The organism is Pseudomonas sp. D1HM (assembly GCF_019266105.1).
In the GTDB taxonomy this organism is placed as follows: domain Bacteria; phylum Pseudomonadota; class Gammaproteobacteria; order Pseudomonadales; family Pseudomonadaceae; genus Aquipseudomonas; species Aquipseudomonas taetrolens.
This window is the reverse complement of record NZ_LRMN01000006.1, coordinates 1-115,343: the sequence shown is the minus strand read 5'-3', so window position 1 is coordinate 115,343 and position 115,343 is coordinate 1. Positions and strand designations below refer to the sequence as shown.

The window sequence follows — 115,343 nt, the reverse complement described above, 5'->3', positions numbered from 1 at the left end:
CCAGCGCCCGGGACGGTGTGGCCATCGTCGATGAAGCGGTGCTGCGGGTCACCGCGATTGAAGACAGCGAAATAGTGCTGGTGGATATCGCCTGAAGCAAGCCACTAAAAAGGCCGGTCACCTCAAGGGTGACCGGCCTTTTCATGTCAACGGCAAAACAGGCTCAACTGGCAGCAAGAGCTTCCCGGCGGGCCTGACGACGTTGTATCAGATAACCCAGCACTGCCAGCGGCGCCGTGGCCAGCATCACCTCCACGGTGATTTGCAAGGGCTGGCTGATATAACTCGACACCAGCAGGCTACCGAGAAAGCACAACCCCAACTGCAAGGTGTTTTGCAGCGCCGCAGCCTTGCCGGAATTCTCCGCGAACGGCATCAGTGCATTCGCTACCACAATCGGATAGCTCGCCCCGTTAACCAGCGCCATCAGGCAAAACGGAATCAACAAGGTGGCCAGCGTCGGCTCGGTTTGTGTGGCGACCCCGTACAACCCCGCCATGCTTGCGCAGTAAGCCAGCAGCAGCCAGGGCAAGAGCTTGCGGCCCTTGATGTACTGCAAGGCACTGCGGCAACCATAACCGCCCAGCATGAAGGCCAGGGTCGGAAACGCGTAGCTCAGACCGATATCGCTCGGGCTGTAGCCCATATCACCGAGAATGAAGGGCGAAGCGGTCAGCCAGGCGAAAAAGCTCGCCGAACAGGCGGCAAAGATCATCACATTGCCGCTGAAACTGGCAGTGCGCAGCAATTGCCAGTAAGTCACCCCGCTCTTCACCCGCAAAGGCGTCACACGGGCTTTTTCTTTAAGCAACAGCGTGGGCACGATCAGCATGACCGCCAGCCCCAGCAGCACCGCGAAAATGCCCTGCCAACCAAAATGGCTCAGCACCACGGCACCGAGTAGCGGCGCCAGTGCAGGTGACAGGCCCATCAACGGCATGATGCCGGCGAACACCCGGTTTGCCTTGTCCGCCGGATAACGGTCAATCACCAGTGCCTGCCATGTGACGGCCGCGGCGCAAATGCCAATCGCCTGAATAAACCGCAAGCTCAGGAGCAGCGCGGTGCTCTCGACCCACAGCATCCCCAGGCAACCCAGCGCAAACAGCGACAGGCCTGCCAGCAAGACCGGCTTGCGCCCCAGACGGTCCGACAACGGGCCCCACAACAACTGTCCAAATGCAAAACCCGCCAGAAAGATGCTCAGGCTTGCCCCCACGGCACCGGCCGAGAGCTGCAATTCACTGCGTAAGGTGCCGAAAGCGGGCAAATACATATCCATCGCCAGGTAGCCCAGCATGCTGAGCCCGGCGAGATAACAGGTAAATCCAAAAGAGTTCTTCATGGTCATCCAAAACTTGCCATCAAACAATTTGTTGACTGGCGTGCATTATCCAGCTGACCATTTGCTTGTGAAGCGATAATAATTGCCGACTGGCATCAAATATTTTGAAGGCAAGTGCATGTGGTCAGAATACTCCCTGGATGTGATTGATGCCGTCGCCCGGCACGGCAGCTTCAGTGGCGCCGCGCAAGAGCTGCACCGCGTGCCTTCAGCCGTCAGCTATACCGTGCGCCAACTCGAACAGTGGCTCGCCGTACCGCTGTTTGTACGCCGTCATCGAGACGTCGAACTGACCCCGGCCGGCAAAATGTTTGTCAAGGAAGCCCGGGATGTCATGAAAAAAATGCTCGGCACACGGCGTTTGTGCCAGCAAGTGGCCAATGGCTGGAGCGGCCAGTTGCGGGTCGCGGTGGACTCCATCATCAAGCAGCCACGCTGCCAGCAGATGGTGATCGATTTCTATCGGCACTTCCCGGACGTGGAACTGATCGTTCACTACGAGGTGTACAACGGCGTTTGGGATGCACTGGTCGACGGCCGCACCGATATCGCTATCGGCGCTACCCGCGCGGTGCCGGTAGCGGGCAGCTTTGCCTTTCGCGACATGGGCTTCCTGCACTGGCTGTGCGTCGCCAGCCCGCAGCATCCGCTGGCATCGATTGAAGGGTTGCTGAGCGATGAACAACTGCGCCCCTACCCGTCCTTGTGCATGGACGACACCTCCCGCAGCCTGCCCAAGCGCGACACCTGGACCCTGGATAATCAACGGCGAATGATGGTGCCCGACTGGTCAACCGGGCTGGGATGCCTGAGTGACGGGCTGTGCGTGGGCATGGTGCCCGCACACTTGGCCCAGCCCTTGATTGCACAAGGGCAACTGGTGGCGCTGCACTTGCAACGGCCCTTCCCGGCCAGCCCTTCGTGTATCGCCTGGGCCCAGAACCATCATTCGCCGGCCATGAGCTGGCTGCTGGAGTATCTGGGGGATACGCCGACACTGAGCCAGGAATGGCTCAATGAAGGTGACGTCGAGGATTAATGCTCGAACAGGATCGGGTACAGCGACACCACCAGCAGCAACGCCATCGACAGGTTGAACGCCAGCAACCACTTGGGCTTGGTCAGTACGTTGCGCAATGCGCTGCCACACCCGGCCCAGACACAGACGCTGGGCAGGTTGATCAGGGCAAACACCAACGCAATGATGAACACGTTGGCGATGTAACCCTGGGACGGCGTGTAGGTGGTGATGGCGCCAACGGCCATGACCCAGGCCTTGGGGTTGACCCATTGAAAGGCCGCTGCACCCCAGAATCCCAGGGGCACGCCAGTGGCGGTATCAGACTGCGAAACAGGTCCCGAGGTGGCGACTTTCCAGGCCAGGTACAACAAATAGGCCGCCCCCAGATAGCGCAAAACTGTATAGGCCATGGGTACCGCCTTGAATACCCCGCCCAGTCCCAAGCCGACCGCCAGTACCAGAAACATGAAACCGACGCTGATCCCCAGCGCATGGGGAATGGTGCGGCGAAATCCGAAGTTGACGCCCGAGGCCAGCAGCATCGTATTGTTCGGCCCCGGGGTGATGGAGGAGACAAACGCAAACAGCGCAAATGCGGAAAGTAATTCGAGGGAGAATGGCATGGGGAGTGTGACCTGTAGGAGCGATCGATCCACCCTATCGGATTGCCACGCCGGCATTGCACTACAGCTGGGCGTTATTTTTACCGCACACATTGGAAGGGTTGCGTTTTCACGACATGCTTTTCACGTCACTTTCACATCAATGGGCCTAGATTGAACCCACTCCTTTAGTGAATCCCATTTGGCCCGCTCCCCAGCGGGCCTTTTTTTGGGCGGTGCTCAGCAGCCGTCAGTCTTCCAGTGGCTTGGCCGGTTTGACGGGCCTGGCTGCCTTGCCCGACGCCGCTGCCTTGCCTGGCGCGGAGGCCTTGTCTGGCGTTTCAACCGTCGCGGCCGCCTGGGCTTCTTTCTCAGCCATCGGCATCTCATCAATGGTTTTAAACAACGCGTTGAGATCCACCTCGCCCACTGTCTCGTTTTTCTTCTCGCCATCCTTGCCGATCAGAATCACTTTGGCCTTGTTATCGATGATCATCCCCGGCTTGAGCCCGCGAATCAGCGACATGGTCGACTGCGGCTCGAGGTCTTTGCCATCACGCTTGCCGGTGATGCCGACAATCGTATAAAGCACCATATTGCGTGCTTCGAACCCCTGTCGATTGGCCGGGTCTTCCAGGGCTTTTTTCAAGCTGGACAATGTCTGGTCGCTGTCTGCACGGGCGAAAACCACTAACGGGCGAAACTTGCCGCGATCCTGTTCAAGAGGGCTCGGAACTTCAACAGCCTGCACCGTGCCACAGACCAGCACACTGGCGAGGATCAACAAACGGATAAACATCCAGACCTCCTTTTTTATCATCGGGCCAGGTCACTGGGCGTACAACCTATGCCTTGAAATCCTGTGCTCTGGCCTGCCATTTAGAGCGTAGGCCAAGGGTTTCATCATGCAACCGGGTACCCGGACTTTGCCTTTCACGTTTATGTTTTGCAACCGCGCCCCGGTTGAAATGTCGCTGGCCGGCATGGCCAGACCGTCAAGGGTGTTTGAGCGCTGCCCGTGTTTTCACCCTGAAGTGGCGAACCAGTGCCAGCACCAGCATTAGCCCGACAATCCCTAGCGCGATCGGTAGACGATACGGTTTGAGGTCGCCCAGGATGCCCTCCAGAAACTCTCCGGACCAATAGCCCGCGCTGGCAAACAATGTGGCCCAAGTGACGGCGCCCAAACAATTGATGCCGGCAAATTTCAGGGGGGAAACCCCGGACGCACCAATCACCATCGGGCCAAGCAGGCGCATGCCATATAAAAAGCGCACCGAGAAAATCGACACCGTCGGGTGCTGATTGATCAGTTGAGTAACGCGGTCAATGGTGGCCTGTTGTTTATGCAGTTTCGGTAAAAGCCGTGCGCCAAAGTAACGGCCAGTCCAGAACAGCAACTGATCCCCCAGCATGCCTGCCAGGCTCGCGTAGCCGATGACTGGCAGAAGTTTGAGTACATGCTGATGAGCCGCCATGCCCCCCAGAATCAGGATGGTTTCACCTTCCAGTAAACAGCCGATAAAAATGGCCAGGTAGCCATAGGTTGCCAACAAGTGGGTGAAGTCGATGTGTTCAAACATGCGTGCTCTGTCGCTCCCTGTGAGGTGACATTATCCGGTGCCGGATTTGCGTTCAGTGCCGGTGGCGGTGATGAATATCCGGAAAATGCGGGTGGCTATGCGCAATGGGCAGGTGCTGGTGTGTGTGACTGTGAGGTTCGCCTGGGGCTACACCCTCTGCATGTTCATGCCGGTGGTGTTCATCGTGCGTGTGGCGATGGGTGTGCTCCTGCGCTACATGCCGGTGACTGTGTTCATGCTGCTCGGTCAGGTGCAGCCATACCCCGAGCAACATGAATGCCGCGGCCAGCCAGAACAGCAGCGAGACTGATTCTCCCAGTACCATGATGGAAATGGCAGCCCCCAAAAAGGGCGCTGTCGAGAAGTACGCGCCGGTTCGCGCCGCGCCCAGCCCGCGCAGTGCCAGCACGAACAGCACCAAGCTCACGCCGTAGCCGAGAAAACCGATCAGCAGCGTCGGGCTCAAGACTTCGAGCCTTACAGAACCGGCTCCCATCCCCCAGGCTATGGTGCAATTCACCAGCCCGGCGAACAGCCCTTTGGCACCTGCAATATACAGAGCATCCGCAGCCGACACCTTGCGGGTCAGGTTGTTGTCCACTGCCCAGCACAAGCAGGCAAACGCCACCGCCAGCGGTCCAAGCCAGGACTGCGACCCATTCGACGCCTGCCCCGACGGCCATGACAACACAACGCCCCCAACGATGATCGCCAGCATCCCGAGCACAATCCTGCGGTCAGCATTTTCTTTGAACACCACCCAGGCCAGCAGCGCTGTCAGCACAGGTTCGAGGTTCAGCATCAGCGAGGCCGTCGCGCCACTGGTCAAGCTCAGACCGGCCATCAGGGCGACGGGGCCCAGCACCCCGCCGAAGACAATCGCACCCATCAGCCAAGGCCATTCGCTGGCCTGCAATCCGGAAGCTTTCCAGCCACGATCCCGGACACAGCGCACCATCAGCAACCCCACGCCACTGCCCAAATACAGCAATCCGGCCAGCATCACGGGAGGGATTTCAGCCCCCAGCAACTTGGCCAGCGGTGTACTTGCACCAAACAGCGCAGCGGCCGCCAATGCGTAAATAACGCTCGTATTCATCTCACCCACTTCTGTATCAGACGTGCAAGCAGCCTAGCCCAGCCTGCGGAACACGCGCACTGATGCGGGTCGATCAGTTCTCGGGGTTGTTATCCGCAAATGACCTGTTCAGCAGTGCCTCTACAGCGCGGTCGGGATGCCCCAGTAATTGCTTATAGAAGGTTTTTCCATCTGCCGATCGCGTTGCCAGAAGCCCCCAGGACTGCTTGCCGTCGGCGCTGAACACGACACTTAGCTGATGATCTGCGCAGTCGTGGGGTTTACACATGTGTCCCAGCATGTAGCGCTTTCCATCCGCCGTTACACGCTCGATGGGCGTCGACGTCCCTTGAGCGTTGCTGACCCACTCAGGGAAACTGAGCATCTCTTTGTAGGCTGTTTTGTAGGGCTCCTGCCTGGCTATTTCATATAGGTAAGATTCAGCTGACGCGCTGGTTGCAACCAACAGCAGAAAAGCCCCTGATGTTGAAAACCCCATTGTCCTCATGTCCCCTGCTCCTTGAAAAAAATACGCGTAATGCCTGGCCAGTGCCCTGCTTAAAGCGTGTCACTCGCCCAGCCTTTGCCTTGACCCGTGACTCGCTCTCAAGAGCGAAACCATAGACCATCATCCTGAGAAGCGATAAATAACGCTCCGCAACCGCGCCGGGGACCTGCCGTAAATGAGCAAGCCGCGTAACGATATCCCGGACATAAAAAAGCCTCGGCAATTGCCGAGGCCAGGAGCGTTTTGTCACCCGTTACTGGGTATTGCTGGGCCGGTCAGCCCGTATCACTCTCGTGGGAAGGGATGCAGCGTAGGCAAAAGCCTCATCTCGGGAACCAAAGGAACCGAGACGGTCAGCATGGGTGCAGACCCTCCAGGGCCCGTTATTCACTTTCAGCACGTCATAGCCATTGATGTGCATTTTAGTCAGGGCTGGAACACTCATAGTCATCTCCTTTCGTAGAGATAATCCAGGGATGTCCGGTTCACCTTACACCTGCTTTTCGACGTTGTGCGAACCGAGTGTCGCATCGCAGGTGGTTGATCCGCAGACAGCTCGCGGTTACACGCTGCTGCCCCGCCGCCACTCAGCCGCTTGGCGTATCGATGTCTGCATCGTGGTGGGGCTTAGGCTCAGGGCGGGATTTGAAATCCGGACTGTAGGCGTTCTCTTTGGCTTCAGGATCAGGCCTGGGTTTGTGAGGTGCGACGCCAGGCCCGGCCGGATCGAGCCGGGGATCTGCGAGACCCGGCGAGTCAGGATCGAACCCGGACTCATGCTTCCCCGTGCCGTGCTCGGTTGATCGTGGCCCTTGCGGGGTCTTGGAACTCATACTCACCTCCACATTTTGGTTTGAAACCTCTCTCCCGAAATATGGAGCCCTTTTCACCTGAATCGTGCAGGGCAATCGACGAGTGGGACATCATCGCCTCCTGAACCACTGAACGATGCTGGGGTAAAGGGTTAGCGGAGCGATGCTGGCGCTCCGCTCCGAAGGTTAATGCCCCTTTTGTGAGTTCACGACATCCTGCAGTGCTTTATTGGTCAGGCTGATGCACTTCTGGGTATCACCTGCAGCCTGAGCTTTTTGTGCCTCGATTCTCGCATCGCGGATCTGGTCGAGCAGCGGCTGCCCCAGCGTGCTGGCAGTTGCTTTGTAATCAGACAGCTTTTTCAGGTTAACGGTACACAAGTCATCGGCAGCAAATAATGGAGTGGCGACCAGGCTCGCCAGAAGGAACAACACTGACCGTTTCATAAAATGCTCGCTTTTCTAAGGCAGGGAAATTTCACTATAGCCCCGGATAGCTTGACGCACACACCAGCAGCGCCGGATGAAGGCTGGGGACTCTATTATCCCGTCAGGCCGCTTGCTCCAGTGCGTTGAAGAGCTCCACGAACTGCAACGTCAACCTGTGTCGCGGCTCCAGATGGATAAGCGGAGAAAACGCCTGATGAGACTCCCGCATCTTCACGGAGCGGTTCAAGTACACCGGCAGCACCGGTAACGCCTGAGCAATCAACTCCTCGACGAGCTGCCTGTGCAAACGAGTCCGGCTCAAGAACTGATTGACCACAATGCCTTCGATGACCAACGACTCGTTGTGATCCTGCTGCAGCTCGGCGACCTGGGCAATGACGTTATAAATCGCCTGACGGGAAAAGCTGTCGCAATCAAAAGGAACCAACACCCGTTCGGCGGCAATCAGCGCACTCAAGGAATAGAAATTTATCGCCGGCGGTGTATCGATATAGATGCGCTCGTAATCTTGCGAGAGTTCAACCAGCAAGCGACGGAGTTTATTGATTTTAAATTTGGACTCAAGCCTGGACTGCAAGCCTGAAAGCTCCGCACTGGCGGTAATCAGGTGCAAATTGTCATAGGCCGTTTCTACGATATTCACCCGGTTTTGCTTGCTGGCCGGGCCGCTCGACAAGGTGAGCTTAAAAAAATCGGCGATCCCCATCGGCGTGTCATTGCCCGATAGCCCCGTCAGATAAGAGGTCGAGCTGGCTTGGGCATCGAGGTCCACTAAAAGTGTCCGGTAGCCCTCGGCGGCGCTGATGGCGGCAAGGTTGCAGGCGATGCTGGATTTACCGACACCGCCCTTCTGATTAAACACTGCTCGACGCACGGAAATACCTGCCGGGAAAACAGGTATCTTGCGATGCTCAGGTTAAGCTTTTGTGACAGCCCCTCGCATCATCTACGCGCCAGTTCGTGCTGGATGCAATCATCGTAATAAACCCTCTTCACCCGCTCGGGTTTCATACGCGACTCACTGTCATAAGTTTGTTCGGTAATCCCCAAGGCCATCCTGCGCATCCACTGTTTGGGAAATCGTTGGGCTTGCAGTTGTTTGCGTACCGCGTAGCGCGACACACCGGACAACTTGCTGGACTGCGCCTTCCCGGCGATTCCTGATCCCCAACTGCACATATAACGCTCACCTTCACTCAAGTGCCGTGCCTGAGCCGAAAGCGTAAAACCCGTCAGTAGTATCGATGCCAGTGAGCAGACGACAATTCTCATACACCCCGTTACCTAAGTTTCTGATAAGCCGGCGACTGTGCCAGCCAAATGAAACCCCGGGGGCCAGCAAAATGCCTGCCAGGCTCATGTTTCAGGTATTCGCTCAGGAATCCTGCGGGCGCTGAGCGATTGACGGCGTCATTCAGCGGCAGCTCTGCGCGCTGATGTAATTTGCCTGAATCATGATGCCAACTTCAGGTTCGGCACCTGAAAACACGACGCGAATCGACTCCAGGTCCTCGTCGAGCGTGTACTGGTCAGCAGACCAAATAACACCCCAGGGCGTAGATTCATCCTTTACAGGCAGTCCGTACTTCTCCGTCAGCGTATGCAAAATTGAGCCTGGTGCAGTCCTCATATTATTCACGGCTGCCGAAACAGCGCACAGGCCAGTCGTGCTACCGATCACGTAGTAGTAACTGTCTGCGTACCCTGAAGTGTCGGGAGCCTGGCTTGATAAGTAGGTGGTCCTGCCATCCTTGGTCGATAAATGCTCAAGCACAGCAAATTGCCGCAAGCCCTGCGCCGTCATTCCTTTGGCCGTACCAAAAGGCCCTGTGCCTTGCCTTGCTTCATCGCACCCAGAAAGCGCCACAGAAGAAAGCGCTAACATAATGATTTTGTTCAATTTTCAACACCAATCTCGTCCAATAGTGGCAATTTACCACTATCCGTAAACAGAGACCAAACGCCGTGTACCCATGTGTCCACCTGATATTCAAGCCAGCTCCTCTGCACCGTATGCCAAGGCAAGGAAACAGGGGGCTGGCAAATCTGGTCAACGCTGTTTCACATTGGCATCAGGCTATAACCCTTGTGCTCCAGGGTGGTGATGGTGGTCAGCGCCGAAAGTGCGGTCGTGACAGACTTATCAACTTCGCTGTAGGCAAACTGGCGTTCTGCAACAGCCTGACCACAAACAGCGATATCCACACCGGCACGCCGTAAAGCCGCGATCAGTGGCAGGTTCGGGTTGGCGCTGCCATACCTCGAGCGATAGGCGTCATCATTCAGCGCGAGAGTAGTGGCTTCACCTGAGGCAACGGCGACAAATTTCAACTGGGACAGCGGTACACCCGATGCCACATAAAGATTGACGGTCCGGGCGACGTGATCCAGAGACGGATTGACGTCTGCCGGGGTTTTGGAGCCCTTGGTGAGCGCAAACACGATTTTATAGGTGGCGGCCTTGTCGGGTTGATAGGCCGCATCGGGTAGCGAATGAATCTTGCCATAGCCTTGTATGGTGGGCGTTGTCCAGAATCCGGGAGCGGTTTCGGCCAGTAACTGGCTGCTTGTCAGCGTCAGGAGTGCGAAGGAGAGCATTTTTACTGCACGATGCATGGACATATTCCTCTGGCAAATTGAGTGACTTAGGTTAAGCGAAATCCAGGGGTGCAGCCTTGGCGTTGCCCGGCAAACTGATAAACCTGCCAGGTTTGATCGCGGACGCTGCATCCTCTAGAGTCACGCGGATAATGGGCCGGCATGCCATGCGTGCTTCCCCGTCCGGTACTGCAAAAGGTTCAACAATGCCCGAGAAGCCGCCTGCAAAGGCCACCACCGCGACAGCTGCAGATATAGAGCGATCCATTCAGGCCCTGAACAAGATGGCTGAACGGTTATGGGGAGAAGGAAGAGAAGCTGAAGCGAAAGCCCTGCTCGATGCTCTGGATGCCCTGAACCGCGCGCTGGACAGGATCCGCATCGGCGAAAATCGCCGGGTTGTCACGCTTCACTGACGACGGCCTGGAATCGGTGAAGTCCTGAGCCGGACACCCCTGTACGGCTGCCCCCTCCCCTCAAGTCCTGTCGCAGGATGCCTCGGATTCAGTGCTGGGCCTGAGTACATGCTGACGATAAGCATAGGGCGTCTGCCCGCGCCAGCGCCGGAATGCCCGGGTAAATGCACTTTGCTCGGAGTAGCCCAGCAACTGGGCGATGTCAGCCAGTTGCAGGCGCGGATCGGCCAGATAATATTCGGCCTGACGCTGACGAATGCTCTCGCGCAGCTCTCTGAAATTGATGCCGCCGGCAGCCAGTCGACGATGCAACGTGCGCGCCGACACGTGTAACTCACGGGCGACTCGCTCCAGTTCCGGTTGTCCTTCACGCACCAACCGGGCGATGCTGCGCCGAACCGCCTGCTCGAAATCGTCGCTGGACGGTAATTGCGCCAGCAAGTCATCGGCTTGTCTTTCCAGGATACTCAACAGCACTTGATCCGGCTGTCGCAACGGCAAAGCCAGCAGTGCCTGGTCAAAACGGATCGATGTTTGCGGCTGATCGAACAGGACGGGGCAGCCAAACCAGTCCCGATAGGGCTGAATGTCTGCCGGGGCCGGGTTCAGGAAACGGATTTCTCTGGCAACGATAGGTCGGCCCGTCATGTTGCGCGTCAGTTGCAACAACGCGGTGATGGCGCACTCGTCCACCAGTGATCCGGGGCGCCCCTGATCCGCGCCCCATTCCAGCAGCAGATCGTTGCCCTCCAGAGTGCTGCGCATTGGATTGACGTCATACAGCAGGCGTTGATACTGCAAGGCACGGGCCAGCCCCGCGCCGAGATTCGGGCAGGCCAGCAACACATAACCCATGACGCCAAAATGGGCCGGCGTGATGGTCTGGCCCAGATGCAACCCCAGCAAAGGGTCCTGCAAGTACTCGGCAGCGCGCTGCAGCAGGGCACGCCAGGCCGACACGGGGTAACGCATCGCGTCGCGATCCGTTGTTTGCGGCGCGGCAACGCCGAGCAAGGCCGCAGCGGCCACCCCCTGATGTTCAAGGTATTCATACAGCAGACGCACATAGGTGCTGGGGACAACGCCCCGGGGCGACTGTTGCGCAATAGTTGGGTGCATGGCGAGAAGTGTTAAATGATTGTCTGAGACGGTCAAGTCTTTCAATTTTGCCGCGGGCAACATCCAGCGTATCGGCCAAGTGCCTGGAGCGGTGCGTCATGAATGATCTGATTCTCTGGATGGAAGCCACGTTTGGCGCACATATCGAGTGGAAACAAGTGGTGCTGATCGGCATGACACCGCTGTTTCTGGTGGGATTTGCCATTGAATGGCAGATCATGCGCAAACGCGGGGCGCGCCAGCAGTTCTACTGGAAAAACATCCTCACCAACCTCACTCTGGGCAGCAGCTACCAGCTGTTCGAACTGGCAGCCCATGTGATATTCGTGGGCGCCGCCGTATTCTGGTTCTGGGACCAGCGCTTTTTTACGATTCCCGTCAACGGCTGGACCCTGCTGCCCATTTTTCTCGGCGTCGAGTTCTGCTACTACTGGTTCCATCGCTGCAGCCATCGTGTGCGCTGGTTCTGGACCGCGCATGTCGTGCACCACAGCGGCGAGCACATGAACATGACGACCGCCATGCGCCAGTCAATGCTCTACTCCATCACCGGCTGGTGGCTGTTTTTCATGCCGCTGGTATTGCTGGGCGTACATCCGGCAGTGGTGTTTATCCTGTATGCCTGCAACCTGGTGTATCAGTTCTTCATCCATACCGAGAGTGTTGGCAAGCTGCATCCGGTGCTGGAGTACCTGTTCGATACCCCAAGTAACCACCGCGCCCACCATGGCCGCAACGACTGCTATATCGACAGGAACTATGGCGGCGTGCTGATCATCTTCGACCGTCTGTTTGGCACCTACGTGGAAGAACGGGAAACCGTGGATTACGGCATCAAGCGTCAGGTCCACAGCCACAATCCGCTGACCCTCAACTTCCACGAATTCATTGCGATGTGGTGCGACGTGGCGCAGCCGGGAAGCGTGATGCAACGCTTGAAACACCTGTGGGCACCGCCGGAATATGAGCGCGAGGCCCGGCCTGAACGTGAACCGGCGTGACGCGACGGTTGCGGCAGGTGTTACCGGGGCATGACATGAGCCGCCACAGGGCACATGTCATCGGGTTAATCGCCAGGACTGGCTTGAGCTACGGGTCCGAACTGACATTGATCCTGCCTGGCGTTGATCAGCGCTTCAAACGCGCAAAGCCCCGCATAAACTTTCTGCAGCCCCTCAATTTGCGTCATCACTTGCTGTTTTTTATGCGTGATGGCTTCGCCCGCTACATCCCAAGGCAACGCTTGATCCCGGTGGTCACCGAGGATCGCCTGCATCTCCTTGAGTTTGAAACCCAACTGCTGTGCGCACTTGATGAATGCCAGCAACTCAACGGTTTGCTGGCTGTAGACGCGGTACCTGCCTTCGCGCTGAGGCGGCGGTAGCAGGCCAATGTCTTCATAGTGACGGATACCTTTGATCGTCGTCCCTGACAGCCGGGCAGCTTTGCCGATATACATAAACGTCCTTTTAACGGGCATAAAGGCGCGTATTTGCGCGCTTGCATCTTTACATGCGCCGCCGCCCGCCGGGAACCTCGGACACTTAGATCGCGCAGAGACCGGCGAGGTGGCGGGTTTGCTTGAGCCAGGCATCCCGCTGGCTGAGCCCGGACCCCAGAAGGGGCCCAAATGTCAGGGTCCGGATCGGCTTGATACCGCAGAACGCCAGGGTGGTCTTGCGCATCTGGTGCAGACCAGGCATGCAATAGACCCATTTGTAGTACCACGGCGGAGTGTCCATCGTGACCAGCAGGTGAGCGGTTCGTCCTTTAAGAAGTTTGTCTGGAAACGCTTTGCCTTCGCGATATTTGAAGGCAAAACCGGGCAGCAAGACCCGGTCGAAGAAGCCCTTCATCAACGCCGGGATTCCCCCCCACCAGATCGGATAGACGAATACCAGGTGCTCAGCCCAGAGGATATCGGCTTGAGCCTGAAGCAGACCGGGCTCCAGGGGCTGGATCTTGGCATAACCGTCATGCAGCACCGGGTCGAAGCCAATCGCCCCCAACCGTAACTGCCGCACTTCGGCCCCGGAAACTTTTGCCGCCTCGACATAAGCGTCTGTCAATGCACCACAAAAACTGTCGTCTGATGGGTGGCCCAAAATCACGAGTACTCGTTTGCCCATTATCACTGCATCCTCAAAGTCGGACGTTAAGGATGAGGTGTCCCCGTAACGGGAGAGTCAAGGAAATGTACGACTGCATTCGAGCCCCTCTCGGTCCATGCCACATCGGCAACCTGCGGCCTGTAGACAGACATCGACCGGCATGACGACGCAAAGCCCCGGATCTTTGACTATTCTTGACGGCACCCCAAAAAAAGAGGGATCGATGATGAAAACCTCTAATCAGGCACTCCCTGAAATCGTTTCTGCCGATCAATGGCAGGCCGCGCTCGATCAACAGTTGATCAAGGAAAAAGCCCTGACCCGCGCCCACGATGCGCTCAACGCCGAGCGCCGCCGTCTGCCAATGGTCAAGATCGACAAGGCCTATACCCTCGCCGGCAAAACGGGCCCGGTAAGCCTGCTCGATCTGTTCGAGGGCCGTCGGCAACTGATCATCTACCACTTCATGTTCGCCCCGGACTGGTCCCAGGGCTGCACGGGCTGCTCCTGGGTTGTGGATGCCATGTCTCACCCGGCCCATCTGCATGCACGCAATACGTCGCTGGTCCTGGTCTCCAGGGCGCCACTGGAAAAACTTGAGGGCTATAAAAAACGCATGGGCTGGGACCTGCCCTGGTATTCGTCCTTCGACAGCAACTTCAATGACGACTTTGGCGTGACCACCGAACAGGGCGAAAAGCATGCCGTCAGCATACTGCTGCGCGACGGTGGCGAGCTCTACCGCACCTACTTCACAGGCGCCCGCGGCGTCGAACACCTGGGAAGCCACTGGACTTACCTGGACCTCACGCCCTGGGGCCGTCAGGAGACCTGGGAGGATTCTCCCAGAGGATGGCCGCAAACCGAGCCTTACACCTGGCTGCGCCGGCATGACGAATATGACGACTGAGAGCGGCCGCAGCTGTCATCTCCGGGACAAGTGGTCATTGTGGCGCCCCTCAAGCACGGGTGCCGTGCCCTGCAACGATTCCATCCCCCCATGAATACTTGCGCATAACAAAGGACGACAGGATGGAGTTATCAATGGACGTAACAGCGGGTCATCCAGAGTACTTTGCGCATGTGCGCACGATTATCGGCATGGTCTTGGGCCTGAGTCTTGCCAGATTGGTCAATGGCCTGACACGCTTCGTACAACACCCCGGAACCATTAAGATTTACCCTGTCCACCTGGGCTGGGTCATCTTCCTTTTCATCACGATCGCGCACTTTTGGTGGTACGAATTCCATTTATCCAGGATCTCCGTCTGGACCTTCCCGCTCTATGGATTCCTGCTCTTCTACGCGATGGTATTCGCCGCACTCACCGCCCTGCTGTTTCCCGACCACATGTATGAATACAAGGGATTCGAGGACTACTTCGAGCAGCGCAAACGCTGGTTCTTCGGACTCCTCGCCCTCGCGTTCCTGCTCGATATTGGCGATACCCTCATCAAGGGTGACGACTACCTGCAATCACTCGGAACCGAATACCTGATCCGCCAGGTCGCGTTCGTTGTTCTTTCCATCGTCGCAGTGCTGATCACATCAAAGAAACTCCAGATGGTCCTGGTGCTCGCCGCCATTAGCTATCAAATCAGCTGGATCTTGAGACTGTACGTCATTCTTTGATGGGCTCACGCCTTACCTACCGAACATCTTTGAGATGTGAACATGACAGAGACTCTAATTTTGGTTGATGCATTCGATCATGAAATTGGTCAGGGCGAAAAACTTCAAGTCCACCGGGAAGGCTTACTTCATCGAGCGTTTTCCATATTTATCTTCGATATAAAAGGCCGACTGCTATTACAGCAGCGAGCCGCTGATAAATATCACTCAAGCAACCTATGGACCAATACCTGCTGCGGCCATCCAAGAGCGGGTGAAAAGACTGATGTCGCCGCACGGCGCCGCCTTAAAGAAGAAATGGGATTCAGTTGCGACTTGAAAAAAGTCGACACCTTTGTCTACCGGTCTCCGGTATCCGATGATCTGGTAGAGCATGAGTTCGATCACCTGTATGTCGGTGGCTACAACGGAATGTTGTCGCCCGACCCTGCTGAAGCTGCCAATTGGCAGTGGATTGAACTGGAAAATCTGTATGCCTGGATGGAACGTGAGCCTCAAAAATTCACTTCATGGTTCAAAAAAATCATCCATGATCCTGACCGTAAATTCGGTCGTGAATGGTTGCAGATACACGCTGAGCAATACACATTAAGCAGCCTGAGACGCTATCAAACGGCGCTGCTGATGCGTGTTTCAAGCACCTACGCGCTGGCCATTCCCCTGCTGCCATCCGAGCTGATGCACGTGGTGACCCATGCGTATTTACTCCTGCGCATTGCCGATACGATAGAAGATGAACCCGCGCTCACGCCTCAACAAATACGACTTTATGAAGAATCATTTATCGCCGCCGTAAAAGGACTAAGCGATGCCCGACACTTCAGCGATACCGTCGGTGCATTACTGACGGCGCAAACTGTGGCGGCCGAACATGAACTGCTACTGCACTTGCCATTGCTACTGGAGGTGCATGGCCAATTGAAATCTGCTCACCGTGAGTCCTTACTTGAGTGTTTGGAAATCATATCGCGGGGAATGGCTGAATTTCGCCAGAGCGTCAGTGTTGACGGCCTGGAGACCCGCCAGGAACTTGATCGTTATTGTTACTGCGTTTCCGGTTCTGTAGGCGAGATGATGACCAGGTTTTTTATCGACCTGGACCCGACGCTTTTAGCGCAACGCGATAAATTACTTCGCTTATCGGTCTCTTTAGGCGCGGGTCTGCAACTGGTCAATATTATCAAAGACCAATGGGAGGACCGTGAGCGCGGCGTGTGCTGGCTGCCCAAAGACCTTTTTGCTGAACATGGCATCTCGTTATCCGCGTTACAGCGGGGACAACCAGATCCCAATTATGCGCGTGCGCTCGCGGAACTGATGGGGACCACCCACGCGCACCTGCAGTTGGCGCTGCACTATGTGTTATGCATCCCGGCCAGACACATAGGTATTCGCCACTTTTTGTCATTCACCATCGGCCTGGCGTTACTGGTGTTACGTAAAGTGCAGTTGAACCCGTTTTTTTGTTCGAGCGAACAGGTCAATCCATCTCATGCCGAGGTGGCTTTGCTTATGCGTAAGGTCCTACGGCCCAAACTGTCCGACCAAGGTTTATGTACGCTGTTCAAAATGGCCTCACGCGGTCTTCCCTTCACATCACTGGACCCCGAGTGGAAAGAGGAAGCCTACCGTGTGCGGCCGTGGCCGCGCAGCTCCATTTCCTTTCTTCCAAGTGACCGCAAAAAATGACGGCACCCTCAACCAGGGCTGGAGCACCCTGCGCTCCCCCTTCACCTACTTTCGTGATTAACGAAGTCGTCCTTATCGCGTTTAGTTCTGACCTGCCCTCCAATCCCGACTAGGTTCCAAGCAGTGGAACTCACCCGGACCAAGGAAGGTAAAAATTGAGCAGGCGAATAATTATTGTCGGTGGAGGTGTTGGCGGCACGATGCTCGCTAACCAGCTGGTGAAGAAACTCTATCCGGAGATCCAGCGTGGTGAGGTACGCATTACTCTCCTGTCGAATTCGCCTGATCACTTTTATAAACCGGCGTTCATGTACGTGGCTTTCAATCAGTTCTTTGAAGAGGAACTGAAGCGTCCGGAGCGTTCATTGTTGCGCCCGGAAATCGACTTTCAGGTGGACGAAGTCATTCGCTTCGACTTCCCCGGACAACATGTGCAGACCCGCAGCGGCAAACGTCATGGCTATGATTTTCTTGTCATAGCCACCGGTTGCGTCCCGGCTCCCGAGCGGATAGAAGGCCTGAAAGAGGCCGGTGATCACTTCTATCAATATCAGGCGGCCCGGCAATTGGCCCAGCGATTGAGCACTATAAAAAAGGGCCGGATTTTCATCACCGTGTCCTTTCCCAAAACACCCAACGTGCCGCATCAATGCGGTATCGCTCCGGTGGAGACAACCTTGATGCTGGACGATTTTCTGCGGCGTCGTGGTGTGCGGGAGCAGGTTGAAATCATTTATACCTACCCCACTACTGCCCAGCTTTTGCGTAATTGCCTGTTCTTGCAGCGGCCTACCGGGGAGATTCTTCCCGGTATCTTTGAGCAGAAAAACATTCGTTTTCAGCGCGGCTTCACCTTGAACAAGGTCGATCCGGATCGGCGCATTGCCTACTCCGAAGAGGGTGACGAGCAACCCTTCGATATTCTGATGGCAACACCTCCCATTCGTGCAGTGGATGTGGTTCTGGAGAGTGGTGCTTCACAGGCCGAGAATCATGAAGGATGGTTGCCAACCAATCATGAAACGCTGCAGGTCTATGGGCTCGACGGCGTTTATGTGATGGGTGACACGGTCGATCTTCCTGTCAGCAAGGCAGGAGGCGCCTGCCACAATCAGGCCCCTGTCATCGCCAATAACATCACGGCCGAAATCCGCTTGGGGGCACCTGGCGCGGTGTATGACGGTCGCGTCCAAGCGGTGGCGCAAATGGGGCTCAATGCGGGGATGCCGCTGTGGTACGACTACACCCACGATGTGTTGCCTACCCCGCCGAGCAAGCTGGGGGGGCTGTTGCGCAATGGATTCAATCGCGGACTGTATTGGGCCATGGCTCGAGGCATGCTGTGACACTGCTTAAGGAGGAGTGAACGCCGTATGGATACCCCAGAAGAGTCGTCAACAATCAGCCCGGACGCCAATGTTCCCTCACCTGGCCACAATGCGGGGCTCGAAGCGTTGCTTGGCAAGCTGCAACCGCTGCTGGACGGCGGTCGCATGGACAATATCATCGATGTCCTGGCGTTGATTTCCGACCTCGTAGACCTGCTGGATCCTGCCATGGTGGAAAAGCTGGCCGGGTTGTTTGAGGAGGCCGCGGCGGCTTCCTGGAGCCTCGGCAATGCGTTGCGCATGGCCGCGACCGAAACCAGAGCACAGGAGGTTCCCCCCAGCCTCTATGGACTGCTGTCAATGCTCCGCGAAACGGATACCCGACGTGGTGCAGCTCTGATACTCAAAACCCTGAACGTGCTCGGAAGGCAACTGTGAGCTGAACAGTTTGACCTGCCACACCCAGCCTCAGTGCGAGGCTGGACACTGTCTGCGGTGCCGGAGGGCACATTGTCGGTGCGAGTCTGTTGGCCCTTTGTGTTGGCATCGGGCTACAGTAGAGGCTCACTAAGCCCAAAGGAGCCTGCCGTGACCTCTATCACCTCCTCTGCCTACCGCTGTACGCCAAGTCCCCTTCACGCGATTTTTCTGGCTGGAGCCATCCCTCTGTTCCTCGGCGCCTTGCTGAGTGACATCGCCTATTTCAGGACCTTCCAGATTCAATGGAGCAACTTTGCTTCCTGGCTGATCGTCGGCGGGTTGGTGTTCTCCGGGTTTGCTCTGCTGTTCGCGCTGGCCAATCTGTTCCAGGCCAAGCGCAAGGCTGGCAGGCCTGTGGTGTATTTACTGTTGTTGTTAGCGAGCTGGGTACTGGGCCTGATCAATGCCTTTGAGCATGCCAAAGATGCTTTCGCAATCATGCCCACAGGCCTGGTCCTGTCAGTTATCGTCACCTTGCTGGCTATCGTTGCAGCCTGGACAGGCCTGACCAATCTGCGTTCGGAGGATGTGAAGTGAACTATTCCAGCGTATTGACCCCCCTTGGCCTGGCCTTGCTGTTGAGTGCATGTGACAGCGAAAGAAACGGCGATCTGTCTCTCGGTCCCGACCCTAAGCTGCCGGAACAGCATCGCGGTCTCGTGCCCACGATGAAGATTGCCGAGCCGGCTGAGTGGGGTGACCGCAAACCGACTGTGCCGCAGGGCTACAGCATCACGGCGATTGCCAGCGGTCTGGGGATTCCGCGTCAGACCCTGGTGCTACCCAATGGCGATATTCTCGTGGCTGAAGGTCGTGGCGGCAGCGCCGCCAAGCTCAAGCCCAAGGATGTGATCGCTGGTTACATCAAGGCTCAGGGCAACACCAAGGTCAAAGGTGGCAACCGCCTGACCTTGCTGCGAGATGCCGACGGTGATGGCAGCTACGAGTTGCAGACGGTATTTGCCGAAAACCTCAACGCGCCTTATGGCCTGGCCTACGCGGATGGCAATCTGTACGTGGCCAACCAGGATGCCATTGTGCGCTTCGCATATGAAGACGGCCAAACCAAAGCCAGCGCTGCACCGGTCAAAGTCCTCGACTTGCCTTCGCAGATAAACCACCACTGGACCAAGGCACTGGCCATCAGTCCCGATGGTCGTCAGCTGTATGTTGCCATCGGCTCCAACAGCAACATCACCGAGCGCGGCATGGACGCTGAGGTTGATCGGGCCCAGGTGTGGCAGGTTGATGCCCGGACTGGCGCCCACAAGCCGTACGCAACCGGCCTGCGTAACCCGACAGCGTTGACGATTCAGCCTGATTCCGGGCAGTTGTGGGCGGTGGTCAACGAGCGCGACGAGCTGGGTCCAGACCTGGTGCCAGACTACCTGACCTCGGTTCGCGAAGGCGGGTTCTACGGCTGGCCCTATAGCTATTGGGGACAAAACGTCGATTCACGCGCGCAGCCACAGAACCCGGACAAAGTAGCCGCGGCAATCAAGCCCGATTACAGCCTGGGTGCGCACGTGGCGGCGCTTGGCGTCGACTTCTCCGTCCCGGCCATGGGGGCGACATTTGCCGAAGGCGTGTTCGTGGGTGAACACGGGAGCTGGAACCGCCCCGACCCGGTGGGCTACAAGGTGATTTTCGTGCCATTCAGCAACGGCCAGCCAGCCGGTGAGGCCGTCGATTTCGCGACCGGCTTCCGGGGTGAAGACGGCAAAACCCGCGGGCGGCCGGTCGGTGTAACCGTCGACCCACGCGGTGCCCTTCTCATTGCGGACGACCTCGCAAACACCGTGTGGCGGGTAACGCGCAACCAATGAAGCAGGAGGCGCGGGCGCTGCTAGTCGCGGCGCCACGTACGCCAGCCACCAGCGGTTGGAGATAAGAACACAAGCCCTGGAGCCGCGAGCCTCCGGGGCTTTGTGACGTCTGCAGGAAACAACGACTGCCGCTGTTTGTCGCTGCGTAGTGTGTGGCCACCTTCAGGATTCGATTAGCCATTTGGCGGGAAGCGACAACATTGGAATTAAGACAACTGCGTTATTTCGTAAAAATCATTGAACACGGCAGCCTGGGGCGGGCGGCACTTGAACTGGACGTAGGCGTATCAGCCCTCAGTCAGCAGATTTCCAAACTCGAAAGCGAGTTGTGCACTCGCCTCCTGAATCGCAGTACCACGGGCGTGACACCTACCAGCGCCGGATTTGCATTTTTACACCATGCTCAACTGACCCTGCGCCAAGCTGAAAACGCCATCATGGCCGCCCATCGCGGGCGAATGAGTGGATATGTCAGTGTCGGTCTGCCTCCTACCACCGCGACGGTGCTCGCTCTGCCGTTGATCAACGCAATGCGTGCCCGTTATCCGGACATTCAACTGCACTTGGTAGAAATGCTCTCCGGGCACCTGGCTGCCCAGCTCAATGCCAGACAGATTGACCTGGCAATTCTGTTTCAGCTCGAAGGCGGTAAACGCTGGAGCGTGACCCCTCTGCTGGATGAAAAACTGTTTGTTATTGCCTCGCCAAACCTCTCACAAGCGCCTCGTGGCGACAATGTGCTGTTAACCGAGCTGGGCGGCTTGCCGCTGGTGATGCCCAGTGCTCAGCATGGTTTACGCTCGGCATTGATGAGTGCGTTCGAGCGGGTCGGGTTGACGCCCAATGTCATCATGGAAGTGGATGGTCTCGCCGTGCTGATGAACGCCGTGCGGGCCGGTCATGCTGCAACGATACAACCGGGGGCAGCAGCTGCATTGAAGGACGAGTCAGGACTTTCACTGGTCAAAATTGCCGACCCCCATGTGGGCCGGCGTAATCTGCTGGCGACACTGGCTGATGACGAGCTGTCTCCGGCGGCGCTGGCAACCCGATTGGTCATCGTCGATGTCGCACGCCAACTGGTTCTCGACAAGCAGTGGCCAGGCGCAACATGGATTGAAGAGCCAGACGTGTAGTCATAGCGTGCGCTCAATCACGAAGACACGCGCTTCGCGCACTCAAAGCGTTTAGAAAAACTAAACACCTCGTGTCAAAAGCAGCCTTTCGACGCTCCGCCTCCCTCTCTATCGTTCCCCCACTCGCAAGGAGCACCCGGTTCCAGCCTCCTTGCAGATCGAGGAGCGATGATGATCGATGTATTAATTATAGGGGGCGGCAACGCAGCCTTATGTGCCGCTCTGATGGCGAGAGAGGCTGGCGCCAGCGTGATGCTGCTGGAAGCCTCTCCAAAAATCTGGCGCGGTGGCAACTCTCAACACACCCGTAACCTGCGGTGCATGCACGACCAGCCGCAAGACGTATTGATCGACGCCTATCCGGAAGAAGAATACTGGCAAGATTTGTTGAAGGTCACCGGTGGTTTCACGGATGAGAAGCTTGCGCGCATTGCCATTCGGGCATCGTCCTCTTGCCGCGACTGGATGCGTTCACATGGGGTGCATTTTCAACCATCGCTGTCCGGTGCCCTGCATGTAGCGCGTACCAATGCTTTTTTCATGGGTGGCGGCAAGGCACTGGTCAATGCGTACTACCGCAGCGCCGAACGGTTAGGTGTGAAAATCCGCTACAACGCCCAGGTCACTGACATTGAACTGGACGACGGGAAATTCGTCGCGGCCCGCATTGGCGAGCATGAGGTGGACGGTCAGCGCATCGCCGCAGAACGCATCGAAGCCCGGGCCTGCGTGTTGGCAGCGGGTGGTTTCGAGTCCAATCGCGAATGGTTACGCGAAGCCTGGGGCCAAAACGAGCGCGGTGAATGGCCGTCCGATAATTTCCTGATCCGCGGCACCCGATTCAACACCGGTATTTTGCTGCGGCGCATGCTTGATCTCGGGGCTGACGTGATCGGCGACCCGACCCAGGCACACATGGTGGCGATCGATGCCCGCGCGCCACTCTATGACGGTGGCATCTGTACGCGAATCGACTGTGTATCGCTGGGTGTAGTGGTCAATCGTGACGGCGAACGGTTCTACGACGAAGGTGAGGATTTTTGGCCGAAACGTTATGCCATCTGGGGGCGTCTGGTCGCCGGACAACCAGGTCAGCAGGCCTACTCGATCATCGATCAACAAGCCATCGGTCGCTTCATGCCGCCCGTTTTTCCCGGGACCACCGCCAATACCCTGCAAGCACTCGCACAGCAATTGAAGTTGCCAGAAAAACAATTCGTCGAAACTGTTGAGAACTACAACAGCGCTTGCCGCGTCGGCACGTTCGATCACACAGCACTGGACGACTGCCACACCCAAGGACTGACCCCGGCCAAAACCCATTGGGCACGGCCGCTGGTGAAACCGCCTTTCTACGCCTACCCGCTTAAACCGGGTGTCACGTTCACCTATCTCGGCCTCGCCACCGATGAAACCGCCGCCGTGCACTTCAATGGCAAGGCGAGCCCCAACCTGTTCGTAGCCGGAGAAATGATGGCCGGTAATGTGCTGGGTCAGGGCTATACCGCAGGTATCGGCATGGCCATTGGTACAGCGTTCGGCCGCATAGCCGGTGTACAAGCTGCCGCTGCAGTGGGCTTTGGCGCTTTATCTGTGAATACGGAGTCTGCACATGCAACTGTTTGATCCCAAGGCCTCGGGCGACTTGATCCCGGTGCTGAATCTTGACGAAAGTGAAGTCGAGCGGCAGATGACCATCTGCAATGCCTGTCGTTATTGCGAAGGTTTCTGCGCGGTATTTCCGGCGATGACCCGGCGCCTGGAATTCACTCAGGCGGACATCCATTACCTGGCGAACCTTTGCCACAACTGCGGTGCATGTCTGCACGCCTGCCAGTACGCCGCCCCCCATGAGTTCAGGGTCAATGTACCCAAGGCAATGGCCAAGGTTCGCCTTGATACCTACGCCGAATATGCATGGCCACGGGTGATGGGCAAGTTATATCAACGCAACGGATTGACTCTGGCGCTGGCTTCTGGAGCTGGCCTGGCATTGTTTCTTTGCCTGACCCTGATGCTTATGGGAAACCTGTTCACCGTCATTCCGGGTGGAGACTTCTACAAAATTTTCCCGCATAACACCCTGGCGCTGATGTTCGGTGCCGTGTTCGGTTTTGCGGTGATAGCCCTGACCATGGGCGTGCGGCGCTTCTGGCGCAATGTTTCACCCGTTGCAGCCTCTCTGCCGGTAAAAACGTCCGCTGCACTGGAAGCTACGGCCAGCGTCGCGAAACTCAAGTATCTCGATGGCGGTCATGGCAAGGGCTGCAACAATGCCGACGATCAATTTACCCTCTGGCGGCGTCGCTTCCACCACCTCACCTTCTACGGCTTCATGCTGTGCTTCGCCGCCACGGGTGTGGCCACGCTTTTTCACTATTTGCTGAATTGGTCGGCACCTTATCCGATTTTCAGTTTGCCGGTGATGCTGGGCGTTGTCGGTGGTATCGGTCTGCTGATCGGTCCTGCAGGTCTGCTCTGGCTGAACCTGCGCCGCAACCCTGCACACGGCGATGAGAACCAGAAACCTATGGATCGCGGTTTCATCGCTTTGCTGTTTTTGGTCAGCTCAAGCGGACTGGCGCTTCTGGCGCTCCGTGAAACCAGCGCCCTGGGTTTGATGCTGGCTATTCATCTCGGCCTGGTCATGGCGTTCTTCCTGACCATGCCTTATAGCAAGTTCGCTCATGGGATCTTCCGCAGCGCAGCTCTGCTCAAACACGCCATCGAAAAACGCCAACCCAATCCGATCAACGCCGGCAGCGAATAACGTTTTAAACACTCATTCCAAAAACAATAGTGAGCATAACGGTAGCCATGATGAAAACCACAACGGCAACAACCCGGTCCAAGGGATCCAAGCTAGGGGCCATTTTCCGGGTCACTAGCGGCAATTTCCTGGAGCAGTTCGATTTCTTTCTTTTCGGGTTCTACGCAACCTACATCTCGCAGACCTTCTTTCCAGCCACCAGCGAATTTGCTTCGCTGATGATGACCTTTGCGGTGTTCGGTTCTGGATTCCTGATGCGTCCGTTGGGTGCGATTGTACTTGGGGCATACATCGACAAGGTTGGCCGTCGTAAGGGGCTGATCGTGACCCTGTCGATAATGGCCGCAGGTACGGTGTTGATCGCCCTGGTGCCAGGCTATGCCAGCATCGGCATAGCGGCCCCGATTCTGGTGTTGTTGGGCAGGCTGCTGCAAGGCTTCTCCGCCGGCGCAGAGATGGGCGGTGTTTCCGTGTATCTTGCGGAAATTTCGACGCCCGGGCACACCGGTTTCTACACCAGTTGGCAATCGGCCAGCCAGCAGGTTGCAATCGTCGTCGCGGCCGCCTTGGGATACACCATCAACGCAACGATGCAAGCCGCTGAAATCGCCGATTGGGGCTGGCGTATTCCTTTCTTCATTGGCTGCGTGATCATCCCGTTCATTTTCGTTATCCGCCACTCACTTGAAGAAACCGCGGCATTTACCGCACGTCAGCACCGTCCTACAACTCGTGAAGTTTTCCGTTCGATGCGTGACAACTGGCGCACCGTGCTGGCGGGTGGACTGCTTGCCTCCATGACCACCACCACGTTCTACTTGATTACGGTCTACACACCGACGTTTGGCAGAACCGTACTGAACCTGAGCACCACCGATAGCCTGGTGGTCACATTGCTGGTCGGTGTCAGTAACTTTTTGTGGTTGCCAATCGGCGGTGCGCTTTCTGATCGCATAGGCCGTCGCCCCCTGCTGCTCGCAATCTCCTTGCTGTGCATTTTCACTTCGTACCCCGCTATGCACTGGCTGGCAGAGGCGGCCAGTTTCGAACGACTGCTGGCCGTCCTGCTCTACTTCTCTTTCTTTTTCGGTATTTACAATGGCGCTATGGTTGCTGCATTAACTGAGGTGATGCCTCAGAACGTACGGGTGGTTGGCTTCTCGCTGGCGTTCAGTCTGGCAACGGCGGTGTTTGGCGGTTTCACTCCGGCAATCTCAACCCTGCTTGTCCAGGCCACAGGGGATAAAGCATCGCCAGCCTACTGGCTTATGTTCGCGGCGGCGTGCGGCTTCACGGCGACAACGATTCTATATCGTCAGAAGAAAAAATTAGCGGTCAAACTCGTCTAGTTCCAGCTCGATCACCACCCGCCGGAATCACTCATCCAGGCCCTGCACCGTCAGGGCTTTTCCAACGTTCCCCGCCGTGTTCGGACACGCAAAAAGATCATCCCGACACAGTGAGTTGCGCAGCGGAAAACAAAAAGGGCCTGCACGCGAATCGCCTGCAAGCCCTTGATGGGTAGAGTGCCAAAATCCGCAATAGCTCACTCGGTAGAAGGGACGGACGCTTTTCGGCCCAAGCGGATGAGTTCATTGGAGAAACACAGGCCGACGATGATCAGTGCCGCTCCCGCGTACAGGCTTTCGCGCGGTACTTCGTTGAGCGCCAAAAACGCCAGCAGCGCGGCGAACAGTGGCTCGGTCAGCTCAAGCGCTTGCACTTGGGACGGTTTGAGGTACTCGATGGCCTTGGTGGTGCAGAAAAAGCCCAGGATTGTCGGCAACGTGGCCAGCGCCAGCAGCGCGGCGATCGCCAGCGGTGTCAGCTCACCTATCGCGAAACCATCGGCCGCAGCCGGCATCAGCAAGTACAGGCTGCCAAAGAACAACAATTGTCGGGTGAAGTGCAGCCCCCCCGACACCCCCATACGCTTCATGGCAACCGAAAAGGCTCCATAGCCGGAGCCGGCCACGCAGGCGAGCGCAGCACCTTGCAGGGTAAAGCCCTGCTGCAGATCGCCGCCGAAGATCACCGAGATACCGGCGATCGCCAAGGCGGCACCCACGGTAGCGTTCGCGGTGATGGCATCCTTGAGGAAAATGCGCCCCAGAATGATCGAGGAAATTGAGGCACTGGCCATCAGCACCACCACCACACCTGCGGCAGCGTAGTGTCGGTAGGCCGACGTTTCGAAATGGAACAGCACAAAAATGCCAAGGAATGCGCAGATGGCTGCCTGAGTCCATTTGGTCGACGTCGCCGGGCGCTTGAGGAAAAACAACAAGATCGAGAGCAGCACGCAACCCAGTACGGTCTTGATGACAGCAACACTGCTAGCGGTGAAACCATTACTCATGAGTATTTTGCTGAGTACACCGATCGTTGCATTCAGCGCCGCAGCGCAGAGTGCAAATATGACGCCTTTGCTAAAAGTGGATTGCATTGATGACGATCCCTGTCGCTGAATTGTCGTTCGATAGAATGCCGCCCTGTATCGACGGCGCAAAGTTTGAGGATAAGAAGCTCCCGCCAACCCCGGTTGGGGGTTATTCGCCTTCTTGTCATCGCCCAGGGAGACGTCAGAGGGCCTGACCCTTGGCTATGCAATATGAGTTGACGAAGGTTGCAGTGTGCTGCAAAGACTGGCGGATATCCGGTTTGGCTATTCCATGCCTGCTGGCAAATTGCTCGACCGCCGTTGTATTAAAACGGGTGGTCTGGATAAAGTCCAAGGCTTCGGGTTTTGTATTCAAAAACCACGCGACCGGAGGAATACTCAGGAGCAACTTCAGCAATCGGAGTGAAATGTGATGTTTGGGAGATTTTAAACCCAAAGGTTGCGCCACCTGTATCAGGAGTTCCCGCAAGTTTGGCGTTTGCTCATCGAGCGCCAGCAGTTCCTGGCCCACCATGGCTGGATCAAAAGCACAGGCTGCCACCAGCTCAACCAGGTAATCCACGGTGACCAGGGGCAGCCAGTGCTTGGCGGTACCGGGCACTGCAGTCAGCTTTCCCTGCACAAGGTTGCGTATCAGTGCCACCAGCGGCTGACCATCCATGATATGCCCCGTGCGGCTATGGCCACAGACAGTCGCAGGGTGGACAACGGTAACCTCCCCGCCCTTGGAGGACATGACCTCCAGCGTCGCAAAATGCGCCTCCAGCTTGCTTCCTTCGTAACCACCGACATGCCGGTAGACGGCAGGCCAATTCGTCAGCTCCGGATGATGAGGGTCAATTCCGATGCGTTGCAGATGTTCATGATTTTTCAACATGTAGCCGCCAATCATCACGAAACGGCTTTTTTGTTCAGCTGCCAACAGCGCCACGCGCTTTGCCCCTTCCACATTCACCGCACGAGATTGCTCCATTGAAAGCCCCCATGCGAAGTGGGCGCCCAGGTGGAATATGACGCTGGCGTGCTTTAACACGTCTCGGTCAGCAAGACTCAGCCCGAGGTTGTTCTGTACCAGATCGCCCGCTACAGCAAATACCCGGGTTGCACACCCTCCCAAATTATCGACTTGCTCCCGCAGTGCAGCCAGTCGCTCCGGGCGGCGCATCAACACTCGAATGGTGTGACCTTTTGCACTCAGGTACGCCACCAAATGTTGACCGATGAAGCCGGTACCCCCTGTGACAAAGCACTCCACGCTCATTTCCCTGCTCCTTGTTTAAGGTGAAAAATCAAGCGTAAACTATCGACCCAACTCTATAGTCAAGCGGTGTTTTCATGAAAATCGGCGAACTCGAGGCCCGCAGCGGCGCCAGCCGCCATACCCTGCGTTACTACGAGCAAATCGGCCTGATTTCACCGCTGCGGCAAACTAACAACTATCGCGTTTACACAGTGCAAACGCTGCAGGATCTGGACTTTATCCAGCGCGCGCAAAGCATGGGTTTTTCTCTGGGGGAAATAGGCGAGATTCTGGATGCGCAGCGGAACAAGCTGATCGATTGTGCTGACGGCGCGAAGCTGATTGAAAAGAAGATGTCAGAAATCAAACAGAAAATCGCCAACCTCCAAAGCATTTATCGCTATCTGGATGAAGAGCGTGCAACCCTCGAAGCCAGCGCGGCCAAGCAACTTGCGCTTGAGCAACAGCGCAACGCTTCCACCTGAATCAGCATCGGGCGATCACTCTTCACACGCTTCTACATGCCGCACAAAAGCCCACAGCGGAACAGCCACACAAACCAGAAGCACAAAGACAATGCTGATGCAGGTGATCAGTAGCCCTCCCATGGGGATATCCTTAAGTTGATCAAAACGGGGGCAGCTCAGTCCTGCGCTTTGGCAAACAAGCCCGATTTGGAAGTCACCAGACTGAGCACGGTGAAGCCATGAGCTGGCTACCGACCGAGCTAAAAATAGATGCCCGTCCACTCCGCCAACTCCTGTGTGCAGCCCCCTGTTAAGTGGGCTGACCTGACAAGCTTGACGGCTTAGGAGACCTTCGTCTGTAGGACAATCCTTAAGTAATACCCCACTCCAATCTAAAGCCAGCCGCGATAGCGGCAAGGACGAAGTCATGCCTGAAGGCACAGTTTTGAAGTGCTACCAGGTCGGTGATCTGGACGATGTAGCCGCGACCAATGAAGGGGATCCCGCAAAGTACTGGCTGAAATGAGCGGCGAAAATCCCGCCGAATATGCATTGTCCTCGAGGATCAAGGCCTCGATAGAAATGAGGTGATTGGCCCTGCGTCATAGCTTCAGCGTTGATCGGCGAAACCGTGACAGGGTCAACTTGGGCGCACCACTGGTGTGATGACCGAGAACTGCATCCGAAAACGGATAGGAAAAAAATCACGCCTGCCAAGTGAGTTGCGGAGCGGTCTTGGCATTTGCGGATCGAAAACAACAAGGGCCTGCACGCGAATCGCCTGCAAGCCCTTGATATAGATGGTGCCCGAACCCGGAATCGAACCGGGACGCCCTTACGAGCGGGGGATTTTAAGTCCCATGCGTCTACCAGTTTCGCCATTCGGGCGGTAGCGCTGTGAAGCGGGTCAGGCAGGCGTGGCTTTTGCAATCTGTGTGCTCAAGCGCCTGCGTGACAGGTGGGTGAATATATAGAGCCTGCGCCAATGAGGCAAGTTGGTTAGTGCTCATTCATGGAGATTTTTTTATTCAGGCCGGGGCTAAAACACTCGAAAAATCATAGGGCTATCGTCCGGACGGCGAGTTTTCGAGCCGAATCCGGCAGCCTCCTTGCCTGCCTTTTGCTCAAGCGACGATCCATGTCGCTGCTGTATTTGAGTCGCCGTTAGAAGCCCACGGTGGCTGAAAGCAGGTAGGTTCTGGGTGTTGATAGGGTCAAGCCCGGTTCGCTGTCATCCGAGGCGCCGGCCGAGCTCCAGTATCGTTTGTCGAGGACGTTCTCGATGTTGGCGCGCAGTGTTACGGCGGTGCTGTCGACCTTGAAGGCATAGCGCGCGCCCACGTCAAAACGTTCCCAGGCATCGATTTCCTTGGTGTTGGCCTGGTCCAGGTACTGCGAACTGGTGTAGATGCCTCGACCGTTCAAGGTCAGCCCCTGGACGGCAGGCACATCCCATTCGGCCCCCAGGTTGACGTTGTACTTCGGCGTGGCAGGCGCCTGGTTGCCGTTGAAGGCGCCACCGGTGGTGTCGGTCAGTTTGCTGTCGATGTACATCACGCCACCGAGTACACGGACTCCGCTCAGGGGCTCGCCAAAGACACTCAGTTCCACGCCGCTGTTCTGCCGCTTGCCGCTAGGACCAAACACCCGTGTCGTGGCGTTAGTCTCGTAAGCAGGCTGCTTGATACGGAACGCACTGGCGGTGATCGCCAATGAGCCCAGGTCATACTTGGCGCCCACCTCGACCTGACGGCTGACAAAAGGCGGGAATATCTGGTCTTCGTTGACCGCTGTCGACGGGGCGATCTTGCCCTGGCTGAGGCCTTCCATGTAATTGGCATACAGCGACAGTTCGTCGGTCACCTTGTAGAGGATGCCGCCCGAGGGCGAGACCTTTTCTTCGTCATAGGCTGTCGCACCTTTGATGCCATTGCTCCAGTCATCCACCTTGACCCGCTGCCAGCGCGTGCCCAGGGTCAGAAGCAGCCTGTCATCAAAGAAACCGAGGGTGTCGGAAAGAGCCACGCCACTGAAGCGGTTCTCGGTATAGACCTTGGGGTCAATTCGCGTCGGCGTATCGGGCGTGGGTGTTTGCACCGGGTGATAGAGGTTGCTGGATGACGGGGCATAGCGAGCGCCGCCGTTTTCAAAGTCCATGTAGAAGTCGTTGGCCGCCAGATTGACTTCATGGCTCACCGGCCCGGTGTGGAACCAGGTACGTACTCCGGCGGTGGCTGTCCTGACATTTTCGTCACGGGTGAAGTCCCGCGGCTGCACGCTGAAATCCACTGCATCGTTGGTGACCGACACGGCATGCCGGAGGAAATCGTGGTTGCTTTTACGCACGCCCACTGCGCCGTATAGCAGGGTCGAATCACTGACGTCATATTCGGCGTTCAACGTGCCGAAGGTGTCCCGGGTGCGGGCCTTGCTCCAGGCCTGAGCGTAGTTATGGCGCACATCATTGGCATTCGGGACCTTGGCGTTCGGGCCGACCTGAACCCGCTCCTGCGGCGCATCGGTATCGCGTTCGGTGTGCCCGATATCGGTCGAAAGCCGCAAGCGTTCGCCACGAAAGTCCAGCCCCACGACCGCCATCTCACGGTCGACGCTCTGATGGTCCCACTCGGTGTCACCCGACTGCTTTACGCCATTGAAGCGTATCCCGAACTGGTTCTCGTCACCGAACCGACGCCCGACATCCACTGCGCCGCCGACCTGGCTATTGGAGGCGTAGCTGCCGGTGAATTCGCTGATCGGCTGATCGGTAGCGCGCTTGGGCACGACGTTGATCCCCCCGCCGACACTGCCTCTGGGCGAGATGCCATTGATGAGCTGGCTGGGCCCCTTGAGGATATCTACCCGGTCAGCCATCTCCATATCGATCGTATAGGTCGGCAGGATGCCGTAAAGACCGTTGTAAGAGACATCGCTGTTGAACAGGCTAAAACCGCGAATGGTGAACTGCTCGTAGCGGCCACCGGCCGGATTGGTCACCCGCACGGAGGGGTCATTGGCGATCAGGTCACCCAGGGTCCGGGCCTGCTGGTTCTTGACCACTTCGTGGGTGTAAGTGGTCATGCTGAACGGGGTTTCCATGAAGTCCCGCGAACCCAACAGGCCCTGAGACCCCCGGCGTGCGACTTGCCCGCCAGCAAAGACCTCGACACCCGCGGCACCGTCTGCGCCCAGTACCGAGGTCGTGGGCAATTGCACACTGCCGCTGTCGGCTGCTGCCGGCGTCAGCGTGTAGGCCTCACTGCCCGCAGGCAACAGCTGCAGGCCGGAGCCCTGCAGCAATCGGGCGAAGCCCTCTTCCACCGCATATTCACCGGACAACCCGCTGCTGTTGCGGCCACTGACCAACGCCGGGTCCACCGCAAGATTGACCCCCGCCAACCCGGCAAAGCGCGTCAATGCGGCGCCCAGGCTACCGGCCGGCACCTGATAGCTGCGGCGCTCGCCGGTGTCGGCCCATGCGGGTGAGATCAATAAAGGGCTGGAACTGAGGGTCAACACAAGACCAAATCGCAACAACGGGCGCACGCGCAATGACGGTACTGCAGGCATGGTAGGAAGCTCTCGTATTTTATTCACTTAGGTGGAATGACCGGTGAAGTGAAAAAAAGGGACAGGCGTCATTCCCATGCCAGTCAATTAATGACAATACGAGCTCGCTCCTGCAGAGACCTTTCTCGCTTGAGTAACAGGGCTCACACACTTTTATGACGCGGCACCAGGCTGACCCAGAAGCGGGTGCGTGTCTGCACCTGCAATGGCAGGCTGGTGGCCAGCAGTGCAAGAATGCGATCGGTGTCGTCCAGGCGAAAGCTGCCCGTAACGCGCAGCGCTTCGAGGGCCGGATCCCAACGCAGCACGCCGGGGCGATAACGGTCCAGCTCCCGCAGAAAATCCCCGAGTGGCTTGTTCTGTGCCATCAGCACCCGCTCACGCCAGCCCGGCAGCGAGGCATCGAAGGCACTCACCGGGCCCGCCCCGCTTGCCCCCAGAGTCACCTGCCGGCCCTCCGGCAACAGCAACGCCGGCCCTTGCAGGGGCTGTAACTGCGCCGTGCCACTGACCACCGAGACCTGGCAACCCTCACGGTCAAGCCGTACGCAGACTTCGCCACGGCTGAGCGTGAAACGCCCATAGGGCGCCTGAACCGTCAACGCGGCCGAGCCGGGAACCTTGAGGGCGATTTCTCCGCGCACCAGCGTAATGAGCCGGGAACGCAAATCGACATTCACCGCACTGTCGGTATTGAGCTGCAGCGTGCTGCCATCGGCCAACGATGAGCGCGTGTGTTCACCGGTGGCAGTGTGCAGATCAGCCCGCCAGACCTCCAGCGGCAACTGGCGCCCCAGCAACCAGGCGGTCGGCACCAGGGCCGACACACACAAGGCCTGTTTGAGGATTTTGCGCCGTCCCGGATCCGGACGATCCAGGGTAGCCATCGCCAGCGCCGAGGGCAGGCCACGAAAACGCTGGCGTAACAACTGAACCTTCTGCCAGGCAGACTCGTGGGCGCCGTGGCTGTCGCGCCAGCGTTGCAACTGCAGGTGATCCTGCTCACGGGCCGCGCCCGACTCCAGCAACGCCAGCCATTGCGCTGCCTCCCGCGCCACCTTGCGGGCTTCGGGCGAGTGGCCGCCAGCGTTCAACAGTCCACCAGCAGGCAATGCTCGTAGGCCTGCGCCATGTAGCGTTTGACCGTACGCTCCGAGACTTGCAAGCGCTCGGCGATTTCGCGGTAGCCGAGCCCTTCGAGCTGGCTCCAGAGAAACGCACGACGTACCGCTGCCGGCATGCCATCGAGCAATTCGTCCAGGGCCTGCAGGGTTTCCAGCAGCACCCAGCGCTGCTCCGCAGACGGTACACAGGCTTCCGGCAACTGCGCCAGGGCCTCCAGATAGGCCTGTTCCAGGCTGCGGCGCGTGTAAAAGCTGCTGAGCAGACGTTTGCCGACCGTCAGCAGGTAAGCCCGCGGTTCACGCAGGTCTGACAGTTGCCGGGAGCTGGCAAGCACCCGAACAAAGGTGTCCTGGCTCAGGTCTGCCGCATCCCAGGCATTGCCCATGCGTCGTCGCAGCCAGTTTTCCAGCCAACTGCTGTGATCGCGATACAGGGCATGCAGGGTCTGCTCCGTTGGCGTCGATGCGTCAGTCATTTCAAGAGACCCTGTGGGAAAGCAGTGGTAAATGAGACTGATTCTAATTAGTACTTCACCACTTGACCACGCTCTTTTTTGACGCGTTACGCCCCCGCCGCCCCTGAACCCCGCCACTCCCCTCCTGCTTCTGGCATCACGCCGCCGATTATTCGTCCGTTGAGGACGGCGCAGACCCGCTGACATCGACCAGGGCTATGGTCCCGGGGGCTTTTTGGTCGCGGCGATCATTGAGCCATCCATTGATCTGCGTGCCGAATTCGGGAGGAGCCTTGCGCCCGGTGCGCCGCCCCAGGTCGAGGATGGTTTGCTGTGCAAGGGCTTCTTCCATGCGTTTTTGAGCAGTCATCATTGCCGCATTGATGCCGCACATGCCCTCCAGCGCCCACGGCGGGGCCGAACCCTCGAACACCGCACAACGCCCGCGAATTTCCCGACAGTCGAATATCTGCTTGGGACCGTCAATGGCATTGACGATGTCCAGCAGGGTGATTTCATCCGAGGGCCGGCCCAGTTTGAAGCCGCCGCGCACCCCTTCCGTGGCCAGGACCAGCTTGGCTTTTGCCAGTTTGGTAAAGACTTTTGCCAGGTACTCCAGCGGTACACCCTGCAGTTCAGCCAGATCGCGCACGCTGGCCTCACGACTCTCGCCCCGCTCATCCACCAGCAGCAACAGGCAATGAATGCCGTACTCAACCCCGGCACTGTAAAGAGCCATCTGCATCTCCGACTTATGTATTCGCCTCACAGTTAACCGTTTACCTGCAGCCGTAGCAAGGACTCGTTGAGGATCGACGCCTTTGTGCAACACGCCAATCGGTTCGCAAACCCGCCTGACGAGTCAAACCACGCCGTATTCCGGGCGGTTGAGCAATATTCAACAGATTTACCGGCAACGGGACCGGGCGGTTGATAAAAAAATTCTTGCACAAACAATCTACGACCAATAGAGTCGTAGTTGCTCGCCACGCTCCGCAACTCCGAGCGAAACGATCCAGCCATGGCCCGCATCACGATGCCCGCCACTGTTTACCCAACCTGAAATGACTGCTTTGGAGCACACAATGAAAAAACAAATCCTGATCGTCGGTGCGGGCTTTGGCGGTATGTGGAGTGCGCTGAGTTCGGCGCGACTGCTCGATAAACATGAGCGCGAGGATGTACAGATCACCGTCCTGGCGCCTGAGGCCAGCCTTGCCGTGCGGCCGCGCTTCTATGAGCCGGACGTGCACACGATGAAAGCTGAACTGGGTCCGCTGTTCGACTCGGTCGGGGTGAACTTCATCCGCGGCGTGGCCGACACCATCGATGTGGCCGGGAAAACGGTCGGTTTCACCGACGCCAATGGCAGCCCGTCCGTGTTCAACTACGACAAGCTGGTACTGGCCGCTGGCAGCCGCGTGGTTCGCCCTGCCGCGGTGAGTGGTGTCGAGCATGCATTCGACGTTGACCTGATCGCCGAAGCGAGCCGCCTCGAAAACCATCTCAAGAGCCTCGCACAACAACCTGAATCTGCGGCGCGCAATACCGTGGTGGTGGCGGGCGGCGGCTTCACCGGGATCGAGACGGCCACAGAAATGCCGGCCCGCTTGCGGGCAATCCTCGGCAGTACAGCGAAGGTGCGGGTCATCGTGGTCGACCGCGGCAACACAATCGGCGCAGCCCTGGGTGAAAACATCAGCCCGTCAATCATCGAAGCCAGTCAGGCACTGGGTATCGAATGGCAACTGGGCGCGTCGGTGGTCGCCGTTGATCCGCAGGGCGTCACCCTCGCCGACGGGCAACGTATTGCCGCTCACACGGTCGTCTGGACTGTCGGTGTGCGTGCCAGCGCCCTGACTGAACAAGTACCCGGTGAACGTGACAGCTACGGCCGCCTGCACGTGGACCGCACCCTCAAGGTCATCGGCCAGCAAGACGTCTACGCCACGGGTGATACGGCCTACGCCGCTACGGATGAGCTGGGCAACTTCGCCATGATGACCTGTCAGCATGCGATCGCCCTGGGCCGCTCCGCGGGCAACAACGTCGCCGCCGACCTGCTGGGCGAAGCGCCCATCCCTTACAGCCAGCTCAAGTACGTCACGTGCCTCGACCTGGGGGAATGGGGCGCGGTGTACACCGAAGGCTGGGACCGTCAGGTGAAGCTGATCCGCGAGGAAGCCAAGCAATTGAAAACCACGATCAACTCGGTCTGGATCTATCCGCCGGCAGCTGAGCGGGTTTCAGCACTGGCCGCGGCCGACCCGATGATTCCCGTCGCGTAGGCTAAAACGCTCAGGCCTGGTCTTTACCCACGCGAGGCGCTGCGCCGGTGTGGGTGAAGACCAGAACCGCCGGCTCGGACAACTGCCCGTACACATCAAATGCAAACACCTCAAGGGTGTACTGCACGTTGACACTCAGGTTGGCCACATAGGTTATGGGATAAATAAAAATCGTTTGATTGTAATGCCCGTCCAGCATGATTTTCACCCCGGCCTCGGCTGACTCGTCGTCGACGAAAGTCCACTTCAGCAAGACCGATGTGGCGGAGTGTTCGAACAGTTCGACATGAGGCGCTGAAGGCGGTGGTGAAGGCGCCGGCCCCCGGGTTTTGAACGTGGCGGTAGCGGGAGTCGAGACGTTTCCCGCACTGTCCCAGGCCCGTACGTCTATGTAATGCAGGCTGCCCCCGGTCAACCCGGTGAGCGCCAGGGCGGGCTCCTGCACTTCGAACATGCGCAAGCCATTCACCAGCACCCGGTAGCCGCCCACGCGGTCTTCATCGCTCGACGGCGTCCACCGCAACTGCGCAGACGTTTCGCTGATATCGGTGACCACTGGCGTCCCGGGCTGCGTCGGGCGCACCCCGTCCAGCACCGTTGCCTGCAGCTCACTGACCGCTGAGTACTCAACCTCCACGTAGGCCCGAACCTCAAAATTGAAGACATGCGGTCCCGGACCGGGCGACTGGTCCATCAGCTCGAATCTGTAACTGAAATACGCCTGGTCGGTGACGATCTGGCCATTGATGCACACCTCGTACCACGGGCCGGCAGGGTTGCTGTCCCACGTCAGTCGGCAAAGGCCGTTGTGCTGGGTAAAGGTCAGTCCGGTGGGCGGGCTCAACAAGGTTTTGAACCAGGCCTGCGAGATCTCGGACACCAACCCGCTGCCCTCATACTCCGCACGCACTTCAACACGATGCTTCGCATGATTCTCCAGCCCGGTGAGCGTGAAGTGGCAGTCCCGGGTATATCCGACGATCGTGCCATACAGCGTAACGATGTACCTGAGCGCTATGTCGATACCGCTCGCAGGCGTCCAGGACACAGTAGCCGACGTATCCGTGATGTCACTCAACTCGGGAACCCCGGGTTTGCCCGGAGGCGGCAACCGCAAAAGTCGAATCGACTCCGGCCCGGAGCTGACGCCTTCGGCCGTGACCGCACGGACCTCGATCAGGGTGTCCTGATCCGGGTGCAGCCCGGTGAGGGTATAAGGCGGTCGTGTGACCTCCACATGAATATCAGGCCCTGTTATCCGGTAGTACGAGGCATTCGGGCACAGCTTGCAGGTTGCATAAGGCTCATCCCAGGTCAGCGTGAGGGAGGTCAGGCCGGCTCTGGTGCCTTGCAGGTTCCCGGGGCTGCAAATGGGCCGGAGTTGTCCGGTGGGCTGCACCGGGAACGTGGAAGGTTGGGTCATGGGGCGCATTCCGTATCGCTGGCAACGCTTTTTTTTACCCTTGTCAGCAGATTTTCTGCACCTCACAGAACTGCTAGTTGCGCGAACTGTACAGCGAGCGTATGGGCCTTGGGTGAAGGCTGCAGGCAAACGAAAATGACCAACGGTGCAGCGCTATGAACGCTTGCTTGAGCCACATCCGCGAACAGTGCTTTGTCGCACCTACGCAGCGAATACACCTACATCTTTGAGTGCGCGCAGATGACATAAACATCCAGCCGGAGCGAATTAAAGTGCTGCACCTGTTATTTCTTACAGGTTCCAAGATCGAAATATAGCGTTATAAATGGCCCGTCCCTACAACACAGACATACGCATCTGTAAGCAAGGTCGCGCGAACCACGCCCACTTGAGACAGGAAGGATCCGCTGCGCCCACATCATAGAGTGATAAACGGGAGAGCTTCTCATGCACCGTTCGAATCAGATCGCCGACAGATCCGCCACAGCCCGGTCGTCATTTCAGGTAACGACCAACGAGGACCTGCAAGGCATCACACTCACCAAACGCGAAAAAGAAGTCCTGCAATGGAGTGCCCGGGGCAAGTCGTCCTGGGAAATCGGCCAGATCTGCTGTTGCAGCGAGGCTGGCGTCAATTATCACTTCTGCAACATTCGCCGCAAATTTGGCGTCAGTTCACGCTGGACAGCCGTGATCAGGGCCCTGGAACAAGGCTTGATCCATCTGCCCTGAGCCGGTCGGGCGCAGGGCAGCGCCGCGTGGGGGACTGCCCATGAACGCCTCCCCCACGCCACTGCGCATCATCCTCGCTGACGACCACCCGGTGGTGTTGATGGGGGCCAAAATGGCCCTGGCCCCTTACACCATCGTCGCACAAGCGCACACTGCCGATGAGTTGATCGAACAGCTGGAATGTACGCCGTGTGACATCCTGATCACCGATTACTCAATGCCTTATGGACGCTTCCCCGACGGCCTGGCCCTGACCGGTTACCTCAAACGGCATTTCGCTCAGGTACAGGTGATCGTGATGACCATGTTGCGCCACCCGTCCTTGTTGCAAGCCCTGCTCCACGGGGGCGTATGCGGCATATTCGACAAACGCAGCCCGCTGGGCGAGCTGGTTCGGGCGGTGCAAACCGTGAACAAGGGCCGTGTTTACCTTAGCCCTTCTTTCGCCGGCATTCTTCAGGCCCGAACGCTCGCCTGTGCCCCTGATGCTGCGGCGCAGGTCAACCTGACCAAGCGCGAAATCGAAGTGGTGCGCCTGTTCGTCCAGGGGCTCTCAGGCCGCCAGATCGCAGGGCAACTCAACCGCAGCGAAAAAACCATCAGCCGACAAAAGCGCACCGCCATGGACAAGCTGGGGGTGATTCATGACAGCGAGCTGGTGGAGTTTGCCCTGATCAACGGGTTGAGCCACGATCATCCTTCGGCCACCTGCTCCACGGCGTGCCCGGCATCAAGTTGATACCGGGCACGCTGCATGTCGGCGTCTAGCTGCCGCTCGGAGCACCGACACTGTCCAGCCGCCCCAGGCTGTCATAGCTCAGCGTGCGCCCTGCCTCATCCTGGAGCAGATTGCCGTTGGCGTCATAGCTCAGCTCGACAACGGGCGGATAATCAGCGTGGCTGTTATTGATACGCCTCAACTGCACCGGGTCCTGGGGATCGTACTCAAAGGTTGCGGTGTTGACATCGGCCCTGGAGTCCGGCCCGAAGTAGGTCTTCACTTCTTCATGGTTGTCCAGTGCATCAAAGAAGAAGCGTTGCCCGACGAGGGTTTTACCGTAGGGATCAACAGGGGACTGAGGTCCCTCGCACAGGTACTCCTCCAGCCGTCCGCGAGGATCGTAGTAATAGCTTTCGTCGCGCAACAGCGGCCCGCCCTCTCCTTCACCTTCGGTCAACAGCCTTCTTTCCAGCTGGTCGACGCCGGTCCAGTACTGGGTCAGGGTCGACAGCGTGCCATTAATGTCAAACACTCGCCGGGTCTCGCGGCCCTGTGCGTCATATTCAAGCCTGACCGCTACATGCTGCCCGGCCGTGACATCCACGGTGTCGATACTCGCCATTTGCCCCTGCGCCGTGTAGGTAAAGTCAGTCTTGATCGCATCGACCTGCCCGGGCAGACCCAGCGCGGTGGTTTGCAGGCGGCCTGCGTTGTCATACACGTAACGCTGAACCTGACCGAGGACGTCGGTGTAGCGCAATAATCGACCTTGACGGCTGTAGACCGACGTCATCTCACGGGGTTGGTCATCCGCCCCGGTGCGGGTTTCGCTGACCACCTCGCCATTGCTGTTGTAGCGCCGGGCCAGGGTAATGCCGGGCTCGGCGGTCTCCAGCAACCGTGCATTATGCGGGTCGTAGGCGTAGGTGGCCTCAATCGGCGCCTGTGAGGACGTAGCGGGGACGACGCTGCGGCTGACCGGTTCGTCGGTCAATTCGGGCATGTAGGCATAAGCAATCACACTGCCGTCCGGCTGGATCACCCGATCGGGCTGCTGCTGGCTGGTGTCGTAGACATAGGTGGTGGTGCGCCCTCCGGTGGTCGACTCGATCCTGCGGTCCAGGCCATCGAACGCCTGGGTACCCAGTTCAATGCCGTTGACGCTGATCAGGGTCGGCAAGTCTTCGCGACTGTGCCCTGCATATTCGCGCACCACGCTGCTGCCGTCGGGCAAGCCGGTTTCAATCAAACGGTCATAAACGTCGTAGGTATCCAGCGTTTCGTAATCCGCCGCGTTTTGCTCGTAGGTGGTGCGACCCAGCCCGTCATAACTATAGCGATGCAGGCTGAGGCGCGATTCGCCATCCAGGTCCAGCCGCTCCACGGTCACTGGCTTCTCGAAGCGATTGCTCAGGGTGATGGTCTTGCCCATGCCCTCGCTCCACTCCTCCCGCGTAAACGTCACGGGATTGTCGTGGGTATGCCGCGTGACCCCGTCCGGGCCGGTGACGCTGGCTTGCTGACCCCACAGGTCGTAGGTGAACTGGCTTGTGAGTGTCAGGTCGGCTTTTTCCAGCCAGTCGATCTCGGTTTCCTCGGTCAGTTGCCCCAAGACATCGTAGCGGGCGGCGTAGATATCGCGGTACATCGCCGGGTTGCCCTCGGCGTTGTCGACGTCGTGCCGGGCTTCCCTGACGGCACGGTTGAGCCCGTCGAACCAGGTTCGGGTGCGCTCCTGCTTGACGTTTTCCAGAGTCTGGCTGGCCAGTTCGCCGGGAGGTGGCTCCCCCGGACCTGCCGGGCGGACCAAGCCGTAGCGATAAGTGCGGGTGGCCGCGTTCGGCGTGTCCGGCGCCACGGTTTCACTCAGTACCCGGCCCAGCGCATCGTAGGTGTAGCGGATATCGACATCCTGGTCCCGGGCAAGCAGCGGTTCGCCGTTGAGCAACGAACGTTCTTCGGTGATGCGCTGGCTGACTGCATCGAAATCGGTGCTCAGCACCTGTTGCGTGCGCAACACGGTTTCACCGGCAAAGGTCGCGTAGGTGGCAGCCGGTTTACTGTAGGTGTAGTCCGTGAAAAGTGTGCGGCCCGGTGCCGTGCCCAGCGTCAGCGCTTCTTGCTCACGCAAGCCGTGGATCAGCGGGTTGTCCGGTTCGTCGTAGAGACGATAGACACTGCATTCCAGCACTTGCCCGGCGCCGCCGCTGATGTCCAGCAACTGTTCTTCGGCCAGCGCCACCCACGGTGCATCGCCGCCAGTAAGCGGCTGTTGTATGACATACCGGTAACGGGTACTTAACGTCGGCGCATCGCCTTGCAGATCGGCCACCTTGTCCGGGTCGGCACTCGGCGTCACGGTGCTTTCCCGTTTGTGGCGAACGAAGCCATAAGGGTCTGGCGGGCAGTCGCCGGGCACGCCTTCGGCCGGGTAATACTGGGTGGTTTCAGCAATGCCGTTGGCCTGGACGCTGCGGGTCAGGTTGCCGTAAATATCATACTCACTCAGCACCTGATCCTCGCGCCACTGGCGAGGGTCATCGGTCAATTCCCAACGCGTGACCGCCTGCTTCGGCAACTGGCATTGGCGCACCTGATTGTCGAAGGTGTCAGTGTCGTTGGCGTAATAGGTGGTAGTCACAGTTTGCCGATGCGTACCCCGAGTGGTGGTTTGCGCCGTCAGCAAGTGGAAACGGTTGAAGCGGCGGTTCACGCTGCGTACCGCAATGTCATTGACCATCAGGCTTTCGGTGGATTCGTAGGTGTAGGCACCGATGACTTTGTACAGGTTGTCCAGGCCATCGTCCGTCCAGGTGATCGGTGCGTTGTAGCCCAGGAAGTTATTGCTGCTGTAGCTGTATTTCACAATGATCGGCGGCTGGCCAGCGCCAGGGTCGAGGACGTGATCGGTGACCCGCGGGATGTTCTGATGCCCGCTGCTTCCCGGAAAACCATGGCCCTCATCGAGGTACTGCAACGTTTCATGGCCTCCGAGCGGGGTCCACACGTCTTTGATGCACAACAACCCGCGCAGCGTTTCGTACTCAAAACGCCATCCGGCAGCATTGTCGGTGGGTAAAGCAATGCGCGTCACCCGGCCACCGCTCAGGTGCAGGACAAACACTGCCGAGGCCACGCCATTGACTGGTTTCAAGCATATTTCCAGTGTCTTGGCGGCCGTGTCCGGAACCACTTCCAGCAGCGTCCCTTGGCTGTCGCTGACGCTGCCGAGCATTCGCCCGTCGCCTCCATCGGCACGGTAGGCGAGGCTCACCCCATGGCCCTGGGGCGAATACAGTTTGACCGGCATGGCCACTTGCGGGGTCGCGCCCATGAGTTTGAGAATCTCGACCTCGCCCGACTTGTGCACCACCTTATAGTCGCCCCGTGGATCACCGCTGATGTCGTACAGCTGAAAGCCTTCAATCTTCTGTTCTTTCATCAGCATGCGCGCGGGGTTGCCCGGGTCGCGCCCGGTGACCTTGAAACGCTCACCCGAGTGCAACGACACGACTTGATTGCTCGGCGTGTACTGGGTCAAGGCCAGGTCCCAGCCCAGGCCGTAGCCACTGTCGAGGGTGTTGAGCGGGTTATAGCTCAAAGCCAGCGGTACGGCCGGCCCTCGCAGGTCGTTGCTCAGCACTTCGTCCAGGGCCAGGCCGACGGTATAAAGTCCAGTACGCGGGTCGACCCCGGACTGCACGAAACTGAGAAAGTTGAACGCATTGGAATGCACAGATGTAGAAGCGGTCATGTCTGCAACCTCGAGTGTTCAAGTGGATCCGCCTGTGCAATACGCCACCGGGCCCATTGCACAGGACGCTCAGTTACTCATCCAGAAAGCCGAGCTTTAGCCGGTTGCGGTCCGAACTCTCGAACCTGACGGCCAGGGCATGCCGGTTGCCTTCGTTGTCGGTCAGCACCACCCGCATCGGCGCTCTTTTCAGTGATGTCAGCCCGGATTTCGCGCTCTGCAGTACATCATCCCGGCGAAACAAACCGATCAGAAAACGGCCTTCGGCCAACGGTTGTTCCAGATCCGTCTTGAGCAAGAACGACGGTGCCATCCCGGCCTGGGTGGTGAGCGTGAAGTCGTACTTCATCAGGTTCTGATCGCCGGGCAGAAGCGGATTGTTATAGGCAAAGCCGGTGTAACTGAACATTCGCTCGTTCTCGAACGTGCTTTCCCACTGGACAATTGAATTCAAGCCCGCAACATCGGCAGCTTCAAAAGTTACACCGACCGTTCCGCCACGCTTATACGACAAGTCCCAGTAATCAGTGGTGTTCAGGTGCCAGTCGAAGTCATCGTTGGTGTCCGGCCCGCCGGGCCCGGAGCCTCCCGCAACCCGTCGGCGGGTCAGGGTGTAATCCTCGAGGACCGGTGTCGGGGCGGGTTCCGGCACCAGTTCGATAATGCCGTCCTCGGCCCCGGGGTGAACATCCGAGCGCTTGGGAACGCCGTCAGCCCGTGTAAACTGCGCATAGAATTTTTCGGGTTGAGACGCTCGCGTCACCACAAACAGGTTGACCCTGTTCGGCAGCTCGGCGCGTGCCTCCTCCTCTGGTTCAGCCTGCGCCGCAATCCCAGGAAAAGGCTTGAAGCGGTTTTCCTCGCGCGTTTGTGCCCATCGCACCAATCCCTGCGGATCGTACTCAATGCCTAGCTGAAGCGCCGGCACATCTTCCACTTCCTGGTTGGAGCTGACATAGACCAGCTTCAGCGAGTTTTCCTCATCCTTTGTCAGGCGGGCGCCATCGGTTTCGATCCGGGCTTCCAGCGGCAGTTGCTGATAGCCGTTGGCGAATGCCTTGGTTGAACGCAGGGCAGACAATGAGAAACGGGTCAGTTCTGTCCAGCCCTCCTCCACATCGATATTGGAGAGTTTGACCACGCTGTAGCCGGTTCTGAGCAGAAAAGTGCCCAACCATATCTCGCACTTCACCACGCTGAACCCGCGGGTGGGGTTTGCCGGCGCGGTGAACACGCCACCCGCAACGCTGCCCTCGCCCAGCACCTGCCAGCGGCGCTCCAACTCGACCGGAGCGTCGGTGACTTCCTTCAGTGCCACCGTCGCTGATCGGGCCAGGGAGCTGACAAAGGGAGGATCGATGCCCATGGTCGCGTCAAACTTCGACAGCATCACGCAGGCCTGAACGGTTTCGCCGGTCTGATCCCGCACTTCAATCGTCTGCAACACAAAATTGTCCGGTAACGGAGCCTCTTTCCCCGGCGGCGTGTAAACCGCCGTATTGCCAGTGGCCACCAGGCTTCCGTACTCAGGGGTGCTCCAGGTCAACGTGCTGCCACTGAGGGCCGTCGCCACGAACGTGACCTTGTCATCGTCCCCTAAATGGCGGGACACATAGCCGGGTGAAACGGTCATGGCTTCGGGAGTGACCAGCAGCAAGGCCGACACTCGATGTGTCTGGCTGTTGACCGGGTCGACGTAGCTGGCGGTAACAATATTGCGCACCGAGTCCTTGCCGATCGCCTGCGCAGACACCGGGCGATACAGGCCGCTGGCTGAGTCGATCTGGCCGGATGAACCGTTGGTATTCAGGCTGCTGACGCTCCAGGTCACTCCCGTGACAGGCATGCCATCGCGCAAAGCCCTGTACTGCAAGGGTTCAGCGCCGGCCTTGAGGCTGTGAATCCACGGTTCAATCGTGATCGTCGTGCGTGAAGGATCCAGGCTGCCGAAACTCACCATGTCATAGGGAACGTGGCGCGAATGCTCGACAAACACGTTTTTCTCGCCCGGAAACAACAGGCTGCGGATCAGCTCCAGTTTTTCGTCATCGGAACGCGACACATATTCCTTGGCCAGAACCATGGTGGCCGAATATTTTTTGACGCCGTTTTCCTCGTCATCCGGGATCAGGTACGGGAAGTAATCCTTGGACGGGATGTCTCCCCCCAAAGGGCTGCCCCTGAGCTGCACCAGTACCACCACGGCACCGTCTGCCGAGTTCGCGGCACCGGCCAGCTCGGCGCCGGGGGCTCGTTGGGTCAGCACAATAAAATGGGTGGGCGTCAGATCGCTGCCGCCCTTGAGGTCCAGAATCCCCAGCTCGTACACCTGCCGCTCAAGCGGCAGCTCCTGGAAGCGCTGATTGAAAAACTCACCGAGTTTTTTCTGGCTCGCCGCCGGCCCGGCCAGGTTGCACATGAACTGTGTGCCCTTGGACAGGTCCAGGGTGACCCGCCCCAGGCGATCGACGACCCCGACCACCAGCGACAAATCCAGCACCACCTTCAGCGTGTAACCCTGCGCCTCGGTGATGGTGTAGCTGTACAGCACACCTGCGTCTATTTCGTTGGCGGTAAACGTGCCGCCCAGAATGCTCAGGGTCAACACTGCCCGGGAGTTGTCCAGGGCTGCCGGTTCAAACGACAACAGCGGCTTGCCCAGCAATACATCTTTTAAAACGCCGAATTCAGTGCGCGACTCGTTCAAGTCCATCTGACCGGAAAACACTGGCAAATACTGTGTGCCGTCATATTTCTCGATCCATTGTTGTTGCAGCACCCGATTCAGCCGCTCGCGGTCGAAGGCACACACGGCGCCCCATTTTTCTGTAATGGAGCCCGACTTCATTTTTTCCAGAATACTGGCAAGGGAATTACTGGCCATTGGCTTTCTCCTAGGCGACAGTCAGGGAACGCACCGACGTTTCTGCACTTGGCAGCCAAACGTCGGCACGGTTTTTTAAAGGGTCAACACCTCGGGTTAAAGCTGGAACTCGCCTGGGGTTTGTTCAAAAAAACCTTGGGGTTCCTCGGGCTGGGGCTTGGGCGGCAACGTAATCAGCGGCAGCGGTTGAATATAAAAGGCGTCGCCGATAAAAAATGGATCTCCGCTAGGCATCTCCATCGCGGCCATGATGGTGATAATCACGAATTGGTATTGGCTGTTCGGATCAGGGGTATAGAGACCTTGCTGGTCAATCGATCCCGCACCCGTTGCGGGGATACACCCCCAGTGCTCAGTCCCCGGTGGTAACTCGCCCCCATTGAAGCGAGCCGAAAACTGCGCCTTGCCACCCACCATAGCGACCTCCATTGCCACAGTCTGTTTGCCATGAGTGACCACCATCAGTGAGTTCTGGGTCTGGGAGGTGGCGGTATTCGTGACGATGACTTCATCAATGGTGAAGGTCTTTTTAATCGTCCCGACCTCCTGCCTCAGGGGAGCGCTGTAGACATTGCTGCGATCCGGACTCGCCACGGGCGGAACGCTGCCATCGCCCTTTACCGACCAGCTCAAGCTGCCACTCAGGGCATTGGCGGTCAATTTCCGGGTCTGCGCCGGGCTACCCGCGGTTGAGGCCGGGCAGGTCTGAACCAGCGGATTAAGGGTGATGGCCCGGGCGGCGACCGTGACCAGGGCTTTGCTGACATGCTCGCCGCTGGTGGCCGTGACCTTGACCCGTTTATAGGTGCCCGGAATATCACTCAGGCCCGGCGCGGTATATCGGCCGCTGGCGTCAATGGTACCGGCACCGGCGCTGGAACCGTCGAGGTTAGCCACGCTCCAGGTGATCGAGGACTGCGCCGGGTTCACCGCAAAGCTGAAACTTTCGCCATACCCCATCAGGTGCTCCATGGGCGAAATGGAAAACGTGGTGAGCCTTGGGCTGATCGAGCCAAAACTGACCAGATCGCCGGGCGTGTCCACGCTCTTCAATTGCACCGCATCGGTGCTGTTGAACAACAGGCTGTTCAACACAAAGGCATCGATGGCCTGGAGATTGGAGAAAAAAATCTCGGCGGTCTTGCGGGCTTCTTCCTTGACTAACCTTGTAAATTCCGAAAGCAACAACAGCCTGTATAGCCATTCCTGACCTTCAATATCCGGACTTGAAAGTAACATCGGGGCTTTCAGGTCTTGCAGCTCATATACAATTTTTCGCTGCTCCAGATCGACGGTGAACGCACAGTCCGCATTCAGCGCCAATGACACTTTTGCGTTAAGCGCACGACCATCGATTTTGCAATCGACAGGGTGAGACGGGATGCTAGAACCCATGCCCACTCGAAAGCGGCCATTCCCGACATTGCTCACGGTCAAGCGCTCATCTTCATCAATATAAATAGGGATGCGAATTTCACCGAGGCTAATGCGAACGCCATCACCTATCGGGATGACATGCTCTTGAGGGGGCAGCCTGAAATGCCCCGAGGTGCCACTTTTGACTTTAATGACTTCGACAAATCCCTCTTCGTTTTTGACCGTATCGAACCTCGGTGCACTCGCACCAAATGCCAGCGCCGTCCCTTGGCCGATAATATTCAGCATCAGTTGCTCATGACTGAACATCAGGGATGAGTTGATCCCTGGCATATCGTTGGGGATCGGATACAACCAGTCTGCACCGGGCAACCCGCCTTCCAGTTCGTCTTTCATGGCAATCCGCAGTTCAACCGCCCCGCTGCCAAAGTTGGCCGCAGAGATATTCTGCGCACCCTCCTCCATCACGGTGCGGATCTTGAACACCGCCGGTTTCAAGAATTCCTGTTCGGTGTAGGCCAGCGTGCCCAGCTTGAACGATCTGCGCTTGGGTTCGGCTTCACGGAACTTGCGTTTGAAAAACGCCCCCGCCACGCGCCGTTCATGCTCAATCCTCGACCCGCTGACTTCCCATATGTACTTCTGGACGTCCGGATCGCCCAGGTCCAGGGTCACGCTGCCGGCGCCGTTCACTTCCCCTTTGACGTCCTTCAACGCCACCCGGTTGGCCTGGAGTTCCGGGTGATCGAGCGGATCGAATGAACTGATCATGGTCACTTCCGGCGTGCCCCCCGCATCGTTGAGGTACACCTGGGTGCCGCCGACCACGGCCATGCTCATGTTGACTTCAGCGGACGTGTCATCGTTGGAGTTATTTTCAAAACTTAACCGCGGGACGTCGGTGACGTAATCCAGCTGCCAATGCCAGGTGGTTTCCCCGGTGGCGTAAGGTTCATCGATTGGTGGCAAATAAGAGTCGTTGTCGAACTTCTCGATGTACTCCTGCATCAGCAGTTGATTGCACTTGTCACGGTCATAGGCCACGAACGCACTCCACTTGTTCGTGCGTGGCGACAATGCCATCCAGTTCAGATATTCACGTTGGGTAACTCGCTTCGCAGGCATGTCATTGCCCCTCATCGTATGAAATGACGTCGTAAGCCGAACACCGTGTGCCCGGACACCTCTTGATCCCTCAGCCTCATGCTTCCAGTGTGAAACGCGCTTCGCGGTAGTTGGTTTCAGCCCCTGGCTCATAGATCACGCTGACCTGCACCGTGACCGGCCCCGTTTGAAACTGCCGCAGGATGGCCGCGCTGACATGGGTCGACACTTGCTTGTTGGCGACATCGGCGGCGGTGACGCGGTAGTCGTTAAACAGAGGCAATGTCAGGGGCTGATTGTTGATGTCCTTGCCGGTCATCATTGCGTTGACCGTGTGCCCTTCACGCATATAGACCCAGGCCCTGAGTGAGAACAGCTCACCTTCAGCAGGGATCTTGCTCAGCAGGATCCGGCCGTTGGTCTGTTGCGCCTGCCTGGACTGAATGCTCAGGTAGTAATCCAGCGGTATGGCCAGCACCCTCAGCCCGTACACCGGTGACTTGATTGCCACGCTCTCTCCCGCCGGGGTCACGCAGTAGTACACCTGCACGGTTTTTCCGAGGTTGGCCGGGATGAACTGCGGCGCGATATTGAATGTCTTGCTGTCCGGCGCCGTCGGCGTATCAACCCGTGCATAACCCGTGGTGCCATACCCGGCCCAGAACACTTCGACCTTGTCGTTGGCTCCGTAACGGGAATCGATGCGCACATCGACCCCCGTGACACTGAGGTTCAGCACCTCCAGTTCGCCTTCGCCTTCCACCGGCTCTTGCCCCGGACGCGCACCCACCACGATGGGCATCTCCAGTTCAAGGGGCTCGCGAATGGTTACCGCGTGTTCGAGTGAAGAACCTGCACTGCCGATCCAGGCAAACTGATACTGCAGGCTGATGACCTGACCGTTATTGGCGAGCAGCCATTGCGGGTCAATCCGGCTGTCAATAAAGCCCTTGTCGAGGGTCGAGGCATCAACCCTTATCGGCAGCACCAGCGGCTCGACGGCCGAGGCATCGGAGTGAACGTGGCACAGCACGTCATCACCCACGCTCATGCCGGGGTAACCTTCGATGCGCACCGGCAAGCCCTCGGGGAACTGCACCGGGTTAATCGGCCCGCCGCCATGACCGACAATCGTCAGTGCCGGCAGCAACGCCGTGGGCGGCGGCAGCAGTTGCAGGGTCTGGGAAGCAGATACCGTCTTTTCCAGCGAGGTATCGGCGTACTGGATGCCGTAGCTGATCTCGACCCGCCCCCCGTCGACACGCAGCAGATCCGAACGTGTGAGCGGCAAGGCCAGCGGCTTGCCGACGTGCGCGGCCTTCACCGATGTGTCCTTGGCAATCGGCGGCAGGAGCTCCCTGCCGTCGGCATTGAAGCGCCGGCAGTGCAAGGTCACCACATCGCCTGCCGCCATCGCCTGATAAGGCACCAGCATGACAGTGGGCTGGGCCCGCGAGCCGGTGTTCAAGTCGTAGTGCAGGTCATGGGATTCCTTGATCTGCAACACTGGCAAATCCGCACTGATCCTTGGCCGCTTGCCGACATAGAAAAACAGCCGCCGTGACTCGTCGCCGTAATCCGGCTCAGCGGCTTTTTTGACGCTGTACGAATAAAACACCCAGCCCTGATCCAGATCGGTCAGCGTTTTGTTTTCGATCTGGGCCAATACTCCCTCAGGCGTCAAATCGACCACTCTTACTTCAATCGGCGCAATCAATTCATCCACCACCGCGCCATCGTGGGCACAGCCGCGCCAGTTCAAGTTAATCAAATCGCCTTCACCGGTTTCAATGCCCGGATAATGGATATAAGTCTGGAGTGCTGAATCTCCCAACTTCACCAGATCAATTGCATTGTCAGCCTCTAATGCGGGAATCGTCGGGACCGGATTCAATTCAATCATGAGGAAGGTTCTCTGCATTCAAATAATCGCGCTGATGGAATAACCGGGGCGCGTTCAGTGAATACAATTTTTACCCCTCAAGTCCGCACTTGGGTACTAGCAGAACTGCTAGGTTTGCGTCGCTGAAAAGGCTGTTAGTGTTTATTCCCATGCCGTCATACGGCCCCTGTACCTGTCCCCGTAAACATTCAGGAGTTCACTATGAATCTCTCCAGCACTCTGACTGCCAGTCTTTTAATCAGCCTGGGCATTAGCCTGACGGTGGAAGCCGCAGGCAGTATTTACGTCAGGGAAAAAGACGTCAGCGTGGAATGTGTGATTCCGGCCACCGTGGGCGATCATATCGTTAGCAGCTACGGCTGCACCAATGACCAGGCCTATACCACGCGCCTGTTGAATGTTGACTCTGCCCTGAGCATTACGTACTTCGATGATAAAAGTTCAAGTGGCTGTTTAGATAACCAAGGCTGGGAAATTGAAATACTGACCATTAAACAACCCACGACGACACCGCCCCTGGAATACTTGAACATTGAAGCGCTGGCCGGCGTGCCCAATGGCGAAATCGTTGTGCCGGGGGTTCGCAAAGTTCGATTCCATTCAGGCGGCACTATTCACGGGCATCTTTCGTGCATTCGAATAGAGCGCAAGTAAGTACCTGTTATTTAACGGCGACTGTGTTTAAAGTAATCGAGGTTTGCCCCTATGACTGCCGCGACGGCTGTTCACTCCAACGCGTTCAATTTTCTGAGTTTTGTGCAAACGGGCGTCGATCCGCGCACCGGGTTATATACCGTCAGCGTGTCGTTGCCCGAAGTCAAAACCAACGACCTTAGCGGCCCGGCCGTCCCGCTGACACTCACCTTCAACCCGCTCAATACACTCGACAGCGGTTTTGGCCTGGGCTGGAACCTGGCCTTGACCCAATACACGCCGAGCAATCAGGTGCTATCGGTGCATTCGGGGGAAAGTTTCAAGGTCACTTCACGCGCCCCGGGCAACCCTGCACGCATGCTGATGAAAGAGCAAAAGATCGAAAACTTTCAGCTCTACGACATCAGTGGCGACCCCCGGGGCGACTTCAAGGTGGTGCACAAATCCGGCCTGGTAGAAATCCTCAAGCTCATGGGCCCCACTCCGCAAATTGCCATGCCGGTTCATCAGTATTCATCCCAGGGACACGGCGTGACCTTGAGCTACGGCGAGGGCAACTTGCCACGGATGCTACGCACCGTCAGGGACGATCAGCGCCAGCTACTGGCGGTGATCCGCAACACCACGGCAAAAACCGTTGAGTTCCACCTCCCGGCGGTGGGCGGAGAACCCTCGGAACGCGTGCTGATGCACCTGGAAGGTGACCGGGTCAGCAGAATCACCTTGCCCACCAACAACGATGCCGGCTGGCGCTTCGACTATGAACCCATACGCGAGCTGCTGTGCATCAAGGATGTGTGGACCCCCATGGGCGGCCGTGAAACCCTGCAATATGGCGATGCAGGTCATGCGTTCCCCGGCGACGGCGGACAACAGAACGTGGCCCGGGTCCCCCGCCACGTTACCGACCCCGGCGCCGGCCAGCCTGTCGCCACGGTGGACTACACCTACAGCAGCAACAATTTCCTCGGTTACAACTCACCGATCGACTGGACCGACGATGGCCTCGACAACCTGTACAAGGTCATCGGCGACTACACCTATGAAGTCACTGAACGCCTGATGGTCAATCAGCTCGCGGTGCGCACCACGACCCATACCTTCAACCGCTTCCATTTGCAGACCTCGCTCCTCACGACCCAGGGCAACCACCGAAAAACCGTCACCACCACCTATTACGCCAACGACACAGACACCTTTGACAATCAGGTGCGCCAATGTCAGTTGCCCAAACGGGTCGCCACCCTGTGGGACCTCACCGATGATCCGCGAACCTGGCGTCATGACAAAGAGCTGAATGAGTACGACATTCACGGTAACCAGACCCTCAAGGTGCAAGCCAACGGCATTCGTGAAGTCTCCAGCTGGTACCCGGCCGACGGTATGCCTGGTGACTGTCCGCCCGATCCGTACGGGTTTGTGCGGCACCTGCAGAGCCGCACGGTGTTCCCCGCCAGCGACGCGACGCTGATCCCTGAACTGCAAGACGGTGCGCCAACTTTGCAGACCCTCTACCGCTACATCTCGCAACCGGCCATCGCGGCCAGTGCCAACCAGACACCGTGGGTGGCCCTGGCCGAAGAGCAGTTGCAGGAACTGGACAGCGCGCAAGCACGCCTGCTGCAACGTTGCGCCTATCGCTACTTCAACACCCCCGCCGATCCGCTGAGCCACGGCAGGCGTCAACAGCAAGCCCTGACCTTCGCCGATAACCCTGACCACACACTGGTCACGGACTATCGCTACAGCAAGAAAAAACCGACCCATGCCACTGTCGACGGTGAGACGGTGCTGGTCACCGAGCAGACCCTGACCAGCCTTTTCGATAACGTCAGTAAACACACCACCGAAGAGCGTTCGTTGCTCAACGGCGAACCCCTGCTCCTGAGCGACCAGGATGAGCAATTGCGCTTCACCTACGATGCATTGGGCCGTGTGCTCACCGAGACGGAAGCCCCCGACACCGAGTACGCCGCCACCCGCACCTTTCGTTATCGCCTGATCCGCCCGGCAGGCCGCGGTGAGACACCGGTGACCGATCTCCCCGGCCAGGAGCTGAAGGACGTCAAGGGTGTCAGGACGCAAACCTGGTTCGACGGCCTCAGCCGCGCCGTGCGCGAAGCCCTGCAAGACCACGACAATGCCGATGGCAACCCGCCGGTCTACCGGGACATCTACACCGCGCAATACGATGCCCTCGGGCAATTGAGCGAAGAAACCGAGATCGACTGGCTGGAAAAAACCGACCTGCGCCTGACCCGCCGCTTCAGCTACGACCTGTGGGGTCAGCAGGCCAGCGTGACCGGGGCTGATGGCATTACCCGGCATAGTCACAACAACCCGCTGACCTTTATCCACGAACAATGGACCGAGGGCATGGGTAAGACCATTACCCTGAGTAATCGTTTTGACAAACCGCTGAGCACCGAACAACAGGACCTGGCCGGGAACCGCCTCAGCCTGCAGCGGTACCGCTACGACGGGCTGGGCAATTGCACGGAAGAGGTCGACCCGCTTGGCCGGGTCAGCCGCCATCGCTACGACAGCTGGGGGCGTTTGCTCAGCAGCACGCTGCCCGACCTGACCGTTATCAACCACACCTACGCGGCCCATAGCACTGCCGCGCTGGCCACCTCGCTGGCGGTCAAACCTGGCAACAAGCTGCGCCCGGCCGTCACCGTGGGCGAGCAGCGCTTCGACGGCCTCTCCCGTCTGACCCGGCTCACCGTCGGGGATCGCGTGGAGCAACTGGAGTATGAAGGCGCACGCCTGCAACCCAGCCGACGGCAAACACCGAGCGGCAAACAGCTCACCTACCAATACCGGCACGGCCTGACCACCGAACCCACCGTGATCGAAGCACCGGATGAGAACGCAACGTTCAACTATGACCCTGCCAACGGCAATCTCGACCGGTCGAGCAATACTCAGGGCAGTTATGCGTTCACCTACAGTGCAACCGGCCATCTGACTGATGAAACCTGGACCGAGCCGGGCAAGACGACGTGGCACACCCGCTACATCAGTTCATTGAAGGGCCGGCAATTGTCCTGCACCGACATTGCCGGGCAGACCACCGTTGCCGAATACGACGTCAGCGCAAACACCGGACGGCTGTTGCGCATCACCCAAGGCCAACTGCAAGGAAACTTTGAGTACGACACCTGCGGGCGCCTGCATCGCACCACCCGCACCGACCTGGGCACCGGCAATACCCTGATCACGGCACTGGACTTCGATGATATCGGTCGCGAAACCCGGCGCACCCTGACCCTGAGCGACCGCCAGGGCCAACCGCTGCAACCCGAACAGCAGATCGACCTGACGTACCTGGCCGACGGCAACCTGGCCACCTGTCATCGGCAGATCGCGGGCCAGACGGTGCTGCTGGAAACCTACAATTACGACCTGCGCGGGCGGCTCGAACTGTATGAATGCGCCGGCAGCGAATTGCCCGAAGACCGTTTCGCCAATGCCATCGTCAGGCAGTTCTACGAATTCGATGCGCTGGACAACATCATCTACACCCGTACCAATTTCGCCGACGGCAGCCAGGACATCGCCGAGTTCGGTTTTGCCAGCGCTGATCCCTGCCAACTGGTGAGCGCCAGCCACAGCCATCCCAGCTATCAGGCCTTGCGCAGCGACTACGCCTACGATGCCGATGGCAACCTGGCGCTTGACGAGCTTGGCCAGCAATTGAGCTATGACAGCCAGGGCCGTCTGCTGGCGGTGAAAACCGCCGCCGGTCAAGCGCTCAGCAGCTACCGTTATGACGCGCACAACCATCTGCTGGGGGTCACCGCGCAAGGCAGCGCTGAAGCCCTGCGCTTCTATCAGGCAGAGAACGTCAGCCACACCGTGCAAGACGGCCACCACACGCAGTGGCTCTACCACGGTACCCAGCCACTGGGGCAACAGACCCCCGGCGATCCCTCTAAAACCCTGTTGTTGCTCACCGACGCCAAACACAGCGTGATCGGTGAACTCGAGGGCGCCAGCCTGCGCACGGCCGTCTACAGCGCCTATGGCGAACGCAGCAGCGATGAACCATTGAACAGCCTGCCAGGGTTCAACGGCGAGGTGCGCGACCCGGCCAGCGGTTGGTACTTGCTCGGTCGTGGCTACCGCGCCTACAACCCCGGACTGATGCGCTTTCACAGCCCGGACTCGCTGAGCCCCTTTGGCGCTGGCGGGATCAATTGCTACATGTATTGCACCGGCAACCCCATCGCCTTCAGCGACCCCACCGGCCGCAGTCAAATCATCAATAACCCCTGGTTCAATGCCGGCGTCGCAGCCGCGACCACGGTGTTGGGGATTGTGTTGTCGATCGTGACGTGGAATCCCGGCCCCCTGATCAGCGCGGTCATCGCCTCCGCAGCGTCAACCGCGACCACCACGGCCCTGGCTCTGGGCGCCAGTGCCAGCGTCGCGGCCATGGCCGGGGCTGTGGCTACTGCCGCAGTCACCGCTGCACCGGCAGCGATCACCTGGGGCGCAACGGCGGCAGCGATGGGCGTCGAAGGCGTCGCCATGTTCACCCGGGACCAACGCACCCGCGAAACCCTCGGCTGGATCGGCTTGGGCCTCAGTGCGATTGCATTACCGAACTTCAAGGCCTTCAAACCCCCGGCACCCAGACCGGTGATCCACTCGGCCAGCCCGGCCCCGATCCTGCGCAGCAGCACTTCCAGCGCCAGAGTCTCAAGCGCCTCCAGCGCCAACAGTATCCGCGCGTCATCCAGTGGCACCGATACCTCGCGCGCCCTCGGTTTCCTGACAGAAAGCGATATCACCGGGGCAATGAGTGGCGTTGTGCAGAGCAATTGGCGGTTGGCGGCAGCAGCGAAATCCGGAGGTGTCCAGGCACCACGGACTTACGGGCTCCCGGCGCACACGCCGAGCAAGTCCATGCAGGAAGGCATTTTGGCTTCACTGGGTGAGAAAGCTGTTGCCCCGCCCAGCCCGCCCCCTCCCCTCGAACGGTATGTGCCGGACAATACGGTCTTGAAAGGCCAGGATTATTTCCGGGGCCGGCAGAATGTGCATAAACCCAGAGTGCTGCCCGTGATTTAAGCGTCCGTTGCATGACCCATAGTGATTGAAATGGCCGGGCACACCGCAAAGGTGTGCCCGGCCACTGGCCGCCTGCCCTCCCCGAACCGCATCGCCCCTGCGCCCTCGATAACTGAGAGTTCTCTCATATATCCCCCTGCCTGCCGCTTTTAACATTCCCGCGTCGAGACACCGTACCAACCCCTCAATGTCGTCGGCACTTTATCGGAGTGTCACACCGGCGCCGTCTCGACCTCGGCGTGCCGGTCAACTATTCAAGGATACGTAACATGACGAAGTCTTTACTTGCGCTGACCCTTGGGCTGGCTGCAGGCCTGGCGGGCACTTCAGCAGTTGCAGCGCCAAGCACCGGGCAAATCAACTTCACCGGCAACATCAACACCAACACCTGTCCGATTGACCCGATCGATCCCAGCACCGGTGCACCCGGGCCGATCTTTATGGGCGATGTAGCAGTTGCCGACTTCGGCGGCAACGCCGACCAGGAAGCCGGCGGGCGCGAATTTGCCCTGCGGATCAAAGATGGCGCGGCCTGCGGATTTACCGCCGGTGAAACCGCCACCGTCCAGTTCACCAGCACCCACGGCAATGCCGGTACCGACGGCAAGTACTACGGCATCCAGACCGGCGGAGCCGAAGGTGTGGCGCTGGCGATCAAGGACAACGACAGCACCCACGTCGATCACGGCACCGACTCCAAGGCGTACCCGCTCAACGAGACCGGCGAAACCCGAATGGTGTTCAACGCGAAATACCGCTCCACCACGGCAAACGTCGTCGGCGGGCCCGTCATCGCCAACATCAACTTCGTCGTCGCCCTCCCGTAAACCCCGGCCTTTTGAGTGCGGCCACGCACTCAAAAGGCGCGCCCGGCTCTGCGCACCCGTAGGTGTCACCCCGAGGAATGTTCATGTTCGAATCCATCAATGCGTTACGTCGCCGCACGGTGCGCATCGGCGCCGTGGGCGCGCTGTTTCTATCCGCCTACGCACCCTTGAGCCAGGCCTCATTGACCCTGAGCAGCAGCCGTGTGGTGTTCGACGGTGACAAGCGCAACGTGTCCCTGGTGATCGCCAACCCCAGCGATAAAGTCTACGCGGTGCAGACCTGGGTCAACACCGAGGCCGACGACACGACCACCGCCGTACCGTTCATGGCCTCGCCGCCCTTGTTCCGGGTCAATCCGGGCAAAGAACAGCAAGTCCAGATCAATGGCTTGCCCCATACGTTGCCGACCGATCGCGAGTCATTGTTTTACTTCAATGCCCAGGAAATCCCCCAGGTCGATAATCAGCAGAGCAACGTCCTCAACATAGCGATTCGCACCCGCATCAAGTTCTTCTATCGCCCCAGCCAGCTCAAGGACAAACCCCAGGCCCGGCTCAAGGACCTGCAATGGTCGATACAACGCCGCGACGGCAAGCCCCGTCTGGTGCTGAACAACCCGACGCCCTTTCACTACACCTTCAAGCAGCTGCAGCTCATGGTCGACGGCCAGCCACGGCGCATTGAACGGCCGGTGATGGCCGCCCCGCTGGAGCGCACCGTCTATGCGCTGGACAACCTCCCGCCAGGCCCCGGCCTGCAAGTGGTCTTCACCACGATCAACGATTACGGCGGAACCACCGCGCAGATGACCGTGCCGGTTCAGTCGGCCCCCTGATCGCCCACTCACTCCTTTTGCCAGGAACCTCACCATGATCCTTTTTTCAGGACGATGGCGCTCGCCTGCTCGCCTGCGCCTTGGCCACTGGCTGCTGATCAGCAGCGGCGGTGCTGCGTGCATCGCGCCGGTACCGGCACAGGCGAGTCCCGGCCTGGCGTTCCAGCCCGGCTTCATGCTTCAGAGTGCCGGTCAGCCGGCCGATGCCGGGCGACTGGCGCTGCAGGCGCTGGCCGATACCCCCGACCTCGGCCCCGGGCGTTATCGGGTCGAGGTCCGGGTCAACCAGGACTACCTGGGGCCACATGAAATCGAATTCATCCGGGACGGTTCCTCAGGGTTGACACCGTGTTTGACGGCGACCCTGCTCGAGCAGTTCGGTGTGCGTCTCAACGCTATCGCCGAGCCCGAGCAACTGAACAATCAGTGCGTCAACCTGAGTACGCTGATCCCCGGCGCCAGCACCACCCTGAATGGCGGCGAATTGCAGCTGTCGGTCTCCATCCCGCAGATTGCCATGCACCGTGACGTGGTCGGCTATGTCGACCCGGCCCGCTGGGATCACGGGATCAACGCGGCCTTCCTCAGCTATCAGGTGTCAGCGCAACAAGGCTCCAGCCGGTATGGCGGGAAAAACGACAACCAGGATCTGTATCTGAATGCCGGGATCAATCTCGGCCCCTGGCGTTTGCGCACCAACCAGAGCGGGCGCCAGGGCACCAGAGGCGCGCGTCAATGGACCCGCGCCTACACCTATGCCCAGCGGGACTTGCCGGGGATGAACGCCAACCTGACCCTGGGCGAAGCCTTCACCGGTGGTGAAGTATTCAAAAGCCTCCCGCTCAAGGGGGCACTGGTCAGCTCGGACGCGGGGATGCTGCCCGATGCGATGCAAGGCTATGCACCGGTCATCCGCGGGGTCGCGTTGAGCCGGGCACGGCTCGAAGTGCTGCAAAACGGTTACCCGATCTACTCCACCTACGTCAGCGCCGGCCCCTATGAAATCGATGATCTGAGTACCGGCGGCGGTGGCGGTGAGCTGGAAGTGGTGCTGACCGAAGCCGACGGGCAGGTCCGCCGCTTCAGCCAGCCCTATGCCACCCTGGGCAATCTGTTGCGCGAGGGCACCTGGCGCTACAGCGCCGCCCTCGGTCGATACAACGCCGCCAGCGACATGGAAGATCCGCTTTTGTGGCAAGGCACCCTCAGCGTGGGTACCCGCTGGGGCTCGACCCTGTATGGCGGCCTGTTAAGCGCTGACTTTTATCAGGCCGTGAGCCTCGGCGTGGCCAAGGATCTGGGTGCCCTCGGAGCAATGGCCCTGGACGTGACCCGCTCCGATGCCGAACTGGGCATCCCCGGCCTGGACTCGGTGCAGGGCATGAGTTACGCCATCAAATACGGCAAGACCTTCCCGACCCGTACCAGCCTGCGCTTTGCCGGGTATCGTTACTCCACCGAGGGCTACCGTGACTTCGATGAAGCCGTGCGCCAGCGCGCCCAGGACGTGCGCTTCTACGGCAGTCGCCGCAGCCGGCTCGAGGCGGCGGTCTACCAGAATATCGGCACGCGCAGTTCCCTTAATCTGACCTTTTCCCAGGAAGACTTCTGGCGCAGTGATTACGAACGGCGCCAGTTTCAATTCAACTTCAATACCCGCTACCGGGATGTCACCTACACCCTGTTCGCCAGCCAGTCCCTGAGCACCCGCAGCGAGCGCATCGACCGCCAGTTCGGGCTGAGCATTTCGGTGCCGCTGGACTTCGCCCACAGCGCCTCCGCGACCTTCGACGTGCAACACAACGGTGACTCGTTCAGTCAGCGCAGCAGCCTCAGCGGCAGCCTCGATCAGCATCGCCTGAGTTACCGCGCGGCACTGGCCAATGATAGCGGACAGCAAAAATCAGCCGAGTTATCGGCGGGCTACCAGACCCCTTACGGCAACTTCAGCGCCGGGTTGAGCCAGGGTTCTGGCTACAGCAGCCGCTCCTTCAGCGCCAATGGCGCCGTGTTGCTGCACGCTGAGGGTATTGAACTCGGCCCTTATCTGGGGGAAACCGCAGGCCTGGTCCATGTACCTGGCGTCAAGGGCGTCGGTGTGAGTAACGTTCCGGGGGTTCGCACCAGTGCCCGCGGCTATGCCCTGATGCCCTATCTGCGCCCTTATCGGGTCAATCAGGTCGAACTCGAAACCGACCAGCTGGGCCCCGAAATCGACATCGACAACGGCACCACCCAGGTTGTACCCCGGCGCGGTGCGGTGGTTAAAACCACGTTCAACGCACGCTCGGTGCGACGCCTGCTCATCAGTGCCCGTTTCAACGACCAGCCCTTGCCTTTTGGTGCCCAGGTGATCGACGCCGAAGGTGCGCAAATCGGTGTTGTCGGCCAGGGCGGCCAGATCCTGCTCAGCACCCATGACCGTCCCCAGGCACTCGACGTGCGCTGGGGAGATGAGAGCACCGAGCAATGCCGGCTGCAGGTCGATCCGCAGAGCATGGATCAGGATCGGGGCTACCGCGTGCAAACCCTGGCCTGCCACTGAAACCACCCCATCACGTGGCGCCGACGCCCGGTCGCGCCATTTCGCTTTTGAAGGAACATACCCATGACATTATTATTGCGACGCGGGCTCAGCCTGCTGGGCATCCTGCTCGGATGGCAACTGGCCCTGCCCGCCGTGGCGAACACCTGCCGCTGGGACAACACCCCACCGGGGCCGATGGATTTCCAGGCCGATGTGGGTAACGTCTATGTACCCCGCGACGCCGCCATCGGCAGCATCTTCGGGCCCAAAGAAAAACTGCTGTTCACCAACAGCCAGAACAGCGCAGAAATCCGCTGCAGCACCGACGGCAGCGTAGTGCTGGAATTCAATGCACGGGCGACCTCGCCCATGGTCAGCGGGATCAATGCCTGTACCGACCCGACAAAGATCTTTCAAACCAACATTGATGGCGTGGGTGTCTGCATCACCCTGGAGTTTCCGTTCAACGGCACCGGGAGCACGACCTTCTACCCGGTCAACGGCGTACCCACCGTGCCGTTCGACGCGGTAACGATCCGACGCATGATTAGCCCGTTCCTGCTGTGGCGCCTGCGCAACAAAGTCACGCTGGTGAAGACCGGGCCCATTGCTCCGGGAGCCCATACCCTGAACCGGCAATTATTCGACGGCTTTTTTACCGGTCTGGGCCTGGGCCTTCGCTATGGCCTGCATGGCACCATAATCCAGTCGCAATGCGCCGTGGGCGCTAACCCGGTCAGTGTCGACCCGGTGCCGCTGGGCGACTGGAACACGTCGGACTTCACCCATCCCGGTTTCACCACGGCCCCCACGCGCTTCTCGATCACCTTGTCCAGCTGCGAGGCAGATCCGACCGACACCGATCAGGCCACCGCGTACATCCGGCTCGACGGCGCCAACGGCTCGCAGCCGGTCGGTGATGGCAGCGACGGGGTATTCAGCCTGAGCAATGGCTCGACGGCTGCCGGCATGGGGATACAAATTCTGCACGAGGACGGGGTTACCCCGGTGCCATTGGGCGCCGACGTGTCATTCGGTACGATTGAGAACAATAAAGACAAAACCCTGGGCTTCACCGCCCGGTTTTACCAGACCGCAGAACGCAGCGAGATCAACGGCGGCAACGCCGAAGGCGCCCTGGCGTTCACCCTCACCTATCAGTGAGTCACTCAAGCCCCTTGCAACAGGGGCTTGAACCCGGGGCTCGACATTCTCAGGGCTTGAGCATGGGCCGCAGCTCAACGAAAGAGAACCAGGTGGCGCCATCGTCAAAACTGACCTCGGTCTGCACGATGAATCGTTGGTTGACGGGCAAGCCAGACATCAGGCTTTTCGGCGCCGTCACCACCACCCCGGCCTCGGTTTGCGCCGCAGTCACACGGTGCTTGTCCAGGACCCCGATGCCTTCCACGCTGATGCTGATCAGGCAGTCGGTGCTGATGAACGCCCACTTGCGTTGCGAAATCGGCAGCCCCGTCCCGGGGATGGCCCCGCTCGACACCGGGTCCGAAAAGGGAGCCGCCAGTTGCGGAACCGGGTAACTGTATTTGTCCACTTCACTGATGGTCAGCGTCAGCGGTGTCGAGGGCACGCTGGAGCCATCGGGCAAGTGAATGGTGTAATACACCGGCAAGGTCTTTTTCATCCAGGCGGCAATGTTCTCTTTGGGAATATGTACATCCCGTGACTGGGCACTGACCGGCACGCTGATGGCCCCTTGGCTGCCCGACTCGCCAAACTGCAGCTCAACGGTGTCTTCATCAAAGTACACCGCCTCTTCAGGGATGCGCACTGTGGCCCCGCCCAGCGCACTCAACGCTTTAAGCACACCGCTTTCGGCTGGCGTGTCGCCGATTTCAACGACCCATGGGTAAGGCGCTACACGCGGTGGCCTGAGGACCGCAATCGTTATCGGGACCGGCGTCGATACCGGGCTCGAATTGCCGGCCCGGTCCTCGGCCCGGTAAGTTACCTGCCATTGGCCGTCCTTGACCGTGTCACGAAAGAAATCACCGCTGAACGTCAGTTGCACCCGATCCTCATAGTCATCTTCGGTCAACGGCTGGCTGCGAAAAGAGTGGGATACCCCGTTGCTGAGGTTTTTCCACTCACCCACGATCACGTCACCCGGCGCGGCGACCTTATGGAACGGCACATTGACCTTTACGCTGTCGCCGTACGCCGCGAGATAGTCCTTGGTGACACCTGCGGTCAGGACCTCTGCGGGAAACAGCAGTTCGCTGGGGTTATTCAGCGCCGGGGCTTGCAAATCAATGGTCAGGACCCGGATGTCCGAGGGTTCGGTCTGCCCGGTGGCCAAAATCAGCTGGTAATCCACCTCATGCCGGCCCTGGCTCAAATTCAGGGCGGGCACCTCAATGAAAAAATCGTCAGGTTCGATTCGGCTGCTCCAGGACTTGATCCCGACCGATACCTCATCCCAAAACAGCTCTACGCTCTCGGGGTTTTCCGGGGTTGGATTGCTGTTGTCCCAAGGGGCAAATTCAACTTTTAACGGTTTGCCCTGAATGCTGGCCGGTAGCAAGCCGACCTGCCCGCCGGGGATGTCTTGCAACATCGCCAGGGTGAACGGCTTGGGGCGAATGCGACGGATATTCTGATCGATAAAACGCGTGATTCTGGACATTTCTGATCTCCTCCTGGGGCCCGTGGCGAGCAAACACGACAGCTGACCCGCTCCGGTGCATGAAGTGACTATTAATGCCCAGCCCCCCGCGCTCGTATACTGTCAAACCTGACAGGTAAACCCCGCAGAGCATGGATTTCGACAGCCCAAAAAAAAGCGCGGGCCACACCGCTGGCCCGCGCTTTTCGTTTTTGACGTGTACTGGACGCGTGATTACCAGCTGTAACGCATGCCGATATTCGCACCCCACGGTTGCTCGATCTTGTCGCCGTTGCTGTAGTCAAAGTCGGCATGCACCGAGACCTTGTCGGTCAGTGTCATCGCCAGGCCGGCGCCCAGTTCGCCACGGGAACCGGAGAGGTCGTTGTTGAAGACATTGCTGTTGACCTGCACTTCATTGTTATTGGCGAACTCATGCACATAGGCCGCCCTCACGTAAGGTTGCAGTACTGTGCCATCGTCCAGCGTAAAGTTGCGCCCGGCGGTGGCCCCGACCTTGCCCAGCAAGGAGCGCGTGCGATCACCTTCAGCCTTCAGGCCGTTGTCCAGATCGTAGTCTTTGCCCTGGATGATCACACCGGACAGTTGCGTGTAAGGCTCGACAAAGTAGCCATCGTCGAGCTTGATGTGGCGGCCGACTTCCAGAGACGCGCCGATACCATTGTTGTCGAAGCTGCCCTTGGTTTGCTGGCCATCGCTGAGCTGGACCTTGGACTCGTTCTGGAACCGGTTGAACTTGAGCACGCCGTCCAGGTAGTAGCCGCTCTGCTCATCCATCCAGGTGGTGTATGCGCCGGCATAGTAGCTGTCGACAGTGCCGCTGGTGCCACGGCTCATGTCCAGGTCTGAGGTGCTGTAGCCGGCCATGAGACCAACCAGCCATTGCCCGTCCCCCACCGGCAACGGCGCGTCGGCACCCAATGACAGGCCTTGCTGGGTTTGTTGATACGCCAGACCGGAGCTCGCACTCACGTCGAACTTGTTGCCGTAGGCACGGCTCCAGGCCCCCGCTTTGCCATGATCCATACGCACTTCGCCCATGCGGCTGCGCAGGGTGCTGAGTTCACCGTACCAGACGCTGGGGGCTGCATTGAACAGCGCCATGACCGATTGCGTGCCGGGGCTGATAACGCGGCTGGCCGTGTTCAGGTACCAGTCATTGTTGCCCTGCTGGATCAGGTCATAGGAGTACGCCCCCAGGTCAACCGCACCATTCAACAGCGAAAACGTGGCATCACCGGCAGCAATATGAATCACCGGAACCTGCCCGTCAGCCGTTGGGTCGGCGCCGCTGCTGCCCATCAAGACCTTATGCGCCCCGGTAGCGGTACCGGTGACATTCAGGGTGTCCACCTGGCCAGTGGTGAAATCGGCATCCATGATGAATGTGCCGCTGCCGGACAGGTTGCCCACGGACAACTGATAAAACTCGCTCGGGCTGCCAAACTGGATCGCTCCGCCGTCCATGGCCAGGTTGGCCACCTCGCCGTTGCCGACCATCACCCATTTGGCACTGTCATTGACCGCCAGTGCGCTGAGGTTTTCCAGGCGACCGGTCAGGCTGGCGCCGCGGGTCAGCGTCACGTCTGCCGTGCTGCCGTTTTCAACGATCACGTCCCCCACCAGTTGCGTTGCGCTGTCGCTGGCGGTGAAGTTGGCGGAGCCGTTGCTCTTGACCTCCAGCAGTGCGCCGTTACCCCCGGTCAGGCTCGTGCCATTGCCCACGGAAATGTCAGCAGCACCGCCCTGAACGAGAATGGCCGAGCCCTCCTGGCCTTCAACCCGTGTGCCATTGAGTTCAAGACGCGAACCGCCCGCTTCGCTCGGATCGTCGCGGACCACAATCCCGGTCATGCCTCCGACAATGCTGCCACCCGTGGCGCTGGCCGTACCATCAAACATGAGCAGGCCGATACCATTGGCATCGGTGCCCACCACGTCACTGTTGTTTAACGTCAGGTTGCTGCGGGCACTGATATGCACGCCCCGGCTGCCACCGCTGATCACACTGTTATTGACCTCGGCCGTTGAGCCGGTGCCGGTGGCAGTGAAACCCAGCAACATGCCTGCGGTAGCACCGGATATACGGCTGTTGTTGATGACCCCCGAACTGTTGAACAGCTCCAGTGCAGTGCCCGAGCCATTGGTCGTGACCGAACTGGAATTGAGATTGACTGTGGACCCGTTCTGAGCCCGGATATTCCAGGTAGAGGCGTTATTGGCAGTTAACGTGGCTTGGGTATTGAGTGTGTAACTGTCAGGCGGGGTGTTCTGATCAATCACGACATCGTCGTTGATAATAGGGCCCGCAACCGCTTGTTGAGCGATCACCAGAAACTGAGCCAGTACGATGTACTTCATCGCGCTGGCTAGAGGGGTCAAGTTAAACAGATTGGTAGCTGACATATTGTGGTTCACCCTTGGTTCACTAACCGTTGTTAACGCCCATCCTCTTACTTGGAAATAGGCCGAAACTTACAAAGGTGCGGATGCTACTTTTAACCCTCCGCATTGAATGTAGGAAAAAGCCCAAATCAAACAGGGAATTGTTGATAAGCAAGTGTTGGAACGTTAACCCGCGCTTGTCACAGCCGTAATGATGAACACTCCGGCAATCAGCCCCCGGAGTGTTCATCGCATGGATCAAGCCGTATTCAAGGAATGATGCAACCACCACTGCCCATGAACATGCCCACCGGGGCCGGGGCCGGCAAAGAGGTGACGCGTTTACCCTTGTAGGTGAACGAATACGTCACCACCGTATTGGCCTCCGGATGGTCGGGCGGGTTATAGGCCGGGGCAATATGCGTCACGTATGGCTGGACCCGCCAATTGAACCCGGTCACCGGGAATGGGCTCGACGCATCGCCCAAGGTGACGGTGTCGATCAATGCCGCGGAAGTAATCTCGGTGGTGCCGGTCCGGTCCTGAAACAGCCTCCACGACATCTCCACCGTATCCCCCGGCGCCAGCCAGGCCGATAGATCAGGCACGCTCACCACAATGGCGTTGTCCGGTGCCTGCAATGAAGAGCACACCAGCCAGCCCCGACTGGTTATATGGGGGAACGTCGCCGGATTGGGTTCAATGACAATGGCATCCACTACATCCACCAAAGTGACCTGCGACTTTTGCCGGTTAGGCGTCACCGTAGGGTCGCCAATGGTGTAATAGACCTGCTTGCCCGGGCCGTTGTCCGTGGCCAGGATATAGTCCCAGGGAATCTGGATGGTTTTGGTAGAGCCGGGGGTTTCTGTGGTGATGGTGAAAGTCGCTTCCGTCACCCGGGTGTTTTCCCACCAGAACTCCAGGGTTTCACCAGCGTTCACCGGGTCGTAGATCGTGAATTCGAAATCAGCCGGTTTATTCGCATCCGTGATGTCAAGGAGGTTATCGCCGCCACCTCCTTTGACCACCCCGGCCAGCAACACCGGATTGGTCGGGTCTGGAAAGTCCGGATCGGGATCAGGCAACGGTGGGCCAATGACGCTGAAATCAACCAGAAAATCGTCCTGCTGCGGGCCAAATACGCGCCCTTGCCGATCGACCACGTAGCTGACCGTCGTGGTCTTTTGCCCGGTAGCGCCGACATATGCCGTGCGCAGTGTCTGCGCCGGGACGGGAATCTCGGTGACGGTGTTTTCCAGCGCAATCACCGCGGGCAAATCCAGCCCGCCCCAGGTGGCGCGGATCATGTCCCCGGACTTCCAGCCGGTGTACGTCGGGATCTCGACAAAAACACCCCCGGCCGCTGTTTCCAGATCGATCACGGCGCCATTGGCTCCGACCGGTACCTCAGGCTTGGCCACCACATTCGGCAAGGCGCCCAGGGTGACGGTAAAGCGCTTGTAACCCGAAAGGCGACTACGATTCAGCGCCCGGTCGAACAAGGTATAGAGCACATAAAAAATGCCGTCCTGCCGGGTCTCGATATACGCCTGGGGGATGGTGATCTGGTTATTGGCCGGCACTTCCCGCGCAGCCTCCACCGGAGGAAGCGTGGTCGGGTCATCCGGCAACGGGTCTTTGGCGTACCAATACACCACAGAATCACCCGCGGCCTTGTCGAGGTAGTCAGGGATAACCCCGGTGACGCTGCCGATATTGCTGTCATCCAGCTCGCTGGTGTTGAACACCATGGCCCCCGGCTCAGGAGTCGCAGAACGTTCATTGGGCGCGGTGGTGTCGCTGGTCAGATTGACCAGGGCACTGGTGGACACCTGGCCGGTGTACTGAATCACTTCATGCTTGAACGTAAAGGCGCCGTCCGGCTGCAGGTGATTGAGCGGGATATTGAAATCCCCGGTCCAGGTATCGGCGAACGGGTAGACAAACTGTTGGCTCAAGACCCGGACGAACGACGGGTCCTGCGGATCGGTGACATGACCGGGCGCGATGAACAGCTCCAGATCTTGAGTGTCTCCCGGGGTACTGCCGGTGTTGGACCAGATCGGAATCACCGTATCCAGGCCGTTGAGCTTGATCAGCGGACCATTGAGCAGTCCGTCGACCGGGTCGAGTATCGCGGCAAATGTCGCCGTAGGCAGCGGGTCGTCGAGCTTGGCCGCACGGGTCAGATGACGCTGGGTACGAACCTTGCGGTACGCATCACGCGCCTCCTTTGAGCGGTTGCGGGAATCCAGGGTTGCCATGTTTTCACTCTCCACGCGATCAATAGTAGCCGTGAGAACGGCGGTGGCTATCGAGGCTGTGCGGCGGTCTGAACACTGCAAGGGCGACCTAAGGATCATGCCCAAAGCTCTGCACCACATGACCTTGGAAGAATTAAGCAACAGTTTTCACAACCCCGATACTGTCAAAGTTGACAGTGGGCCGACGACGCATCTGGCTGCAGACCCAAGGCGTAACAGGCAAACCGGAGAGCGCTTCGCCCCATCGCCAACCTGTAGCCGCTGATGAGCAGAGCGAGGCTGCGTCCGGCTTTTCGCTCCTCCCGCCCCTTCCGGAAACAGGAACACCAGGCTTACGACGGCTGCGCCGCCGGACGCGGCCTCGTTCTACTCGACCGCTGCTACAACCTTTGTAGCCGCTGCCGCAGGCTGCGATGGGGTGCGCAGCGACCCGGCCTGAAGGTCCTTCGGCCCTTTTCGCAGTAACCCCCAGAATCAGGGTTCAAGGAGGTACATCCCCCCAACAACACCCAACCTCCTCCCGGCACCGCCACGCCACCGTGCGCGGCATAGGGCAGCACAAAAGCCACCACCTACAGAAGAATGACGAATGGCATTGCGCACGATGTTTTCCGACGCTCGGGCCAGGCCATTGAGGTTGGCCCGGGCCAGTGCCGAAACATGGGGCCTGCGGGGCTGCATTTTCTGAAAACGCAACACGACCGGCGGACCGGGCTATGGTCAGTGAATGTCAACGCGCAGAGACCGTCGCAAGTTTGTAACTTTCCAGGGCTACGGGTAAACAAAAGAAGTCTTTACCAGCTCGATTCTCAATAACAACGCGCTCCTTCACTGATAGACAGGCGCTCATGACAACTACGATCGCACTCATGCCAGCGACCAACATATGACCTTTCTTAAACCAAGGTGAGCCACATCGCAGTCTGATGCAACGAACCCTAAGCGCTGACCTTTTTTCCAAGAAAGGGTGATAGCACCCAAAAAAACCTCATAAAAAGCAACTCGAACTCAAGCTGGATAGTGGCTTTTAGATATCGCCCTCAACCCCTTACGATTCCTTACTCCTCGAAAAAAGCCAGCCATTTGAATAGACGGTCATCGCTAAAAAATTAAGACTTGTCCTACATACGGTAGCGCTTCTTCATTGACGCTCATACTACGAAACGATTAATCTCCCAGCCCTTAGAACATGGAAGACTATAGAATCCCGGCTTTACCGCGCGGGTTTCATGCATTTCCTGAAAATGAATTCCCCGGCGCATTCATTTGCCCGGCTCTGCTTTGCGGTAAACATATTGAAGCCTCGTTCCTCGTTTCAGATTCAAAAATCGGTGATCTTCGCTCTGATGCTGCGCGAAGCACGAGCCCGTTTTGGTGACCGTCGTATGGGCGCGGTCTGGACTTTGATCGAACCCGTGTGCCACCTGTTAATTTTTACTGTTTTGTTCTCGTTAATTCGCGGCCGTACAGTCGCAGATGTTGAATACCCGGTGTTCGTGCTGGTAGGAATGGCACCTTTTTTGCTATACCGCAACACTGCCTTACGCCTCATGGACAGCCTTCGAGAAAACCGCTCGTTGTTCGGCTACAAGCAAATCAAGCCCCTCGACACCTATGTTGCCCGGATGCTAGTGGAAACCTGTATCAGTGCCACGGTGTACGCGATTCTGGTATTTGGTTTCGCGTGGTATGGCTTCGACATGTCGGTAACCAATCCACTGATGTGGGTGGCAACACTGACCTTGGGAGTGTTGTTTGCGTTTGGCTTGGGCATGGTGCTGGCATTGATTACCCATGCCCTGCCCAGCCTAAAGATGGTCATTCGCATGGCCTTTTTCCCGCTTTACTTTATTTCCGGTGTATTAGTACCCGCCTCTTATCTGCCGCAAGCGATGATGCCGCTGCTGCTGCTCAACCCGTTCCTGCACCTTGTCGAACTGATTCGCGCTGAAGTCCTACCTCACTACACTCCCGTAGCTGGGGTGTCGGAAGGCTACGTTGGCACATTCACTGTGGTGTTGCTGTTTATTGCCTTGGGTAGCTACCGCGCACGCCGCTTGCACCTTGTTTCCACGAAGAACGGATGAGTACAGGCCAACGTGTTCGAGCTTAGAAACGTTACCAAATCCTACCTGACCCCGAAGGGACGTCGGTATGTGTTCCGCAACCTATCGCTGTCGATCCCACCAGGCAAGAATATCGGCCTGATCGGGCGCAACGGCGCGGGCAAGTCCACCTTGATGCGCCTTCTGGGCGCAGCTGACATTCCCGACTCCGGCTCTGTAATCACTGACAAGAGCATTTCTTGGCCGGTTGGCTTGGCGGGCGGCTTTCAAGGCAGTATGACCGGTCGCGACAATATCAAATTCGTCTGCCGTATCTATGGGGCCGTCGGTGACGACATGCGCGAGAAGGTTCGTTACGTACAGGACTTTGCTGAAATCGGTGACTGGATTGATGAGCCGATCAAGACCTACTCATCCGGCATGCGCTCGCGCCTTGCCTTTGGTCTGAGCATGGCCTTTGACTTTGATTACTACTTGATTGACGAAGTGATGTCCGTCGGCGATGCACAGTTCAAGCGCAAGTGTGCCGAAGTATTCCAAGAGAAACTGCAGCAGTCAAAAGTTGTGCTGGTGACACATAGCATGTCAGAGATAGAAAAACTCTGCGATATCGTGCTGCTAGTACGCGATGGCGGCATTCAGATTTACGAAGACGTCGCCGAAGGTATCAAGATTTACAACACCTGACTCCCCCGATTAATAAAGCAGTACCGTTCGACTTCAAGGATGCATCACATATGAGCAGCAAGGGTAAATTCAAGCGCTGGCGCCTGGCCATCGGCCTGGTGATCTTGCCGATGGTTCTGGCGGCCATCTACTACGGCGCATTCGCCACTGATCGCTACGTCAGCAGTGCCCAGGTGGTGGTCCGTCAGGACGGTGGCAATCAGGCTGCAGCGATGCCCGGCCTTGCGACTCTGCTGACTGGCGCCAATCCCGCGTCCCGGGAAGAGACTCTCTACCTGCGCGAGTACATCGGGTCCATGGACATGATGCTATTGCTCGAAGAACGCCTGCATTGGGTCGAGCAATACGCTGCACAACGCAGCGACATGTTCTTCTGGCTTGACAAGGACGCCCAACGCGAAGACCTTCTCAAGTACTACCAGCGCATGGTCGCGGCCAACTACGATGAAACCACCGGATTATTGCGAGTTGAAGTACAAGCCTTTACCCCCGACTTGTCGGTAAAAATGCTGCGCACCATCCTTGAAGCCAGCGAGCACTTCGTGAACGAAGTCAGCCACAGCATTGCCCGCGAACAGATGACCTTCGCCAAAAGCGAACTGGCAACTGCCCGGGTTCAATACGCGGACCGCAAAGCTGAACTGATCGACTTCCAGAACACCAACAAAGTACTCGATGGCGCCAACACCGCACAAAGCCGCGCCACCATCATTGCCGACCTCGAAAGCCAGTACACCAAAGAACAGGCCGTATTGACCGAGATGCAGTTCAAACTGCGCGCCGATTCGCCGCAAGTGAAACAGCAAAAACAAAGGGTTAACGCCATTGCCCAGCAACTGGCCAAGGAAAAACGCCTGCTGGTGTCGTCAACTGACGGTTCACAACTGAACGTAGTCGCCTCTGCCTTCCAGCAACTGACCCTGGACGCCGGCATTGCCGAAGCCAGCTACACAACGGCCATCGCCGCTCTTGATAACGCGCGCATTGAAGCTAGTAAAAAGATCCGCACCCTGGTGACAGTCGTAAGCCCAAACACCCCCCAATTGGCTCTGTACCCCGAGCGCCTGTATAACCTGGCAACTATCTTGCTTGGCCTACTCATGCTGTACGGCATTACCCGCTTCATCCTGGCTTCGATCGAGGATCACCGTGATTAAATCCCTTGCTGTCCCATCATATTTCAAACTAAAGCTGGCGGCACTGGCCTTGGCAAGCTTGAGCTTGGCCGGATGCGGCGGCACCTTATCAGGCGCTGGCCCGTACAAAGGCGCAATCGAATCCGAGAACACGACCTACAACCTGGTCGAGATCAATGCCAACACCATAGCCCCTTATATGCGGGGCGCCGTGCGGCCGATGCAAGCATCCATTGCCAAGCCAACCGCCCCATCGGCACGACTGATGCCCGGCGATGTCCTGAGCGTGCTGATCACCGACAACGCGCCAGAGGGCTCGGCATTGTTTGCGCCGCTGTCCACCGGCGGCACCCAGCTCAAAACCAGGATCGACGATCAGGGTATGATCTCACTTCCCTACGTCGGCCGTCAGTTTGTCGCGGGTATGACCCTCAACCAGGTTGAGCGGATGATCATCAAACAGCTCAAAGGGGTGACCACTGACGTGCAAACCCACGTCGAACTGGTTGGCGACCTGTCGGGTTCGGTACTGGTCGCGGGCGCAGTTAAATCTCCGGGGCGCTTCAGCACTCTGCAAGGCCCACTGACCCTGCTCGATGCCGTCAACCAGGCAGGTGGCCCAGTCATGGAACCGCACCTAGTCAACGTCACTGTACGCACCGGAAGCCAGGTTCAACAATTCAACTACGAAGACATTTTGGCTGGCAACAACATGCTGCTGCGCCCCAACTCGGAAGTGGTCCTGGACCGTGCGCGTCAACGCTTTGTTGCTATGGGTGCAGTGCAGGAACCCGGGCTGAAAGATATGCCCTCACAAAGCACCAGCCTGCTTGATGCACTGGGCAGTGTCGGCGGACTGCGAGAAGCCAATGCCAATCCGGAAGGTGTATTCGTTTTTCGCATGGGGGAAGGAACCAATCCAAAACCTACGGTCTTACGTCTGGACATGCGTGACCCGGCCGCAATCTTCTACGCACGGCAGATCGTGATAAAACCGGACGATACCATCTACGTAACCAACGCAGCGATCTACGAATGGCAAAAAATCATCTCTCCAGTAGTGCAAACCATGCTTTTGGGTAGAGCAACCGGCGCTTATAAGTAAGCGTTTAGGCAAGAAACCAAATCATTCCTTAGCTTGACTTGTGCCTGCCCTTCAACGGAATTCACAAGCAAGCTAACGAAATAGTACAATTTTTTATTAACCTCCTGTCCGAATCATAGAGCGTCGCTGAAATGACGAACATTCGTTACGCTAGCACGTTTACGGACTGACACTCTTCAGGATGAAAGATGCGCTTCCAGAAAGCTTTATTCATGTCAAACTTTGGTATCGACATGGGCTTACCCGAGTTCCGGGTGGGTTCGTACGCGACCTATCTTTTGCCATTCAGCAAGGTTTTTGAAAAAGCCACTGGAGGCGAATCTAAATTCTTGCTTGGTTCTCACACGCTCGATTTGCTCAATCGGAAGAGCAAAATTACTGAAATAAATGCAAAAAATAGTTTTGTCGTAAAAGGCAAGGAACACGCCAGTCTCTTCGGTTTGGGTGACGACTTCCTGCTTGAAAGCTATCATGACTCCTTTGGCGACAAAGAAGAGCAGTACGTAAAGTACTTCAAAAAATTGTTTGGCGACTGGCAGCCAGATGTGATTTTCTGCTGGGAATTCCCAACAACCCTATTCAGAAAAATATTCCCCAAGGCACTGGTGCTGGACATCATGCCCGGCGCGTATATGCGCCCGCCTTACCCTAAAACAATCAGTGTCGACCCTGTAGGTTTGTATGCGAATTCTTTCCTAAAAAACTACGACGAATCGCAGGATTTCAAAGCGCTGGACGACACAAATGAGTTCCTGAAGATTCGCGATCTTTACAGCCATTACTTCAATCATGACACCGACGTGAAAGACGTAATTCTTGACCTGGTCGATCCAACTCGCAAATTCGAAAAGTACTGGCTAGTCCCAATGCAGATCTCAGGCTATTTTGGCTTCTATGAGAATTGCAAATATAAGGACCAGTTTGAATTCCTGACAGATGTATTGGAAAAAGCACCGAAAAATGTCGGTGTGATCGCAACCCAATATATCGGCAGCTTGGTCTCCGAAAAAACTCTGAACAACCGTAATCTTGGGTACATTCGAAACCTGTATCAGAATTTCCTGTACAGTACTGAATTTGAGAAACTGGACAATATTTCTCAATACATTACCCCATGGGCAGATAGCGTAATTACCGTATCCAGCACACTGGGTTTCCAGGCGCTGCTGCACGAAAAGAAACTCATCTCCCCATCTACATCGCATCTTTCATACATTGCGTCCGACTATGGTGACAATGCGCGCAAACAAGACGAAGCTCTTATCGCCTCGCTATTCTGCCGCCAGAATATACTTGTGGAAAAATTACTCCACGACGTAGATTACTTCAAATCGATACTCGTGGGACTGGATGAGCGCAAAAGCGACTCAGCAATCGATGTGCTATCTGCACTCCCAAGACCAGCAAACCTTTATAAAGATTACTTGTCCTACTCCCCATTCAGCGGAGCAGACAATCAAATAAAAAAAATGGGTGGCATCATCAGCAGCAAGAAGAATTCGCTTCGCAGCCTGCTGGATCGCATTGAAAAATACGATGTGATCTCATTCGATATTTTTGACACACTGCTGAGAAGAACCGTTTTCAAGCCAGAAGACGTATTTGTGCTCATCCAGAAGAAACTGGAAGCTGAATATAAAAATTTGCTCCCGGCAGTTATTGTGAAGCGATTCCCAGAGTTGCGCGTTGGCTTTGAACGTCAATTGCGCAAGGAATATGACCAAAATCACAATACGACAGACGTATACACAGAGAAGAACGAAGAGTTTTACACACTTGAAGTTTATCAGCGCATGCTGGCAGCGTTTGGCTTGAATGAGAGCATAGCTGAGCAGTTGCTAGAAATTGAGCAAGAGGTTGAGTTTTCGGTTCTGGAAGCTCGCTCGCTCGGTAAAGCGTTATACGATGTCGCCATCGCGAAAGAAAAACGTGTCCTGCTCATTTCTGACTTTACTCACACCGAATCCTTCGTGAATAAAGCCATTACCCAAGCCGGTTACATCGAACATGAAAAACTCTACGTTTCCTCCGAGATTGGCCTGAAGAAACACTCCGGCAATCTTTTCAAGCATGTACTTGCCGACCTTGAAATCAAGCCAGAATCCATTCTTCACATCGGTGACAACTCGACTGGCGATTTCCTGCGAGCTATTAACAATTCGATTTTCCCGACCAAGATCCTCTCAACCCGAGAGCGTATCAACCAGATCTTCAAAAATCGTGCGATCGACCTCACTGTATTCGATCAAAGCTTCTACCTGCGCACTGCGGCAAACCTGTACGCCGAAGAATACTACGATGCATTGTTGGTCGCAGGTGACAAACCCGTAGATAGCGCAAAGGAAAAACGCGACCTGTTTTCGACCCCCGGCGAATTTGGTTTCCTTGCAATGGGTCCCGTCATCTACGAATTCACCAAGTGGATCTTGGACAACGCAGTAGAACAGAAATGTAAAAAAGTGCTTTTCTTCGCCCGCGACTGCTTCTTGCCGTATGAGGTTGCTAAAAAGCTGGTTCAAAGTGTAGACAAATATCGCGACTTGCAGCCTGTTTATCTTGCGGTTTCCAGAAAGGCGCTAACCTGCCTGAACCTGCATCAGCCGGATGATTGCTTTAAGGTACGCATTGACGACTTCTCGCGTCACAAGACGCTGGCCGAACTTCTGAGCAGTCGATTCAGAATCGATGCTAGTCGCGTAAGCGAAAACCACCTCAAAAAGTGGAATATCGATGGTGTACAAACCCTGATCAAGGACACAACCCTTGGCGCAATCTATGGTCTTGTACATGAATACCTAAAAGATGACTGGCAGGCATGGGACGACGTAAACGGCGTTTCCAAAGATGCATTCAGAGCCTACCTCGAAGAAAACGACGTGACCAGCTCCGACGACGTTGTTGCTGTCGACTTTGGCTATAAAGGCTCGGCGCACTCCGTCGTGTCCGAATACTTCTCCGCTAAATTCATCCCTCTGTTCTTCATGACCTACAATGGAGAAATGGGTAACGATCCTTACCCTGAGGCCAAAGCCTACCTCTTCAGTAATATGAACGTAAGGCACAAGACCTGTACTCCGCTCATTTCTCACAACTTGATTATTGAAACAATAATCAACGAGCCGCTGGGCAGCCTCAGTGCTTACACGTTGGTCGATGGTCAAGTGCACCTTGAACGCGAAGAATTTGATAGTGACACGCACAAAGCCAAGATCCGTGCCATTCATAACGGAGTGCTGAACTTCAGCGACTTGTGGATTCAGAAAATCGAGCACCTAGGCGCCACCATTAAGCTGGAAAGCAACTCAGCCACCTATTTGATGACTCAGTTTTTCTCACGCCCGGGCAACATCGACCTTGAAATTCTGAGGGGCTTGGTTTTTGACAACGCTTTCGCCGGCGCTGAAAACAACTACATCCTTTCTCCTCGCGGAGCAAATGATAAAGACATCTGGAAAGAAGGCTTGGCACTCGTCAAGAAAAATGCAAAACCGACAAGCGCCGTTGCCGCCGCCGCGAGCAACGTAAAAAACATCACAACTGCAATAGTCAAGGCAACCGCCCCTATTGTTAAGGCTGCTACCTCGTCGGCTCCAAAGCCGGAGGCACCAGCAAAACCAGCCGCTCCAAAAACGCCAAACTCTGCGGCGAATACACCCTCGATAGCAGCGAAGCCACCAACGATACCAGCTCAACCGGTGGCTTTCCCGGCGTACACTGGCGAAAAAAGCTACAAATCAGTAAAATCCTTGCATCGATCGCAATTCCTGCACGCGCTTTCATCGATCGCTTTTCCAGGTAAAAGTTGCAACATCGATAAAGAGTGGATTAGCCTTGTTGAGTCGGAAGGTAAAAACCACGTTGCAATCAAATTCCTGAAGGAAAACGGTGGAATTTGGAGTTCAGAACTTTCACTAAAAGACAAAGTTTACCTGTCAGCCTTCGGCGGTAAATAATCACGATCGGGTATGCGCACCAAAGGTTGCGCATACCTGGCTGATAGGAATTACGCGAATACTCCTATCAGAGCCGAGAGCAACTCGCCTCTAATCATGATAAAAAATGAACAAATCCATAGTTAAATCTTCAAGTCATTTTCACTTTATCGAATGTAAAGGGGCGGACACCGTAACTGTCATTTTTTCTGCCAGAAATGATCGCCCACCAAAATTCACTTTCTGGAAGGCCGGGAACGCACTGAAATCACACGTTATTTTTCTCAATAGCGATGTGCCTCAATGGTACCGAACTGGAATTCCTGGCATCTCAGGCGGTATCAGGGGGGCAGTCAAGTCTATCTTGAACTTCAAGAAAGACGTTGGAGCAAAACGACTCGTCATGACAGGTAGCAGCATGGGCGCGTACGGCGCCTTGCTGTACGGATCCATGGCCAAAGCCGATCAGGTATTAGCATTCGGCGTGGAACCTGTTTTGGGTGTACCAGGTGGCAAGACCGATATCACTCGAAACCATTTGCAGTATGTATACCCTGACCTCACCAGTCTTCACCTCCCCCCTACAACTATCTACTATGGGGGAATGGACATCAACGACATTCTCGGTGCATGGTTGCTGCGCAAGCGAAAGCGCGCCGAGATCATCTGCATCAATGAATCGCAGCACGACACGCCTGATTTCCTGAGCCGACAGAAGCGTTTGACAACCGTTTTCAGCGACATGGTTGAAGGCCACAAGATCAGTAACTTTGGCTACTCTGCAGGCGATGCAGACGACGACAAAACAGTTCATTTCCTGTGGGCACTAAACAATTTACTCGTGGAAAAAAACTGGCCGGAAATAGGCAAACGAATCAACTCGCATCCGCTTATCGCACTAAACAGCCCACTAGTTCAATACCTTCAAGGTATCGCCAACTTCCGTAACAATAATCTGAGCGGCGCACTTGAAACACTAGAACACATGACAACTCACACACCCGGTTTTTGGGAAGCATGGATGAATCTGGGTGCAGTGAATCTGAAGCTCGGCAACTACGAGAACGCCATTAAGTCATGTTGGAACGCCGTAAAATTGCGCCCTCATCGCTCTATTGCACATGTCCAACTGTCACACGTCTATACGAAGGCTGGTCTGAACGAACAAGCTTTTGATCACGCAGAATGGGCGTGCAAGCTCAATTATTCCCGGCCCGAATATTTCGACAGTCTGGCTAAAATTGCCGACATCGTAAAGCGCCCAATTCCCGACAAAGAAATTCTCCAGTTGAATTACGATAAAAACGTCAAAGCCGCTCAAGAGAAATTCGCTGATTACGACTTGAAACTCTCATGAGTATGATCTCTTCTATTTCGTAAGACTTTGCCGACTTTTCTCTCGAAAGACATATCAGGTTTAAACATGATCAAAATCACCCCTGCAATCGAATGCTCCAACAATGCCCCTTTCGTTCTGTTCGGCGGCATCAACGTACTGGAATCCCGCGACCTGGCCATGCGCGCCTGCGAAGAATACGTGCGCGTGACCGACAAGCTGGGCATTCCGTATGTGTTCAAGGCCAGCTTCGACAAAGCTAACCGCTCGTCCATTCACTCGTACCGTGGCCCGGGCATGGAAGAAGGCCTGCGTATTTTTCAGGACGTCAAAGCAGCGTTCGGCGTGCCGGTCATCACCGACATCCACGAAATCTATCAGTGCGCGCCTGTCGCCGAAGTGGTCGATGTACTGCAACTGCCTGCGTTCTTGGCCCGCCAGACTGACCTGGTAGTGGCGCTGGCCAAAACCGGCAAGCCGGTCAACATCAAAAAGCCTCAGTTCCTGAGCCCGTCGCAGATGCAGAACATCGTGCACAAGTTCAAGGAAGCCGGTAACGATCAGTTGATCCTGTGCGACCGCGGCACCTGCCTGGGTTACGACAACCTGGTTGTCGACATGCTCGGTTTTGGCGTAATGAAGCGCACCTGCGACAACCTGCCGATCATTTTCGACGTGACCCACGCCCTGCAGCAGCGCGATCCATCGGGCGCAGCTTCCGGCGGTCGTCGCGAGCAAGTGGTTGAACTGGCACGTGCAGGCATGGGCGTCGGCCTGGCCGGTCTGTTCCTGGAAGCTCACCCGAACCCGGATCAAGCCAAGTGCGACGGCCCAAGCGCCCTGCCGCTGGACCAACTGGAGCCGTTCCTGGCTCAGATCAAAGCCCTGGATGATCTGGTCAAGTCGTTCCCAGCGCTGAACATTGGTTAAACCCGGCCTTTTGAAGCAAGGATTCTGAACATGGCACGCACAGAACAACGGGTCGCGATTGTTATTCCGGCCCGCTACGGCTCGACTCGTTTGCCGGGCAAACCGCTGGCGGACATCTGCGGGAAACCTATGGTGCAGCACGTGTACGAACGCGCGCTGGAGGTGGCAAACGCCGACGTGGTCGTTGTCGCAACTGACGACGAGCGCGTAGCGCAAGCCGTAGAGGCGTTTGGCGGTCAATACATCATGACCTCGCCGGATCATCCGTCAGGCACGGATCGTCTGGCAGAAGTCATGGCGAAAGTTGATGCTGATATTTACATCAACTTGCAAGGCGACGAGCCGCTGGTTCGCCCGGCCGATATCGAAGCCCTCGCTACCGGTATGCTGGCCGACGCACAGGTCAAGGTCGGTACGCTGTGCCATGTGATCGATGCTCACGAAGCCGCCAACCCCAACACCGTGAAAGTGGTGCTGGCCAATAATGGCAATGCGCTCTACTTCAGCCGCTCGCCCATCCCGTACCCACGGGATGGCGAAGTAGCCACTTACCTCAAGCATGTCGGCGTGTACGGTTATCGTCGCGACGTGTTGGCGGATTACAGCGGCCTGCCGCAAGCGATGCTGGAAAACGCCGAAAAACTTGAGCAACTGCGGCTGATGGCTGCCGGTGTGTGCATTCGGGCCTACGTGGTTGAACCCACCGGGCCGGGCGTTGATACGCCTGAATGCCTGGAGCAGGTACGCGCCCTGATGAGCGGAAAAACACCGGCTCCTCGCACCACACTGAACGACATTCGCCTGGTGATTACCGATGTGGATGGCGTGCTGACCGATGGCGGCATCTACTACGACGCGACGGGCGAATGCCTGAAGCGTTTCCATGTGCGTGATGGCATGGGTATGCGCCTGCTCGAAGAGAATGGTGTGCGCGTGGCGGTGTTGTCCGGTCGTGATTCGCCAACGCTGCGCAAGCGCGTTGCGGATCTGGGCATCACCCTGTGCCAGTTTGGGGTGAAGGATAAGCTGACTGCATGCAATCAGTTGATGGCCGAAGCCGGTGTCAGCGCTGCCCATACAGCGTGCATCGGTGACGACTGCATCGATCTGCCTGCTTTCGCAGCATGCGCCCTGTCGTTTGCGGTTGCAGACGCTCCTGTGTACGTAAAAGCAGCGGCGACTCACGTACTCACGGCAGCAGGTGGCACGGGTGCTTTCCGCGAAGTGGCAGACAGCATTTTGTTTGCTCAGGGCAAGGACGCGGTACTGGGCACTGCGGCAGGTTATGCGCAGGTCATGGCCAGGATGGCGCAGTAAGTCGACGACTTTCTGTTCCTGAATTAAAAACGGGGCCTCTAGCAGGCCCCGTTTTTTATTCCACGTAAAACGCCAGTTGATCGGTAAGCGCTCCATAAACACCACATTCAAAGTTATCAACGCCTCAACGCTGTTAAGCGAACCAGCTTCGCCCACACATCCTAAAGCCCAAAGCTGCGTGCCAATCTATTCAAAAGCTGCCGTCGCGCCTGCTCGAAGGTTATCGCAGCTACTTGATGGCCGAAGATTATGCAGATTATACGCTTTGGGGCGCGCAATCCTGCGTCGAGCGTTTAATCTTAGCTGGCCAGGCTCATGTCCGACCTAGGTGATAAAAGCTGCCACGCGCATTAAGCCATCAACCTGAAACCGAATCATTATAGCGTTTAAGACATATACATAAATGGTAACAAATTGATCGGCGTCTCGGAGAGTCGGTAGCAGTTGCCACGTGATAATTAGAGCATTTCGAATTTATAGGTTTATTTAGACTCAAGCGCTGAAAGCCTTATCTTTAGATCGAGCAGCGCCGCTTCCGTGTCACGCTGTGTTGCAGCAATCCCAGCAAGCATCGCCAGTGCAAGCTGGTCGTTTCGGAACGAATAGATACTCCCCGCCTCACGAACAAGCGTTCGCCCCGCAGGCTTAACCATAACCTCGGTGCTCGGTGAAATTTCTTTACCAGTTTCAGGATCGAAAACAGCGGGCTGCATTTCATATTCAGCTGCGTAATCCTCATATTTATCTTCCCACTCATCATAACAAACGAAGGCATTTCGGAAAGGGTCTAGACCATGCGCCTCGAATATCTCGATAGCTCTTTGAACTGTCATCCCGACATGCCAACGAGCTGCATCAACGCCATTTTTAGCAATGCTATCGAGAAATTGGTACATACCAATTTCAGCGAGAAGCGCCTTGGCAACATCAATCTCCACAGCGGTCATGAGTCGGACGCTAGACTTGTGACGGGCGTCGGAAGTATTGATCGCCCCTGTGCTGGCATACACGGTTGACCAACGAGCATCAGCAGCGCCTAAAGTTCTGACGCCATCAGAGTTAGGGGTGATCCGACTGGTTATGAGAGTGGCGGCGCGTAGTTCATGCGTGCTTGCACCACTACCATCACCAGTGATCACTTCAACGTTAACACCATCACCGGTAACCTTATTAACAAACTGACGAGCAACAGAAAGGGCAGACACTACTTGACGCAGTTTAAAATATCCACCTATAGAGGTGCGAGTCCATTCAGTGATAACATTTCCTACGCCCTGCTGATCCCAGCTATTATTAAACATTGAAATAGCGCTAACAACTGTACTGTCTTTACGCAGAGTTATTCCCGCCCAAGATGACACATAAGCTATTTGACCAATGGTGGTTAAGCGGGTATTTTGGGTCAGATCAAACAGCACATCAGAAAGTCTATTTTGCGCGGTAGTGGTATTATTAACTGTAACACCCGTACAGTTATTCATAGCAAACCCAATATCATTACCAACACCAACGAAATTGCCATCATAAACAGACAAGTTGCACTGATCTAGATTGTAGGCACGATGTACGCCAGAAAAAAAACCGCCACCATGGTCTGGCTGCACTGTATTGTCTTTTAGTTTAAGATCTGAAATACCGCTGAGCTTAAACCCATTCCAATCATGCGTTGCCCCCTTCCATCCTCTACGGTGACGACGGATAGTGTTACCGGATAGCATTATTGAATCTGGGCCCGCCATATCCACGCCGGTCCTCTGACAATTCATATTATTATTCCAAATCTTCGGCTCATTAAGTAAGACTGCGCCGACAAAAACCACTGAATCCATGTTGCCTATAAAGTCGTTACTGTACACATTCATAAACACTCTATCGCCAATTTCGAGTGCCATATAGGTAGGCCCTATATTGTTAGCATACATACGTAGACTTAGGACGACACCTTCTGCGTCTGCAAAGACACCCGCATCAGTCAACTGCCCTGAAGGATCACTGGAAATATCAAATGCCCCCTGAATATTATTATGCGCAACCTCCGCACCAACGCAGTCTCCAATAGTAAACCAGCGCCGCGCACCATAATCCCACCCAAAAGAATACTTTTCCTTGATGCATACTGCGCCCGAGCAAAAGTTATTGTAAATAATATAGCGAAGGCAGTAAGCAAAGTATTGATCGGCGCTTTTCGGGCCACGAATGGCACCCGCAATGTCAGCGCCTTCAGCAACATGACGGATACCAATAGACCCCATAACACGGCCAATATCAGTCGACGGAGACATATCGAAACCGTACATTCCGGGCATGTCTTTATAGAATATGGCAGACCCAGGGCTACCGGAAATAAGGAACGGCTTCCCTTTAATAGTGCGCGTAATCTTGAATGACCCGGAACCAATATCTAAGAGTCTTCCCGGCTTAGCTGTGCAGTATTTGGCAGCAGCTTCGAACGCGCTACTGCTATCTTTCGCCGCGTCACCGGCTACATAGTCAGGGTACGCACCAAGAAACGACAGGATGCTGACCCGCTCCATACCTATTTCTTCGACGCTTCGCTTAACTGCGCCAGCTATCGGGGATAGTGTAAAAACCAACTTTCCGCCGTCATCACTGGCTAGATTTTTCTGCAAAATCGCATCGCCAGCCGAAATGGACTTTGACGGTTCATCCTCCCTTATCTCACGCGCACTGCAAGAAAGCGCAAGTGCAGCGGATGAGGCTGTACCAAGAGCACTAATTTTCAGTAACTGCCGGCGACTTACCATAACGACTCACTCTAAATAACATTAACGATTGACAGTATACGGGTGGGAATGTCGTGATTTTGTAATATCCAAGATTACAGCAGAAAACTCCCGACCGTATCCGTCCCATTGATGATCCTCGATTAGCACCATTTAAGCTCGCACAACCCTATGCGCAGCGATCACCCCAACATCCTACGCCCAACGCATACTGCGCTTGGTATTCCCGCTGACCGTAACCAGTCCTCCGAAAGCCCTTCCATACGGTAAGATATCAACTGATTCTGTACCCTGCCCTCAATGGTCGTTACCAAATCGGGAGTTTGCGCTTCGGTCAGCGCGTTGGTGAGAGGTGATCCTGTAAATAGGTACAGGTCACCATCCTTGGGTGTGCGCAGATTAGCGGTCGCAATGATCTGCGCGTCGATCTCATAGTGGCCACCTCTGCCCAGCGTATGATGCGCTGTTTTAGCTGCTACCGAAAAATCTCGACAACCAATACAGCCCAGATTGATTCAGGCTTAGCCACTATTAAGAAACACTAGCGAAACTAGCGCAGCCGAGAGCGAACCTGATGTGACATCGGCAGCTGCTATGCTGATAACCATGGTTACTGGATAGGACGCAGTGCACTCCCAAACTGAAACCCCCAGACCGACTGCCTGAACCAAGGAGAGCCAAGGCCTTCTTTCCAAATATTCCGTTGATAGAGAAAACCGTTACTATACCCTTCAGCACCAGAGCCTTGCCACTTGCCGACCCAATGATTATTTCAATTGCAAACAAGGCTTTGCTGAATATCTGCAGTGCTGTACTGATGTGACCGCCAGCATTCAGCACTGCACGTGATAAGCTATATCGCCTTAAGCTGCAGGCGTATTTGTAACGCGATTCTTTTCGTACTTCAGTACACTGAAGATGAAATGTTTTCCGTGCATGTCCATTTAGCCCCCTAAGTGCTGCTATAGATATCTTTAACCTGACATCATCGACACGTTAAAAATAGACGAGCACTGCATCTGAGAAGACTAATTAACTGCTCAGTAAGGAAAAACCAGATCCAAGCGGCGAATAGGGATTGCGGAAGAACTGAAAGTCGTAATTAACCGGATACTGACCAGAAAAGCCGACCACATAATCCGAACCAGTAAGTTGATGTTCATGGATGACGAGCAGCCGATGATCAGCAGTATGTTTTTCAGGAAGTTCGTTCGTGCTCGGGAGGCGTCAGGGGTTAAAATAGTTAATTCCCAGATGCGATATTTACGGACCAAGGCTAGAACAAAAAAGGTTGAATTGGGCGAGAGACATTCTTCATGCCAGAAATCAACTTAGATGTACAACTGTCATCATGATAGAGAACTGCATTCGCCAGAGAATTGGTAAAAAGGTCACACGACAAAGTTAATAGCTGAAAAAATTTAGAATATTGCGAAAACAGCGGTTGCGATTTTTTAAAAAACCTCGCAAGACCTTGACTTGCAAGATCCAGATGTTGGAATCGAACAACAATGTAAAAAATGAAGATATTAATTTTTATGTAAGCATTCCATAAGCCCGACATTCGAAGTCATCAACTGATATATGCCGCTGTGCACCAGACGCCTTTCCAGAACCAACACTTCATGATGCGCTCTCCGCAAGAAATGGGAAATGCTAAACACAGCATTAGCGATGATGTTAGCGAGCAACTGAAGATCATGCCGTTGTAAATCCGCGTGATCAGGCTTGTGAGCAAGGCCTACGCTTGTAATGGTTTCAAAAGCGCGTCAGTTACGCCAACACCTGATAACCGAGATTACACCGGTTTAACGCTTTAGGCTCGCAATCCGGTGTCAAGCGTTCAGGCTGTTGAGCTCATGCGTGACGCAGGTTTGTCGCGGCGTAAAAGGGGTCGTCTGAAGGCAAAGCTGAGCACACCTAAAGATCGACACTTTTAATCATGGAGCGCTTTCGATCGTGTCCCCCCCTGTTGCCCAGCACAGTTAAGTACCTGATTTACGACAACTTAGCCGCTGTCCTGAACCTTAGTGGCTCGTCAGCGGCTACAGCTACGCACTATTTTTTGACCGGGATGAATCAGTCGAAAATTTCTACCACACCCACTACAGCATTAGCTTGATCAGTGACGGCCAGAGCGCGGATTTTGTGGTCGATCATGTAGGCTTCGGCTTCGGACAGTTGCGCGTCGTCTTTGATGGTGTGCGGGTCGCGGGTCATAAAGTGGTCCACAGTGGTGTGGATTACATCTTGGTCCTGCAATAACGCGCGGCGCAGGTCGCCATCGGTGACCATGCCCACAAGGACGTCGTTGTCCATGACAACAGTCAGCCCCATGCGACTTTGGGTCATGACCAGCAGGCAGTCGTGAAAACTGGTAGCTGGGGACACGATGGGCGCCGGAGTGTGCATAACATCACTGACGCGAGTCAGCAATTTACGGCCCAGACTGCCACCCGGATGGTAACGGGCGAAGTCCATTGGCTTGAACTGAATGGCTTCGATGATCGCGACTGCCAGCGCATCACCCATGGCCATTGTGGCCAGAGTTGAAGTGGTCGGCGCCAGGTTGTTCGGACACACTTCGCGCTCTACGGAAATATCAAGCCAGATGTCAGCATGCTTGGCCAGGGTGGATTTACCATTCCCGGTCATGGCAATGATTTTGTTGCCAAAGGATTTCAGGCTCGGGATCAGCTTGATCACTTCTTCGGTTTCACCGCTGTAGCTGATCAGGATCAGCACGTCGATCGGTTTAAGCATGCCCAGGTCGCCGTGGAAGGCTTCAGCCGGGTGCAGAAAGAAACTGGGGGTTCCCGTGGAGGCGAAGGTCGCGACCATTTTTTTCCCGATCAGGCCGGACTTGCCCATGCCGCAGACCACGGTGCGTCCTTTGCAACCGAGAAGCAGTTCGACAGCGCTCTGAAATTCACCATTAAGACGCTCAGCCATTTGGGTGACCGCTTGGGCCTGGGCGATGAGGGCTTCTTTTGCGATAGCGAGGTGATTCATCTTTTTGACTTTCGTCCTTGAAGGGATGGAATGGGAGGGGCAGTGAATTTTAAGCTCTTTGAAACAATTAGCAAACTCACGTTACATGCACCCATTGGCTTTTATTGGCTGATTTTCTGTCCAGGCCATAAAAAACGGCTTGATGAGCAAACTTTTCGTTGTACCTGTGTTCTCTATCACTCAGCATATTGCTACCCATACCGCAACGAGTCGGACGTACGGCACTCGCCTAAGTTGAAACCATGAATTCGGATCTACATCCTCTGCAGGGTCGCAGAACACTTTACCGCTGGCAGCACGGCCAGTTGCAGGACCATTTACGCGCACTGTTGCCGCAATGGCGGGAACACCCACTGACAGTCGTTAGCCAGGATCTGGACTCCAACGCCTCGTTCGTCAACTACGTGCGCCAGCATCAAATAACTGATCCCAGCACGGGTCTGACCGTGGAACTGGTCGAAAAGTCCATCCGCAAATTATTTTTTATTGGCAGCCAGGAGGCGCGCTTTTATCGGCAGCTGGACATGCTCGGTGCCAGCACGCAGTTTCAGTACCCGGTTTGCCTGGGGGTAATTGAAACACCATGGGAAAGCCTGATTTTTACTGAGTTTGTGCACGGCAAGCCGCCGCGCATGCCAAGCATTGCCCCACAACTGGCCCTTGGCATTGCCGAACAGGAAACCCTGAGCCACGACTACTTAAGCCGCCAGCCTGCATACAAGGCCCCCTTGTTCTGGAGCATGGACTTTTATCGCCCGTGGTTTCTGCTGCGCCCGCGGTTCAACTTTGCGCGCTGTCTGCCCGAACTTGAGCGGCTCGGACGCAGCGATGAACGTTTCAGCGGGCTGGTGGATAGATTCAAGGACTTTACCCCAGTACTGGCACGCCTGGCCCGGGCTGCGCGTCGCAGCCCCAAGTGCATCAGCCATATGGATTATCTGCGCAAGAACCTGTTTGTCGATAACGGAAAACTGCTGCTGATCGACTGGAGCGAGGTCAAGGTCGGGCGCGTGGGATTTGATGGTGGGGCTTACTTGAGCGCGCTATTCCGACGAAAGGATATGCCGCTCTTCCTCAAATCCCAGCAGCAATTTATAGACACCTATCGCCAAGCGCTGCCTGCACACTTCGACCCTGATGAAGCACTCTGCAACCTTCACTACATGTTCCTGCTGAATGCTTTGTTTCACTGCCTGCGCCCGGAAACCATCAGCGAGTACCAAGAAAAGAAACGCATGCCACTGCTGCGACAGAAGTACGACTACCTGCTCGGCCTGCTGGATGACCAAAAGCAGACTGCCATCACGCATTCCGTCTAATTTAAGGCTTTCCCTACATATAGTTGAGAAAAATCAGGCTTCCCATCCTGATTTTGTATTAATATTCGCGCCTAATATTTTGTCGCCCGAGCCCTGCTCGGCGGCTTATTCCGCACGACACTTCAAACGGATTTTTGCTCCACGTTTATGGATGAAGCTCTTCCTCTACCGTGCTTATTGATCCTGTCCAAAGGCGCTCAGTGCATACCCACCCTGCCCTCGCTGCTGCCCGATTTTGTGCTGCGAAACGGTACCGTGGCCGACGTGCGCAAAGCCGACTGCCTGATGGCATGGGGACGCAAACCGAGCGCAATCAAAGCCATAGCGATTGCCTCGCAGGCCAATTTGCCGGTCGTCACCCTGGAAGACGGTTTTTTACGTTCCATGGGTTTGGGCGCTGATGAGCCACCGCTGTCGCTGATTGTCGATGACGTCGGTGTCTATTACGACGCCAGCGCGCCTTCGCGCCTGGAGCAATTGATTGGCACCCCGCTGAGCCCGGACGAAACCCGTCGCGCCCAGGCGCTGCAACAGCTGTGGCAGCAGCAGCGTGTGTCCAAATACAACAACGCGCGGATCGAACACCCAGATCTGCCGGATGATTGTGTGTTGCTGGCGGATCAAACCTTTGGCGATGCATCACTACAAGGTGCTGACCCGCAAGCGTTCAATGCCATGCTTGACGCGGCCCTGGCGCAGTATCCCACCAGCACCGTGCTGCTCAAGGTTCACCCGGATGTTATCGCGGGTCGCAAGCAAGGGCATTTTGATCTGGCGGCGCTGGCCACCCACCCTCGGGTGCAGGTGCTGGCGAGCCCCGTTCATCCCGCCGAATTACTGCCGCGCATGCGGGCCGTGTATGTCATGACCTCGCAGCTGGGCTTCGATGCCTTGCTGTGGAATGTGCCCGTGCACACTTGGGGCATGCCGTTTTATGCCGGCTGGGGGCTGACACAGGATCGTTTGCCGCCTCCGCCCCGTCGCCAACCGGTCAGCCTTGAGCAATTGGTACATGCCAGCCTGGTGCGCTATACGCGTTATGTCAGCCCCGAAACCGGGCAGCCGTGCACGCCAGAGGTGCTGATGCACTGGCTGGGTCTGCAACGCCGCCATCGCAGCGCGCTGCCGGCGTCGGTGCAGATGATCGGTTTCAGCCGCTGGAAAGAGCCGCTGGCAAAACTGTTTTTCAAGGGGTCGGCGATTAAATTCGTCAAACCAGAGCAACCGCTGGACCCGAGCCTGCCAACCGTGTCCTGGGGCTGTAAACACGACGTTGATCTCAAGACACATCCGCAGGCCGTGAGCCGAATCGAGGACGGATTTCTACGCTCGGTAGGCCTTGGTGCAGGAAAGGCGCGGCCACTGTCCTGGGTCGTGGATGACCTGGGGATCTACTACGACGCCACCCGTCCGTCGCGCCTGGAACGCATCTTGCTCGATGATCCCTTCGAGGCTCCGTTGCAGATGCGGGCGCAGGCCCTGCGCAAGGTTATTTGCCATACAGGGGTCACCAAGTACAACTTGCCCGGCAGCTCGTGGCTGCGGCCCGCTGAAGCAAAACGGGTGATTCTGGTCACAGGACAAGTGGAAGACGATGCGTCGATCCGCTTTGGGGCCAATCGCATCCGCAGCAACCTGCAATTACTGCAGGCGGTGCGCGAACGACATCCCGATGCCTGGGTTCTATACAAGCCGCACCCTGAAGTGCTGGCCGGCACCCGCGCCCGTGGCCCTGACGAAGCACAAACGGTGAACTGGTGTGACGAAGTGATCGGCAACACGCCGCTGCAATACTTGTTCGACACTGTGGATGAGGTGCACGTTCTGACTTCCCAGTCCGGCTTTGAAGCCCTGCTTCGCGGAGTGCCTGTGACCACCTATGGCCAGCCGTTCTATGCCGGCTGGGGCTTGACCCAGGACGAAGATCTGCACCCCGGGGTGCGAGCGCGACGCACACGCACCTTGAACCTGGATCAACTGGTGGCGGGAACATTGCTGTTGTACCCCACCTACGTCAGCCGCATTACAGATTGCTTTACCACTGCCGAGCAGACTCTTCACGAACTACAACACTGGCATGCATTACCGCAGCCTGGAGCAACCACCAAATGGCAGGATTTGATACAGCGCTGGAACAGTTTGTTGGGCAAAATGCGCCTGAGAAACTGAAGGCGCAAGCACCAAATCCTTCACTTACTCCGGTTTCTCGCAGTTTTTTATTTCTGCAAGGCGTCAGTTCTCCATTCTTCGCGCGGCTTACCAAATCGCTACGCGATATCGGCGAACAGGTGCAATGCGTCAATTTCAATGTGGGCGACGTGCTGTACCGCCCAGGTGCCCGCACAATTTGTTCGGTGCACGCCGGGGAACTGGACGCATTTTATAGCCGTACCTTCCACCAGCTTGATGTCACCGACCTGGTGCTGTTCGGCGACTGTCGCCCCGTGCATCTCCCTGCCATCGCACTGGCCCGGCGCCTGGGTATTAGGGTCCACGTGTTTGAGGAGGGTTATTTCCGCCCGTACTGGATCACCCTGGAGCGCGACGGCGTCAATAACAACTCGCAACTGCCGAATGACCCGGACTGGTATCGGGAAGTCGGCAAGTTCATTCCGCGCTACGACAATGGTACGTCCTTCAAGCAGTCGTTTCTGACCCGGGCCACCCATGACGTGCTGTATCACTGCGGCGGCGCGCTGAACAAACTGTGCTTTCCGAACTACCGCACCCACGCCCCCTTTACCGCCGCCACTGAGTACGCCGGGTATATTCGCCGTGGTGCGCGCCTGTTGCTTTCAGGGGCTCGCGATGATGCCCTGGTGGCGCAAGTCGCCCGCGAGCGCAACCCGACGTTCCTGTTGCCGCTGCAACTGGACAGCGATGCACAGATCAAGGATCACTCCCCCTTCAACAACATGTCCGAAGTGATCGACCATGTGCTGGCTTCGTTTGCCGCCCATGCGCCGGGCGACGCACGATTAGTGATCAAAGATCATCCGCTGACACCGGGGCTGGTGAACTATCAGCGCATCACCAAGGCCCTCGCCAAGCATTATGACGTAGCCGACCGGGTGGACTTTCTCGACAGCGGGCATATGCCCACGCTGCTGTCGCACATTGCCGGGATGGTCACGGTCAACAGCACTGCCGGCGCTTCGGCGCTGCTGCACAAGCGCCCGACCTTCGTCCTGGCCAACCCGATCTACGCCCTGCACGGCCTGACCCAGCCCGGCAGTCTTGACGATTTCTGGACACACCCGGTCGAACCGGACATGGCTCTGTTTCATCATTTCCGCAACACGGTGATTCACACCACACAGATCAATGGCGGTTTTTATTCCCGCAGTGGTATCGACCTGGCCGTGCACGAATGCCTGGACGTACTGATGGCAAAAACATCGAGAATTGAAAGCCTCCTATGACCCAACGCTCTACGCCCCGCTGTATTTTCATCACTGGTGCTACTGGCGGAATCGGCGGCGCACTGGCCCCGGCCTACGCCGCACCAGGGGTAACCCTGATCCTGCAAGGCCGCCGCCTCGACCGCCTGGAAGAAATGGCCGCCGACTGCCGCGCGCGCGGCGCCCGTGTCTTGCTTGAGCCGATTGACGTACGCGAGCTCGACGACTTGCGCGCCATGGTGCGACGCATCAGTGACACCGAACAACCCGATCTGGTCGTGGTAGGCGCCGGTATCAACATCGACATTGGCCCTCAAGGTCAAGGTGAGCAGTGGGATGAAACCCGCGCCTTGCTGGAAATCAACGTGATGGCCGCTTTCGCCACGGTGGAGGCCGCGTTGCCCGCCATGCGCGCCCGTGGCCATGGGCAAATTGCGCTGTTCAGCTCGCTGGCCGGATGGCGCGGATTGCCGGTAACGCCGAGCTACAGTGCGAGCAAGGCTGCGATCCGCGTGTATGGCGAGGCCATTCGCGACTGGCTGGCTCCCGAGGGCGTGAAGATCAATGTGATCGTGCCCGGTTATGTCGAGTCGAAAATGTGTTTTGAAATGCCCGGGCCCAAGCCTTTTCTCTGGACCGCTGAAAAAGCCGCCAATCGTATCAAGCGCGGTCTGGCGGCAAACCAGGCGCGTATCAGCTTCCCCTTTCCGCTGAACCTTGGCACCTGGCTGCTAGGGGTGATTCCGCAGCGCCTTTCTTCATTTATCTTGCGCGGTCTGAATTACAGTGAGTGAGTTCTCCATCCTGCACATCAGTATTGTTGGCCTGCTGATCACCGTTTTGCTCGAACGCCTGCTGATTCCGCGGCCTGACCTGCGCCGCCCCTTGAGTTGCTGGTCACTGCACGCGGGTATCTGGTGCGTCAGCCTGGCGCTGCTGTACGGTTTGACTGCGCGCCCGTTGTTCAGCGGGATCAATGTGGTACTGGGCTGGTTATTGATTGTGATGGTCAGCAACGCCAAGTACCACTCGCTGCGCGAGCCGTTCGTATGTGCCGATTTCGAGTACTTCAGCGACGCCGTACGTTTCCCGCGCCTGTACCTGCCATTTTTCGGCATCGGTAAAGCCGCGCTGCTGGCCATCGGCTTTGTCATCTATCTCTGGGCAGGGCTGACTTTTGAGCCACAAGTGGCCGGGGGCCGGCTTGATGCGCTGTGGCTGGGCCTGGCCGGGGTGATCCTGCTGAAGCTGGGCCATCGTCGCGAGATTCCGAGCTTTGATGCGCGTGCCGATGTGCAGCGCTGGGGGCTGGCAGCCAGCCTGTGGCGCTATTTTTGGGCCGCCCGTGCACCGGTTGATCCGGCGACCCTGGCCTCGCCTTTCGATCAGGGCAACATCGCAGCGTCTACCGCGCCATTACCCGACCTGGTATCGGTGCAGAGCGAGTCTTTTTTTGACGTGCGCGAACTGTGGTCGGGCGTAAAACCTCAGGTATTGACCGAATACGACCGCCTCGCAGAACAAGCACTGGCGCGAGGCAAGCTGCAGGTTGCCGCGTGGGGTGCCAATACCGTGCGTACCGAATTCGCTTACCTGACGGGCATTCCCGGCGAACGCTTAGGGGTTCACCGCTTTAATCCGTACCGTGTACTGGCGCGCAAGGGCTTGCCGAGTATTGCCAGCCACCTCAGGGCACAAGGCTACCGCACGGTCTGCATTCACCCGTTCCATGGCAGCTTTTATGGACGCAACAAGGTGTTGCCCGCGCTGGGTTTCGACGAATTCATCGACGTGCGCAGCTTTGATGAATCGCACAAAGCCGGGCCGTTTATCGGTGATTGCGCCGTGGCGGACAAAATCCGCGAACTGCTGCAAGACCCGACCCGCACTCAACCCTTGTTCATCCACGCCGTGACCATGGAAAACCATGGGCCGCTGCACCTTGAGCAGGTTGATGCAGCGCAGTTGCCAACCTGGTTTGACCAGCCTCTGCTGACAGGCATGGACGATCTGGCGCCCTACTTGCGACATATCGCCAATGCCGACTTGATGCTCGGCAAGCTGCGCACGACCCTCCAGGAGCAACCCAACGAAGCATTGTTGTGTTTCTTTGGCGACCATGTGCCCATCCTGCCTGATGTGTATCAGGCCGTTGGCGAGCCTGCAGGCGATACCGACTACCTGATCTGGTCCAACCGCCGCCCGCACAACGTCACCCCAAGCCCGCTGCGGGTCGATGCCCTGGCCAGTCATTTACTGACCTGCGCTGCTCAAAAACACCCTGCCAGCGGAGCCGAGTGACCCATGGTCGCCATCGTGCCGGGGTCGAGCCTGACGCCCGACCTGCTCGCCGATCCCAAGCTCTCACGCCTGGTGACCGATGGCCGGGGGTCGCTGTCCTTTATCCTCGGCAACTCGGCCTCCCGCCAGCGCCTGTTGGGCGAGAACATACATTGGGACCGCATACTGCTGGCCTTCGAAGACGGACATGCCGTGGGCTATGCCGCACTCAAGTACCGGATGCGCGGGCCGTTTGCGTTGCGCATCAAACCGTTTGTTCGCGAATTTGGCTGGCTCAGCGGCACCCTGCGGTTTGCCGCGTTCTGCCTGAGCGAGTGGCGCGAATGGCGTTACCCGTTCTTGCTGTACGGCTTGCGGGTTCGCAAATCGGCGCGCAATCACGGCATCGCCAGCGCGCTGCTGCAGGCGTGTAGCAAACTGGCCGCGACCTGCGGATTTGCAGCTGTTTATCTGGAAGTGCCGCTGGCCAATGACCGCGCACGCCATCTGTACCTGCAAAACGGTTTTAGCCTGCTGCGCAAGCGCTGGGTGCCGTGGCCGCCGGTGCGCAGCATGCGCCGCGACGTGGAGGCTCAGCCATGAGCGGTTTCAACACCCCCGTCAGCCCTTTGCAGCCGCTGGTTGAAGGGCCCGGCTGGATCGGCATCATGTCCCAATGGGTGGCGTGGAAGGTGCTGCATTTGCCGCAGTTTCTCGGCCCGGAAGGCGAGCCATTCTGGCTGTGGCAGCGCGGTCGGCATGCGCCCAAAGACCTGAAAGCGATCGCCGGGATCGGCTACAAACAGTCATCGGCTCACGCGCGGGTACTGTGCCAGCGCTGGGGCTTGACCTACATCGCACTGGAAGACGGTTTTCTGCGCTCTTCGTCACTGGGTATCGAAGGTGACACGCCAATGTCCATGGTGGTCGACCCGGTGGGTATCCACTACCTGGCTGATCGCCCTTCTCTGCTGGAAAATATTCTTCAGAACCCCGACAGCCTTCACCCCGACGAACTGCAAAGTGCCCGCCTACTGATCGATTTGATGCGTCGTACCGGCATCGGCAAATACAACAACGCGCCCGACCTTGACCCTGCCGACCCGCTGGGCCGCGAGCGGCCGTTGATATTGGTGGTGGATCAGACCGCCGGCGATTATTCGATTCCGGGTGGCGGGCTGTGCGAAGCCGATTATGTGCGCATGCTAGACGTGGCCATCGCCGAAAACCCGGACGCCGACGTCCGTGTTCGCATTCATCCGGACTGCATTGGCGGGCAAAAACCCAGTTGCCTGCTCGCCGCCGCAACTGCACGGGGTGTCCCGCTGGAAAGCCGACCGGTGTCCTGGGCTTCGCTGGCACGGCGTGCGCGCCGGGTCTACATCGGTACCAGTCAGGCGGGTCTTGAAGCCTTGATTCAAGGCGTGCCCGTGACCTGCTTTGGCCTGCCTTTCTATGCAGGCTGGGGCCTCACGGACGACCGCATGCCCATCCCCCGGCGCCAGGCCCGACCGGACCTGGTGCAACTGGTAGCAGCCGCTTACATACGCTACAGCCGCTATGTCGACCCACTCACCAGCCTGCCGACCGATGCCCTGACCATCGCCCGTCAGTTGGCCCGACAGAAAGCACAAGATGCCGAGTTTGCCGGGAACATCACGGTGCTCGGGATCAAACGGCATAAACAGTACAACCTGCGGCGTTTTTTCAGCAGCCGCTGGGGTCAGTTGACGTTCACCACAGACAGCCCGACGCTCCTGGAGAATGTGGCCGCCAAGCGCGGCACCTTGCTGGTGTGGGCTGCCCGTGAACCGACCGGCCTCAAGGCCCGCGCTCAGGCCGCGAACGTACCGGTATGGCGAATCGAAGACGGCTTTTTACGCTCCAACGGGCTGGGCTCGCTCAACGCCCCGGCAGTGTCGCTGGTGCTCGACCGCAGCGGCATCCACTACGATGCCGGCGCGCCTTCTGACCTGGAAACCCTGCTCGAACACGGCGACTTTGACGCTGCTACGCTGGCAGAAGCCGCCCGACTGCGCGAGCGGATCGTGGCGTTGGGCGCCAGCAAGTTCAACCTCAAAAGTGACGCCGATCACCGCGTACGGGCACGTCCTGGCCAGCGCCGGATTCTGGTACCCGGCCAAGTGGAAGACGACGCCTCACTGCGCTGCAGTATTACTGCCCTGCACGGCAATCTGGCGCTGCTCAGGCACGTTCGCAGCACTGCACCGGATGCCTGGATCGTGTACAAGCCGCACCCGGATGTCGAAGCGGGCAAACGGTGCGGCCGCGTGAGCGACGCCGAGTTGCTCGGGCTGGCCGATCAAGTGTTGCCCGGTACCGATATCACCCGGCTCTACGCCCAGGTCGATGAAGTACACACCCTCAGTTCGACTGCCGGCTTCGAAGCCTTGCTGCGCAATTTGACCGTCGTCACCTATGGCACCCCGTTTTATGCCGGCTGGGGTCTGACTCAGGACCAGCAGCCGTTGACCCGCCGTACCCGGCGCCTTAGCCTCGACGAATTGGTCGCCGGAGTCCTGTTGCGCTATGCGCGCTATAACGACCCCCACACCGCGTTGCCCTGCGATGCGTGGCATGCGCTAACATGCCTGTCGAACCCTCGCCCGCCACGCCTGAGCCAACGGCCGCGCGTTCGGGCATTGCTCAATTACACCCGGACCATGCTCGGTTTTCCCCGTGCAGTGGCTCCGCTAAAGGATTAGTCCATGTCTGCTTCATTGAAGGATCTGGGCCGTTATGCAGCGCTGCCATGGCATTGCCTGCAACTGCTGACCCACGCTAAATCGTTTGAGAACAACCCGGTGTTGGGCAGCGCCCGCCTCAATGCCATGGGTTTGCACGTGCAACGTCGCCAAATGGCGATGAGCATGGCAGCAATGCGCCGCCGGGCACTGGCGTCGAAGCTGAACCCGGCCGAACTGGCAAGCTTCGAGGAACAGGGATTCTTCGTGCGCGAAAATGCCCTGCCCGCCGAGCAATTTGCGGCCTTGCGTGCCGAACTGGGTGATTTGCGCAGTACTGGCTGGGAAATGCGTCAGGGCAAGGCGGTGACCCGACGCGTAAGCCTGGACCAGGACGTGCTGGCGCAAAACCCGGCCACAGCGGCCTTCATCGCTGACCGCGGCGTACGTGATCTGATTTCCTATGCCTCATCGAACACGGGCGGCATCACCTATCAGTTGCAGTCGATTGTGATCGATGCGGTCAATACCGACGAAGACCCGCAAACCCGCCTGCACGCTGACACGTTCCATCCGACCGCCAAGGCCTGGTTGTTTCTGGATGACGTGGCTGACGATCAGGGGCCGTTCAGCTATGTGCCGGGGTCTCATCGCCTGACGCCCGAGCGGTTAGCCTGGGAGTATCGCCAGAGCCTGGGCGCAGCCTGCTCACCCGAGCAAATGCACCGCGAGGGTTCGTTCCGGATTTATGAGCATGAATTGCCCGGGCTGGGCTTACCGCCACCGCGGCGTTTCTCGGTTCCCGCCAATACGCTGGTGGTGGCCGACACATCAGGCTTCCACGCCCGCTGCCCGAGTTTACGCCCGAGCCACCGCGTAGAAATCTACGCAAGCCTGCGCCGCAACCCGTTTATCCCCTGGCGCGGTGCCCACCTGTTCGCGCTGCCATGGATCGCCAACCACCACATGCGCTGGGACATTCGTCTCAAGCGCATCATGGGCTTTGATAAACGCAGTCATTGGCGGTTCATCGAACAGCTCAATGCCTATGAAAAACCGTTTATTTAAAATTTCAGGCCGCATGCAAGCCCGGCGCCTTCAATTTTTTTGAAGGCGCCCGGTTGGCCGTTCAGCCCAGTTTTGCCATTTCTTCAGCCACGATGGCCACCGTCTGGCTGATCTGCTCTTCAGTGTGTTCACACGACACAAAAAAGCGCACCCGCGCAGCTTGCTCCGGTACTGCCGGGTAGAGGATCGGTTGAGCATTGATCCCCCGTTCAAACAAGGCGCTGGACAGCCGTCCCGCCTTGAGCGAACTGCCGGTAATCACCGGTATCACGGCCAGCCCGGTACTGGTTGCCGTATCCAGCCCGGCCGCCTTGGCCAATCGCAAAAACTGCTCGCCACGGGCCTGGACGGTCTGCACCCGCTCATGATCATTGACGAGGCAGCGCAGTGCCGCCAAGGCCGATGCCGTGACGGATGGCGGCATGCCCACACTGTAGAGAAAACCCGGCGCCAGAAACTTCAAATGCTCCACCAGCGCCGTATTACCCGCAATGTAGCCACCGCAGCTGGCGAGGGTCTTGCTCAGGGTCCCCATCCAGATGTCGACGTCATCCCCGGCCAGGCCGAAGTGTTCACGAATGCCCTTGCCTGTCGCCCCCATGACGCCCAGGGAATGAGCCTCATCGACCATCAGGAAGATTTTGTGCTTGCGCTTGAGTTCGACGAATCGCGGCAAGTCCGGATAGTCGCCGTCCATGCTGTAAATGCCTTCGACCACCACCAGCACTCGCTCAAAATACTGGCGTTGTTCACCCAGGATCCGGTCCAGCGCTTGCCAGTCGTTGTGAGCAAAGCTCAGGCGGCGGGCACCCGAGAGCTGAATGCCTTGCAACACACTGTTATGCACCAATTCATCATGAAGCACTAAATCCCGAGGGCCGAACAGATAGCCGATGGTGGTGACGTTCGTGGCATGACCGCTGACAAACACAACCGCATCATCCACTTGGTAAAAGCTGGCCAACTCGCGCTCCAGCTCACGGTGCAACGGTCGATCACCGGACACCACGCGACTGGCCGATACCGAGGTGCCGTAACGATCTATCGCGTCCTTGGCCGCCTGGGCCACGGCCGGATGCCCGGAGTAGCCCAGGTAGTTATAACTGGCAAAGTTCACGTAGTCCCGACCGCCAATGCAGGTTTCAGCCCCCGCCAGTCCGTCATGCAAACGGAAAAACGGGTTGCCCAACCCCATGCGCGCAGCACTTTGCTGCATGAACTGCATCTGCTGATAGCCGGGATACTGATCGAACCGGTAAAACGCCTCGGGTACTTTCAGTGCCGCCTGCTGCGCCTGCTCAAGGGTCGCGCCATTGCTGTCTGCTGCTTCTGCACCGCTGCGACGGCGCTCCAGTGCTTGCTGGATCAACCGTTGCTTGATACCCCCACTCAGACCGCCGGGGGTTTTTGCACTTATCTCACTCAAGCAGGTATCACTCACTGAATCAAACGGTTAGGTGTTGCGACACTTTCGGTCAGCTCGGCCACTTGTTCCTGGGTCATGTGCGTGCCGTGACGAGCCAGGACACTTTCAGCCATCGCTGCAGGTGCCGACGACTCGTTGGCCGACGCCTCACCACGCAGCAGGCTCAAGATACGCACGCTTAGCTTGTCAATGCTGGAGCTTTCGCTGAGTTCCATGACCGGCAGGCGAACGCCAAAACGCTCTTCCAGGGCCACGATCAGCTCGACACTCATCAATGAGTCCAGTCCCAGCTCCTGCAACGGCCGCTGTGCATCCAGACGCGATGCCGGCAGGCGCAGAATTTCACACACCTCGTGCTTGAGCAGTTCAGCAAAACGCTCCAGCAGTTGGTCATCGTCCAGCTCGACGAGCATGCGTTGAATGTCTTCGGCGTCGTTGTCGTCTTCCTGATCTCCGCCGTGAGCGCGCACCAACTCCAGGAAGCGCGGGGACGCGGCGCTTGGCAGGAAACGCGACAGGGCTTTCCATTCCAGCTCCAGCACGCCGGTGCCGTCATCGCCGTTGAGCAACATCTGCTCCAGGTGCGACAACGCGACTTCGGCACGCAACGCAGCGCCGCCCATACGGCTTTGCAGCGCATCCTTGATCTGTTCGTTGCGGGCCAGAAAGCCGACATCGTCAATCGCGCCCCACAGCACGGCGGTCGCCGCCAGCCCTTGAGCACGGCGATATCGCGCCAGCGCTTCAAGCCAATGGTTGGCCGCCACGTAGTTGGCCTGTCCAGGGTTACCGAACAGTGTGGTGGCCGACGAGAACATCACAAAGAAGTCCAGCGCCAGCTCACGGGTCAGTTGGTGCAGGTATTGCGCACCTTTGGCCTTGGGTTCCAGCACCCGTTGCAATTGCTCGGCGTCGAGATTGCGGATCAGGCTGTCGTCGATGACGGTGGCCGCGTGCACCAAGCCCCGTAGCGGGTACGGACTGGCGGCGATGCGCTCAAAGACACCGCGCAGTTGCACTTCATCGGTGATGTCACACGCCACTGCTTGCACATCAATACCTTGCGCGTGCCACACGGCCAGGCTCGGTTGAACCTCAAGACTGGCCGCGCCACGGCGGCCCAGCAGCACCAGGTGCCGTGCGCCCTTGTCCACCAGCCACTGCGCGGTACGCAAGCCAAAGCCACCCACCCCGCCCGTGACCAGATAAGTCGCTTCGCCACTGAGTTGCAGCGCCTTCTCTGGCTGGACACGGGTTTCGACCAAGTGTTCGATGGGGTTGCCATAGGTCACGACGATCTTGCCGATCTGACGCGCCTGCTGCATGTAGCGGAACGCTTCGACCACCTGGTTGGCGTCGAATTCGCGGAACGGCAGCGGGTGCAGGATGCCTTGCTCGAACAGCTCCATCATGTTGCCGAACAGACGTCGGGTCAGATCCGGGCGCTCGCTCATCAACTGGTCGGCGTCGATGCCGAAGTAGCTGATGTTATTGCGAAACGGCCGCAAACCAATACGGGTGTTCTGGTAGAAGTCGCGCTTGCCCAACTCAAGGAAGCGGCCGAACGGTTTAAGGACTCGCAGGTTACGGTTGATCGCCTCACCTGCCAGCGAGTTGAGCACCACGTCGACACCCCGCCCGCCAGTCACCGCCAGCACTTCATCGGCATACGCCAGCGAGCGGGAATCGAAGATGTGCTCAACACCCAGCAGGCGCAGGAAGTCGCGTTTTTCGTCACTGCCAGCGGTGGCATAGATCTCGGCACCGCACCATTTGGCGATTTGAATCGCGGCAATACCGACACCGCCCGCAGCACCGTGGATCAGGACTTTCTCGCCCGGTTCCAGACGCGCCAAATAATGCAACGCGTAGTACACGGTGAAGAACGTACTCGGAATAGTCGCAGCCGCCTCGAACGACATCCCAGTCGGGATTTTCGCCACCGCGTTGGCGTTGGTCACCAGACGGTTGGCAAAACTGCAGGGGCCAAAGCCAACGACCCGGTCGCCGGGGGCAAAATCGCCCAAGACTTCAGCGCCCTTGCCTTGCACCACACCGGAAAATTCGAAACCCAGGGTCGGGCCAGAGAAACCGTTCTCGATGGCTTCATCGGACAACAGCCCCAGTGCAAACATCACGTCGCGGAAGTTGAGGCCCGTGGCGCGTACGGCAATGTCCAGTTCATCTACCGCCGGCACACTTGGATCGCGCACTTCCCAACGCAGGTTGCGCAATTGACCCGGCAGGTCAAAGCCCAGACTGATTCGGCTGTCCTTGGCATCAACTGCCTGGATCTGTTCCGCCAGCACCCGCAGACGCGGTACATAGCGTTGACCGTCAGCCGTAATGGCCATCTCGGTCTCGCCATCGGCATGCAGCAGAGCCGGGATCAGACTGACCAACGGCGCGTTGTGAGCCACATCCAGCAGGCGGATGCGACAGCTGGCAGATTCATTGGCCAGGGTCCGGCCAAAGCCCCAGAAGGCCGCATCGGCAATGGCATCCACATCCGTCGCAGGTTCGGCACCGTACCAATGGCCGGCCGCACCACGGCTGAGCAGCCAGCACGTCGGGGCCATGCCCAACGATTCGCATGCCTGGACCAGCGCAGCCGCCTGCATGCAGCGGGCACCTTGCGCGTCCAGACCGTGTTCCGCGTCAAGCCCGGCCAAGTGCACGACATGATCAGGGGCTTGATCCAGCGCCAGCAATTGCTGCGCCACCGCCTGAGCATCGCCCGGCACCAGCAGGCTTACCGCCTGGCCTTGCTCACGCAAGGCGTGGGCCAGTTGCTCTGCACCCGCGTGTTGAGCTTGCGCCAGCAACGCCCAGTGCTGCACGGTCACCTCAGGTGCCACGTTGCCGGTGTTGTCGAGCTTGCCGGCCAGCAACAGATAACTGCCACAGGCATTGCCCGGCAAGGCCTCAAGGGTATGGGTCAGGTTCAGACCGTGGCGTTGCAGCTCTACCTGCCAGAACGACGGGCGCTGTTGGCGCGACAATGCCTGTTCCGGACCTGCCAGCCACCAGTCACTCTGGGCACCGAACACAAAGTCGGCCCAGCGCGCAGGGTGTTGTGCCAGCAGCGCCACTTCGCCATGCGGGTTGAGATGGCTCCCGGCCTGGCGCAGCGCTTCGCCCACGGCATCCAGAGCCGCCAGATCGCTGGGCACCAGCACCCAGTCAAAGTTGCCGGCAGCACTCAGTTGCGCGAAATCAATCAGGTTCAGCGCCGGGCAATCAACGCGCAGCATCTGCGCCAACTCCGGCTCCGCTACGCAATAGGTGTAATCGACGCGATCAAAATCGATCCCGGCGTACAGCGACTCGGCAAACGACGGCCCGCCCAGGCCCAGTTCCAGCACCCGAAGGCGCTGGCCGTCAGGCAACGCTGCCAAACGCTGCGCAAGGGTATCGCGCACACCGGCCAACAAACGTTGCTGGCCAACCGCACCCAGCACCAGACGCACCAGGTTGGCGCCACTGGTTTCGCGGGGCAGCAGTTGCTCAAGGGTTTGTTCCCCGTTAAGCAATGCCTGCAAATGGCGGCCGATGCGGCCCACCGAATGAATCAGCTGGAAATGCTCCGGATAGCTCTGGAACAGCTCTTGCCAAATGGCTTGGCTGGAAGGACGCTCAGCAGCATCGACAACGCTCACGCTGCCAGTGGCATCGCGGCTCAAGCTGCCGTCTTCCAGGCCCAGGCGCAGCAAGGTGCTGAGGTAGTGGCTGGAAACGCCCTCCTGTTGCGACCACAGGTCAATTTGCTCTGCGCTCAGTTGACCACCCGCTTGCTCGATCAGGTCCTGCACAAAGCTTGCGCACAACACATCCAGCAACGGCTCGACTTCGTTCAGGTAGCACAACTGCACAGGCTCATCGGCCAGCGTCTGGAAATGCGTCAGCAGCGGCGTGCTGCCGCTGGCTTCACGCTGCACGGGGGTGACCTGACCGGGAGCAGCCAGGCCCACATGCGCCATGTGCTTGATATCGCCGTTGCGATCACGCTGCAGACGCACACCACGAAAGCGCGCGTCCTTTATCGACAACACGGCAGCGCCAGTAGCGTCGAACAGGGTGAAATCCACCAGCAACGAATGCTCGGTACGCTTGAGTTGGCGCACTTCCGCCAGGCAGGGCACGCCGCCCGCCTTGGCGTAGGCGATGCGTCCCAGTTTCACCGGAATAAACGCCAGCCCCTTGTTCGTGCCGGGCTGGCCCACCAGCAATTCGGTAATCAGCTGGAACGCGCCATCCAGCAACGCCGGGTGCACATACAGGTCGTCCATTTCAGGGCGGATGACCTCGGGCACGCTCAATTGCGCAAGGATGCGCGCTGGCTCGACCCACACTGCCGCGACGGTTTGATAAGCCGGGCCGTAGTTCAGGCCCACCGCACAGGTCAGCGCCAAATGCTGCGCACCGGTAAAGTCCGCCGGACGCGACGGCAAAGCCGGTGCACGCCCGCCCAGCATCACGCCTCGGGCTTCACCGGGCAGCCGCGCCACCACGTGCTGTACCCATTCTTCATGCTGGGCCAGGCCACGGGAAGCAATATGCAAAGTGCCATCAGCCGGCTCGATATTGATCCGGATTTTTTTACTGCCGTCATGGCTGAGCAGCAGCGGGTTGTGAATTTCCAGTTCTTCGATGTCGACGAACTCACCCGGCTGGTGCTGCAAGGCCGCCGCCAGCGCCAGCTCACTAAAGCCAGCGCCCGGAAACAGTACCGCTTCACCGACCTTGTGATCACCCAGACTCGGAAACACCTGGGTATCGAGGCGGTTTTCCCAGGTCAGTGCACGATCAGGCAGCAAGTGGCCCAACAACGGGTGCACGCGCTTGCGTTGCAGCACCCCGAGCGACTCGGCGCTGACCGGCAGATAAAAGTGTTCGCGCTGCCAGCTGTAGTTCGGCAGCTTTACATGGCGCCCGATGACCGGAAAGTGCGTTTGCCACTGTGGTTGCGCACCGGCAATCAGCAGTTTGGCAACGCTGCGCTCCAGCAGGAAAACGCTGTTATCCATGCGCAACAGTGTCGCAATCACTTGGCCGGAGCGCTCGGCGCTGGTCAGTGCATCCGTGACATAGGAGCGCAGGATCGGGTGCGGGCCCACCTCGACAAACAGGTTGAAGCCCTGCTCCACCAGTGCATCCATCGCCCCCTGGAACAACACCGGCATGCGAATGTTCTGCCACCAGTAGTGGCTGTCCAGACGCTCACCCTCCAGCTCGGCGCCGACCACCGTGGAATAGAACGGCAATGTGGTACTGCGCGGACGGATGTGCGCCAGATCAGCAATCACTTGCTGCTCTATAGGGTTCATGCTCGGGGAATGGAACGCGTAGTCCAGGTCCAGCAGGCGGATAAACACCTGGCGCTCGCTCAACACTTGCTCCAGTTGAGTCAACGCTTCAAGCGGACCAGCTACCGTGGCGCCACGGGAGCTGTTTTCGCCCGCGATCACCAGCAACTGCTCCAGCCCCAGCTCCACCAGCACTGCCGAGGTTGCTTCGGCGCAGAGGCCGACGGCGGCCATACGGCCAGTCCCCCGGGTCAGCCCTTGCAGACGACTGCGATGGAAAATCACTTGGGTCGCGTCTTCGAGGCTCAGGGCGCCGCTGGCCCAGGCAGCCGCGACTTCGCCGACGCTGTGCCCGATCACCGCAGACGGATGAAAACCTTGCGCCGCCAGCACGCGAGTGACTGCAACTTGCAAGGCAAACAGTGCGGGTTGCGCAATCTCGGTACGGACATAACGGTCGTCGCCGTTTTCACCCGACAGTTCAGCCCGCAGCGAATAACCGGCCAACGGCTGGAACAGTGCATCGACTTCGGCCACAGCCGATTCAAACACCGGGTCGCCGAGCATCGCCCGGCCCATGCCTTGCCATTGCGAGCCGTTACCCGAGTAGATAAAGACCGGACCCTGAGCGTTGTCCAGCGCCTGACCGGCTTCAACCACGGAGCTCAATTCGCTGAGGCTCGGGTCTTGGGCATAGTCGGCCAGCGCTTGCGCAGCTTCGGCACAATCGGAGCCAATCAGCAACAAGCGATGGCTGTGGGCATCACGGCGAAACAGGGCCTGATAGGCCACGTCGTAAAAATCGGCTTCAGGCCTGGACGCCAGATAATCAGCGTAATCCTGAGCGGTTGCACGTAGGCCGTCGGCGTCTTTGGCGCTGAGCATCAACGGCAGACGGCGGACAGGCGTTGACGCGCGCGAGGCGGCCAGCGGCTCGGCGCTTTGCAAAATAACGTGAGCGTTGGCGCCGCCAAACCCGAAAGAGTTGATACCGACAGTCAGTTGCCCTTCAGCCTTGAGCGGCTGATTGGCGGTAACCACCTGCAGGTTGAGGTCGGCAAACGGAATCGTCGGGTTGAGTGCATCGCCGCCGATGGTCGCAGGTACCATCCGCTCACTCAGGCAATTGAGGGCCTTCATCAGCCCCGCCACACCCGATGCCGCCTCGAGATGCCCCATGTTGCTTTTAACAGACCCTATCGGCAGCGGGTTACCCGCCCCGCGTGCCTGACCCAATGATTCACCAATGGCACGGCTCTCAATGGGGTCACCCACTGCGGTGCCGGTGCCGTGGGCTTCGAGATAGTCCAGCTGCGAGGGGTCGATACCGACCTTGGCGTAGATGCCTTTGAGCAGCGCCGCCTGCGCTTCAGCGCTGGGCAGTGTCAGGCTCGACTTGCGGCCATCGGTATTGACCGCACTGGCCGCGACCACGGCCAAAATCGGGTTGCCGTCCGCCAGCGCCTGATCGTAGTCCTTGAGCAGGAACAGTCCACCGCCCTCCGAACGCGCATAGCCATCACCGTTCTGGTCAAACGACTGGCAACGCCCGGTACGCGACAACATCGAGGCCTTGGCAAAAATCATGAAGCCGAACGGGTGCATGTGCAGGCTAATGCCGCCGGTCACAGCCTGATCGATATCACCGCTGAGAATCGCCTGACACGCCTGATGGAAGGCCACCAGTGAAGACGAACACGCGGTGTCGATGGCCATGCTCGGGCCACGCAGATCGTAAAAGAAGGACAGACGATTGGCCGCAATACTCATGGTATTGCCGGTAGCCGTGGCCGCGTCGATGGACGCCATGTCATCGACCACACGGTAGGCCTGCTCGACGCTGGCGATACCCAGGTAAACGCCACAGTTGCTGCCGCGCAGGCTGGACGGTTTAACCCCGGCGTTTTCGAAGGTTTCCCAGCACATTTCGAGCAGCATGCGCTGCTGCGGATCCATCATCATGGCTTCGCGCGGCGAAATGCTGAAGAAGCCCGCATCAAAAGCGGTTATATCGCCCAGAGAACCCGAGGCGAAGGTATACGTGGTGGCCGGACTGGCTTTGTCAGGGTGTAGAAACTCGGCATGTTCCCAGCGCGAGGCATCGACCTGAGTCACCAGATCGCGCCCTTCCATCAGGTTCTGCCAGAAGCTGCTGGCCGTGGAACCGGGAAAACGGAAAGAATTACCAACAATTGCTACCTGTCTACGTTTTGTCAAAACCATTCCTTAAAAATACTCATGACCACCATCCCATCCTGTCGATGGCTGCATGCCGAGCGGGTTTAATGCCGACACGTTGTTAAGCGTCACCTGGAGGTTGTCGATGTATCTGCGACTGACTTGCTGCGTACACGTGACGAATAAGGTCTATAGCCGAATTGTCTTAGGAAATGCCTATATTTAGTGTCGGAATAATACGCGATCTAGGCCACGAGGCAAAATGTCTTGAACGCCATACGGCGACTTACTGCCCAGTGACACGCAGCAGAGTGACGAAAGGCCCCTGGACACGAGACTCCACCCGTTGAAGCGTCGCCCCCTGACTTTCCCGCGACCACAAAAAAGCCCCGCAGACGTTAATCTGCGGGGCTTTGAATGTGGAGGCCGAAGCCGGAATCGAACCGGCGTGGGCGGATTTGCAATCCGCTTTTTTTTCTATACAAATCATAACCTTGGCTGATATTCGATTCCGCAAAAAACCATAATATACCTAGACGCACCCTAGGTAAATAAAGGGGTGCGTTTTTAGGTGCGGAACTGATTCACACCTATCCGCGAGATAGTCAAAGGATAGGGATTCGAACGTTTTCTAAATTCGGCCTATACCGCTCAGGGCTTTAAATACGGGCTTCTTCATCGATTCAAGAAAGCCTAAAGCGGCCCCGAACGGACTGTAATTTGCCCTAGCTTTGCCCTAATTACCGGAAAATATCTCATAAGATTGACAGCTTCCAAGCACCTTATATTCGCAAATAACGTGCGAATTTTAGGTTTTACTGAGGCCATTATTTTGCTAATGCCGATTACCTGAAATCCACATCTTGTACGGAGGATTTTTTGACTCCCTGAATCGCCCCTAGTTTCGTAGACACCTCCAAGCCTTAAAATGAGGCCCATTAGGAGGTGCCATGAGCAACCAGCGATATCCCGAAGAATTCAAAATCCAGGCGGTCAAACAAGTGACCGAAAAGAAGCTTCCTGTCTCGGAGGTGGCTGCACGATTGGGTGTGTCCGTGCACAGCCTCTATGCTTGGGTTAAGCGCTACACCAAGCCCCAGGAACAGCGCGTTGAGGAGGATGATCAGAGCGCTGAGGTTCGTCGTCTACGGGCCGAGCTGAAACGGGTGACGGAGGAGCGAGACATCTTAAAAAAGGCCGCCGCGTACTTTGCCAAGGAGTGCGGCTGAAGTACGCCTTTATTAAGCAGCAAGCGGGTCATTACGCGATTCGACGGCTTTGCCTGACGCTCAAGGTTCATCCCAGCGGCTACTACGCGTGGCTATCAGAACCAAAATCTGCGCGAGCCAAGGACGATCAGCGACTGCTTGGACTGATCAAACACTCCTGGTTGGAAAGCGGTGGTGTTTATGGCTATCGCAAGATCCATGATGACCTGCGAGAGGTTGGTGAGAGCTGTGGCCGTCACCGGGTAGCTAGGTTGATGCGCCTTGAAGGTTTACGTTCTCAGACTGGGTATCGACGGAGGCCGGGAAAATATGGCGGTAAACCAGCCGTTGCCTCACCGAACTTACTGAAGCGCCAATTCGATGTCAGAGAACCCAACAAAGTCTGGGTCACAGACATTACCTACATCCGAACATATGAAGGCTGGCTGTATTTGGCCGTGGTGCTCGATCTGTTTTCACGCCAGATCATTGGTTGGTCAATGAAGTCGCAGATGACCAGCGACGTAGCCATTGATGCACTGCTGATGGCGGTTTGGAGACGTAAGCCGAAGCAAGAGGTGATGATCCACTCGGATCAAGGCAGTCAGTACAGCAGCTCAGACTGGCGAAGCTTCTTGAAAGCTAACAACCTGGTAGCCAGCATGAGTCGTCGAGGTAACTGCCACGACAACGCTGTAGCGGAGAGCTTTTTCCAGCTGCTAAAGCGGGAGCGGATCAAGCGTAAAATCTACACTACACGCCAGGATGCTCGGGATGATGTGTTCGATTACATCGAGATGTTTTACAACCCAAAACGACGCCACAGTTTCAACAATCAGCTGTCACCGGTAGAGTTTGAAAAGCGTTACGCAGCGAGCCTGGAGAGTGTCTAGGAAACCCGGGGCGATTCACCCGGTAGAGAAATCGAAAAACCAACGCTAAACACTAGATGGGACGATGGGACGATGGGACGATGGGACGATGGGACGATTGTTATACCTGCGACATTAGATCCGACGACAGCTAAAAGTCACAAGGTGCCCTAGCACCCCATGCAAGTGGAAACGTCTACATCTCGCTAAACATAAGGCTTCGCGATGTCTAACACTGACCTGCTCCCTTCCCTTCCCTGCCCTACAAACTCAACGAGCATCAACTCGCCCTAGAGGCCGCCATCATGGAGCTCTCCAACTGGATGGAGGCCCGCGGCTCAGCACAGGTCGCCGAGGACGTCCGCGGTACCCTGGACACGATCGCCGCAACGAGGAGCTCATCAAGCTGACACTTGCGGTGCTGAAGTCTCGAAACTGAACTGCGGAGACTACCGTCCTGAGGCATCTGGCTTGTCGGCTGGAGCAGCAAAGTCTTTTAAATGATTTTTTAAGAGCCTCCTAAGTATTTGTGAGACGGTTAGGTCAGATTTGCGAGCGAGTTCTTCGAGTTTTTTTTAGTCTCAGGGTCGATCAAAATCGTTAGACGTCTAGCGTTATCAGGCATTTAGAGTCCTTACTCATCTTTTTTATTGTAATTGACGGCAAAGCGCTGCTTTCCCTGCACCACCGAATGCCATTAGGGACAATAAATCTTTTTGAGCCCGGAGACCGGATACAATCAATCATTTACGGTAGTGATTCGCCTGCACATCGCTGGTAATCTCGGCGCCACGTTCGTCAGACATTAAGGGATGGAGGCGAAAATAGAAGCCCTGGAGCCACGAAACTCCGGGGCTTTGCTTTTTGACTACTCGGCCAGTGCGTACAAAATCAATGAAAAAGCCGTAATCCAGAGAGAAGTCATGGCCACTGACATCCAAATGAGTTGCTGATCCATTGCTCTTCCTTGTGCAAGGCTCTATTTCAATGGTTTGACTTTAGCTCATAATAGAGTGGGCGCAATAAATACTCATCTCGCCACATCACCATTCCGCCTTTTACACACCTGCCCCCCTTCAAGGCGGCATAGTTACGGCATCATAGGACCACTCGCAGGCGAACCTCGAACCGGCACTCATTTTGTAGTCAGCAAGGTATCGTTCCTAGCCGGGAGCGGTCATGCCTATCTCAAAAGAAAATGAAGGCGCGCCCATCTTTTCTCGGTTGCGGCCGGGTGGTTTGACCAGTTATCCTTTCCCCGCCTTCCTGAGCATATCCAAGGAAAATATCTTGTCTCGCTCCAACTGGCTGCCTACGCCGCCTTAGCGCTACGCCCCCTCGCAACACTCTGACTGCCACTAGCTGCGGTCGTACCTTGCCGCGCTGCTTTTTTGGCCGTGGCTAACCCACAAATCAATTGAAATAGACGCACCTGCATGGCTCAGCACCCAACGCTGCGCATCATGCAGTGCCTGCTATGGGTAAAATCAATGCTTGAAAATATCAAAGCTACTTGGCTATCGAATGTCAGGGCGGATGTCCTCGCTGGTCTCGTCGTTGCACTGGCCCTCATTCCTGAGGCCATCGCATTCTCCATCATTGCCGGAGTTGACCCCAAGGTCGGCCTCTATGCCTCCTTCTGTATCTGTACCGTAATTGCCTTCTTAGGCGGTCGCCCAGCGATGATCTCGGCGGCCACCGGTGCCATGGCGTTATTGATGGTTAATCTGGTCAAGGATCATGGTCTTCAATATTTGTTGGTCGCCACACTACTCTGCGGCGTATTGCAGATTATTGCTGGTTACCTGCGCTTAGGAGAGTTGATGCGCTTCGTTTCACGCTCGGTCGTAACCGGATTCGTCAATGCGCTCGCGATCCTAATTTTCATGGCTCAGCTGCCAGAACTCACTGGAGTCACCTGGCCCGTCTATGCGATGACTGCTGGGGGATTGGCAATCATCTATCTGTTTCCACGCTTACCCATGGTGGGCAAGCTGCTCCCCTCGCCACTGGTTTGCATCTTGATGCTCACCGCGATTTCGGTTTATTGGGGGCTTCATATCCGTACTGTTGGGGATATGGGCTCACTGCCTGATAGTTTGCCTATCTTCATGTGGCCTGACGTGCCGCTGAACCTGAATACTCTACTTATCGTACTTCCGTACTCCGCTGCGTTGGCAGTGGTGGGTTTGCTGGAGTCGATGATGACTGCGACTATCGTCGATGACCTGACCGATACACCTAGCGATAAGAGCCGTGAGTGCAAAGGTCAGGGCATCGCCAACATCGCGAGCGGTCTCATCGGCGGTATGGCGGGTTGTGCAATGATCGGTCAGTCGATGATCAATGTGAAGTCAGGTGGCCGAACTCGCCTGTCAACGTTAAGCGCAGGTGTACTGCTACTGATCATGATGATCTTCCTTGGTGATTGGCTGGCCCGGATACCGATGGCCGCCTTGGTCGCGGTGATGATCATGGTGTCAATCAGTACCTTCAGCTGGGGCTCCATCCGCAACCTCAAAGAGTACCCGCTCTCCACGAACATTGTGATGATCGTGACGGTGGTAGTGGTCGTCGCTACGCACAACCTTGCCTATGGCGTCGTAGCGGGTACCTTGCTAGCTGCCATGTTCTTCGCTAACAAAATTGCGCATTATCTGGATATCACCTCTAAACATGATCCTAAACATAATCACCGCACGTACTATGTGATCGGGCAGGTGTTCTTCGGTTCAGCAGATCGATTCATCAACGCCTTCGACCTCAGTGAAAAGCTTGAGACCCTCACGATTGATCTTCGTGACTCCCACTTTTGGGACATTACGGCAGTCGCAGCGCTGGATAAGGTCGTGCTCAAGCTTCGTCGTGAGGGCGTTCAGGTCGATGTTATCGGTATGAACCAAGCAACCTCCACACTCTTGGATCGATTCGGTGTTCACGACAAGCCGGATGGCATCGATACGTTGATTGAGCACTGACAAACTGACTCTATTCAGTCGAAAGTGGCATCAGTTTGAGCGTCCGCTTTTGACCGGAGGCAGCCCTGCGTAACAGGCTGCTATCGGCCAAAAGCGGACTTTTTAGATAATTCGCTCAGGTATCACTGCCCTTCAGAAGCGGTGAATTTTAATCTGGATTCCCTCATCTGCATCCGGAGCACGAAAGTAGCTCGTGATCAAATCGAACTCAGCGTCGCTTGCTGCAAACTCATGCTCTGCGCGGCCATTGCGCTGATGTAGCCGGCCCCGACAGGTCTCATCATCCACTTCGATGTAGTGGAAACAGTGGGGAATTTCGGCTGCGTCAGCCAGACCGCATAACCATTGTCGATCCTCTGGAGTGTTGGCCGGGAAATCCAAAATCACAGTCACGCCAGCCTTCAGCACATCGGTGACAAGCGGGCCCACCAGTGCCCGATCTGACGTGCAAGCCGCACATAATCGGCCACTGAATGGATCTGGTCAGGATAAAGCCTTGAGAGCCAATAATCCTCACTCATCAGAATAGCCGACCGTTCAGATGCCAAGGACTTGGCCAGCGTCGATTTGCCGGATGCAATCTTGCCTGACATCAAATGAAGCATTGGTGGAGTCATTGGGGACGTCTCCTTGTCGAGTACTGATGATGCTCATTGAAAAGCGTCGAAGCAACCGCAGATCGTCCACTGTCAGCTTTGGGGCGGAAGCGGTCGTCATGAACGTCCGGTATTGGCCGATTGCTGCCTTTCGCGAAGGGCAGCTTAGGGTCGATTGCAGCCGTTTGCATGGGCCATTTGGCTATAAACCAAAAGCAGTCATTCAATGCTCTACAAAAGCAGGGGTGATTCACCGATCGGTGAGTTCTGGAATTGAATCAAGTTCATAGCTTCAAGGTGCAAGCAGATATATGTTACACCTTGAAGCTTGAGGTCAATCTTATATATAGCCTAGTTCATATTAACTAACGAGGCTCGGACATTAATCCTTTCACTAAGGATATACACCCTACCATTAAAACTATTGCGAAAGGCAACCCCGTGGATACTGCCATTGCCTGCAGTGCCACCAGACCACCCCCCAATAGCAGGGCAATCGCAATCACGCCTTCGATTATCGCCCAGAACACCCGCTGAGGAACAGGTGCGTCAACCTTGCCTCCAGCTGTGATGGTATCGATCACCAACGATCCCGAGTCAGAGGAAGTAATAAAAAACACTATGACGAGAATAATACCTATGAATGAGCTGATCTCCTTGAGGGGGAGCTCTCCCAGCATGGCGAACAATTTCAGCTCTAGGACCGCGTCCTTGACTCCCATAAGGCTTTGAGTGGTCACTTGGTCAATTGCTGTACCGCCAAACGTAGTCATCCATAGTACAGAAACTACTGAAGGCACAAGCAGAACGGAGATCAGAAACTCTCTGACAGTTCGACCACGGCTGACGCGAGCGATAAACATGCCTACAAATGGCGACCAACTAATCCACCAAGCCCAGTAGAAGGCAGTCCATCCTTGTGTGAACTCGGTATCAGTACGTCCAAATGGGTTTGAGAGCGCGGGCAAATACTCAACATAAGTCACTAGATTATTAAAGAATCCCGTGAAAATAGCCAAGGTCGGCCCGACAATGATGACGAATACCAACAAGAGCAGTGCTAGTCCCATATTAATCTGGGAAAGCATTTTGACACCTTTGTCCAAACCGGCAAGGACTGACCAAAGAGCGATTATGGTGATACCAACGATCAGTACAACCTTGCTTAGATTCGTCGATTGAATTCCAAAGAGATACTCAATCCCTGCAGCAGCCTGTTCTGCACCAATTCCTAAAGAGGTCGCCAAACCAAATAGCGTGGCAAATACCGCTAGAATGTCGATGATATGTCCCGGCCATCCCCAGACACGCTCACCCAATAATGGATAAAAAATTGAGCGTATTGAAAGCGGCAAGCCTTTGTTGTAAGAAAACAAAGCTAAAGACAGCGCTACAATCGCGTATATCGCCCAAGGATGGAGTCCCCAGTGAAAGATCGTAGCCGCCATCGCTAAGTCAGCGGATGCCTTCATATCTCCTGCGGCACCGTCTAGTGGCGCCCAATCAGTTCGCATTCCGCTCGCATCAACTGACACACCGCCCATAGAGGCAGCGTAATGCGACATGGGTTCGGCTACCCCGTAAAACATCAATCCAATGCCCATCCCAGCAGCAAATAGCATTGAAAACCAACCGACGTAACTATGGTCTGGTTTGGCATCTCTGCCGCCCAAGCGAACCTTTCCCAGCGGAGAGAAAATAAGAGCAATGCATAGCAAAACAAAAATATTCGCAATGCTCATGAAGAGCCAGGCTAGGTGACTGGTTAACCAGTTTCGGATGGAGCTAAAGAGGGGTTCTACTTCGTTCTGCAAAGCCAGTGTCAAAATCACAAACAGCAAAATGGTGGCTGCTGAAATGATGAATACTTTGCCGTGGATATCGAGTGAGAACGAAAATTTTCCCTTGATATTGTCTTGACCGATGACATAGTCAGTATCGATCAGATTGGCCGCTCCACTAGGAGCAGGAATGCCTTCACTGGGTTGAGAAGGTGTATTTGGGCTATCATCAGTAGGCTTTCCAACCATAAGAATCCCCTTGTGAATTTCACGTCATACAACGTGTAGTTTCCATTTTCCCCGCTGTTCCTATGGTAAAACGAGATATTAGCCAAGCTATCCTAGCAAGCTTTGGGAACAAAACCTCTAGAACCTCAGCTCCTTTTACTTCTTATCTGAGACTTCTTTTGCGTAGGCCTGACAGGCCTGCAGCGCGATCAGTCCTTGGTCGCCGTCGCCGATGATTCCGATAATTCGTTGAGCATGCGCTGGGTCAAGTTGGGCTCTACGGGCACCATGAACCACGCCGCCGGTACCGGTGGGGGCTTGCATTCCGTCACAACCAGGTGCGGCAGTGGCGTCGAGTTGGACTGACAGCCGCAGGTCAGCAGTAGCAAGGCGATCACGCAGGCGTGCTTGTTTCGTTCTCTCATCGTTCAAAACTCGGTAATTGGCTTGCTCGCTGGCTGCCAGCCACTGCTCGAGGGCAAAGCGCTTGCCCTGCTCGGCCAGCACTAACGCGGCGCTGGCATTGGCTAAATCGGTTAGCGCGGTTTGATGTGTCGCTTCCTTGGCGGCCAGTTGCTGGCCGTAGGCGTTGGCTTGCCACTCCCATGCGGCCCACGCGCTGCCCGCCATCAGGGCCAGGATGATCAGCAGCACCCCACCCCACTTCACCGCGTCTATCTTCACACCAACACCTTCAGCGCCCGGGCGTACAGCGCCTGACGATCCGCTGCGCCGTTCTGACCGCCGTTAATGCGCCGAGTGATCGTGTCGAACTTGCCCGCATCGGCCAAGGTGCTCAGGCCTCGGCTCGACCAGAACCACGCAGCGGACATACAGGCGTGTTGTGGTTTCTCCAGCAGCTCGGGGTGATTGACCAGGTCAAGGCCCAGGGCTTCGCCGCACTCGACGTAGTTGGCCCGGCCGGTGATCTGGATCAGGCCACGTCCGCGATACTTCTGACCGTCACCATCAGCCTCTGGCGTGTTCCCCAAGCGCTTGGCGAGTGAGCCGGTGTCGTACTTACTCAGGTACTGGTCGTTGCCCAGTTCGCGGACATAGAGGAACTGGCCGGACTCATGGCCGACCTGCGCAATGAACGCCGCCACGCGCTTCAGACCAACGATCTGGTAGTGGTTCATGGCGGTGTTTAGTGCGGACACAAAAACGCCGGCTGATTGGCCGGCGCTCGGGAGGATCTGCAAGAGTTGCTGCTTGGTAAGCGACATAGGTTGCCTTTACGAAAAACCCGCACAAGGCGGGCCGGAGTTAATTGGAATTGAGGTTAATGACCTTTAGGGTCTTTTCGGGCTTCTTGCCCCTAGCCTTAGCCTTGCCCTTTTTGCCGGCATTGCACTCGATGGTGGTCGACCAACCGGACTGGGTGAAAACCTGCTCCCGGGAATCCACCAGGTACTCACCATTGAGCCCGTCCTTAAACCCTTGAGCGTTGATCATCCGTTCGGCGAACAAATCGGAACGGCCGGGCATTTCCAGCCGTACGTCTGCAGTCGAGCGGTTGAATGCTGCCAAGCGTGCCTTGGCGGCCTGCTCGGCGGCTGTCTTGTTCGGGTGGATATGCCGATCGGTATGCACCGGAGGCAGTCCGTCCGGAGAGTCGTCGTTGTTCAGATTCACCACCACCAGCTTGCCGGTGGCCTTGTCCTGGTACTTGGTGTTGACGGCCTTGTGGGTTGATCGATCGCCCAACTGAAAGCTGTAGCGGCTGACGTCCGATTTGTTGATGGTGACGACGCCCAGTGTCTTGCCGCTCGCCGTAACGCTGCCCTGTCGCGGTATGACGATCAGCTTGCCGTCCGCGACTTTGGCAGTGCAGTCGTGCTGCCGAGCCAGTCGGGTGATGAAATTAAAGTCCGACTCGCCCAACTGGTCAGCCCGGGGCACGATCGTGGCCACCGTGCAGGCTGGCTCCCATCCATTACGCCTCGCCACTGTGCTGACGATGGTGGCCAAGCTGTCGCCTTCCCAGCTACCGCTGCGGGTGGTCTTGCCACTGCCGCGCATGTCGCTGGCCTGGCCGCTAATAACCAGCGTGTCCGGAGGGCCTGACACTTCGACCTTATCAACCACATAGCGGCCCTCCCGGGACAAGGTCGACCCGGCATAGCCCAGATAGATTTCGATGCTGGCACCCCGTGCCGGCAGCGTTACCGCGCCGTCACGGTCATCGATTCGCAACTCAAACTCGTCCGACTCCATCCCGGGCTTGTCCGTGGTGCGCAGCAACAGCAACCGGTCATTGATCATGCGAGTTATGTCGCTGCCATCGGCAACGATGCGAAACAGAGGTGTCATATCCAGCTCCCACAAAAAAGCCCCGCACAACGGCGAGGCTCAGATTTACATAGCGTGTTACGCGTAACGCTCAGCTCCAGAGCTGAACCGCCTGCTCATCGCTGGCCTGCAGCAGATCCGGCAGCAGAATCAGCAGACCGCCGCGATACGGCTCAGGCTCGGCGGCCAGTCCGGGATTGGCCTCAAGCACCGCCTCCACGCTGCCGTTGAGGTGCCCATAGGCGTTGTGGCAAATGGTGTAGAGCTTGTC

Annotated in this window: 82 protein-coding genes, 1 tRNA gene and 3 pseudogenes (1 of these 86 running past the window's edge); 44 read left to right on the top strand and 42 right to left on the bottom strand. The window is 57.3% G+C overall.

Annotated features, from left to right (window positions below; all coding sequences use genetic code 11):
* Positions 1–95, top strand: partial view of a pirin family protein gene (locus tag AWM69_RS08075; protein WP_131653778.1) — the final stretch only. It extends 601 nt beyond the left edge of the window; only the last 95 of its 696 coding nucleotides appear in the window; its start codon lies beyond the left edge, outside the window; the stop codon is at positions 93–95.
* Between the two features lie 68 nt (positions 96–163).
* Here AWM69_RS08075 and punC read toward each other — a convergent pair whose 3' ends face one another.
* Positions 164–1,345 carry a purine nucleoside transporter PunC gene (gene punC / locus AWM69_RS08070; protein WP_131653777.1) on the bottom strand — a complete coding sequence of 394 codons (1,182 nt, stop codon included), beginning with the start codon at positions 1,343–1,345 and terminating at the stop codon, positions 164–166.
* A gap of 118 nt (positions 1,346–1,463) precedes the next feature.
* On the opposite strand from punC, the gene punR reads away from it, so the two are divergent.
* Positions 1,464–2,384: a DNA-binding transcriptional activator PunR gene (punR, locus tag AWM69_RS08065; protein WP_218726210.1), complete on the top strand. Its 921-nt coding sequence runs from the start codon at positions 1,464–1,466 to the stop codon at positions 2,382–2,384.
* Here the strand turns inward: punR and AWM69_RS08060 are convergent.
* The 12 genes from AWM69_RS08060 to AWM69_RS08010 all read right to left on the bottom strand — a co-directional run bounded on the left by AWM69_RS08060 (position 2,381) and on the right by AWM69_RS08010 (position 10,015).
* Complete coding sequence (locus AWM69_RS08060; RefSeq protein WP_218726209.1) at positions 2,381–2,989, bottom strand: LysE family translocator; 609 nt, start codon at positions 2,987–2,989, stop codon at positions 2,381–2,383. The genes punR and AWM69_RS08060 overlap by 4 nt on opposite strands.
* 229 nt (positions 2,990–3,218) lie before the next feature.
* A complete protein-coding gene (locus AWM69_RS08055) occupies positions 3,219–3,767 on the bottom strand; it encodes a DUF4174 domain-containing protein (protein WP_131653774.1) in 549 nt (182 codons plus the stop codon).
* Positions 3,768–3,963: 196 nt separating this feature from the next.
* Positions 3,964–4,551: a DedA family protein gene (locus AWM69_RS08050; protein WP_218726208.1), complete on the bottom strand. Its 588-nt coding sequence runs from the start codon at positions 4,549–4,551 to the stop codon at positions 3,964–3,966.
* 52 nt (positions 4,552–4,603) lie between these two features.
* Positions 4,604–5,650, bottom strand: coding sequence for a DMT family transporter (locus AWM69_RS08045; RefSeq protein WP_218726207.1), 1,047 nt, complete (start codon positions 5,648–5,650; stop codon positions 4,604–4,606).
* 73 nt (positions 5,651–5,723) lie between these two features.
* Positions 5,724–6,128 carry an Ivy family c-type lysozyme inhibitor gene (locus AWM69_RS08040; protein WP_256930242.1) on the bottom strand — a complete coding sequence of 135 codons (405 nt, stop codon included), beginning with the start codon at positions 6,126–6,128 and terminating at the stop codon, positions 5,724–5,726.
* Between the two features lie 262 nt (positions 6,129–6,390).
* Positions 6,391–6,582 carry a hypothetical protein gene (locus AWM69_RS22820; protein ID WP_048379640.1) on the bottom strand — a complete coding sequence of 64 codons (192 nt, stop codon included), beginning with the start codon at positions 6,580–6,582 and terminating at the stop codon, positions 6,391–6,393.
* A 142-nt stretch (positions 6,583–6,724) separates the two neighbouring features.
* On the bottom strand, positions 6,725–6,970 hold the full coding sequence (locus AWM69_RS08035) for a DUF6021 family protein (RefSeq protein WP_218726599.1): 246 nt from the start codon (positions 6,968–6,970) through the stop codon (positions 6,725–6,727).
* Between the two features lie 165 nt (positions 6,971–7,135).
* Positions 7,136–7,396, bottom strand: a complete 261-nt coding sequence (locus AWM69_RS08030) for a hypothetical protein (protein WP_218726205.1) — start codon at positions 7,394–7,396, stop codon at positions 7,136–7,138.
* 103 nt (positions 7,397–7,499) lie between these two features.
* Complete coding sequence (locus AWM69_RS08025) at positions 7,500–8,273, bottom strand: ParA family protein (RefSeq protein WP_218726204.1); 774 nt, start codon at positions 8,271–8,273, stop codon at positions 7,500–7,502.
* 68 nt (positions 8,274–8,341) lie between these two features.
* Positions 8,342–8,671: a hypothetical protein gene (locus AWM69_RS08020; protein WP_218726203.1), complete on the bottom strand. Its 330-nt coding sequence runs from the start codon at positions 8,669–8,671 to the stop codon at positions 8,342–8,344.
* Positions 8,672–8,813: 142 nt separating this feature from the next.
* Positions 8,814–9,299: a hypothetical protein gene (locus tag AWM69_RS08015; protein WP_218726202.1), complete on the bottom strand. Its 486-nt coding sequence runs from the start codon at positions 9,297–9,299 to the stop codon at positions 8,814–8,816.
* 161 nt (positions 9,300–9,460) lie between these two features.
* Positions 9,461–10,015, bottom strand: a complete 555-nt coding sequence (locus tag AWM69_RS08010) for a DsrE family protein (RefSeq protein ID WP_218726201.1) — start codon at positions 10,013–10,015, stop codon at positions 9,461–9,463.
* Between the two features lie 188 nt (positions 10,016–10,203).
* Here AWM69_RS08010 and AWM69_RS08005 point away from each other — a divergent pair, with 188 nt between their 5' ends.
* Entirely contained in the window at positions 10,204–10,413 is a 210-nt protein-coding gene (locus AWM69_RS08005; RefSeq protein ID WP_131653766.1) for a hypothetical protein, read from the top strand.
* A gap of 60 nt (positions 10,414–10,473) precedes the next feature.
* On the opposite strand, the gene AWM69_RS08000 is transcribed toward AWM69_RS08005, so the two are convergent.
* Entirely contained in the window at positions 10,474–11,532 is a 1,059-nt protein-coding gene (locus AWM69_RS08000) for an AraC family transcriptional regulator (RefSeq protein ID WP_218726200.1), read from the bottom strand.
* 98 nt (positions 11,533–11,630) lie between these two features.
* On the opposite strand from AWM69_RS08000, the gene AWM69_RS07995 reads away from it, so the two are divergent.
* Positions 11,631–12,533, top strand: a complete 903-nt coding sequence (locus AWM69_RS07995; protein ID WP_218726199.1) for a sterol desaturase family protein — start codon at positions 11,631–11,633, stop codon at positions 12,531–12,533.
* A 65-nt stretch (positions 12,534–12,598) separates the two neighbouring features.
* On the opposite strand, the gene AWM69_RS07990 is transcribed toward AWM69_RS07995, so the two are convergent.
* Positions 12,599–12,991: a MerR family transcriptional regulator gene (locus tag AWM69_RS07990; protein WP_131653763.1), complete on the bottom strand. Its 393-nt coding sequence runs from the start codon at positions 12,989–12,991 to the stop codon at positions 12,599–12,601.
* An 85-nt stretch (positions 12,992–13,076) separates the two neighbouring features.
* Positions 13,077–13,661, bottom strand: coding sequence for an NAD(P)H-dependent oxidoreductase (locus AWM69_RS07985; RefSeq protein WP_218726198.1), 585 nt, complete (start codon positions 13,659–13,661; stop codon positions 13,077–13,079).
* A gap of 205 nt (positions 13,662–13,866) precedes the next feature.
* On the opposite strand from AWM69_RS07985, the gene AWM69_RS07980 reads away from it, so the two are divergent.
* From AWM69_RS07980 to AWM69_RS07930, 11 genes are all read left to right on the top strand, one after another.
* A complete protein-coding gene (locus tag AWM69_RS07980; RefSeq protein WP_256930241.1) occupies positions 13,867–14,553 on the top strand; it encodes a DUF899 domain-containing protein in 687 nt (228 codons plus the stop codon).
* A 134-nt stretch (positions 14,554–14,687) separates the two neighbouring features.
* Positions 14,688–15,275 carry a hypothetical protein gene (locus AWM69_RS07975; protein ID WP_218726197.1) on the top strand — a complete coding sequence of 196 codons (588 nt, stop codon included), beginning with the start codon at positions 14,688–14,690 and terminating at the stop codon, positions 15,273–15,275.
* A 42-nt stretch (positions 15,276–15,317) separates the two neighbouring features.
* A complete protein-coding gene (gene idi / locus AWM69_RS07970; protein WP_218726196.1) occupies positions 15,318–16,964 on the top strand; it encodes an isopentenyl-diphosphate Delta-isomerase in 1,647 nt (548 codons plus the stop codon).
* Positions 16,965–17,119: 155 nt separating this feature from the next.
* Entirely contained in the window at positions 17,120–18,310 is a 1,191-nt protein-coding gene (locus AWM69_RS07965; RefSeq protein WP_218726195.1) for an NAD(P)/FAD-dependent oxidoreductase, read from the top strand.
* Positions 18,311–18,337: 27 nt separating this feature from the next.
* Positions 18,338–18,730 carry a DUF1641 domain-containing protein gene (locus tag AWM69_RS07960; protein WP_218726194.1) on the top strand — a complete coding sequence of 131 codons (393 nt, stop codon included), beginning with the start codon at positions 18,338–18,340 and terminating at the stop codon, positions 18,728–18,730.
* A 150-nt stretch (positions 18,731–18,880) separates the two neighbouring features.
* Positions 18,881–19,309, top strand: coding sequence for a DUF2231 domain-containing protein (locus AWM69_RS07955; protein WP_218726193.1), 429 nt, complete (start codon positions 18,881–18,883; stop codon positions 19,307–19,309).
* On the top strand, positions 19,306–20,598 hold the full coding sequence (locus tag AWM69_RS07950; RefSeq protein WP_218726192.1) for a sorbosone dehydrogenase family protein: 1,293 nt from the start codon (positions 19,306–19,308) through the stop codon (positions 20,596–20,598). Before AWM69_RS07955 ends, AWM69_RS07950 begins: the two co-directional genes overlap by 4 nt.
* Positions 20,599–20,798: 200 nt before the next feature.
* Positions 20,799–21,734, top strand: a complete 936-nt coding sequence (locus AWM69_RS07945; protein WP_131653756.1) for a LysR substrate-binding domain-containing protein — start codon at positions 20,799–20,801, stop codon at positions 21,732–21,734.
* A gap of 171 nt (positions 21,735–21,905) precedes the next feature.
* Positions 21,906–23,360 carry an FAD-dependent tricarballylate dehydrogenase TcuA gene (gene tcuA, locus AWM69_RS07940; protein WP_131653755.1) on the top strand — a complete coding sequence of 485 codons (1,455 nt, stop codon included), beginning with the start codon at positions 21,906–21,908 and terminating at the stop codon, positions 23,358–23,360.
* Positions 23,347–24,504, top strand: a complete 1,158-nt coding sequence (tcuB, locus tag AWM69_RS07935) for a tricarballylate utilization 4Fe-4S protein TcuB (protein WP_218726191.1) — start codon at positions 23,347–23,349, stop codon at positions 24,502–24,504. The genes tcuA and tcuB overlap by 14 nt, the downstream gene beginning before the upstream one ends.
* Before the next feature lie 47 nt (positions 24,505–24,551).
* Complete coding sequence (locus AWM69_RS07930) at positions 24,552–25,853, top strand: MFS transporter (RefSeq protein WP_048379600.1); 1,302 nt, start codon at positions 24,552–24,554, stop codon at positions 25,851–25,853.
* A 197-nt stretch (positions 25,854–26,050) separates the two neighbouring features.
* Here the strand turns inward: AWM69_RS07930 and AWM69_RS07925 are convergent, their stop codons facing one another.
* Positions 26,051–26,950, bottom strand: a complete 900-nt coding sequence (locus AWM69_RS07925) for a DMT family transporter (protein ID WP_218726190.1) — start codon at positions 26,948–26,950, stop codon at positions 26,051–26,053.
* Positions 26,951–27,086: 136 nt separating this feature from the next.
* Positions 27,087–28,166 (bottom strand): SDR family oxidoreductase, encoded by a 1,080-nt coding sequence (locus AWM69_RS07920; RefSeq protein ID WP_218726189.1) that lies wholly within the window; start codon positions 28,164–28,166, stop codon positions 27,087–27,089.
* Between the two features lie 74 nt (positions 28,167–28,240).
* Between AWM69_RS07920 and AWM69_RS07915 the strand changes: the two genes are divergently transcribed.
* The gene (locus AWM69_RS07915; protein WP_048379594.1) at positions 28,241–28,630 is read left to right on the top strand and encodes a MerR family transcriptional regulator; all 390 of its coding nucleotides are present in this window, start codon (positions 28,241–28,243) and stop codon (positions 28,628–28,630) included.
* 783 nt (positions 28,631–29,413) lie between these two features.
* Here the strand turns inward: AWM69_RS07915 and AWM69_RS07910 are convergent.
* From AWM69_RS07910 to AWM69_RS07890, 5 genes are all read right to left on the bottom strand, one after another.
* A tRNA-Leu gene (locus tag AWM69_RS07910) sits at positions 29,414–29,500 on the bottom strand.
* 276 nt (positions 29,501–29,776) lie between these two features.
* Positions 29,777–32,182 carry a TonB-dependent siderophore receptor gene (locus AWM69_RS07905; RefSeq protein ID WP_218726188.1) on the bottom strand — a complete coding sequence of 802 codons (2,406 nt, stop codon included), beginning with the start codon at positions 32,180–32,182 and terminating at the stop codon, positions 29,777–29,779.
* A 143-nt stretch (positions 32,183–32,325) separates the two neighbouring features.
* A complete protein-coding gene (locus AWM69_RS07900; RefSeq protein ID WP_218726187.1) occupies positions 32,326–33,276 on the bottom strand; it encodes a FecR domain-containing protein in 951 nt (316 codons plus the stop codon).
* Positions 33,273–33,782: a sigma-70 family RNA polymerase sigma factor gene (locus AWM69_RS07895; RefSeq protein ID WP_218726186.1), complete on the bottom strand. Its 510-nt coding sequence runs from the start codon at positions 33,780–33,782 to the stop codon at positions 33,273–33,275. The genes AWM69_RS07900 and AWM69_RS07895 overlap by 4 nt, the downstream gene beginning before the upstream one ends.
* 148 nt (positions 33,783–33,930) lie before the next feature.
* On the bottom strand, positions 33,931–34,500 hold the full coding sequence (locus AWM69_RS07890) for an Rrf2 family transcriptional regulator (protein WP_131653747.1): 570 nt from the start codon (positions 34,498–34,500) through the stop codon (positions 33,931–33,933).
* Positions 34,501–34,846: 346 nt separating this feature from the next.
* Here AWM69_RS07890 and AWM69_RS07885 point away from each other — a divergent pair, with 346 nt between their 5' ends.
* Complete coding sequence (locus AWM69_RS07885) at positions 34,847–36,049, top strand: NAD(P)/FAD-dependent oxidoreductase (protein WP_131653746.1); 1,203 nt, start codon at positions 34,847–34,849, stop codon at positions 36,047–36,049.
* A gap of 10 nt (positions 36,050–36,059) precedes the next feature.
* Here AWM69_RS07885 and AWM69_RS07880 read toward each other — a convergent pair whose 3' ends face one another.
* Entirely contained in the window at positions 36,060–37,472 is a 1,413-nt protein-coding gene (locus AWM69_RS07880) for a fibronectin type III domain-containing protein (protein ID WP_218726185.1), read from the bottom strand.
* Between the two features lie 447 nt (positions 37,473–37,919).
* On the opposite strand from AWM69_RS07880, the gene AWM69_RS07875 reads away from it, so the two are divergent.
* Together AWM69_RS07875 and AWM69_RS07870 are read left to right on the top strand one after the other, a co-directional pair.
* Positions 37,920–38,204, top strand: coding sequence for a response regulator transcription factor (locus AWM69_RS07875; RefSeq protein WP_048382201.1), 285 nt, complete (start codon positions 37,920–37,922; stop codon positions 38,202–38,204).
* 40 nt (positions 38,205–38,244) lie between these two features.
* Entirely contained in the window at positions 38,245–38,943 is a 699-nt protein-coding gene (locus AWM69_RS07870; protein ID WP_218726184.1) for a response regulator transcription factor, read from the top strand.
* A 25-nt stretch (positions 38,944–38,968) separates the two neighbouring features.
* On the opposite strand, the gene AWM69_RS07865 is transcribed toward AWM69_RS07870, so the two are convergent.
* The 4 genes from AWM69_RS07865 to AWM69_RS07850 form a co-directional block, all read right to left on the bottom strand.
* Entirely contained in the window at positions 38,969–42,679 is a 3,711-nt protein-coding gene (locus tag AWM69_RS07865; RefSeq protein WP_218726183.1) for a sugar-binding protein, read from the bottom strand.
* A gap of 73 nt (positions 42,680–42,752) precedes the next feature.
* Positions 42,753–45,563: a hypothetical protein gene (locus AWM69_RS07860; RefSeq protein WP_218726182.1), complete on the bottom strand. Its 2,811-nt coding sequence runs from the start codon at positions 45,561–45,563 to the stop codon at positions 42,753–42,755.
* Between the two features lie 96 nt (positions 45,564–45,659).
* On the bottom strand, positions 45,660–48,065 hold the full coding sequence (locus tag AWM69_RS07855) for a carboxypeptidase-like regulatory domain-containing protein (protein WP_218726181.1): 2,406 nt from the start codon (positions 48,063–48,065) through the stop codon (positions 45,660–45,662).
* A gap of 76 nt (positions 48,066–48,141) precedes the next feature.
* Entirely contained in the window at positions 48,142–49,947 is a 1,806-nt protein-coding gene (locus AWM69_RS07850) for a hypothetical protein (RefSeq protein ID WP_218726180.1), read from the bottom strand.
* 201 nt (positions 49,948–50,148) lie between these two features.
* Between AWM69_RS07850 and AWM69_RS07845 the strand changes: the two genes are divergently transcribed.
* The 6 genes from AWM69_RS07845 (at position 50,149) to AWM69_RS07820 (ending at position 61,034) form a co-directional block, all read left to right on the top strand.
* Complete coding sequence (locus tag AWM69_RS07845) at positions 50,149–50,601, top strand: hypothetical protein (protein ID WP_218726179.1); 453 nt, start codon at positions 50,149–50,151, stop codon at positions 50,599–50,601.
* A gap of 51 nt (positions 50,602–50,652) precedes the next feature.
* Positions 50,653–55,680: an RHS repeat domain-containing protein gene (locus AWM69_RS07840; RefSeq protein ID WP_218726178.1), complete on the top strand. Its 5,028-nt coding sequence runs from the start codon at positions 50,653–50,655 to the stop codon at positions 55,678–55,680.
* Positions 55,681–55,949: 269 nt separating this feature from the next.
* On the top strand, positions 55,950–56,507 hold the full coding sequence (locus tag AWM69_RS07835; RefSeq protein ID WP_048382196.1) for a fimbrial protein: 558 nt from the start codon (positions 55,950–55,952) through the stop codon (positions 56,505–56,507).
* Positions 56,508–56,590: 83 nt separating this feature from the next.
* The gene (locus AWM69_RS07830) at positions 56,591–57,343 is read left to right on the top strand and encodes a molecular chaperone (RefSeq protein ID WP_218726177.1); all 753 of its coding nucleotides are present in this window, start codon (positions 56,591–56,593) and stop codon (positions 57,341–57,343) included.
* Between the two features lie 34 nt (positions 57,344–57,377).
* Entirely contained in the window at positions 57,378–59,888 is a 2,511-nt protein-coding gene (locus AWM69_RS07825; protein WP_218726176.1) for a fimbria/pilus outer membrane usher protein, read from the top strand.
* Positions 59,889–59,951: 63 nt separating this feature from the next.
* Complete coding sequence (locus tag AWM69_RS07820; protein WP_218726175.1) at positions 59,952–61,034, top strand: fimbrial protein; 1,083 nt, start codon at positions 59,952–59,954, stop codon at positions 61,032–61,034.
* 49 nt (positions 61,035–61,083) lie between these two features.
* Here the strand turns inward: AWM69_RS07820 and AWM69_RS07815 are convergent, their stop codons facing one another.
* From AWM69_RS07815 to AWM69_RS07805, 3 genes are all read right to left on the bottom strand, one after another.
* Positions 61,084–62,517 carry a hypothetical protein gene (locus tag AWM69_RS07815; RefSeq protein ID WP_218726174.1) on the bottom strand — a complete coding sequence of 478 codons (1,434 nt, stop codon included), beginning with the start codon at positions 62,515–62,517 and terminating at the stop codon, positions 61,084–61,086.
* 213 nt (positions 62,518–62,730) lie between these two features.
* On the bottom strand, positions 62,731–64,923 hold the full coding sequence (locus AWM69_RS07810; protein WP_218726173.1) for an autotransporter outer membrane beta-barrel domain-containing protein: 2,193 nt from the start codon (positions 64,921–64,923) through the stop codon (positions 62,731–62,733).
* 248 nt (positions 64,924–65,171) lie between these two features.
* Positions 65,172–67,169, bottom strand: coding sequence for a hypothetical protein (locus AWM69_RS07805; protein ID WP_218726172.1), 1,998 nt, complete (start codon positions 67,167–67,169; stop codon positions 65,172–65,174).
* A 1,229-nt stretch (positions 67,170–68,398) separates the two neighbouring features.
* On the opposite strand from AWM69_RS07805, the gene AWM69_RS07800 reads away from it, so the two are divergent.
* The 8 genes from AWM69_RS07800 to kdsB all read left to right on the top strand — a co-directional run bounded on the left by AWM69_RS07800 (position 68,399) and on the right by kdsB (position 79,678).
* Positions 68,399–69,256 (top strand): ABC transporter permease, encoded by an 858-nt coding sequence (locus AWM69_RS07800; protein WP_256930240.1) that lies wholly within the window; start codon positions 68,399–68,401, stop codon positions 69,254–69,256.
* A gap of 69 nt (positions 69,257–69,325) precedes the next feature.
* Positions 69,326–69,922 (top strand): ABC transporter ATP-binding protein, encoded by a 597-nt coding sequence (locus AWM69_RS07795; RefSeq protein WP_373274293.1) that lies wholly within the window; start codon positions 69,326–69,328, stop codon positions 69,920–69,922.
* 50 nt (positions 69,923–69,972) lie between these two features.
* The gene (locus tag AWM69_RS07790; protein ID WP_218726170.1) at positions 69,973–71,079 is read left to right on the top strand and encodes an ABC transporter permease; all 1,107 of its coding nucleotides are present in this window, start codon (positions 69,973–69,975) and stop codon (positions 71,077–71,079) included.
* A complete protein-coding gene (locus AWM69_RS07785) occupies positions 71,072–72,163 on the top strand; it encodes a polysaccharide biosynthesis/export family protein (RefSeq protein ID WP_373274292.1) in 1,092 nt (363 codons plus the stop codon). The genes AWM69_RS07790 and AWM69_RS07785 overlap by 8 nt, the downstream gene beginning before the upstream one ends.
* Before the next feature lie 188 nt (positions 72,164–72,351).
* Complete coding sequence (locus tag AWM69_RS07780; RefSeq protein ID WP_218726169.1) at positions 72,352–76,116, top strand: HAD-IA family hydrolase; 3,765 nt, start codon at positions 72,352–72,354, stop codon at positions 76,114–76,116.
* Positions 76,117–76,222: 106 nt separating this feature from the next.
* A complete protein-coding gene (locus AWM69_RS07775) occupies positions 76,223–77,452 on the top strand; it encodes a tetratricopeptide repeat protein (protein ID WP_218726168.1) in 1,230 nt (409 codons plus the stop codon).
* 66 nt (positions 77,453–77,518) lie between these two features.
* On the top strand, positions 77,519–78,361 hold the full coding sequence (gene kdsA, locus AWM69_RS07770) for a 3-deoxy-8-phosphooctulonate synthase (protein WP_048382160.1): 843 nt from the start codon (positions 77,519–77,521) through the stop codon (positions 78,359–78,361).
* Between the two features lie 30 nt (positions 78,362–78,391).
* Positions 78,392–79,678, top strand: coding sequence for a 3-deoxy-manno-octulosonate cytidylyltransferase (gene kdsB, locus AWM69_RS23090; RefSeq protein WP_218726167.1), 1,287 nt, complete (start codon positions 78,392–78,394; stop codon positions 79,676–79,678).
* A 482-nt stretch (positions 79,679–80,160) separates the two neighbouring features.
* Here the strand turns inward: kdsB and AWM69_RS07760 are convergent, their stop codons facing one another.
* Both AWM69_RS07760 and AWM69_RS07755 read right to left on the bottom strand, forming a co-directional pair.
* Complete coding sequence (locus AWM69_RS07760) at positions 80,161–82,308, bottom strand: tail fiber domain-containing protein (protein WP_218726166.1); 2,148 nt, start codon at positions 82,306–82,308, stop codon at positions 80,161–80,163.
* Between the two features lie 2,193 nt (positions 82,309–84,501).
* Positions 84,502–85,434, bottom strand: a complete 933-nt coding sequence (locus tag AWM69_RS07755) for an SIS domain-containing protein (RefSeq protein ID WP_218726165.1) — start codon at positions 85,432–85,434, stop codon at positions 84,502–84,504.
* 242 nt (positions 85,435–85,676) lie between these two features.
* Here AWM69_RS07755 and AWM69_RS07750 point away from each other — a divergent pair, with 242 nt between their 5' ends.
* The 8 genes from AWM69_RS07750 to AWM69_RS07715 all read left to right on the top strand — a co-directional run bounded on the left by AWM69_RS07750 (position 85,677) and on the right by AWM69_RS07715 (position 96,207).
* Positions 85,677–86,753, top strand: a complete 1,077-nt coding sequence (locus tag AWM69_RS07750; protein ID WP_256930239.1) for a phosphotransferase — start codon at positions 85,677–85,679, stop codon at positions 86,751–86,753.
* Positions 86,754–86,900: 147 nt separating this feature from the next.
* Positions 86,901–88,922: a capsular polysaccharide biosynthesis protein gene (locus AWM69_RS07745; RefSeq protein ID WP_218726164.1), complete on the top strand. Its 2,022-nt coding sequence runs from the start codon at positions 86,901–86,903 to the stop codon at positions 88,920–88,922.
* On the top strand, positions 88,862–90,175 hold the full coding sequence (locus AWM69_RS07740) for a capsule biosynthesis protein (RefSeq protein ID WP_218726163.1): 1,314 nt from the start codon (positions 88,862–88,864) through the stop codon (positions 90,173–90,175). The genes AWM69_RS07745 and AWM69_RS07740 overlap by 61 nt, the downstream gene beginning before the upstream one ends.
* Positions 90,172–90,948, top strand: coding sequence for an SDR family oxidoreductase (locus AWM69_RS07735; protein ID WP_218726162.1), 777 nt, complete (start codon positions 90,172–90,174; stop codon positions 90,946–90,948). The genes AWM69_RS07740 and AWM69_RS07735 overlap by 4 nt, the downstream gene beginning before the upstream one ends.
* A complete protein-coding gene (locus AWM69_RS07730; RefSeq protein ID WP_131654725.1) occupies positions 90,941–92,455 on the top strand; it encodes an LTA synthase family protein in 1,515 nt (504 codons plus the stop codon). Before AWM69_RS07735 ends, AWM69_RS07730 begins: the two co-directional genes overlap by 8 nt.
* Before the next feature lie 3 nt (positions 92,456–92,458).
* Positions 92,459–93,037, top strand: a complete 579-nt coding sequence (locus AWM69_RS07725) for a GNAT family N-acetyltransferase (protein WP_218726161.1) — start codon at positions 92,459–92,461, stop codon at positions 93,035–93,037.
* On the top strand, positions 93,034–95,160 hold the full coding sequence (locus tag AWM69_RS07720) for a capsular polysaccharide biosynthesis protein (RefSeq protein WP_218726160.1): 2,127 nt from the start codon (positions 93,034–93,036) through the stop codon (positions 95,158–95,160). Before AWM69_RS07725 ends, AWM69_RS07720 begins: the two co-directional genes overlap by 4 nt.
* A gap of 3 nt (positions 95,161–95,163) precedes the next feature.
* Complete coding sequence (locus AWM69_RS07715) at positions 95,164–96,207, top strand: phytanoyl-CoA dioxygenase family protein (protein ID WP_131654722.1); 1,044 nt, start codon at positions 95,164–95,166, stop codon at positions 96,205–96,207.
* Between the two features lie 61 nt (positions 96,208–96,268).
* Here AWM69_RS07715 and AWM69_RS07710 read toward each other — a convergent pair whose 3' ends face one another.
* Positions 96,269–97,624 carry an aminotransferase class I/II-fold pyridoxal phosphate-dependent enzyme gene (locus AWM69_RS07710; RefSeq protein ID WP_218726563.1) on the bottom strand — a complete coding sequence of 452 codons (1,356 nt, stop codon included), beginning with the start codon at positions 97,622–97,624 and terminating at the stop codon, positions 96,269–96,271.
* Between the two features lie 20 nt (positions 97,625–97,644).
* On the bottom strand, positions 97,645–105,156 hold the full coding sequence (locus AWM69_RS07705) for a type I polyketide synthase (RefSeq protein ID WP_218726159.1): 7,512 nt from the start codon (positions 105,154–105,156) through the stop codon (positions 97,645–97,647).
* Between the two features lie 911 nt (positions 105,157–106,067).
* Here AWM69_RS07705 and AWM69_RS07700 point away from each other — a divergent pair.
* Both AWM69_RS07700 and AWM69_RS22815 read left to right on the top strand, forming a co-directional pair.
* A protein-coding gene (locus AWM69_RS07700) for an IS3 family transposase (protein ID WP_088500423.1) occupies positions 106,068–107,218 on the top strand; the annotation gives its coding sequence in 2 pieces (ribosomal slippage) (positions 106,068–106,302 and positions 106,302–107,218; 1,152 coding nt in all).
* A 204-nt stretch (positions 107,219–107,422) separates the two neighbouring features.
* Positions 107,423–107,636: pseudogene (locus AWM69_RS22815) on the top strand (hypothetical protein).
* Positions 107,637–107,646: 10 nt separating this feature from the next.
* Here the strand turns inward: AWM69_RS22815 and AWM69_RS23085 are convergent.
* Positions 107,647–107,760: pseudogene (locus AWM69_RS23085) on the bottom strand (hypothetical protein); the annotation flags it as partial.
* A 927-nt stretch (positions 107,761–108,687) separates the two neighbouring features.
* Here AWM69_RS23085 and AWM69_RS07690 point away from each other — a divergent pair.
* The gene (locus AWM69_RS07690; RefSeq protein ID WP_218726562.1) at positions 108,688–110,175 is read left to right on the top strand and encodes a SulP family inorganic anion transporter; all 1,488 of its coding nucleotides are present in this window, start codon (positions 108,688–108,690) and stop codon (positions 110,173–110,175) included.
* 132 nt (positions 110,176–110,307) lie between these two features.
* Here the strand turns inward: AWM69_RS07690 and AWM69_RS07685 are convergent.
* The 6 genes and pseudogenes from AWM69_RS07685 to AWM69_RS07660 form a co-directional block, all read right to left on the bottom strand.
* Positions 110,308–110,792 (bottom strand): annotated as a pseudogene (locus AWM69_RS07685) (AAA family ATPase).
* Between the two features lie 344 nt (positions 110,793–111,136).
* On the bottom strand, positions 111,137–112,801 hold the full coding sequence (locus tag AWM69_RS07680) for a BCCT family transporter (RefSeq protein ID WP_218726158.1): 1,665 nt from the start codon (positions 112,799–112,801) through the stop codon (positions 111,137–111,139).
* 135 nt (positions 112,802–112,936) lie between these two features.
* Positions 112,937–113,464: a lysis protein gene (locus AWM69_RS07675; RefSeq protein WP_218726157.1), complete on the bottom strand. Its 528-nt coding sequence runs from the start codon at positions 113,462–113,464 to the stop codon at positions 112,937–112,939.
* Positions 113,461–114,006 carry a glycoside hydrolase family 19 protein gene (locus AWM69_RS07670; protein WP_218726156.1) on the bottom strand — a complete coding sequence of 182 codons (546 nt, stop codon included), beginning with the start codon at positions 114,004–114,006 and terminating at the stop codon, positions 113,461–113,463. The genes AWM69_RS07675 and AWM69_RS07670 overlap by 4 nt, the downstream gene beginning before the upstream one ends.
* Positions 114,007–114,046: 40 nt before the next feature.
* Positions 114,047–115,093, bottom strand: coding sequence for a phage late control D family protein (locus AWM69_RS07665; RefSeq protein WP_218726155.1), 1,047 nt, complete (start codon positions 115,091–115,093; stop codon positions 114,047–114,049).
* Positions 115,094–115,163: 70 nt separating this feature from the next.
* The coding region (locus AWM69_RS07660) for a tail protein X (RefSeq protein ID WP_256930237.1) at positions 115,164–115,343 on the bottom strand (180 nt) is incomplete at its 5' end.

Bases quoted from the DNA above. Each gene is read 5' to 3' on its own strand.
- punC (WP_131653777.1), bottom strand. From the start codon at position 1,345: ATGAAGAACTCTTTTGGATTTACCTGTTATCTCGCCGGGCTCAGCATG.
- punR (WP_218726210.1), top strand. From the start codon at position 1,464: ATGTGGTCAGAATACTCCCTGGATGTGATTGATGCCGTCGCCCGGCAC.
- AWM69_RS08060 (WP_218726209.1), bottom strand. From the start codon at position 2,989: ATGCCATTCTCCCTCGAATTACTTTCCGCATTTGCGCTGTTTGCGTTT.
- AWM69_RS08055 (WP_131653774.1), bottom strand. From the start codon at position 3,767: ATGTTTATCCGTTTGTTGATCCTCGCCAGTGTGCTGGTCTGTGGCACG.
- AWM69_RS08050 (WP_218726208.1), bottom strand. From the start codon at position 4,551: ATGTTTGAACACATCGACTTCACCCACTTGTTGGCAACCTATGGCTAC.
- AWM69_RS08045 (WP_218726207.1), bottom strand. From the start codon at position 5,650: ATGAATACGAGCGTTATTTACGCATTGGCGGCCGCTGCGCTGTTTGGT.
- AWM69_RS08040 (WP_256930242.1), bottom strand. From the start codon at position 6,128: ATGGGGTTTTCAACATCAGGGGCTTTTCTGCTGTTGGTTGCAACCAGC.
- AWM69_RS22820 (WP_048379640.1), bottom strand. From the start codon at position 6,582: ATGAGTGTTCCAGCCCTGACTAAAATGCACATCAATGGCTATGACGTG.
- AWM69_RS08035 (WP_218726599.1), bottom strand. From the start codon at position 6,970: ATGAGTTCCAAGACCCCGCAAGGGCCACGATCAACCGAGCACGGCACG.
- AWM69_RS08030 (WP_218726205.1), bottom strand. From the start codon at position 7,396: ATGAAACGGTCAGTGTTGTTCCTTCTGGCGAGCCTGGTCGCCACTCCA.
- AWM69_RS08020 (WP_218726203.1), bottom strand. From the start codon at position 8,671: ATGAGAATTGTCGTCTGCTCACTGGCATCGATACTACTGACGGGTTTT.
- AWM69_RS08010 (WP_218726201.1), bottom strand. From the start codon at position 10,015: ATGCATCGTGCAGTAAAAATGCTCTCCTTCGCACTCCTGACGCTGACA.
- AWM69_RS08005 (WP_131653766.1), top strand. From the start codon at position 10,204: ATGCCCGAGAAGCCGCCTGCAAAGGCCACCACCGCGACAGCTGCAGAT.
- AWM69_RS08000 (WP_218726200.1), bottom strand. From the start codon at position 11,532: ATGCACCCAACTATTGCGCAACAGTCGCCCCGGGGCGTTGTCCCCAGC.
- AWM69_RS07995 (WP_218726199.1), top strand. From the start codon at position 11,631: ATGAATGATCTGATTCTCTGGATGGAAGCCACGTTTGGCGCACATATC.
- AWM69_RS07990 (WP_131653763.1), bottom strand. From the start codon at position 12,991: ATGTATATCGGCAAAGCTGCCCGGCTGTCAGGGACGACGATCAAAGGT.
- AWM69_RS07985 (WP_218726198.1), bottom strand. From the start codon at position 13,661: ATGGGCAAACGAGTACTCGTGATTTTGGGCCACCCATCAGACGACAGT.
- AWM69_RS07980 (WP_256930241.1), top strand. From the start codon at position 13,867: ATGATGAAAACCTCTAATCAGGCACTCCCTGAAATCGTTTCTGCCGAT.
- AWM69_RS07975 (WP_218726197.1), top strand. From the start codon at position 14,688: ATGGACGTAACAGCGGGTCATCCAGAGTACTTTGCGCATGTGCGCACG.
- idi (WP_218726196.1), top strand. From the start codon at position 15,318: ATGACAGAGACTCTAATTTTGGTTGATGCATTCGATCATGAAATTGGT.
- AWM69_RS07960 (WP_218726194.1), top strand. From the start codon at position 18,338: ATGGATACCCCAGAAGAGTCGTCAACAATCAGCCCGGACGCCAATGTT.
- tcuA (WP_131653755.1), top strand. From the start codon at position 21,906: ATGATCGATGTATTAATTATAGGGGGCGGCAACGCAGCCTTATGTGCC.
- tcuB (WP_218726191.1), top strand. From the start codon at position 23,347: ATGCAACTGTTTGATCCCAAGGCCTCGGGCGACTTGATCCCGGTGCTG.
- AWM69_RS07930 (WP_048379600.1), top strand. From the start codon at position 24,552: ATGATGAAAACCACAACGGCAACAACCCGGTCCAAGGGATCCAAGCTA.
- AWM69_RS07925 (WP_218726190.1), bottom strand. From the start codon at position 26,950: ATGCAATCCACTTTTAGCAAAGGCGTCATATTTGCACTCTGCGCTGCG.
- AWM69_RS07920 (WP_218726189.1), bottom strand. From the start codon at position 28,166: ATGAGCGTGGAGTGCTTTGTCACAGGGGGTACCGGCTTCATCGGTCAA.
- AWM69_RS07915 (WP_048379594.1), top strand. From the start codon at position 28,241: ATGAAAATCGGCGAACTCGAGGCCCGCAGCGGCGCCAGCCGCCATACC.
- AWM69_RS07905 (WP_218726188.1), bottom strand. From the start codon at position 32,182: ATGCCTGCAGTACCGTCATTGCGCGTGCGCCCGTTGTTGCGATTTGGT.
- AWM69_RS07895 (WP_218726186.1), bottom strand. From the start codon at position 33,782: ATGACTGACGCATCGACGCCAACGGAGCAGACCCTGCATGCCCTGTAT.
- AWM69_RS07890 (WP_131653747.1), bottom strand. From the start codon at position 34,500: ATGGCTCTTTACAGTGCCGGGGTTGAGTACGGCATTCATTGCCTGTTG.
- AWM69_RS07885 (WP_131653746.1), top strand. From the start codon at position 34,847: ATGAAAAAACAAATCCTGATCGTCGGTGCGGGCTTTGGCGGTATGTGG.
- AWM69_RS07880 (WP_218726185.1), bottom strand. From the start codon at position 37,472: ATGACCCAACCTTCCACGTTCCCGGTGCAGCCCACCGGACAACTCCGG.
- AWM69_RS07875 (WP_048382201.1), top strand. From the start codon at position 37,920: ATGCACCGTTCGAATCAGATCGCCGACAGATCCGCCACAGCCCGGTCG.
- AWM69_RS07870 (WP_218726184.1), top strand. From the start codon at position 38,245: ATGAACGCCTCCCCCACGCCACTGCGCATCATCCTCGCTGACGACCAC.
- AWM69_RS07865 (WP_218726183.1), bottom strand. From the start codon at position 42,679: ATGACCGCTTCTACATCTGTGCATTCCAATGCGTTCAACTTTCTCAGT.
- AWM69_RS07860 (WP_218726182.1), bottom strand. From the start codon at position 45,563: ATGGCCAGTAATTCCCTTGCCAGTATTCTGGAAAAAATGAAGTCGGGC.
- AWM69_RS07855 (WP_218726181.1), bottom strand. From the start codon at position 48,065: ATGCCTGCGAAGCGAGTTACCCAACGTGAATATCTGAACTGGATGGCA.
- AWM69_RS07850 (WP_218726180.1), bottom strand. From the start codon at position 49,947: ATGATTGAATTGAATCCGGTCCCGACGATTCCCGCATTAGAGGCTGAC.
- AWM69_RS07845 (WP_218726179.1), top strand. From the start codon at position 50,149: ATGAATCTCTCCAGCACTCTGACTGCCAGTCTTTTAATCAGCCTGGGC.
- AWM69_RS07840 (WP_218726178.1), top strand. From the start codon at position 50,653: ATGACTGCCGCGACGGCTGTTCACTCCAACGCGTTCAATTTTCTGAGT.
- AWM69_RS07835 (WP_048382196.1), top strand. From the start codon at position 55,950: ATGACGAAGTCTTTACTTGCGCTGACCCTTGGGCTGGCTGCAGGCCTG.
- AWM69_RS07830 (WP_218726177.1), top strand. From the start codon at position 56,591: ATGTTCGAATCCATCAATGCGTTACGTCGCCGCACGGTGCGCATCGGC.
- AWM69_RS07825 (WP_218726176.1), top strand. From the start codon at position 57,378: ATGATCCTTTTTTCAGGACGATGGCGCTCGCCTGCTCGCCTGCGCCTT.
- AWM69_RS07820 (WP_218726175.1), top strand. From the start codon at position 59,952: ATGACATTATTATTGCGACGCGGGCTCAGCCTGCTGGGCATCCTGCTC.
- AWM69_RS07815 (WP_218726174.1), bottom strand. From the start codon at position 62,517: ATGTCCAGAATCACGCGTTTTATCGATCAGAATATCCGTCGCATTCGC.
- AWM69_RS07810 (WP_218726173.1), bottom strand. From the start codon at position 64,923: ATGTCAGCTACCAATCTGTTTAACTTGACCCCTCTAGCCAGCGCGATG.
- AWM69_RS07805 (WP_218726172.1), bottom strand. From the start codon at position 67,169: ATGGCAACCCTGGATTCCCGCAACCGCTCAAAGGAGGCGCGTGATGCG.
- AWM69_RS07800 (WP_256930240.1), top strand. From the start codon at position 68,399: ATGCATTTCCTGAAAATGAATTCCCCGGCGCATTCATTTGCCCGGCTC.
- AWM69_RS07790 (WP_218726170.1), top strand. From the start codon at position 69,973: ATGAGCAGCAAGGGTAAATTCAAGCGCTGGCGCCTGGCCATCGGCCTG.
- AWM69_RS07780 (WP_218726169.1), top strand. From the start codon at position 72,352: ATGCGCTTCCAGAAAGCTTTATTCATGTCAAACTTTGGTATCGACATG.
- AWM69_RS07775 (WP_218726168.1), top strand. From the start codon at position 76,223: ATGAACAAATCCATAGTTAAATCTTCAAGTCATTTTCACTTTATCGAA.
- kdsA (WP_048382160.1), top strand. From the start codon at position 77,519: ATGATCAAAATCACCCCTGCAATCGAATGCTCCAACAATGCCCCTTTC.
- kdsB (WP_218726167.1), top strand. From the start codon at position 78,392: ATGGCACGCACAGAACAACGGGTCGCGATTGTTATTCCGGCCCGCTAC.
- AWM69_RS07755 (WP_218726165.1), bottom strand. From the start codon at position 85,434: ATGAATCACCTCGCTATCGCAAAAGAAGCCCTCATCGCCCAGGCCCAA.
- AWM69_RS07750 (WP_256930239.1), top strand. From the start codon at position 85,677: ATGAATTCGGATCTACATCCTCTGCAGGGTCGCAGAACACTTTACCGC.
- AWM69_RS07745 (WP_218726164.1), top strand. From the start codon at position 86,901: ATGGATGAAGCTCTTCCTCTACCGTGCTTATTGATCCTGTCCAAAGGC.
- AWM69_RS07740 (WP_218726163.1), top strand. From the start codon at position 88,862: ATGGCAGGATTTGATACAGCGCTGGAACAGTTTGTTGGGCAAAATGCG.
- AWM69_RS07735 (WP_218726162.1), top strand. From the start codon at position 90,172: ATGACCCAACGCTCTACGCCCCGCTGTATTTTCATCACTGGTGCTACT.
- AWM69_RS07725 (WP_218726161.1), top strand. From the start codon at position 92,459: ATGGTCGCCATCGTGCCGGGGTCGAGCCTGACGCCCGACCTGCTCGCC.
- AWM69_RS07720 (WP_218726160.1), top strand. From the start codon at position 93,034: ATGAGCGGTTTCAACACCCCCGTCAGCCCTTTGCAGCCGCTGGTTGAA.
- AWM69_RS07715 (WP_131654722.1), top strand. From the start codon at position 95,164: ATGTCTGCTTCATTGAAGGATCTGGGCCGTTATGCAGCGCTGCCATGG.
- AWM69_RS07690 (WP_218726562.1), top strand. From the start codon at position 108,688: ATGCTTGAAAATATCAAAGCTACTTGGCTATCGAATGTCAGGGCGGAT.
- AWM69_RS07680 (WP_218726158.1), bottom strand. From the start codon at position 112,801: ATGGTTGGAAAGCCTACTGATGATAGCCCAAATACACCTTCTCAACCC.
- AWM69_RS07670 (WP_218726156.1), bottom strand. From the start codon at position 114,006: ATGTCGCTTACCAAGCAGCAACTCTTGCAGATCCTCCCGAGCGCCGGC.
- AWM69_RS07665 (WP_218726155.1), bottom strand. From the start codon at position 115,093: ATGACACCTCTGTTTCGCATCGTTGCCGATGGCAGCGACATAACTCGC.